Origin of the sequence: Streptomyces sp. NPDC005898 (genome assembly GCF_040629635.1) — a bacterium.
Taxonomy (GTDB): Bacteria; Actinomycetota; Actinomycetes; order Streptomycetales; family Streptomycetaceae; genus Streptomyces.
The window spans coordinates 1-115,343 of the sequence record NZ_JBEXWC010000004.1 but is presented as its reverse complement, the minus strand read 5'-3'; the positions used below and the strand labels follow the sequence as shown (position 1 = coordinate 115,343).

The window sequence follows — 115,343 nt, the reverse complement described above, 5'->3', positions numbered from 1 at the left end:
CGCCACGATGGGCAGCACCAGGGCGGCGGGCGCGCACCAGACGTTGTTCACCATCGTGCCGAAGGCGATCAGCGGGACGGTGACGAGCAGCCCGGCCAGGGCCACCCAGTCCGAGCCGTCGCCCCGGAAGTAGTCGACCCCGGATTTGCGCAGCACTATGCGGACCCGGTGCAGCCGCTTGTTCATCCGGGCCGTGAATGTCTCGGCCTGCGCCCGCCGTTCGCCGCGCTCGCCTCGTGCTCCTCGTACCGCCATTGCTCGTGGACCCTATCCAGCGGGCCGCACCCTTCGCACGGGAGGTCCCGCTTGTCCCTCGTCAGAGGCACGCGCGGATGGGCCGTGACGGCTTGTTCCAGCCGTGGGAAATGCCCTCGCATCAGGTGGTATCGCCCTGGTAGGCATGCGGTATGACGACAGACTCATGCGGTATGCCGACAGACTTGCGGGTCCTCGCCGAAGCCGAATGGGACGACTGGTTCGCAACGTTCGCCCTCGCCTTCGGCGGGACGCCCACGCCGGCGGGGAAAGAGGAGCTGTGGCGCGACCTCGTGGAGGTCGACCGGATGCTGGGCGCCTGGGACGGCGACACCTGCGTGGGCACGGCGGGGTCCTTCTCCTTCCGGCTCTCCGTGCCGGGCGGCGCCCTCGTGGACGCGGCGGGCGTCACGACGGTGAGCGTCGCGGCGACGCACCGCAGGCGCGGCATCCTGACGGCGATGATGCGCAGGCAGCTGGACGACGTGCGCGCGCTCGGCGAGCCGCTGGCCGTGCTGACCGCCTCCGAGCCGGTCATCTACGGCCGGTTCGGGTACGCCCCGGGCACCCTGCAGCTGAAGGCGGACATCGACACGACGCGGGTACAGCTGTCCGTCCCGCCCGGCACGGACGACGTACGGCTGCGGTACGCGCGGCCCGCCGACGTCCTCGACGCGTGCGAGGAGCTGTACGCGCGCCGGGTCGTCGCCCGTCCGGGGATGCCGGCCCGGCAGCCCGGCTGGGAGCGGCTCGGACTGTTCGACCCGGAGAGCGAGCGGGACGGCGCGTCGCCGGTGCAGTGCGTGGTCGCCGAACGCGCGGGCGAACTGGTCGGCTATGTGCGGTTCGCCGTCAAGCCCGAGTTCGACTGGAAGGGCCCCAAGGGCGTGGTGCGGGTGCGGGACCTGGAGGCGGAGGACCCGGCGGCGTACGCGGCGCTGTGGCGGTTCGTCTTCACCATCGACCTGACGACGTCGGTCCTCGCGTACAGCCGTCCGGTGGACGATCCGCTGCTCCAGCTCGCCTCGGACATCCGGCGCTGCGACCTCGCGGTGCGGGACTCGCTCCACGTACGGCTCGTGGAGGTGGGGGCGGCGCTGGCGGCGCGCACGTACCGTACGCCGCTGGACGTCGTCCTGGAGGTCGAGGACGCCTTCTGCCCCTGGAACGCGGGCCGTTGGCGGCTCACCGGTGACGCGAAGGGCGCCTCCTGCGAACGGACCCGGGACCCGGCCGACCTCGCCCTGTCCGTACGGGAACTGGCCGCCGCCTACCTCGGCGGGACCTCCCTGACGTCACTGGCGGGCACGGGGCGGGTGCGGGAGCTGCGGCCGGGGGCGCTGGCGGAGGCGTCGGTGGCCTTCGGGTCGGACGTGGCGCCTTGGCTGCCGCACGGCTTCTAGGGCGGGTTCCGGGGCGGGCTCCAGGGCGGTGCGTGTCCTTGTGCGGGGCCTTGCGCGGGCCGGGGCCTCAGGCCGACAGGGGCAGTGGGGACTTCGGCTTGCGGGTGGCCAGGTAGAGGGCGACCAGCCAGGCGACCGCCGAGTGGCCGACGGCGACGTTGAGGACGAGGACCACCCAGCGGAGTTCCGCTCCCCGGTTGAAGGCGATGAGGGACGGCAGGATGTAGAGCACGACGGTGAGCACCGCCAGGACGAGGCCGCCGAGCAAGCCGAGATCGAAGCCGAGATGGAAACTGGGCATGTTGAACTCGAACATGAAGAGAACCCCCGTGGAGCTGGTCACGCGACCGCTGGTCAGGCGGTCGAACTGGTGAGCCGATCTTAGTCGCGCTACCGGCCGGCGTCGGGGCGTTGGCAGGTGGGGCACCAGAAGAGGTTGCGCGCGGCGAGGCCGGCGGTGCGGATCTCGCCGCCGCAGAGGTGACAGGGCTGGTTCGCCCTGCGGTAGACGTACACCTCGCCGCCGTGGTCGTCCACGCGCGGCGGACGGCCCATCGCCTCCGGCGTGTGCTCGGGGCGGACGGTGTCGATGCGGTTGAGGCGTACGCCCTCGCGCATCAGCTCCACGAGATCCGCCCAGATCGCCTGCCATCGGGCCTCGGTGAGGTCCTTGCCCGGGGTGTACGGGTCGATGCCGTGCCGGAAGAGGACCTCGGCGCGGTAGACGTTGCCGACGCCCGAGACGACCTTCTGGTCCATGAGCAGCGCGGCGACGGTGGTGCGGCTGCGGGAGATCCGGCGGTACGCCTTGTCGGGGTCGTCGCCGTCCCGGAGCGGGTCCGGGCCGAGGCGCTCGTGTATCGCCCGCTTCTCGTCGTCCGTGATGAGCGCGCAGGTCGTCGGGCCGCGCAGGTCGGAGTAGTACGTGTCGTTCCGCAGGCGGAGGCGGACGGTGTCCGTGGGGGGCGGGGCGGGGTGCTCGCCGAGGGCGTACTTGCCGAAGAGGCCGAGGTGGATGTGGACCCAGTCGGCTTCGCCGAACCCCAGGAAGAGGTGCTTGCCGTGGGCCTCGGCGGTTTTCATCGTCCGGCCGTCGATCAGGGCGGCGCCGTCGGAGAACTTGCCTTGGGGGCTGGTCGCCTTTACGGGGGTGCCCTGGAAGCGGGCGCGGTGGTCTGCCGCGAGGCGGTGAATGGTGTGGCCCTCCGGCATGGTCCCTCCGGGGGTTGTGCGGTCACGAAAATCGCCTTGAGGGCTCGTCCTCAAACGCCGGACGGGCTGAAAACCGGCGGCGTCGTCCGGCGAAGGATCGCCCTAAAGGCTCGTCCTCAAACGCCGGACGGGCTGAAAACCGGCCGCGTCGTCCGGCGAAGAATCGCCTTGAGGGCTCGTCCTCAAACGCCGGACGGGCTGAAAACCGGCCGCGTCGTCCGGCGAAGAATCGCCTTGAGGGCTCGTCCTCAAACGCCGGACGGGCTGGGGTGGCAGCACCGCCCGGCGGAGGGGGGCCGTTACTGCTGGGGGTGCCCGGCCGGGATGGGCGGAAGGTCGCCCGTTTCCTCGTAGGCGGAGAGCATGTCGATGCGGCGGGTGTGACGCTCCTCACCCGAGTACGGCGTGCTCAGGAAGATCTCGACGAACTTCGTCGCCTCCTCCTGGGAGTGCATCCGACCGCCGATCGAGATGACGTTGGCGTCGTTGTGCTCACGGCCGAGCGCCGCGGTCTGCTCGCTCCAGGCCAGCGCCGCGCGGACGCCCTTGACCTTGTTCGCGGCGATCTGCTCGCCGTTGCCGGAGCCGCCGATGACGATGCCGAGCGCCTCGGGGTCCGCGGCGGTCCGCTCCGCGGCACGCAGGCAGAACGGCGGGTAGTCGTCCTGGGCGTCATAGATGTGGGGCCCGCAGTCGACGGGCTCGTGGCCGTGGCCCTTGAGCCATTCGACCAGGTGGTTCTTGAGTTCATAGCCGGCATGATCCGAGCCGAGGTACACGCGCATGCGTCCGAGTGTGGCACGTCGGGCACCGGGTAGCCGCGATCGGGGCCGGGCCTTCGGGACCAAGGTCCCGACCGGGCCCCGGTCAGTCCGGGGCGGGCTGGGGCACACCCCAGGTCAGGTCCAGGCCAAGTGGCCGGAATGCAACGATCCGGATTCAGGACTTCCGTCCCGATCGCTCCTGAGTTTGAATGCGGGGGCTCGTGACCCGAGAACTTAAGGATTCGTCCATGACCTCGCAACCCTCCCTTGCGAAGGCAGACAGCAACCCCCCATCCCCTGGGGATCCGCGGTCTGGCGACACTGGTGACACCGGCGACGGCCTGAAAGCGGGTCTCAAGAACCGCCACCTCTCCATGATCGCGATCGGCGGCGTCATCGGCGCCGGCCTCTTCGTGGGATCCGGCTCCGGCATCGCCGCCGCCGGCCCCGCCATCCTCGTCTCGTACGCCCTCGTCGGCGCCATGGTCGTCCTCGTCATGCGGATGCTGGGCGAGATGGCCGCCGCACGGCCGACGTCCGGCTCCTTCTCCACCTACGCCGACCAGGCGCTCGGCCGCTGGGCCGGCTTCTCCATCGGCTGGCTGTACTGGTTCTTCTGGGTCGTCGTCCTCGCGGTGGAGGCCACCGCCGGGGCCGTGATCCTCAACGGCTGGGTACCCGCCGTCCCGCAGTGGGGCTGGGCGCTCATCGTGATGCTGGTGCTCACCGCGACCAACCTCGTCTCGGTCGGCTCGTACGGCGAGTTCGAGTTCTGGTTCGCCGGCATCAAGGTCGTCGCGATCGGCGCGTTCGTCGTCATCGGCCTGCTCGCCGTCTTCGGCGTGCTGCCCGGCTCCGACAACCCAGGCGCCGGATTCGCGCACCTCACCGACGCGGGCGGCTTCATGCCCAAGGGCGCGGGCGCCATCCTCACCGGCGTACTGATGGTCGTCTTCTCCTTCATGGGCAGCGAGATCGTCACGCTGGCCGCCGGTGAGTCCGAGGACCCGCAGCGCGCGGTCACCAAGGCGACCAACAGCGTGATCTGGCGCATCGGCGTCTTCTACCTCGGCTCGATCTTCATCGTGATCACGCTCCTGCCGTGGAACGACAAGTCGATCACCGAGGACGGCAGCTACGTCGCCGCGCTCAACTCGATCGGCATCCCGCACGCCGGTCAGGTCATGAACGTCATCGTGCTCACCGCCGTGCTCTCCTGCCTCAACTCCGGGCTCTACACCGCCTCCCGCATGGCGTTCTCGCTCGGGCAGCGCGGCGACGCGCCCAAGGCCTTCGCGCGCACCAACAAGCGGGGCGTGCCGCAGGCCGCGATCCTCGGCTCCGTCGTCTTCGGCTTCCTCGCCGTCTGGTTCAACTACCAGTGGAAGGACACCGTCTTCGACTTCCTGCTGAACTCCTCGGGCGCCGTGGCCCTGTTCGTGTGGCTGATGATCTGCTTCACGCAGCTGCGGATGCGCGGGATCATCCTGCGCGAGGAGCCGGAGAAGCTCGTCGTGAAGATGTGGCTCTTCCCGTACCTGACGTGGGTGACGATCGCGATGATCTCGTTCGTCCTCATCTACATGCTGACCGACGAGGCCGGGCGCAAGCAGGTGCTGCTGTCGCTCCTCGCGGCCGCGTTCGTGGTCGTGTTCTCGGTGGTGCGGGAGAAGATCCGGCCCCGTGAAGAGGCCGAGCAGGTCTGAGCGGTTCCCCTAGGGGTCCCGTCAGGGGTGCCATTGAGGTCCCGCGTTAAGTTGACGGAGGTTGTCAGCTTTTCGCGGGATCCTCTGCGTTGTCCGGCAGATGTACGCGGCTCAGGCGCCACGTACGCGGCACAACGGAGGCTCCTCGTGGATTTCACCGGTTTCAGCGCCCAGCGACTCGTGTTCCGGCCCGGCGACCCCGGGTACGACGACGAGATCGCCGGATTCCAGACCGGCTTCGCGACGCGGCCCGACCTCGTCCTCGGCGCCACGAGCCCCCAGGACGTCGTGGCCGCCGTGTCGTACGCCGGTGAGCACGGGCTGCCCGTAGGGGTCCAGGCCACCGGCCACGGGCTGCCGGGGGCGTCCCGGGGCGGCCTCCTGATCAGTACGCGGCGGATGGACTCCGTACGCGTCGACGCCGCCGCCCGCACCGTCACCGTCGGCGCCGGCGCCCGCTGGGGGCAGGTCGTCGAGGCCGCCGCGCCCCACGGGCTCGCCCCGCTGAACGGCTCGGCGCCGGGCGTCGGCGTCGTGTCGTACACCCTCGGCGGCGGCCTCGGCATCCTCGCCCGGCAGTTCGGCTACGCGGCCGACCACGTCCGCTCCCTCGACGTCGTGACGGGCGACGGCACCCTGCGCCATGTCACCGCCGACAGCGACCCCGAACTCTTCCAGGGGCTGCTCGGCGGCGGCGCGACCCTCGGCGTGGTCACCGAGCTGGAGATCGGCCTCGTGCCGGTGGCGCGGCTGTACGGCGGGGCGATCGCGTTCGACGGCCGCACGACGGACCCCGCGGCCCTGCTGCGCGGCTACGAGCAGTGGACGCGGAACCTGCCCGAGGAGCTGACCTCCTCGCTCTGCGCGCTGCTCTACCCCGACATCCCCCAGCTCCCGCCGCTCCTGCGGGGCCGCTACCTGATCTCGGTGCGCGTCGCGTTCACGGGGACGCGGGCCGAGGGCGAGCGGCTGGTGGCGCCGTTGCGCGCGCTGGCCCCCGCCGTGTCGGACACCCTGCGGGAGATGCCGTACACCGAGAGCCACACCATCCACAGCGACCCCGACTTCCCGCACGCCTACTACGGGGACAGCGTGCTGCTCAGCGGCCTGGACGTCGACGCGGCCGGGGAACTGCTCGCGCTGACCGGCCCCGACGCCGACTCGATGCACGTCGTCCAGATCAACCACTTGGGCGGGGCGCTGGCCCGGCCCGCGAAGAACGCGGTGCCCCACCGCGGGGCGGGCTGGCTCGTCCGCGTCCTCTCCCCGCTGGACGGCACGGACGTGGCGACCGTACGGGAGCTGCACGCACGGGCGTTCGGGCGCGTGGCGGGGCAGCGGCTGGGCCGCTCGCTGAACTTCGCGTTCGGCGGCGCCGACCGGCCCGAGGGGCTGTACGACGCGAAGACGCGGAAGAGGCTCGCCGGGCTGAAGGTCGCGTACGACCCGGCGAACCTCTTCAGGCGGAGTTACGGCGTCGGTGCCAGCTGACGGATGGTGCAGGGGTGTTGACGTGTGCGCCGGTGGGCGTGTTCGCCGACGGGCGTGTGCGTCAGCGGTCGAGCAGCTTCCAGGCCGTGGGCAGCGCGCCCATCGCGAGGGCGGCCTTCAGGGCGTCGCCGATCAGGAAGGGCGTGAGCCCGGCGGCGACGGCCTGGGTCAGCGACATGCCGGTCGCGGCGGCGAGGTACGGCACGCCGACCGCGTAGATGATCGCGGAGCCGAGCACCATCGTGCCCGCGGTGCGCAGCACGGAGCGGTCGCCGCCCCGGCGGGCGAGGGCGCCGACCACGGTGGCGGCGAGCAGCATGCCGAGGACGTAGCCGAGGGAGGGGGCCGCGACGCCCGAACCCGCCTGCGCGAACCACGGCATGCCGGCCATGCCGACCAGCGCGTACAGCGCGAGGGAGAGGAAGCCGCGGCGGGCGCCCAGCGCGGTGCCGACGAGCAGCGCGGCGAAGGTCTGACCGGTCACCGGCACGGGGGAACCCGGGACGGGCACCGCGATCTGGGCCGCGACACCGGTGAGCGCGGCGCCGCCGAGCACGAGGGCGGCGTCCTTCACACGGGACGCGGGCAGCAGGTCGGCGAGGACCTGGCCGGGACGGGGGGTGGCAGCGGCGATGCTCATCGGGGACTCCGCGGGAGGGCTGGGGCGGGTTGGGACGCGTCGACGCTATCCCAGGCGGGGGCGCCCTCACAGCGGCTCCGGGTGACAACCCCGGGGCGGGGGCTTGGTGGGCTCCGGACAAAGGGCCTCCCGTACACCTCGCCGGGCGTGACGCTCGTCACGGAGGTCGGCGGGTGGGTGGCCCGTTTTGCGCGGAGGGGCGCCGCCCGGGGAGACTGTGGAGTCCCGCCAAAGTCTCCGTGACGCCGTGATCCCGTTACCCGTAACGCCTTGAGCCCGTGACGCCGTAAGCCCGTAAGCCCGTAAGCCCGTAGCCCTAACGCCTTAAGCCCGTGATCCCGTAGTCCCGTGATCCCGTAGCCGTACGCCGTAAGCCCGTAAGCCCGTAATCCCATAGGCCCGTGACCCCGAGAGCAGCGCTGAGCACCATGCACGACCCCCAGGCCTCGGCCGCTTCCTCCACCGAGCCGCTCGGCGGCGGGCTCAAGCAGCGGCATCTGACGATGCTCGGGCTCGGCGGCGTCATCGGGGCCGGGCTCTTCGTCGGGTCGGGCGCGGGGATCGCCGTCGCGGGGCCCGGGATCGTCGTCTCGTATCTGATCGCGGGCGCGCTCGCGATGTGCGTGATGCGGATGCTCGGCGAGATGTCGGCCGCGATGCCCGCCTCGGGCTCCTTCTCCGTGCACGCGGAGCGCGCGCTGGGCCGCTGGGCCGGGTTCAGCGTCGGCTGGCTGTACTGGTTCCTGCTGGTCGTCGTGCTCGCCGTGGAGGCGACCGGCGCCGCGCAGATCGCCCACAGCTGGGCGCCCGCGGTGCCGCAGTGGGCCTGGGTGCTGCTCTTCATGCTGGTCTTCACCGGCGCCAACCTCGCCGCCGTGAAGAACTTCGGCGAGTTCGAGTTCTGGTTCGCGACGCTGAAGGTCTGCGCGATCGTCGCGTTCCTGGCGCTGGGGCTGCTCGCGATCTTCGGGGTGCTGCCGGACACGGACCCCGTGGGCCTCACCCACCTCAGCGGTGACGGCGGTTTCCTGCCCAACGGCTGGGCCGGCGTGGTCTCCGGGGTCCTCGCCGTCGTGTTCGCCTTCGGCGGCCTGGAGGTCGTCACGATCGCGGCCGCCGAGTCCGACGACCCGGTCCGCTCGGTCGCCCGCGCGGTGCGCAGCGCCGTCTACCGCATCCTCTTCTTCTACGTCGGCTCGATGCTGGTCATCGTGACGGTGCTGCCGTGGACCGCGCAGAAGGCCGGCGCCAGCCCGTACGTCACCGTCCTCGACTCGATCGGGGTGCCGTCCGCCGGGACCATCATGAACATCGTGGTGTTCGTGGCCCTGCTCTCGGCGCTCAACGCCAACCTCTACGGGTCCTCCCGGATGGTCTTCTCCCTCGCCGAACGCGGCGAGGCCCCGAAGGCCCTCCTGAAGGTGTCCGGCGGCGGGGTCCCGCGCCGCGCGGTCCTCGCCTCGGTCGCCTTCGGCTTCGTATCGGTCGTACTCAATTTGAAGTGGCCCGATTCGGTCTTCCTCTACATGCTCAACTCGGTCGGCGCGGTGCTGCTGTTCGTCTGGGCGCTGATCGCGGTGTCGCAGCTGCGGCTGCGGCGGCGCATCGAGCGGGAGGCCCCGGAACGGCTGGTCCTGCGGATGTGGGCGTTCCCGTATCTGACCTGGGCGGCGCTGGTCGCGATGGCCGCCGTACTCGCCCTGATGCTGAACGACGACGGGGCGCGGCCCCAGCTGCTGTGGTCGGCGGGGGCGACGGGCGTGGTGCTGGCGGTCGCCGGGCTGCGGGAGTGGCGGGGCCGGCGGCGGCCGTGACCTCGCGTGAACGCGCCGTGAACTTCTTGTGGCGGTTTCTTCACGACGTGTAAGCGTCGTGTCCGTATACCGGTCGGTGGTTCCCTGTCAGCGGTGCCGGACTTCAGACTGTGGGCCCGCTCGACTCCCCCGCCCCGGCTCTCGACCCGTTTCCTCCGTCCCGGTTCTCGGTCCGCTTCCTTCCGTCCCGGCTCTCCCGGTCATGACCCGCTTCCCCTTCCGCTCCTCCCCCGTCTCGGCTACTGAACAGGGCCCGCCCATGTCTCGGACGTCCAGCTCCAAGGACGCCGCATCCGCACCCGATGCGACACCAGCACCTGATGCCGCACCCAAGGCCGACTCCCCGCTCGTCCACGGCCTCAAGCAGCGGCACCTCTCCATGATCGCCCTCGGTGGCGTGATCGGCGCAGGCCTCTTCGTGGGCTCCGGAGCGGGCATCGCCAAGGCCGGTCCCTCGATCGTCCTCGCCTACGCGATATCCGGCGCGCTCGTCATGCTCGTGATGCGCATGCTGGGCGAGATGTCGGCCGCCAACCCGGCCTCGGGCTCGTTCTCCGTGCACGCCGAACGCGCCATCGGCCCCTGGGCGGGCTTCACGGCGGGCTGGGGCTTCTGGTTCCTGCTGTGCGTCGCCGTGGGCCTGGAGGGCATCGGCGCCGCGAACATCATGGTGGGCTGGTTCCCCGGCACCCCGCAGTGGGCCTGGGTCGCCCTGTTCATGCTGGTCTTCTGCGGCGCGAACCTCACGGCCGTGAAGAACTTCGGCGAGTTCGAGTTCTGGTTCGCCGCCCTCAAGGTCGGCGCCATCGCCCTCTTCCTCGGCATCGGCGTCCTCGCGATCCTCGGCATCCTGCCCGGCTCGGACACCCCGGCCCCCGGCCTGGAGCACCTCACCGGCGAGGGCGGCTTCATGCCGAACGGCACGGACGGCCTGATCATCGGCCTCCTCGCCTCGGTCTTCGCGTACGGCGGTCTGGAGACCGTCACCATCGCCGCCGCCGAGTCCGAGAACCCGGTCAAGAGCGTCGCCAAGGCCGTACGCACGGCGATGTGGCGCATCGCCCTCTTCTACGTCGGCTCCATGCTCGTCGTCGTCACGCTGCTGCCGTGGGACAACAAGGACGTCGCCACCAAGGGCCCCTACGTCGCCACCCTCGACCACCTGGGCATCCCCGGCGCCGGGCAGATCATGAACGTCATCGTGCTGATCGCCCTGCTCTCCGCGATGAACGCCAACATCTACGGCGCCTCGCGCATGTCGTACTCCCTGATCGAGCGCGGCCAGGGCCCCAAGGCGCTCGGCCGGGTGTACAGCGGCGTGCCGCGCCTCGCCGTGCTGGCCTCGTCGGTCTTCGGCTTCGGCTGCGTGCTGCTCAGCTACTGGAGCCCCGACCAGGTCTTCCCCTGGCTGCTCAACATGATCGGCGCGATGATCCTCGTCGTCTGGATCTTCATCGCCGTCTCGCAGCTCCTCCTGCGCCGCCGGACGGAGCGCGAGGAGCCGCAGAAGCTGGTCGTGCGGATGTGGGCCTACCCGTACCTGACCTGGGTGGCGCTGGCCGCGATGGCGTACATCTTCTTCCTGATGACCGAGCAGCCCGACACGCGCAAGCAACTGCTCGCCACGGGGGCGCTGACGCTGTGCCTCGCCGTCATCGGTTTCGTGCGGCAGAAGCGGGCGGAGCGGGGGGCGGTCACGGCCGCCGAGTAGGACACGTTTACGCGGAGGGGCCCTGGGTCGATGACGACCCGGGGCCCCTTTGTCGTTTCCGGAAGGCCTTCGTCGTTTCGGGGGGGGCCTAGGGCGAAGGGCTGATCAACTTGCGGGGCCTACTGCTGTTAGCCTGCACTTGCGCATGACTTGCAATAAGAAGTAAGAAGCAGTGAGAAGCAGCAGTCGGAGGGCTCGGACCATGGCCATTTACACGCTTCCAGAACTTCCGTACGACTACGCGGCGCTCGAACCGGTCATCAACCCGCAGATCATCGAGCTGCACCACGACAAGCACCACGCCGCGTACGTGAAGGGCGCGAACGACACCCTGGAGCAGCTGGCGGAGGCGCGCGACAAGGAGACGTGGGGCGCCATCAACGGCCTGGAGAAGAACCTGGCCTTCCACCTCTCCGGCCACATCCTGCACAGCATCTACTGGCACAACATGAACAGCCCCAAGGACGGCGGCGGCGGCGAGCCGCTGGCCGCCGACGGCGTCGGCGAGCTGGCGGACGCGATCACCGAGTCCTTCGGCTCCTTCGCCAAGTTCAAGGCCCAGCTGACCAAGGCCTCGGCGACGACGCAGGGTTCGGGCTGGGGCGTCCTCGCCTACGAGCCGCTCAGCGGCCGCCTCATCGTCGAGCAGGTCTACGACCACCAGGGCAACGTCGGCCAGGGCTCCACGCCGATCCTGGTCTTCGACGCCTGGGAGCACGCCTTCTACCTCCAGTACAAGAACCAGAAGGTCGACTTCATCGAGGCCATGTGGCAGGTCGTCAACTGGCAGGACGTCGCCAAGCGCTACGAGGCCGCCAAGCAGCGGGTGAACGCCCTGCTGCTCGCTCCGTGAGGCGTGTCCGGCGCGTGGGACATCTCCGGCGCGTGAGACATCTCCCGTGCGTGAGGCCGTCCGCCTCGTGAAACGTCCTGCCTCGTGATCGTCTTCTCAACTTTCGCCGAGGCAGGCGGATAGAGGAGAGACCCCCGTGAGGACGTGACTCACGGGGGTCTCTCTGTTGTACGGGCTCACCGGCTGTGCGCGGCGGCTCGCGGGGTCACTCGAAGTTCGGGCCCTCGGTCCGCGTCCGCTTGATCTCGTAGAAGCCCGGCGTCGAGGCGACGAGCAGCGTCCCGTCCCACAGGCGCGCCGCCGCCTCGCCCTTGGGCGCGGGGGTGACGACGGGGCCGAAGAAGGCGATCTGCTCGCCGTCGGCACCGGGGACGGCGATGACGGGCGTGCCGACGTCCTGGCCGACCTTGTCGATGCCCTCCTTGTGCGAGGCCCGCAGCTCGGCGTCGTACACGTCGGAGTCCATGTGGTCGACGAGGTCGGCGGGCAGGCCGACCTCCTCCAGAGCCGCGACGACGGCCTCACGGGTGGCGCCCTCGCCACGGTTGTGGAAGCGGGTGCCGAGCGCGGTGTAGAGCTTTCCGGTGATCTCCTCGCCGTGCTTCTGCTGGGCGGCGATGACGACCCGCACCGGGCCCCAGGCCTGGGTGGCGAGCATCTCCCGGTACTCCTCGGGCAGCTCGTCGAGCCTGTTCTCGTTCAGGACGGCGAGGCTCATCACGTGCCAGCGGACCTCGACGTCACGGACCTTCTCCACCTCCAGCATCCAGCGCGAGGTCATCCAGGCCCAGGGGCAGAGCGGGTCGAACCAGAAGTCGACCGGGGTCTTGACGGTGTTCTCGGACATGTCTCTCCCTAGGGAATGTGTTCGGCGCCTGGGGAGGGGAACGTCGGGGGTCCGTCGGGGCATTCCCGGATGTCGGCGGCCGACGCCACATGCGAGGATCGTAGACATTCGTACGAGTCATGCGAGTCACAAGGGAGTGCCGCCCGTGCCCGGTGAGAATCTGTCCCGCGACGAGGCCCGCGAGAGGGCCGCGCTGCTGTCCGTCGAGGGCTACGAGGTCTTCCTGGACCTGCGCTCGGCGGTCGGCGACGGCGGCGGGGAGCCGCGCACGTTCCGCTCGGTCACCACGATCCGCTTCCGCGCCGAGGCGGGCGCGGCGAGCTTCGCGGACCTGGTCGCGCCCAGCGTCACGGCGGTGTCCCTCAACGGCAAGGACCTGGACCCCGCCGCGGTCTTCGACGGCACCCGGATCGCGCTGGACGACCTGGCCGAGGAGAACGAGCTGGTGGTGGACGCCCAGTGCGCCTACAGCCGCACCGGTGAGGGCATGCACCGCTTCGTCGACCCCGAGGACGGCGAGGTCTACCTCTACACCCAGTACGAGCCGGCTGACGCCCGCCGGGTCTTCGCGGGCTTCGAGCAGCCGGACCTCAAGGCGCCCTACCGCTTCGAGGTGCGGGCCCCCGAAGGCTGGACGGTGTGGTCCAACGGCGTCGGCGAACTGACCGACGGCGTATGGCGGTTCGCCGAGACGAAGCCGATCTCCACCTACATCACGGCGGTCGTGGCCGGCCCCTACCACCACGTCACCGACACCTACGAGCGCGTCCTGGCCGACGGCACGCGCCTGGAGATCCCGCTCGGCGCGATGTGCCGCAAGGGCCTCGCCCCGCACTTCGACGCGGACGACGTCTTCCTCGTCACCAAGCAGGGCCTGGACTTCTTCCACGACAACTTCGACTTCCCCTACCCCTTCGGGAAGTACGACCAGGCCTTCGTGCCGGAGTACAACCTGGGCGCGATGGAGAACCCGGGCCTGGTCACCTTCCGCGAGGAGTTCATCTTCCGCGGCAAGGTGACCCAGGCGTCGTACGAGCGCCGGGCCAACGTGATCCTCCACGAGATGGCCCACATGTGGTTCGGCGACCTCGTCACCATGCGGTGGTGGGACGACCTGTGGCTCAAGGAGTCCTTCGCCGACTTCATGGGCTCCTTCTCCATGGTCGAGGCGACCCGCTTCACCAACGGCTGGATCACCTTCGCCAACAACCGCAAGGCCTGGGCCTACCGCGCCGACCAGCTGCCCTCCACGCACCCCGTCACCGCCGACATCCGCGACCTGGAGGACGCCAAGCTCAACTTCGACGGGATCACCTACGCCAAGGGCGCCTCGGTCCTCAAGCAGCTCGTCGCCTACGTGGGGCGCGAGGCCTTCCTGGAGGGCGCCCGGCGCTACTTCAAGCGCCACGCGTACGGCAACACCGTCCTCGGCGACCTGCTCTCGGTCCTGGAGGAGACGTCCGGGCGCGACATGACCTCCTGGTCGCGGGCCTGGCTCCAGACGGCGGGCGTCAACTCCCTGACCCCGCAGGCCATCTTGAACTCGGAGGGCCGGATCACGGAACTGTCCGTGCTCCAGGAAGCCGCCGAGTCCCACCCCGAACTGCGCCCGCACCGCGTGGCGGTGGGCCTGTACCGCAGGACGGCCGGCGGCGACCTGGAGCGGTACGCCCGCGCCGAGGTGGACGTCGACGGTCCCCGCACGGTCGTGGCCGAACTGGCCGGCGAAGCCGCTCCCGAGCTGATCCTCGTCAACGACGACGACCTCACCTACTGCAAGATCCGCTTCGACGAGACCTCCCTCGCCACGCTGCGGGAACACCTCGGGGACCTCACCGACCCCCTCGCCCGCGCCCTGTGCTGGTCCGCGCTGTGGAACCTCACGCGGGACGGCCTCATGCCCGCCCGCGACTTCATCGGGCTCGTGCTGCGCTTCGCCGGGCACGAGAGCGACATCGGCGTCCTCCAGATGCTGCACGCCTGGGCCAACTCCGCCCTCACGCACTACGCCGCCCCCGACTGGCGCGAGGAAGGCGGGCGGGCGCTCGCCGAAGGCGCCCTGCGGGAACTGCGGATCGCGGCGCCGGGCAGCCAGCACCAGCTGACGTGGGCGCGGTTCTTCGCGGCGGTGGCGTCGTCGCCGGCCGACCTGCAACTGCTGGAAGGGCTCCTCGCCGGCACCGCCAAGATCGACGGCCTGGAGGTCGACCAGGAGCTGCGCTGGGCCCTGCTCGGCCCGCTGGCCGCGCACGGCGCCGCCGACGAGGACACCCTCGCCGCCGAACTGGCCCGTGACGACACGGCCTCCGGCAAGCGGCACCACGTGCGGTGCCTGGCCGCGCGGCCCTCGGCGGCCGTCAAGGCGCAGGCGTGGGCCTCCGTCGTGGAGTCGGACGCCCTGTCCAACGCGCTGGTCGAAGCGACGATCGCGGGCTTCGCACAGCCGTCCCAGCGGGAGCTGGCCGCGCCGTACGTGTCCAAGTACTTCGACGCCATCGAGCGGGTGTGGACCGAGCGGTCCATCCAGATCGGCATGGACGTGGTGCGGGGCCTGTTCCCGCACCTCCAGGCGGACCAGGCGACACTGGCGGCCGCCGACGACTGGCTCACCGCCCACGCCTCCGCCGCGCCCGCGCTGCGCCGCCTGGTCCTGGAGTCCCGCGACGACCTGGCCCGGTCGCTGCGGGCGCAGGCGTGCGACGCGGGGGCCTAGGCCGGCCGGGGGAACGGGCCTCCGTGTGACCCGGGGTCCCGTTCCCCCACCCCGACCGGGGCGTCGCCCTGCGCCGCCGCTTCGCGGCGGGTGTCTCCCACCCACCCGCCCGTTTGCCCCGGGTCGGGCGGTGGGCGTAGGGGCGCGGAGCCTGGGCCCTGCGCCCTGCCCCGCCGCTTCGCGGCGTCTCCCGCCCACCCACCCGTTTACCCCGGGTCGGACAGTTGAGGTAGGGGCGGGGAGCGGGAGATCATCGGCAGTCGAACGTCCGTGCTTTAGGGCGGGCCTGTCCCGTTTTGTCGACGGGTCTGTAACAGCGGTTAGCGGCCCGCACGGCCGAGGGAACGACCCGGGCATGAACCAGAACGCCCCGCTCCCGCTCCCCCCGCGGCACCTCCCCCACACCCACCCCCGCATCCTCAGCACCGCCCAGCTCCGCGCACACGGCGTCTCCGCCGCCGACGCCGGCGCCCGGTGCCGCCCGGGCGGCCCCTGGCAGCAGCTCCTGCCGGGCGTGTACCTGCTGCACCCCGGCCCGCCGACCAGCGAGGAGCGGCTGCACGGCGCCCTGCTGTACGCCGGGCGCCCACCCGCCCGCGAGGCCGCCGCCGTGCCCGCCCAGCCCGGCGCCGGCGAGCCGCACGCCCCGTACACCGACGCGATGATCACGGGGCTCGCGGCGCTCACCCTGCACCGCTTCTCGGCCGTTCCCCCGCTGCCGTCGCTGGAGCGCGTCGACGTCCTGGTGCCCCGCACCCGCCGGCTGCGTTCCGTCGGGTTCGTCCGGCTGGTGCGCGGCGCCGCGCTGCCAGCCCCGCAGCAGATCACCGGGGTCCCGGTGGCCCCCGTGGCGCGCGCCCTCGCCGACGCGGTGGCGCAGCTCACCGACGCGGGTTCGGTGCGCCGGCTGCTCACCGAGGCGGTGCGCGGCGGCCACTGCGAGCCGGCGGCCGTCGTCGGCGAACTGCGCGCCGCCCGGCTGCTGGCGCTGCCGCACGTCGTGGACGCCGTCGACTCGCTGCTCGCCGAGGGCCGGGCCATCGCGGAGGACCGGCTGTACCGGATGGTCGCGGAGCACGGCCTGCCCGATCCGCTGTGGAACGTCGAGCTGCGGCTGCCCGGCGGCCCGCACCTCGGCGGCGTCGACGCCTACTGGCCGGAGCAGGCCGTCGCGGTGGAGCTGGACACCCGGGCGCCCCGGCAGGGCCTGCGTCAAGGCGACGAGGCCCTGTGGTCCGAGTACGCCCGCAAGCGCGAGCATTTGGAGCGGCTCGGCATCACCGTCGTCCACCTCACCCCGAAGAAACTGCGGGACGCGGCGGAGCAGCAGGCGACCGTCGTGCGCACCGCGCTGATGGCGTCGGACGACCGGGAGCCGGCGGCGTATGTCGTGGCGCTGCCCCGCTGACGGCAGGCCGGCCCAGCACGCGCGGTTTTGTGCCGGCTCAGCGCTTCTTGAGGATCAGCTCCGTGTTTCGGTCCCCCGCCTCGCCGCCCAGCGCGGGCTTCGCGCCCGGCGCGTTGAAGGACAGTTCGCGGTAGAGCGCGGCGAGGCCGGTCTGGGAGAGGTCGGTGAAATCGGTGCGGTGCGGGGCGGCGGACTCGATGAGGGTGGTGAACAGGGAGAGGGTGCCGTCGTGGTTGTCGGCGACCTCCACGACCCGCGCGAGCTGCGGGAAGTCGATGTGCGAGGCGGTGGAGACCTCCCAGAACGCGCCGTGCGGGGTGCGGTGCGGGGTGATCGCGTTCTTGTGGCTGTGGCCGTTGACCCAGGCGAGCACCGAACGGTGGCGGCCGAGCAGCGCGCGGATCTCCTCGCCGCCGTGCCGGGCCTCGCCGGGCCGGGCCGGGTCGTGGCGGAGGTTGCGCATGGTCCTGCTGGTGTGGTGGCTGAAGACGACGACGTACGAGGGTCCGCCCTGGCGCCGCCCGGCGGCGGCCAGCTCGCGCTCCAGCCAGCGCAGTTGGGCCGTGCCGAGGGACCCTTCGTAGTGGCCGGCGGGGTCCGTGCTGTCGAGGCTGATGCCGAGCACGTCGTCGCTGATGCGGAAGGAGTAGTACTGCGTGCCCGAGGCGAGGTTCTCCCGCGTGTAGCCGTGGCCGACGGGGCCGGGGCCGGTGTGGGCGGGGTCGAGGTGCGCGCGGACGTACTCGGCGGGGGTGAAGGGCGCCCGTGACGCGTCCGGCGTGATGGACCGCATGCGCCGCGCCTCGCTCCGCAACAGCTCCTTGAAGTGGACGCCCTTGGGGTCGCGGCCCTTCTTCACGGCCTTCCACAGGGCGGCGCCCCGCGCCTCGTCCAGGGACATCAGTTTCCTGCCGCCGACGGCGAACTCGGTGAGGTAGGAGTCCTGCGGCGCCCAGCAGCCGCCGGGCAGCGCGTCGTGGTTGCCGACCGTGGAGTACCAGGGCAGGCCGAGGCCGGGGCTGTTGACCTCGCGGACGGCGGCGTCGAGGAAGCCGGGCAGGCGCGGGAAGCCGAGCGCCTTGTCGGTGTCGCGCAGGGCGCCGTCCGGGTGCCAGTACAGCTTGAGGCCGCTGTCCTGCACGCCCTCGTAGCGGCGCGGGTCCCCGGTGTTGGGGGTGATGCGGCCGCCGCTCATCACCTTGAGGTACCAGTCGAGTTCGGCGCGGGAGTTGTTGTCGGTGTTGTCGCCGGTCGTCACCACGCAGTGCAGCGGGGCGCCGGTGGCGGGGGCGCCGCGCAGGGCGTTGACGCGCTCGACCAGGGAGACCGCGCCGGCCACCGAGAGGGACTCGTGGGGCCGCCAGGCGCTGGCCGTCTGGGCGCGCAGGTACTCGTAGCGCAGGGGGTGCTGGACGTCCACGAGGTGCAGGTCGGTGAATTGCACGAAGGCGGCCAGCGGGGTGCGCCGGTTCTCGCGCCCCGCCTTCGCCGCCGCCAGGTCGCCGCGCACCACCCGGGGCCAGCCGGGCCCGTCGCCGAGCCTGCGGTAGCCGGACGTGCCGCGCGGGGCGGCGGCGGTGAGCAGGGTGGTGCCGGCCTGGTAGGGCGCGAGGGGCGCGGCGGAGGCCTGCCGGGAGCGGGGCACGGTGACCCGCCCGGCGGGTGCGGCGTTGCCGGAGCCCGCGCCGGGGCCCAGCGTGTGGCCGATGCCGGCGGCGAGCGTGACCGCTCCGGTGGCGGCGAGAAGGGCACGGCGGTCGAGGCGCCCGGCGGCGCCGGCCGTGGCCGAGGCGAGACCCGCGGCGGCCGTGGCGGTTGCGGTGGCGACAGAGCGTGTGCGCGGCATGGCGCGGTCTCCCCGAGTGCGAACGCGTCGGCAGTGGTCGCGGGCGCCGGGGCCGGATCGGCCCGCGAACTTCCCGCTCATACCGGATCGTTGGCATCGGCGGTGACCTGTGCGTGAACGCGGGCGCAACGCCCGGCGCAGATCACCGTACGTGGATCACCGGGCACCCTGCGCGGTCACGTACCTCTTTCCGGGGAGAGAGGAGACGCTTGCTCCCTGTTCACCTTCCGGGGAAGGCGAGGCCCGTCAGGGGCTCACCGGCCGGGGTCGGCGGCGTGGGCGATGTGTCCGTCGGCGGGGCGGGTGCGCCACATCTCCAGGCCGATGTCGACGAGTCCGACGCGGTCGAGGTCCGGCACGGCCTCCAGGGGGTGCCAGGCCGCGAGGTCCGTGGAGCCGTCGGTCTCGTGGCGCAGTTCGCCGCCGGTGATCCGCCCCTCGTACAGGAGCCGCACTCCGTGGAAGTCGGCGACGGCGCCGAGTCTGCGCGGGTAGCGGCGGCGCAGGGAGTCGACGCCGAGGAGCGTGACCGGTTCGACCACGTACCCCGTCTCCTCGTCGGCCTCGCGGATCACCGTGTCGTACGGGTCCTCGCCGTGGTCCATGCCGCCTCCGGGCAGCGTCCAGCGTTTGCTGCCGTCGCCCGCCACCCAGCGGGCGAGCAGCACTTGTCCGTCGCGTACGCATACGGCGTAGGCCGCCACCCTGAGTTCCTTGTGCACAGACCGACGCTAGTGCCCCCGGGCCGGATTGGCAGGGGAGTACTCCGGGCCGGACCAGCTCCGGGGGCTCGCGGCGGGGGCGGGAAGCGGCCGGAAAAGTTCCGGCGCAAGTCCCCCTATACGCCGCCTTGTCCCTGATGGCGTATGGCGGAATTACGCCATGCCCTGATCACGGCTCGGACAACTCTCCCCAAACGGCAGCCACTTACGTAAGGCTGAGCGGTCATCCGGTCCCGAATTCCGGACCGAATCGAAAACCCTCCTCCCGACTTACGTACAGGGATGCCGATGCCCAGATCCAGTTCCAGCGCGAGACCCGCGGTCACCGGACGCGCGGCCCGCCTCGCGATAGCCGTCGGCCTGACCGCAGCGCTCTGCGCCACCGGGATACCCGCGGCCCTCGCGGCCACCGGTGACACCCCCGCGGACCCGACCGACGTCCCGAGGTCCGCGGCCGGCAAGCTCGGCGCCGCCGACGCCGACCTGCTCGCCGAGGCCAAGGCGGACGGCGACAAGACCGTCACGATGATGGTCGCCACCGCGCCCGGCGCCACCGAGCAGGTCGCCGACCGGCTCGACGCCGTCAAGGGCGGCTCGGTCGGCCGCACCTACGACAAGCTCGGCTACGTCCGCGCGACCGTGCCGACCGGCAGGGCCGACGCCGCGATCAAGTCCGCCGCCGCCCTGTCGTCCGTGCACGCCATCGACCTGCGGCACGAGATAGAACTGGACGACCCGACGCCCGCCGCCGACCGCGCCAAGGGCGCGCAGTCCGCCGCGCGGGGCGCCTACCCGGGTCCGGGCAAGGACACCCCGGCGAAGAACCCGTACAACCCGTCCGCCGAGACCGGCGCCGTCGACTTCGTGAAGAAGCACCCGAAGGCGGATGGCCGCGGCATCACCATCGGCGTCCTCGACTCCGGCATCGACCTCGGCCACCCGGCGCTGCGGAAGACCACCACCGGCGAGCGCAAGATCACCGACTGGGTGACCGCGACCGACCCGATCGTGGACGCGGACGGCACCTGGCGCCGCATGACCAACCCCGTCACCGGCCCGGTCTTCACCTGGGACGGCGAGACGTGGAAAGCCCCCGCGGGCTCCTTCCAGGTCAACCGCTTCCGCGAGGCGGCCACCGTCGGCGGCGACGCGAACGGCGACATCAACCGCGACGGCGACACCACCGACAGCTGGGGCGTCCTGTACGACCCGGCGGCCGGCACCGTCCGCGTCGACCTGGACGACGACAACGACTTCACCGACGACGAGACGATGAAGCCGTACAAGGAGGACCACCAGGTCGCCTACTTCGGCAAGGACGACCCGGCGACCGACGTCGCCGAGCGCGTCCCCTTCGTCGTCGAGATCCGCAAGGACGTCCCCACCGACCCCTACGGCGGCGACTGGGTCGGCAAGAAGGCCGACTTCGTCAACATCGGCGTCATCGAGTCCGAGCACGGCACGCACGTCGCGGGCATCACCGCGGCCAACGGCCTGTTCGGCGGCAAGATGAACGGCGCCGCCCCCGGCGCCAAGCTGGTCTCCTCGCGCGCCTGCACCTGGAGCGGCGGCTGCACCAACGTCGCCCTGACCGAGGGCATGATCGACCTCGTCACCGAGCGCGGCGTCGACATCGTCAACATGTCGATCGGCGGCCTGCCCGCCCTCAACGACGGCAACAACGCGCGCGCCGAGCTGTACACGCGCCTCATCGACACCTACGGCGTGCAGCTGGTCATCTCCGCCGGCAACTCCGGCCCCGGCGCCAACACCATCGGCGACCCGGGCCTGGCCGACAAGGTCATCTCGGTCGGCGCCGCCATCTCCAAGGAGACGTGGGCCGCCAACTACGGCTCCGCCGTGGAGAAGAAGTACGCGATGATGAACTTCTCCTCGCGCGGCCCCCGCGAGGACGGCGGCTTCACGCCGGTCATCTCGGCGCCCGGCTCGGCCATCAACACCACGCAGACCTGGCTGCCGGGCTCCCCGGTCGCCGAGGCCGGCTACAAGCTCCCGGCCGGCTACTCCATGCTCCAGGGCACCTCGATGGCCTCCCCGCAGGCCGCCGGCGCCTCGGCGCTGCTGCTCTCCGCCGCCAAGCGCGAGAAGATCGCCCTGACCCCGGCCGAGCTGCGCACCGCGCTCACCTCCACCGCCGACCGCATCCGCGGCGAGCAGGCGTACGCCCAGGGCAGCGGCCTGATCAACGTGGTCGACGCCTGGAACGCCGTCGAGGACGGCGCCAAGGCGCACACGTACACGGTGCAGGCCCCGGTCGACACCGCCCTGGACCAGGAGCTGAAGAAGCCCGGCACCGGCATCTACGACCGCGAGGGCGGCCTGAAGACCGGCCAGAAGCGCACGTACGACGTCACGATCACCCGCACCTCGGGCCCGGACCGCGCGCTGCGCCACGAGCTGGACCTGGTCAACAACCACGAGGGCACCTTCGAGCTGCTCGGCGACGACGACGTGTCGCTGCCGCTGAACAAGCCGGTCACCGTCAAGGTCCGCGCGAAGGCCAAGTCCGCCGGTCTGCACAGCGCCATCCTCACCGTCGACGACGAGCGCACCGAGGGCGTCGACCGGCAGATCATGTCGACGGTCGTCGTCTCGGCGCCGCTCGCCGAGCCGTCGTACACGTACAAGGCGACCGGCTCGGTGCAGCGCAACAGCACCAAGTCGTACTTCGTCACCGTCCCCAAGGGCGTCAAGACCCTCGAAGTCGCCCTCGGCGGCCTGAAGGGCAAGAGCCAGACGCGGTTCCTCGCCGTGCACCCCTACGGTGTCCCGGTCGACTCCACGTCGTCGCTCGTCTGCTACCCGAACTACGAGAACCCGGCCAACACCTGCCGCCCCGACCTGCGCTCCTACCCGGAGCCGCAGGCCGGTGTCTGGGAGATCGAGGTCGAGTCGCGCCGCACCTCGCCGCTGCTCGACAACCCCTACGAGCTGAAGGTCTCCGCGCTCGGCGTCGACTTCGACCCGGCCGTGCAGACGCTCCCCGAGGCCAAGGTCGGCACCCCGGCGCCGGTCACCTGGAAGGCCACGAACCGCTTCGCGGCCATCGACGGCAAGCTCAAGGGCGGCCCGCTCGGCTCGTCCAGGTCGGCCCGTCCCACCATCGCCCAGGGCGCCACGCAGACCAGCACGGTCGTCGTGCCCGAGGGCGCCGAGCGGCTCGACGTCGTCATCGGCTCGCCCGCGGACATCGCCGCCGACCTGGACCTGAGCGTCAAGAAGGACGGCAAGGTCGTCGGGTCGTCCGCGGAGGGCGACTCCGAGGAGTCCGTGAGCCTCGCGAAGCCCGCCGCCGGCACGTACACGATCGAGGTCGTGGGCTACTCGGTGCCGACCGGCTCGACCGCCTACGACTACCGGGACGTGTTCTTCTCCGACGCGCTCGGCAAGGTCGCGGTCGACGAGTCCAAGACCGTGAAGCTCGGCACCGGCGCCTCCGCGCAGGTCGAGGCCAAGGTCGAGGCGAAGGCCCCGGCCGCCGAGGGCCGTGAGCTGTTCGGCGAGGTGTCCCTGCTGAACGCCGGCGGCACGGTCGCCGGCAACGGCAGCGTGAAGATCGAGAAGGTCACGCCGTAACGGTGACCTGACGTACCGGGACGGTGTCCCGGGCGGAGAGAACAAGCGCCGGGTGGGCTCGTACGAGTCCGCCCGGCGTTTTCCGTCGTCCGCGCCCCGGGGTGCGGCGTCCCGGAGCATGGCCCCGGGATGTGGCGTCCCGGAGTGTGGCGTCCCGCACCTCGGACAATGGATTGGACAAGCCGGGCCCGGACAGACGCATGATGGAGCCACCCCCCACAGACCGGCCGAGGTCACGAGGCCGCACGCACATACGGAGGAAGTCCCTGTGAAGGTCGGAATCGTCGGAGCCACCGGTCAGGTCGGCAAGGTCATGCGCAAGATCCTCGTGGAGCGCCAGTTCCCCGTCGACGAGCTGCGCCTGTTCGCCTCGGCCCGCAGCGCCGGCACGGTCGTGGACGGCGTGACCGTCGAGGACGCCTCCACCGCCGACTACACCGGCCTGGACATCGTGCTGTTCTCCGCCGGTGGCGCCACCTCCAAGGCCCTCGCCGAGAAGGTCGCCTCGCAGGGCGCCGTCGTGATCGACAACTCCTCCGCCTGGCGCATGGACCCCGAGGTCCCCCTCGTCGTCTCCGAGGTCAACCCGCACGCGGTGGCCAACCGCCCCAAGGGCATCATCGCCAACCCGAACTGCACGACGATGGCCGCCATGCCCGTCCTCAAGCCGCTGCACGCCGAGGCGGGCCTCGAAGCGCTCGTCGTCGCCACCTACCAGGCGGTGTCCGGCTCCGGCCTCGCCGGGGTCGACGAGCTGTTCGAGCAGATCAAGAAGGTCGGCGAGGACGCCCCGAAGCTCACGCACGACGGCTCGGCGGTCGACTTCCCCGAGCCGGACAAGTACGTCGCGCCCATCGCGTACAACGTCCTGCCGATGGCGGGCTCCATCGTCGACGACGGTCTGAACGAGACCGACGAGGAGCAGAAGCTGCGCAACGAATCCCGCAAGATCCTGGAGATCCCGGAGCTGAAGGTCTCCGGCACCTGCGTGCGCGTGCCCGTCTTCACCGGCCACTCCCTCCAGGTCAACGCCCGCTTCGCCCGTCCGCTGAGCCCCGAGCGCGCCACCGAGCTGCTCTCGAAGGCCGAGGGCGTCGTCGTCACCGACGTGCCGACGCCGCTGGTCGCCGCCGGCAAGGACGACTCGTTCGTGGGCCGCGTCCGCAAGGACGAGACCGTCGAGAACGGCCTCGCGTTCTTCATCTCCGACGACAACCTCCGCAAGGGCGCGGCGCTGAACGCCGTGCAGATCGCGGAGCTGGTCGCGGCCGAGCTCAAGGGCTGATCCGGCCCCCGGCCCGGCAGGGGCGGTCACCCTTCGCGGGTGGCCGCCCCTTTCGCGCGGGCCACGGCCACCAGCGCGAGCCCGGCCAGGCCGCCGCCCAGCCACAGCACGTCACCGGCCCCGCGGCTGTCCGCGACCCGGCCGCCCGCGAACGCGCCGAGCGCGATCGCCATGTTGAACACCCCGGCGAAGAGCGCGGAGGCCGCCTCGCGGGCGTGCGGGGCCGCCGCCATCACCCAGTTCTGGGCCGAGACCGACACCCCGCCGTACGCCAGGCCCCACGCCACCAGCAGCGCCGCCGACGCGGCGAGCGAGCCGCCCGCGGGCACCAGCAGGAGCACCACCGCGCCGAGACCCGCGCAGAGGGCGAGCAGGGCTCTGCGCGGGTCGCGGGCCGCGACGGCGCCGGCCGCGAAGTTGCCGACGACGCCGGCCGCCCCGTAGGCGAGGAGCAGCCCGCTGATCAGCCCCGCGCCGATGCCCGGCACCCGCTCCAGGACGGGCCGTACGTAGGTGTACGCGGCGAAGTGGCCGGTGACCAGGAGCGTCACGGCGAGCAGTCCGGCCCGCAGCGGCCCGAGGCGCAGCAGCCGCGCGAAGGCGCCGAGCCGGACGCCCACGTCGGCGCGCAGCGGCGGCAGGACCGCGGCGAGCAGCGCGGCGACGGCCAGGGCGAGCGCGGCGAGGGCCGCGAAGCCCCAGCGCCAGCCGGCCAGTTCACCGAGGAGCGTGCCCGCGGGGACGCCGAGCACGGACGCCACGGCGATCCCGCTGAAGATCACCGCGGTGGCCCGCCCGGCGGCCGCCTCCTCGCGCACCAGCCTGACGCCGAGCCCCGCCGCGACGGCCCACACGCCGCCGATGCAGACGCCCACCAGGACGCGCGCGGCGAGCAGGACCCCGAAGCCCGGGGCCAGCGCGGAGAGGAGGTTGGCGCCGGCGAGCAGCGCCATCAGCGCGCACAGCACCGTACGCCGGTCCGCGCGCCGCACGGCGACGGGCAGCAGCGGGGCGGCGAGCGCCGCGACGAGGCCGGGCAGGGTGACGGCGAGGCCGGCGGTGCCGTCCGAGACGCCGAGCCCCGCGCCGACGGAGGTGAGGAGGCCGACGGGGAGCATCTCCGTGGTGACGACGGAGAAGGTGGCGGTGGCGACGGCGAGGACGGCGAGGAACCCGGCCGGCCGGGGCGACGCGCCGCCGGACGCGGGAATGCGAGTGCTCTGGACCATGGCATCCACCCTGTGGCGCGGCGGGGCGGGGAACAACGCCGACGATCTCATCCTTGTATGAGCCGGGCTCATCGATGCCGGGCTCGTCGATGCCAGGCTCATCGATCCTGGCCGAGCGCGGGGCACACAGGGAGGCACGGACGTGAACGGGCTGGAAATCCGGGAGCTCGAATGCTTCCTCGTGCTCGCCGAGGAACTGCACTTCGGGCGGACCGGCGAGCGGCTGTACGTCTCGCAGAGCCGCGTCAGCCAGCTGCTCGCCGCCCTGGAGCGCAGGATCGGCGCCCGGCTCGTGGAGCGCACGAGCCGCCGGGTCGGGCTGACCCCGCTCGGCGAGCGGTTCTTGGCCGAACTGCGCCCCTCCTACGACGAGTTGGCCGCGTCCGTCGAGCGGGCGAGGGCGGCGGCGCGGGGCGTCGAGGGCACGCTGCGGATCGGCTTCCAGGGGACGGCGGACGCCCGCCTGACGGGGGCGATCACCGGCTTCCAGGAGCGGCACCCCGGCTGCGTGACTCAGATCGTGGAGATCCCCTTCGCGGACCCGTTCGGGGCGGTGCGCCGCGGTGAGGTGGACGCGGCGATCGTCCTGCTGCCGGTCGCCGAACCCGATCTGGTCCTCGGCCCGGTCCTCGCCGGTGAGCGGCAGACCGTCGCCGTCTCGGTGCGGCACGCGTTCGCGGGGCGGGACCTGCTGAGCGCGGCGGAGCTGACGGAGACCCCGCTGATCGCGGCGGCGGCGCCGGCGCCCGCGTACTGGCGCGCGGCGCACGCCCCCTCGGACGTCCCCGCGCCCGAGGTCCGCACGCTCCAGGAGGGGTTGACGCTCGTGGCGGCGGACCGGGGCGCGATGCTGCTGTGCCGTCCCACGGCGGAGTACCACGGCCGCAGGGACGTCGCCTTCGTGCCGGTCGAGGGCCTGCCGGACTCGGTGCTCGGCATGGTGTGGCACCGGGACGGGGAGACGGGCCGGGTCAGGGAGTTCGCGCGGACGCTGGCGGGGGCGGCGGGGCCGCCGGCGTGAACCGGCGAGGCCGCACCGCCCCGGGATCAGACCTCCGCACGTCCCTCGCCGCCCGCCCTGTGTCCCTCCCTGCGCACCTCGAAGTGGAAGCAGCCGTACTCCACGGCGCGCACGTGCACGAGGGCGACCTCCGGGTCGGCGAAGGCCTTCTCGAACGCGGCGTCGAACCCCCGCGTCCCCTCTTCCGGGATCTCCAGCAGCCGCCCGCCGACGATGTGGCCCCGCGCGTCGTACCGGCGGACCGTCCGCAGGGCCCCGGCCCGGGAGAACGGGTACTCCGTACGCTCCCGGGCGGGCCCCTCGCAGGGCTCGGCGTGCAGGAAGACGGGCCCCTGCTCGTCGTAGGCCCCGGGGTCCACCCCACGCCCGGCGGCCCACCGCCGCAGCGGCGCGTACGACACGAGCGCGACGCGCTCACCGGGGGCGACCGGCCGCAGACAGCACCGCAGCGGATCGCCGCCCTCCGGGTCGACGTACGGCACGCAGGGCCGCCCGGCGTCGTCGACGACCCGCAGCTCCGCGAGGGCGTCCGGGGGAATGGGAAGCGGGGTGTAGGTGGTGGTCATGGGTCGAGCGTGACGCGGAGGGAGGGTCACCGGCTGGCGGAATTCGGACGTCGCGCTGAAGGGCGAGGAAGCAGCCCGTCCGGCGTTTGAGGACGAACCGGCGAAGCCGGTGATCCACCGAGCCGAACAGGGCCGAGCAGGACCGTACAGGCTCAAGCACCGCACCGCACCGCACCGCTCAAGGCCAGGGGCCGGCCCCCGTGGTGGTGCGGTACGCCGCTCCCAGGGCCGCCAGCTCCCGCGGGGTCAGCACGTCCTCCACCCGCTCGAAGCCGTCCGGCGCCCGCTCCGCGACCGTCTGGAGGACCCGGTCCACCGGCATGTCGCGATGGGCGAGGACGATCGCGTTGACGGCGTCCGTGCGCACCTCCTCGTAGGCCCGCAGCCCCGCCTCCCGGTCCGGCGACGCGTACGCGAGGCAGCGGGCGAGGACGCGGGCGTCGAGAATCGCCTGCGAGCCGCCGTTGGAGCCCACCGGGTACATGGGGTGCGCCGCGTCCCCGAGCAGCGTGACGGGCCCCCGGCCCCAGCGGGCCAGCGGATCCCTGTCGACCATGGGGTACTCCAGGATGTGCCGGGTCGCGGCGAGCAGCGCGGGCACGTCCAGGTCGCCTATGCGCCACCCCGCGTAGTGCGGCAGGACGTCCGAGAGCCGCCCCGAGCGGTTCCAGTCGGCGGGCCCCGCCATCGCGTGCCGGTGCGCCCGCGGGAACCGCACCTCCGCCACCCAGTTGAGCAGTGCCGCGCCCCGCTCCTGGGCCGGCCGGGAGATCGGGTAGACGACGAGTTTGGCGGCGGCGTTGCAGCCCGCCACGACGACGGTCCGCCCGCCGAGCACCGGGTGCCACTCGACGACGCCGCGCCACATCCGGATGCCGTTCCACAGCGGCGGCCCCTCGCCCGGGTGCAGCATGGCCCGAACGGTCGAGTGCAGGCCGTCCGCACCGACCAGGACCCGCGCCCGCACCGCGTGCTCCCGGCCGCGCGCCACGTCCCGCAGGATGACCCGCAGCGCGGAGCCCTCGCGTTCGGCGAGGCGGGCGAAGGCGGTGCCGGTGCGCACCGCCCCTTCGCCGAGCCGTTCGCGCACCGCGGTGAGCAGGAGGTGGTGCAGGGCACCGCGGTGGAGGGAGTACTGCGGCCACGGCCGCCCTGGCGCGGGGCCGCGCGGCTCGCCCCAGATGCGGTTGCCGTGCCGGTCGTAGTGGACCAGGGCCTCCGGTGCCACCGCGGTGGCGGCGAGCGCGTCGCCGAGGCCCAGGTCGGTCAGCTCGCGCACGGCGTGCGGCAGCAGGTTGATGCCCACACCGGCCGGGCGCAGTTCGTCGGCCGCGTCCACCACGCGTACGCCGATGCCCTCCGCGTGCAGGCTGAGCGCGGCGGTGAGCCCGCCGATGCCCGCGCCCGCCACCAGTACGTCGATCATGGCCGACGCGCGGCCGGTCTCGCACGGCCCGGCCCCTCCCTGCGCAGCATGTCCCACATCCCCCTGTGGTGCGGCGGTCCCGGCGGCCGGGCCGTGGTCGGCGGCCTGTCCGGGCCGGGCCGGTCGCGCGGAGCGTAGCGGCACGGCGGCGGTAGAACAATGGGCCGCGCGGACGGGCGAACGCGCATGGAAGGATGGCCGGAAACACCACAAGTGGCCCCCCCGAATGACCTGACCCATCGTCTGAACGACCACTCGTCGTACCCGAGGAGATGACCGCGTGCCCGGCACCAATCTGACCCGCGAAGAGGCGCAGCAGCGGGCGAAGCTGCTGACCGTTGACTCGTACGAGATCGAGCTGGATCTCTCCGGAGCGCAGGAGGGCGGCACCTTCCGGTCCGTGACCACGGTGCGCTTCGACTCCGCCGAGGCGGGCGCGGAGACCTTCATCGACCTGGTGGCCCCCGCGGTCCACGAGGCCGTCCTGAACGGGCACGCGCTGGACGTGGCCGCGGTGTTCCGCGACTCGCGCATCGCGCTGAAGCACCTGGTGGCGGGCCCCAACGAGCTGCGGGTCGTCGCCGACTGCGACTACACCAACACCGGTGAGGGCCTGCACCGCTTCGTCGACCCCGTCGACCAACAGGCCTACCTCTACACGCAGTTCGAGGTGCCGGACGCGCGGCGCGTCTTCGCGAGCTTCGAGCAGCCGGACCTCAAGGCGACGTTCCGGTTCACCGTGAAGGCGCCGAGCGGCTGGACGGTCATCTCCAACTCGCCGACCCCCGAGCCCAAGGACGACGTCTGGAGCTTCGAGCCGACGCCGCGCATCTCCTCGTACATCACGGCCCTGATCGTCGGCCCGTACCACTCGGTGCACTCCTCCTACGAGGGACGGGACGGCCAGTCGGTGCCGCTCGGCATCTACTGCCGGCCCTCGCTCGCCGAGTTCCTCGACGCGGACGCGATCTTCGAGGTGACGCGGCAGGGCTTCGACTGGTTCCAGGAGAAGTTCGACTTCGCGTACCCGTTCGCCAAGTACGACCAGCTCTTCGTGCCGGAGTTCAACGCGGGCGCGATGGAGAACGCGGGCGCGGTCACCATCCGCGACCAGTACGTGTTCCGTTCGAAGGTGACGGACGCGGCGTACGAGGTGCGGGCCGAGACCATCCTGCACGAGCTGGCCCACATGTGGTTCGGCGACCTCGTGACCATGGAGTGGTGGAACGACCTCTGGCTCAACGAGTCGTTCGCGACCTACACGTCCATCGCCTGCCAGGCGTACGCGGAGGGCTCGCGCTGGCCGCACTCGTGGACGACGTTCGCCAACTCCATGAAGACGTGGGCGTACCGCCAGGACCAGCTGCCGTCCACGCACCCGATCATGGCGGACATCCGCGACCTGGACGACGTGCTCGTCAACTTCGACGGCATCACGTACGCCAAGGGCGCGAGCGTCCTCAAGCAGCTCGTCGCGTACGTCGGCATGGACGAGTTCTTCCAGGGCGTGCAGGCGTACTTCAAGCGGCACGCGTTCGGCAACACCCGCCTGTCCGACCTGCTCGGCGCGTTGGAGGAGACCAGCGGGCGCGACCTGAAGACGTGGTCGAAGAAGTGGCTGGAGACGGCGGGCATCAACGTGCTGCGTCCGGTCGTGGACGTCGACACGCGGGGCGTCATCACGTCCTTCGCGGTCAAGCAGGAGGCGCCTGCGCTGCCCGCCGGCGCGAAGGGCGAGCCGACCCTGCGCCCGCACCGGATCGCGATCGGCCTCTACGACCTGGACGAGGCGTCCGGCAAGCTGGTGCGCACCGACCGCGTGGAGCTGGACGTCGACGGTGAACTGACGGCGGTCGACGCGCTGGTGGGCAAGGCCCGCCCGGCCGTGATCCTGCTGAACGACGACGACCTCTCCTACGCGAAGGTCCGCCTGGACGCCGAGTCCCTGGCGTTCGTCACCGAGCACATCGGCGACTTCGAGGCGTCGCTGCCGCGCGCCCTGTGCTGGGCCTCCGCCTGGGACATGACGCGCGACGCGGAACTCCCGACGCGGGACTACCTCTCCCTGGTCCTCTCCGGCATCGGCAAGGAGTCCGACATCGGCGTCGTGCAGTCGCTGCACCGCCAGGTGAAGCTGGCGCTCGACCTGTACGCGGCGCCGGCCCGCCGCGAGGAGGCGCTGGCCCGCTGGACCGAGGCGACCCTGACGCACCTGCGCTCGGCCGAGCCGGGCAGCGACCACCAGCTGGCGTGGGCGCGGGCCTTCGCGGCGACCGCCCGCACGGACGCCGAGCTCTCGCTCCTGGAGCGGCTGCTCGACGGCACGGAGTCCCTCGACGGCCTGGCCGTGGACACGGAACTGCGCTGGGCGTTCGTGGGGCGGCTCGCGGCGACCGGCCGCCTCGACGAGGCGGGGATCGCGGCGGAGCTGGAGCGCGACAAGACCGCCGCGGGCGAGCGGCACGCGGCGTCCGCGCGGGCGGCCCTGCCGACGCCCGAGGCCAAGGCCGCGGCGTGGGCCTCCGTCGTGGAGTCCGACTCGCTGCCCAACGCCATCCAGGAAGCGGTGATCGGCGGCTTCGTCCAGACCGACCAGCGCGAACTCCTCGCCCCCTACGCGCAGAAGTTCTTCGACGCGGTCAAGGAGGCGTGGGACTCCCGCTCCCACGAGATGGCCCAGCAGATCGCCGTCGGCCTCTACCCCTCGCTCCAGGTCTCCCGCGCCACCCTGGACGCCACGGACACCTGGCTGACCACCGCGAACCCCTCGGCGGCGCTGCGCCGCCTGATCACGGAGTCCCGGGCGGGGGTGGAGCGGGCGCTGCGGGCGCGGGACGCGGACGGCGCCCTCTGACCGAGCGGGGGACCTGCCGATCTGCCGCTCGGGGGTTGCCCCTTGGGGGGGGGTCGGTCTGTCGATCTGCCGCTCGGGGGTTGCCCCTTGCGCGGGGGTGCCCCCTGGCGGGGTGTGGGTGACTGAGGTCTGACTGGTGGGTGGGCGGTGTTCGGGTGCCCGTGGGGTTGCTCGTCGGATTCGGCTGCGGGCCGCTCACCCGAATCCGCCGCTTCGCGGCGGTCCCTCTCCCACCCACCCACCCGTTACCCCGCATCACCGGGCACCGCACCGGCCGAACAGCTGGGGACGCCGCCCCGCCCCGGCACCACGCCCACCTTCCGACGCCGAGCCACGGGCGGGCGGGCGGGAGACATCCGCGCGCAGCGCGGGACAGGGCGCGGGCACGACGGCCCGCACAGGCCACACGCCCACCCCTCGGCGCCGAGCCACGGGTGGGCGGGTGGGAGATGTCCGCGCGCAGCGCGGGACAGGGTGCAGGCACGACAGCCCGCACAGGCCACACGCCCACCTCTCGGCGCCGAGCCACGGGTGGGCGGGTGGGAGATATCCGCGCGCAGCGCGGGACAGGGCGCGGGCACGACAGCCCGCAGAAGCCACGCGCCCACCCCTCGGCGCCGAGCCGCGAGGCAGGGGGCGGTACGGCCACCCCGGGAAGCGCCGAGCCCCCCGCAGGGGCGGCGCCCTCACGCCAGGGCAGACCGCCCGAGGACCACCGCCCGCAGCTCACACAGGACCCGAGAGACGGCCGCCCCACCGGCGGCCCCCCTCCGCACTGCCGCCACCACATGCCGCCGAGGCCGATCCGCCGTGAGTTCCCGCATGGCGACGCCGTCCCGTCGCACCGTCGCCATCCGCGGGATCAGCGCCACGCCCATGCCCGCCTCCACCATCGCGAGGATCGCCGTCCAGCCGGACGCCGAGTGCGCCTGTTCCGGGGTGAAGCCGGCGCCTTCGCACGCCGCTCGGGTGATCTCCGACCAGGGGCCGCTGCCCCCGAAGATCCACGGTTCCGTGGCCAGGTCCGCCAGCCGCAGGCCGTCGGCCGTCGCGAGCGGGTGGTCGCCGGGCAGGGCCACGTCCAGGGGGTCGGCGACGAGGGACTCGCGGGTGAAGCGGGGGTCCGCGTCGGGCGAGGCCGGTGCCTGTACCGCGAGGGACAGGGCCACGTCGACCTCGCCGGCGGCGAGAAGCTCGTACGCCTCCGCCGCCTCGGTCTCCCGTACCCGTACGGAGATGCCGGGCGCCGCCACCCGCAGCGCCCGCACCGCCGGTACGACGAGCGCGGGCACGGCGGTGGAGAACGCCCCGACCCGCACCTCCCCCGCCTCGCCCTGCGCGTACGCCGCCAACTCGGCGTCGGCCCGCTCCAGTTGGGCGAAGACCGCCTCGGCGTGCCGCAGTACGAGGTGGGCCGCGTCGGTGAGCCGTACGCGGCGGCCGTGGGCCTCCAGGAGCGGTACGCCGAGCTGCTTGGCGAGGTTGGACAGCTGCTGGGACACCGCCGACGGCGTCATCCGCAGCACCCGCGCCGTCGCCGTGACGGTCCCCCGCTCACTCAACGTCCGCAGGATCTGCAGCTTCTTGATGTCCCACTCGCTCATGGGGCCAACGTACCGACCGGCCTGATCACCCGCCCCCACGGGCCGCTCCCCTACTTCGCGCGGGCCGCGCCGAGCACGACCCCGCCGAGGATCAGCCCCATGCACAGCCCCTGGAGCCACCCCATCGCCTCGCCGAGGAGCGCGAAGGAGAGCAGGGCCACGCAGACCGGCTGGAGGTAGTAGACGACGCCAGCGCGGGCCGCGCCGATGAGGGAGATGGCCTTGTTCCAGGCGAAGAAGGCGACCGCCGACGACACCACGCCGACGTACAGCAGCGGGGCGACCGTGCCGACGGCCGGCTCGAAGCCGCCCTGCACGGCGTGGCTGACGGCGTACGCGGGCAGCAGCATCAGCGCGCCGAGGACGAACGTCGCGAAGAGGAAGGGCAGTTGGCCGATCTCGGCGGGCTTGCGCTTGAGCAGGGCGCTGTAGGAGCCGAAGGAGAGCGCGGCCGCGATGATCCACAGGTCGCCGGCCGTGAGGTCCACGGCGAGGGAGCCGCCGCCGACCAGGAGCAGCACGCCGGCGCAGGCGACGAGCATGCCCGTCACGCGGCGCGCGCCGAGCCGGGTGCCGCCGATCCGCTCGTACACGGCCATGAGGACGGGCGAGGCGGCCATGATCATGCCCATGTTGCCGGCGCCGGTCGTCATGGCCGCCTGGTTCACCAGGGTGTTGTAGACGGTGACGCCCAGCAGGGCGGCGAGGAGCAGGAACCGCGGGTGCCGGCGGAGCACGTTCCGCTGCCGCCAGGTCTGCCCGGCCGCGAAGGGCGCGACGGCGGCGATCGCGATGAGCCAGCGCCAGAAGGCGTGCTGCACGGGTGGGACGGCGTCATGCAGGGCGCGGGAGGTGACGAAGCTGCCCGACCAGACGACCGTGGCGAGCGCCGCGAGGGCGAGCCCGGCCCCGAGGGGTCGCGTGCCGTCCGACCGGGCCTTCCGCCCGCCGTCCGGCGCGGCGGGAGGGGTCGCTCCGGGGGTGGGCGCGTTGGGTGCGGGGGTCCGGTCGAGGACGGCCACGAGGTATCCCTTTGCCTCTCTCCCCGGCATCGCGGGGCGTCTCGGTCAGGTTCGGCCCCACCGTCGCACCCGTCGACCCATCACGTCCATCGAAACTTTTCGGCATCTCCTTTAAGGTGAAGTGAACGATCGCGCTTCTGCGCGCATGCCAAAGGCCCGGGTCAGCGCCGCGTCACCCTCACGCGTACATACGTACGTCCCGCGTACGCACGTACGCGGGACGGCGCTGAACCGGGCCCTCGGCCTGGTCCGTCCGATGGAAAGGCGGGGTGTCAGACCCGCTTCTGCTGCTTGCGGGACTTGTCGCCGATCATCACGAGACCCGCGATGACCAGGAACAGCACCAGGGGCGCCGCGACGTAGAGGCCGAGCGTTTCGACGACGCTCAGGCGGGGGGCCGGGTCGTCGCCGTCGTCGCGCGTGAGCGCGAGCGCGGGGGACGACATGAGCAGCATCATCAGCGTCGTGCCGGAGGCCAGGGCGCCGGCGCGCAGAGCGTTCTTCTTGTCCACGGTGCAAACGTAGCGAACTCCTAAACGGGGTGCGCGCCCGGGGGTGCCGTACGGAACGTGTCGCCCTCCTGCCCGGACCCCCGGAAGAGCGCCATCAGGGCGTGCAGGCGCGGGGAGGCGGCGAGGTCCTCCAGGGTGACGGGGCGTCCGCTCGCGTCGGCGATCGGCAGCCGCCAGTTGGGGTACTGGTCCCAGGTGCCCGGCAGGTTCTGCGGCCGGCGGTCGCCGACGGCGTCGGGCAGCCAGATGCCGAGCATGCGGGCCGGCGTGGCGAGCAGGAAGCGGTGCAGCGCGCGGACCTCGTCCTCCTCGCTGCCCATGCCGCCGGGCAGCATGCCGAGCCGGGAGAGCAGGCCCAGCCACTCGCGCACGTCGGCGGCGGCCTCGGCCTCCTCCTCGGCCAGGGGGCGGGTCAGCAGGCCGAGGTCGTGGCGGAGCCGCACGTGCTCGCCGGTGAGGCGGGCGGCGGTCGGCGGCAGGTCGTGCGTGGTGACGGTGGCCACGCAGTCGGCGCGCCACTCGGCGGCGGGCAGCGGGCGGCCCGTGCCCGCCCAGTCCCGCTCGAACCACAGCACCGACGTGCCGAGCACGCCGTGTTCGCGCAGCGTCTCGCGCACGCCGGGCTCGACGGTGCCGAGGTCCTCGCCGATCACGAGGGCGTCCGCGCGGTGCGCCTCCAGGGCGAGGACGGCGAGCATCGCCTCGGCGTCGTAATGGACGTAGGTGCCCTCGGTGGGGTCGCGGCCCTCGGGGACCCACCAGAGGCGGAACAGCCCCATGACGTGGTCGATGCGCAGGGCGCCCGCGTGCCGGAGCAGACCGCGCACGAGGTCGCGGTAGGGGGCGTAACCGGACGCGGCGAGGCGGTCGGGGCGCCAGGGCGGCAGGCCCCAGTCCTGGCCGCGGGCGTTGAACGCGTCCGGCGGGGCCCCGACGCTCATGCGCGGCGCGAAGTGGTCCTGCTGGGCCCAGGCGTCGGCGCCCGCGGGGTGCACGCCGACGGCGAGGTCGTGCACCAGGCCGATGTCCATGCCCGCCTCGCGGGCGGAGCGCTGGGCGGTGGCCAGTTGGTCCTCGGTCAGCCAGGCGAGGCGGCAGTGGAAGTCGACGCGGGCCATCAGCTCGCGCCGGGCGCGGGCGCTCTCCGGCGAGGACGGGTCGCGCAGGGGGGCGGGCCACGTGTGCCAGTCGGGGCCGTGGACCTCGGCCAGGGCGCACCAGGTCGCGTGGTCCTCCAGGGCGGAGCCCTGTTCGGCGAGGAAGGCGCTGTAGGCGGCGCGGCGGCCGGGGCCGAGCGGGACCTCGTGGAGCAGTTCGAGCGCCTCGCCCTTGAGGGCCCAGACCGCGTCCCGGTCGATCAACTCGCCGTCGCGCAGGACCCCGTCGCGCAGCCGGCCCGCCTCGCGGCGCAGCGCCTCGACGCGGTCGCGGGCGTCGTCCGGCAGCTGGGCGAACTCGGGGACGGCCTCGACGCGCAGGTGCACGGGGTCGGGGAAGCGGCGGGAGGAGGGGCGGTACGGGGAGGGGTCGCTGCCGGGGCCGCCGGGAGGGTTCGGCACGGCGGCGTGCAGCGGGTTCACCTGGACGAAGCCGGCGGCCAGGTCGCGGCCGGACCAGGCGGTCAGCTCGGCCAGGTCGCCGAGGTCGCCCATGCCCCAGGACCGCTGGGAGAGCAGGGAGTACAGCTGGACGAGGAGGCCGTGGGCGCGGGTGGCCGGGGTCTTGATCCGGCGGGGGGCGGCGATGAGGTGGGCCCTCGCGGTCCGGCCGTCCGGGGTGCGTACGAGGAGCGTGTGCGCGCCCGGCGGTGGCGTGGGCCCGGGTCCCGGCTCGGCCTTCCCGCCGCCCCCAGGAACGGCAGGGGCAGGCGGGGCCTGGGGGGTCTGGGGGGTCTGGGGGGTCTGGGGGGTCTGCCACTCGTAGGTGGCGCCGGATTCCAGCTCCACCCGTACCCGCGTCCCCCGCGGCAGGCCCGCGAGGGGCGGGGCGGTGGGGAGGGGGGTGTCCGTCCAGGCGACGACCGTCGGGGGCAGCAGGCGCTCCGCCAGGTGGGCCTCGCGCGCGGCGAGGGCGGCGCGGACCGCCTCGGGGGTGCTCGCGTCGACGTCCAGCGCGGCGAGGGCCGCGACGACGGCGGCCTCGGAGGCCGGGACGGTGCGCCCCGGGGCCGGGGAGTAGGAGGTGGCGACCCCGTACGCGGCCGCCAGCCGGGAAAGGGTCATCAGACCCCCGAGGAGTCCAGGCCGGAGGCCATGCCGGTGGCAGTGGGCTCGCTGGTGAGCGGCGCGGCGTCGGCGAGGGGCGGTTCGCTGGTCAGGGGCGCGGCGTCGGCGAGCGGGGGTTCGCTGGTCAGGGGCGGTTCCAGGCAGCCGCAGGAGCAGGAGCCGTCGAGGCCCGAGTCGGGGCCGGAGACCTGGAGTGCGAGGGCCTTCGGGGCCGGTCGCGAGACCTGGAGGGGGACGGGGCCGGGCCGTCGGACGGCGGGCACCTGTTTGGAGAGGGCGGAGAGGAGAAGGTTGGCGGATGCGGCCATGTGGGGGCTCCTTGTCAGGGGGCGGGTCACGGCAGCCCTACCCACTGCGCCGGGCCGCAGACCTCCAGGGTGCATCAACGTGACCCTGGTCACAATCGATTCCCCCGGACGGAAGTTGTCCCTCCGGGCCCCGCCCGCCCCGCAAGAACAGGCCCCCGGGCTCCCCCACCCCGGGAAGACGTCCAGCCCCTCGACACCCCAAGTCCCCCACCCCGACGCCCCGAACCCCGGCCCGCGCGGACGCCGGGCCAGGCGTCCATAGAGACGTCCACGCAGGTGCCGGGCAGGCGTCCGCGCAGGCGCCCGGACAAGCGTCCGCGCAGGCGCCGGGGCAAATGCCGGGCAGGCGTCCACGCAGGCACCGGGGCAGGTGCCCGCGCAGGCGGACGGGCGCGGCCCGGACAGGCGTCCGGGCAGGCACTCGCCCGGGTGCAGACAGAGGCGCCGCCCAGACGCTCGTACAGACGTCCACGCAGCCCCTCGTACGGACGCCCACCCACGTACCGACACAGACGCCCGCTCGGGCCCCAAGGTGGCCGGCCCAGGCGGCACCTCCCAGCTGCCGGCACAGGCCCCCGGCCCCGCCCCCACCTCCCCGTAGGTTCCGCGAAGAATCACCCCCCTCTTCTCCTCTCCCGTTGACACCTCCGCCACGTCAGTGATGGGCTCATTGCCGTACGTCACATCAGGGGCCCCACCAATCCCGCCCAGAACAGGAGAGTGCGTGCAGGTGCGGCGCAGGAAGGGCGCGGTCGTCGTCGCGGTCGCCGTCGTCGCGAGTGTGCTCGGCGGTGCGCCCGGCGCCCTCGCGGACCCGGGGACGCCCACCGGGCCCGGGGTCACCTCCCCGCACCGCGCGGGCGGACGCGGGAACAGGGCGGGGGCCGTGCAGCCGGCCGTCTGGCCCCGCCCCCACGTGATGAGCCCCCGCAAGGGCGCCGTCACCGTGGGAGACGACGTCGCCCTGGTGACCGCGGGCGGCGACGAGGACGCCGATCCGTACGCCCTGGACGCCTTGCGCGACCTCCTGCGGGACGCCGGCGCCCGCCGCGTCACCGAGGTGCGCGACGGCGAGCCGCTGCCGGCCGGCGGGACCCTCGTCGTGCGCGCCGGAGGCCCCGGCGCGGACCGCGCCCTGCGCGCCCTCGGCGCGGGCGACCGCGGCGACCTGCCCGCGGGCGGCTACCGCCTGGCCGTCGGCCGCGTCGACGGCCGGGACACCGTCGCCCTCGCGGGGGCCGGCGAGGACGGCCTCTTCCACGCCGCGCAGTCCCTGCGGCAGCTCACCGGCGGCGGCAGAGGTGCCCGCACGCTGCCGGGCGTCGTGATCCGCGACTGGCCCGGCACCGCCGTGCGCGGCCTGACCGAGGGGTTCTACGGCACCCCCTGGACGCGCGCCCAACGGCTGGCCCAGCTCGACTTCATGGGCCGCACCAAGCAGAACCGCTACCTCTACGCCCCCGGCGACGACCTCTACCGCCAGGCCCGCTGGCGCGAGCCCTACCCGGCCGACCAGCGCGCCGACTTCCGGGCCCTCGCGGCGCGCGCGAAGGCCAACCACGTGACGCTCGCCTGGGCCGTCTCCCCCGGCCAGGCGATGTGCATGTCCTCCGACAAGGACATCAAGGACCTCAACCGCAAGATCGACGCGATGTGGGCGCTGGGCGTGCGCGCCTTCCAGCTCCAGTTCCAGGACGTCAGCTACAGCGAGTGGCACTGCGAGCGGGACGCCGGGACGTTCGGCACGGGCCCGAAGGCCGCCGCGAAGGCGCAGGCCCGGGTGGCCGACGCGGTCGCCGCGCACCTGGCCGCCCGCCACCCGGGGGCCGAGCCGCTCTCCGTGATGCCGACCGAGTACTTCCAGGACGGCACGACCGCCTACCGCGCGGCCCTCTCGGCCGGCCTGGACCGCCGGACCGAGGTGGCCTGGACGGGCGTGGGCGTGGTCCCCGAGACCATCACCGGCCGCGAACTGGCGGGCGCCCACGATGCGTTCGGCCCGCACCCGCTGGTGACGATGGACAACTACCCCGTCAACGACTTCGCGCAGGACCGCGTCTTCCTCGGCCCTTACACCGGCCGCCAGCCCGCCGTCGCCACCGGCTCGGCCGCCCTCCTTGGCAACGCCATGGAGCAGCCCGCCGCCTCCCGCATCCCCCTCTTCACCGCCGCCGACTACGCCTGGAACCCGCGCAACTACCGCCCGCAGGCGTCGTGGCTCGCCGCGATCGACGACCTGGCGGGCGGCGACGCGTCGGCGCGGGGCGCGCTGCGGGCCCTCGCGGGCAACGAGGCCTCGTCCGTGCTCGGCGCCCGCGAGTCGGCGTATCTGCGCCCCCTGATCGACGGCCTGTGGCGCGCCCGCGAGAGCGCGGACCGGGCGGCGGTCGACCGGGCCGCACGGCGGCTGCGAACGGCGTTCGGCGTGATGCGCCGGGCGCCGCGGCGGCTGGCCGGCACCGCGCTCGCCGGCGAGGTGCGCCCCTGGATCGACAAGCTCGGCCGGTACGGCGCGGCCGGTGAGGCCGCCGTCGACATGCTGCGCGCCCAGTCGCTGGGCGACGGCGCCGCCGCCTGGGGCTCGGCGCGCGAGCTGGCGGCACTCCGCAAGGAGCTGCGGGCCAGCGCCGTCACCGTCGGCAAGGGCGTCCTCGACCCGTTCCTGGCGCGGGCCCACAAGGCGTACGCGGCGTGGGCGGGGACCGACTCCGGGCGGGCCTCGGACGGCACGCGGGCCCGCTTCGGCCGCACCCGCGCGCTCACGGCGGTCACCGTCCTCACCGACCCCGGCGCGAAGGGCGACGTCGAGGTGCGGGTGCCCGGCGGGGGCTGGCGGCGCGTGGGCGCCCTTGCCCCCAGCGGCTTCACGGAGCTGCGCCTCGGCGGGAAGGGGCGCGGGGACGCCGAGAAGGGCGTGCGCGCCGACGCCGTCCGGGTCACCGGAGCTGAGACCGGGGCCGGGGCCGAGGGGGCGGTCCACCACCTCGTGCCCTGGTACGCCGACTCCCCCGCGCTCTCCCTCACCCCGGCCCGCCCCGAGACCGACGCGGAGATCGGCGGTGCGGCGCGGCGGGTCACGGCCACGCTGCGCTCGCTGCGCCCCGGTGACCTGCGCGGGCGGCTGCGGGTGACGGCGCCGGACGGGATCGAGGTGCGGGTGCCGGGGTCGACGACGCTGCCGCGCGGCACAAACGTCGAGGTGCCGCTCGACATCACCGTCCGCGCGGGCACGCGTTCGGGGACGTACGAGATCCCCGTCGAGTTCGGCGGCGAGCGGCGCACGGTGACCGTCCGCGCCTGTCCGCGCACGGCGGGCCCGGATCTGGTGCGCGGCGCGAAGGCCTCGTCGTCGGGCGACGAGACGGAGGACTTCCCGGCGTCGGCCGCCGCCGACGGCGATCCGGCGACGCGCTGGTCCTCGCCGGCGAAGGACGACGCGTGGTGGCGGGTGGAGTTCGCGGAGCCGGTCCGGCTGGGCCGGGTCGAGCTGCGCTGGCAGGACGCGTACGCCGACCGGTACCGGGTGCAGACGTCGGCCGACGGCAGGACGTGGCACACGGCGGCGACCGTGCGGGACGGCCGGGGCGGGCGCGAGGTGGTCCGCCTGGACGCGCCCGGGACGCGCCACCTTCGCATCCAGGGCGACAAGCGGGCCACGCGCTTCGGCTACTCCCTCTGGTCGGTGGAGGCGTACGCGGTCGCCGCCGGGCGGTGACGGCCGCGTACGCCCCCGCTCGCCGCACGACCGCCCGTACGAGGTGGGCCCGGGTCGTCGGCTAGGCGGAGATGCCGTCGATCCGGGCCAGCGCGTCGTCCGCGCCGAACGGCTGCAGGTACGGCAGCCAGCGCGGATCGCGGTGTCCGGTCCCGATGATGCGCCAGGCGAGCCCCGAGGGCGGCGCGGGCTTGTGCCGCAGCCGCCAGCCCAGCTCCATGAGGTGCCGGTCGGCCTTGACGTGGTTGCAGCGGCGGCAGGACGCCACCACGTTGTCCCAGGCGTGGCGGCCGCCCCGGCTCTTCGGAATGACGTGGTCGACGCTGGTTGCGACGCCACCGCAGTACATGCACCGACCGCCGTCGCGGGCGAACAGCGCCCGTCTGGTCAGCGGGACGGGCCCCCGGTAGGGGACCCGGACGAACCGCTTGAGGCGGACCACGCTGGGTGCGGGGACGGTGCGCTTCTCGCTGTGCATGAAGGCGCCGGACTCCTCGAGGCAGAGAGCCTTGTTCTCCAGGACGAGGACGAGCGCGCGGCGGAGCGGTACGACGCCGAGCGGCTCGTACGACGCGTTGAGGACCAGGACATGCGGCACGGATGCCTCCTTGTACGCCGGCGGCGCGTGGCTCGCGCCGGGACGATCCGGCTGTCAGTCTCCCCTCATGCCTGGTCGCAGCGCCACCATGTGCCGGTAACGGGCTCGAAGTGTTTTCGACCACAGGGGCGCCGCACCGGCACGTCACCTGGTTCCTGCCCAGGTGAGCACCGTCTCTCCCTCGAACATGACGACGATCCCCACACAATGCCCCGTTAGTGTGGTGGGTCTGTCCGGTTCCCCCGGTCCCACGTCGACGACATCTTCTCCGCCGGGCAGGCCGCGATACCTGGAGGTACCTGCCGTGCTCTTGTCCGTCCTGTCGGCAGCCGGAGCGGACCCGGACGACACCCCGTCCCCGACGCCGAAGCCCCCCTCGTTCGAGGACGCCCAGGAGAGCGCGGGGAACGCGGCGAGCTGGGTCGAGCAGAACTGGTCCACGTGGCTCGGCATCGGTCTGCGGATCGTGCTGATCCTCGCGATAGCCGTCGTCCTGCGCATCCTGGTCCGGCGTGCCATCACCAAGCTCATAGACCGCATGAACCGCACGGCGAACGCCGTCGACGGCACGGCGCTCGGCGGGCTCCTGGTGAACGTGGAGCGGCGCCGCCAGCGCTCGCAGGCCATCGGGTCCGTGCTCCGCTCGGTGGCGTCGTTCCTGATCCTCGGCACCGCGGCCCTGATGATCCTCGGCGCCTTCGAGATCAACCTCGCCCCGCTGCTCGCCTCGGCGGGTGTGGCGGGCGTCGCGATCGGTTTCGGTGCCCGCAATCTCGTCACGGACTTCCTCTCCGGCGTCTTCATGATCCTGGAGGACCAGTACGGCGTCGGCGACTCGATCGACGCGGGCGTCGCCTCCGGCGAGGTCATCGAGGTCGGTCTGCGCGTCACCAAGCTGCGCGGCGAGAACGGCGAGATCTGGTACGTGCGCAACGGCGAGGTCAAGCGCATCGGGAACCTCTCCCAGGGCTGGTCCACGGCGGGCGTCGACGTGACGGTCCGTTCGGACGAGGACCTGGACAAGGTGCGGGCGACGCTGGCCGAGGTCGGCGAGGCCATCGCGAAGGACGAGCCCTGGAACGAGCGCCTGTGGGGCCCGGTGGAGATCCTCGGCCTGGACAGTGTGCTCCTGGACTCCATGGTGGTGCGCGTCTCGGCGAAGACGATGCCGGGCCAGTCCCTGGGCGTCGAGCGCGAGCTGCGCTGGCGCATCAAGCGGGCCTTCGACGAGGCGGGCATCCGCATCGTCGGCGGGCTGCCGGCCCAGCCCGCCGAGGAGCCGGGCGCGGACCCGGCGGCGGGCGTCGCCGCCCCCTCCGCGTACGCCTCGACGACCTCGCCCCAGTCCCTGGCGACCGCGCCGATCACCCCGCCGCCGAACCTCGCGAAGTAACCCGCCCGTCCCCGCGTCGATGGGGGCGCCCGGAGATTTCTCCGGGCGCCCCCATCTTGCGTTTCCGATAAAGCGCGATTGCCTGTCGGCGGGAATTGACAGGGCGCATTCGATATGCCCTTGCCGCCCTTTCCGCACTTGCGAAAGAGGGCATTTTCTGCCCCCGGAGATTCCATTGACAGGGGTCGCGAATTTGCTTACGGTCCCGTCGCATCAGGTTTCCGCCGAGCGCTCCCGAGGACCTTCATGACCGATTCCCCCGCCCTGCCGAAATCCAGGCAGCAATTGATTCTCGCCGTACTCATGCTGTGCTCACTGCTGATCTGGCTGGACAACACCATCCTGAGCACGGCCCTGGAGACGCTGGCGGACCCGGTCCGCGGGCTGGACGCCGGACCGGCCGCGCTGCAGTGGGCCACCGGCTCGTACACCCTGACCTTCGCCACCCTGATGTTCACCGCGGGCGCGCTGGGCGACCGCTTCGGCCACCGCACCGTGCTGGTCGGCGGCCTCGTCGTGTTCGCCGGGTCCTCGGTGTGGGCGGCGTACGCGGGCGACGCGGGGCAGTTGGTCGCCGCCCGGGCCGCGATGGGCGTGGGCAGCGCGCTGATCATGCCCGCCAACCTCGCCCTCCTGATGTGGACCTTCACCGGTCCCGCGCGGACCACCGCCATCGCCGTCTCCTCGGCGGCCACCGGCGTCGGAATGGCCGCGGGACCGGTGCTCGCGGGGGTGCTCCTGGAGCATTTCTGGTGGGGCTCGGTCTTTCTGGTCAATGTCCCGGTCGTCGCCCTCGCGCTCGCCGGGGTCGCCCTGCTGGTGCCGAATTTCCGCAGCCCCACCCGGCGCCCCCTCGACCCGGCCGGAATGCTGCTGTCGATCAGCGGACTCTCGGCGCTGGCCTATGGGCTGATCCGGGCGGGGCAGGTGGCCGCCTGGGGGCGTGCGGACGTCTGGGCGCCGATCGCCCTCGGAATGGTCCTGCTGGCGGTCTTCGTCCGCGTCGAACTGCGCGTCGAGGCGCCCAGCTTTGATCCCCGGCTGCTCGCGCGCCGGGCCTTCGGCGGGGGCAACGCGGCGCTCGGCCTGCTCCTGTTCGCCGTGACCGCCGCCACCTTCTACCAGGCGTTCTATCTGCAGGGCGCCCGTGGCTACACGCCGATGGAGGCGGGCCTGGCCGGTCTGCCCACCGCGGTCGGCGCCACCCTCGGGGCGACCGTCGGCGCGCGCCTGGTGCGCCGCTGGTCGCTGCTCCTGGTCACCGCGCCCGCACTGACCGCCGCCGCGCTCACCATGGGCGCGTACGGGCTCCTCGGGCCGCGCACCCCGCTGGGGTGGATCGAGGCCCTGCTGTTCTGCCAGGGCCTCGCCGTCGGCACGGTGATCGGCCCGGTGTCGGCGGCGCTGATCGGCTCCCTGCCGCTGGAGCGGGCCGGCGCCGGGTCGGCCGTCACCAACACCGTGCGGCAGACCGGCAGCGTGATCGGCATCGCGGTCGGCGGCACGATCATGTCGATCGCCTATCAGCGCGCGATCACCCCCTCGCTGGGCGAGGTGCCCGGGGCGGTGCGGGAGCAGGCGCGGGTCTCCGCCGAACAGGCCCGGCACGTCGCCGCCACGACCCACCGGCCGGCCCTCGCCCACGCCGCCGACGACGCCTTCCTGCACGCCATGCACGTCGGCGCGGTCTGGATCATGCTCGTCGCCCTCCTCGGGGCGGCCGTCCTGGCCTTCGCCCTGCGCCCGACCGCGGGCCCCGCGGGCCTCGCCGGCTCCACCGGTTCCGCCGGTTCCGCCGGTCCGGAGCGGCGGGCGGCACGGGAGGAGGGGGCCGGGGCAGGGGAAGGGATCCCGGCGGCGGAAAGGGCTCCGGCAGGGGAAGGGGCCCCGGCGGCGGAAATGGCTCCGGCAGGGGGAGGGACCCCGGCAGGGGAGGCGATCGGCCCCTGACCAGCGCGGCCCCGCGCACCGCACCGCCCCCGCAGGTAACGACTTGGTTGCCGCGGGGGCGTCCGCTATTGACGACTCATTCACGCCAGCCTTACGGTCCTCACCAATTGGAAAGTTTCCTAACAGTTAGCGGCCACCGAAAGGCAGCCACCGAGAGGCAGGTGTCGTCATGGCGGCAGGCGCCCCGGGGACCCCGGGCACGCCGCGCGTCCTGCGCGCGATGAACGACCGGGCCGTACTCGACCTCCTGGTGGCCCAGGGACCGCTGACCCGCACCCGCATCGGCGAACTGACGGGCCTGTCCAAGCCGACCACCTCCCAGCTCCTCGGCCGCCTCGAAGCCGCCGGGCTGGTCCACACCACCGGCAGCCTCAGCGGCCGCCCGGGACCCAACGCGCTGCTGTACGAGATCGACCCCGCCGCCGGGCACGTGGCCGCCCTGTCCGCCGACCCGACCGGCATCACCGCACAGGTCGCCGACATCACCGGCACCATCCTCGGCACGGAGCGCGTGGAGGCCGAAGCCGTCGCCGAGGACGTCCGCCACCGCACCGCCCAGCTCGTCACCGAGGCCGTCGACGGCGCGCTGCGCGAGGCGGGTCTGCGCCACGAGGACCTGCGGGCCGCGGTGATCGGCACCCCCGGCGCCATCGACCCGCAGAGCGGCCAGCTGCGCTACGCCCCGCACCTGCCCGGCTGGCACTCCCGCACCCTGCGCGACGACCTCGCCGCGGTGCTCGGCACCCCCGTCGCCATCGAGAACGACGTCAATCTGGCCGCCGTCGCCGAGCAGTACGAAGGCGCCGCCCAGGACCACGACAACTACGTCCTGACCTGGCTGGACGAGGGCGTCGGCGCGGCCATCGTGCTCGGCGGCACCCTGCTGCGCGGCGCCACCGGCGGCGCCGGCGAGATCGGCTACATGCCGCTGCCGGGCGCCCCGCTCGCCAAGGGCGGCCCCGCCGGCGACGGCGGCTTCGAGAGCCTGGTCGCCGCCGAGGTCGTCCGCGGCCTCGCCAGCCCCGGCGCCACGCTTGCGGACGTCTTCGCCGACGACGCCCGCCTCGCCGAGGTCGCCCGCCGCATCGCCACCGGCATCGCGGCGGTGGTCGCCGTGGTCGACCCGGAACTCGTCGTGCTCTCCGGCGCGGTGGCCCAGGCCGGCGGCGACAAGCTGCGCGTCCGCGTCGAGGAGGAGCTGACCGGGCTCGCCCTGCCCCGCCCCCAGATCCGCGTCAGCGAGCTGGCCGGCGACCCGATCCTCACCGGCGCGCTCCGCTCGGCCCTCACGCAGGCCCGCGACCAGGTATTCGACACAGCCTGAGCCCCATCCCCGTACGGACCACACCTCCCCTTCCCCTCCGCAAAGGAAGTCCGCCATGCCGCGATGGCGCATGCCCACCCGCGCGTCCGCGGCGCTCGCCGCAGCCGGTCTGTTGCTCGCCGGCTGCGCCAACCCGAGCGTCGGCAGCGCCCACGACGACCCGACCGAGCCGGTCACGCTGACGTTCTGGCACGGCTGGGCGACCCCCGGCGAGGTCAAGGCGGTCAACGAGAGCATCGAGCGGTTCGAGGAGCTGCACCCGAACATCAAGGTGCGCGCCACGGGCAACGTCTCCGACGCCACCGTCAACCAGGCCCTGCGCGCGGGCGGCGACAAGGCCCCCGACGTCGTGTCGTCGTTCACCACCAACAACGTCGGGCAGTACTGCGACTCGGGGATGTGGGTCGACCTCGACCCGTTCTTGAAGAAGAGCGGCGTGGACAAGAAGAAGGTCTTCCCGAAGACGCTGCTCGACTACACCGGCTACGAGGGCAACCAGTGCGCCCTGCCGCTGCTCGCCGACGCCTTCGGCATGTACTACAACAAGGACGCCTTCAAGAAGGCCGGCGTCGAGCGGCCGCCGCGCACCATGTCCGAGTTCGAGCGGGCCGCCAGGAAACTCACCGTGCGCAGCGGCAAGGACTCGTACCGGCGGGTCGGGTTCATGCCCAACTTCCGCCTGTACCAGAACAGTCCGGACCGCCTCTTCGCGCAGTGGGGGCCCACGTACTTCGCCGAGGACGGCACGTCACGGCTGGCCGAGGAGCCGGCGACGTACAAGTTCCTCAAGACCACCCGCCAACTCGCCGACGCGCAGGGCGGCTTCGACGACCTGGAGAAGTTCCGGCTCACCTTCGGCGACGAGATGTCGAGCCAGAACGCCTTCCTGACGCAGAAGATCGCCATGCACCTGGACGGCGAGTGGCGCGGGCTCATGCTCAAGGACGCCAAGGCGGACTTCGACTGGGGCGTCGCGCCGCTGCCCGTGCCCGACGACCAGGCGGACACCTACGGGCGCGGCTTCATCACCGGCACCGTCGCCGGCATCGCGCACAGCAGCAAGCACCAGAACGCGGCGTGGGAGCTGGTGAAGTTCCTGACCACGGACACGGACCAGGTCGTGGACTTCGCCAACGCCATCCACAACGTGCCGTCCACGTACGCCGCGCTGAAATCGCCGCGCCTGGACGCCGACCCGACCTTCCGGGCCTTCTTCGAGATCCTGCGGAACAAGCACAGCAAGGCCCTGCCGCCCTCCACCAACGGCGGCGCGTACGTGGTCTCGCTGATGGACTTCGCCTACTCCGCCGAGGCCGGGCGCGTGCCCGACTTGCGCGCGGGACTGAAGAGGCTCGACGACCAGATCGACGCCGACACGCTCCAGTCGAAGAGCTGAGGACCCCACCCATGGCACTGTCCCTCTCCAACCCGGCGCGCCGCAGACTGCGCACGCTCGGCTTCCTGTCCCCCTGGCTGGTCGGCTTCAGCGTCTTCTTCGCGTATCCGCTGCTCGCGACCGTGTACTTCTCGTTCATGCACTACAACCAGATCAAGGAGCCCACCTTCGTGGGCCTCAGGAACTGGCGGTACGTGTTCGAGCAGATGCCGCTGTTCGGGCCCGCCCTGTGGAACACCCTCTGGCTCGTGGTGGTCATGGTGGCGCTGCGGGTGGTCTTCGGGCTCTCGCTCGGGCTGCTCGTCACGAAGATCAAGACGGGCGTCGGCCTCTTCCGCACCGCCTTCTACCTCCCCTACCTGGCCCCGCCGGTGGCCGCCACCGTCGCCTTCGTGTTCCTGCTCAACCCGGGCACGGGCCCGGTCAACGAGATCCTGGACGCGATCGGCGTCACCGCGCCCAACTGGTTCAACGACCCCGACTGGGCCAAGCCCTCGCTGGTGCTGCTCTCCCTGTGGGGCATCGGCGACCTCATGGTCATCTTCATGGCCGCGCTGCTCGACGTCCCCAAGGAGCAGTACGAGGCGGCGGACCTGGACGGCGCCGGGGCGTGGGCGAAGTTCCGCTACGTCACCTGGCCCTCGATCACGCCGATCGTGATGTTCGCGGTGGTCACGGGCGTCGTGCAGACCATGCAGTACTACACGCAGGCCCTGGTCGCGGGGAAGGTCGCCTCCGGGGTCAACGTCGGCCCGGGTTCGGTGATCCAGCCCGGCTATCCGGAGCACTCGACCCTCACGGTCCCCCAGCTCGTCTACTCGATGGGCTTCCAGAACTTCAACACCGGCGCCGCGTGCGTGCTCTCGCTCGTGCTCTTCGCCATCGCCATGGCCGTGACCACGCTCCTGATGCGCAAGCGCTCCGGGCTGCTCGCGGCGGAGGACTGAGGACTCATGACGACCACGACCCTGACCGCGCCACCTGCCGCCGGCCGCACCGCCCCCCTGCGGGGCCCCGCCGCCGCCCGTGCCCGCCGCAGGCGGACCCTGCACTGGATCGCCGTCCACAGCGTGGCCATCGCGGTGGCCCTGCTGTTCGTCCTGCCGTTCGTCTTCGTCTTCCTGACGTCGGTGATGAGCGACTCCCAGGCGATGAGCGGCGACCTGTGGCCCGACACCTGGCACTGGTCCAACTACAAGACGGTGTTCGACACCCCGGGCTTCCTCGACTGGTGGCGCAACTCCCTGCTGTACGCGGGCCTCGGCACCCTCTTCACGGTCTGCTCGGCGATACCCGTGGCGTACGCGCTCGCCAAGTTCCGCTTCCGCGGCCGGCGCACCGCGATGATGCTCGTCATCTCCACGATGATGCTGCCGCCGCAGGTCATCGTGATCCCCATGTACCTGGTCTGGGCCCAGCAGCTGCACCTGTCGGGCACGCTGTGGCCGCTGATCATCCCGATGGCGTTCGGCGACGCGTACTCGATCTTCCTGCTGCGGCAGTTCCTCCTCACCATCCCCAAGGAGTACATCGAGTCCGCGCGGATCGACGGCTGCGGCGAGTTCCGCACACTCGTCAAGATCGTCGTACCGATGGCCAAGCCGGGCATCGCCGCCATCGCGCTCTTCCAGTTCTTCTACTGCTGGAACGACTACTTCGGGCCGCAGATCTACGCGGCCCAGAACCCCGGCGCCTGGACACTGAGCTACGGCCTGGAGTCCTTCAAGAGCGCCCACAGCGTCAACTGGAACCTGACCATGGCCGCGACGCTGCTCGTCATGGCGCCGGTCATCGTCGTCTTCTTCTTCGCACAGAAGGCCTTCGTCGAAGGCGTCACCCTCACCGGAGTAAAGGGCTGAGACACGCAATGAAGCTCGCAGTGGTCGGCGGAGGGTCGACCTACACACCCGAACTCATCGACGGATTCGCCCGGTTGAGGGACACCCTGCCGATCGAGGAACTGGTCCTCGTCGACCCGGCCGCCGACCGTCTGGAACTCGTCGGGGGCCTCGCACGGCGCATCTTCGCCAAGCAGGGCCACCCCGGCCGCATCGTCACCACCTCCGACGTGGACGCGGGCGTCGCCGACGCCGACGCGGTCCTGCTCCAGCTGCGCGTCGGCGGGCAGGCGGCCCGACAGCAGGACGAGACGTGGCCCCTGGAGTGCGGCTGCGTCGGCCAGGAGACCACCGGCGCCGGCGGCCTCGCGAAGGCGCTGCGCACCGTGCCGGTCGTCCTGGACATCGCCGAGCGCGTCCGGCGCGCCAACCCGGACGCCTGGATCATCGACTTCACCAACCCGGTCGGCATCGTCACCCGGGCACTGCTCCAGGCCGGGCACAAGGCCGTCGGCCTGTGCAACGTCGCGATCGGCTTCCAGCGGAAGTTCGCCAAGCTGCTGGACGTGGCGCCCGCCGAGGTGCACCTGGACCACGTGGGGCTCAACCACCTCACCTGGGAGACCGGCGTACGTCTCGGGGGCCCCCAGGGCGAGGACGTCCTGCCCGGGCTCCTGGAGCGGCACGGGGCGGCCGTCGCCGAGGACCTGCACATGCCGCGCGAGATCGTCGACCGGCTCGGCGTCGTGCCCTCGTACTACCTGCGCTACTACTACCAGCACGACGCGGTGGTCGAGGAGCTGCGGACCAAGCCGTCGCGGGCCGCCGAGGTCGCCGCGATGGAGCGGGAACTCCTGACGATGTACGGCGACCCCGCGCTCGACGAGAAGCCGGCGCTGCTCGCCCAGCGCGGCGGCGCCTTCTACTCGGAGGCGGCGGTCGACCTCGCCGCGTCCCTGCTCGGCAACGGCGGCAGCCCCCACCAGGTGGTCAACACCGTCAACAACGGCACGCTGCCCTTCCTGCCCGACGACGCGGTCATCGAGGTGCAGGCCGCGGTGGACGGCTCGGGCGCCCAGCCCCTGCCCGTGCCCCGCCTCGACCCGCTGTACGCCGGGCTCGTCGCCCAGGTCACCGCGTACGAGGACCTGGCCCTGCGGGCGGCGCTGCACGGCGGCCGCGACCGCGTCTTCAAGGCGCTGCTCGCCCACCCCCTGGTCGGGCAGTACGCGTACGCCGAGACCCTCACCGACCGCCTGCTCGCCCACAACCGGGAGCACCTGGCGTGGGCGTAGGCGGGAGCGTGCTCGCGATCGACGCGGGCAACAGCAAGACCGACGTCGCGGTGGTCACGGCCGACGGGCGGGTCGTCGGCGCGGCGCGCGGCGGCGGGTTCCAGCCACCCCGCGTCGGCGTCGAACCGGCCGTGGACGTGCTCGCGCGGGCGGTGGCGGCCGCGCTCACCGAGGCGGGCACCGACACGGTCGACCACGTCTCGGCGTGCCTGGCCAACGCCGATCTGCCCGTGGAGGAACGGGAGTTGGCGCAGGCGCTCGGGCGGCGCGGCTGGGGCACGTCCGTGGACGTGCGCAACGACACCTTCGCGGTGCTGCGCGCGGGCCTGTTGGAGGACGCGGAGCCACGGGGCGTCGCCGTGGTGTGCGGGGCGGGCATCAACTGCGTGGGCATGCTGCCGGACGGGCGCACCGCCCGCTTCCCCGCGATCGGCCGGATCTCCGGCGACTGGGGCGGGGGCGGCGGGCTCGCCGAGGAGGCCCTGTGGCACGCGGCGCGGGCCGAGGACGGCCGGGGCGGACCGACCGCGCTGCGTGTGGCCCTGCCCGGGCACTTCGGGCTGCCGTCCATGTACGCGCTCATCGAGGCGCTGCACCTCGGGCGCATCGCCCCCGCCAGGCGGCACGAGCTGACGCCGGTGCTCTTCGCGACCGCCGCGGCGGGGGACGCCGTGGCGCGTTCCCTGGTGGACCGGATGGCCGACGAGGTCGTCGCGATGGCCACCGTGGCCCTGGACCGGCTCGGGCTGCTCGACGAGGAGGCGCCGGTGGTGCTGGGCGGCAGCGTCCTCGCGGCCCGCCACCCCCAACTGGACGACCGGATCCGGTCGTTGCTCGCGAAACGCGCCCCCAAGGCGGAACCCCGGGTGGTCCTCGCCCGCCCGGTGCTCGGCGCGGCCCTCCTCGGCCTCGACCGGACAGGCGCGCCCCCCGACACGCACGCCCGCATCCGCGCCCACTACGAGGACGCCCCACACGGGCGTTAACGCCCCTCTCCCGCCCTCCCGCCCGCGCCGAGTGCGCGGGCGGGCGGGGCGCCCAACCCCAGGCCCAGCGGCTTGCGCGGCGCGTGCGGGGCCTGTGCCCCTCGGCCAAGTCCCGCGCGCCGGCCCCTCCCGCCCCCTTCGCCGAGCGCGGGGCGGGCTCACCCCGGCCCATGCCCAGCCGGCCCACGCGGCGCGTGCGGGGGGGGCGAGGTGGGCAGGCCCGCCTTCCCGTCCTTCCCGCCCGTCGCCGCGCGCGCCGGCGGGAGCCAAGTGGCCCATGTCGCGCGCGGGCGGGAATCACCCCGGCCCACGCCCACGCCGTATGCGCGGGAACCTGGCCGCCCCGGCCAAGTCCCCGCGCGGCGGCCCCCGTCGCCGCGCGCGGGCGGGAGCCACCCCCGCCCGGGCTCAGCCGGCGCGCGCCGGTGGGAACCGGGTGGTCGCCGATCTCGTGTTCCAGGGTGGGGATCCACGCAAGATCGGGGCAAGGCCTGTGCGGATGCCCTTGCCTGTGGCAATACTTGCGGCCGTGCACTTCTTCCCGCGCCGGGCCCGGCCTGTGCGGCGCCGGGTGGAAGCAGCCGTCCGATGACCGAGGGGGAGGTCGAGGTCAGGTGACACATCCGCCGAACGGCGGCGCGGCCCCGCCGGGTCCGCCCGCGCCCACGGCACCCGTCGCCCCGGTGCCGCCGCAGGCGCCGGTCGCGGGGCCCGCCGCGGGGTGCCCGGAGCCGCGGCCCGCCGCGCCGCGCCGCACCGCCTGGGCCGAGGGCACCGACCGGCTGCGCGCCGCCGCGACCACGGAGCCGGGTCGGCTGCGGATCATCGGCGCCGTCCTCGCCCTGCTCGTCGTGGCGTTCGGCGCGGTCACCGCCTGGCAGATGACCGACCGCTCGGCCGCCGCGGACGACGTACTGCACCGCAGCCAGCCGCTGACGTCCGACGCGGCCGCCGTCTACCGCTCGCTGGCGGACGCCAACACCGCGGCGTCCAGCAGCTTCTTGGCGGGCGGCCAGGAACCGGCGGCCGTCCGCGACCGGTACGAGCGGGACATCGAGCGGGCCTCGCACAAGCTCGCGACGGCCGCGTCGAACGCGGGCCCCGACTCCTCCTCGGCCGCCGCCGTCGCCAAGCTGAACAAGCTGCTCCCCCAGTACACGGGCCTGATCGAGCGCGCCCGCGCGAACAACCGCCAGGGCCTGCCGCTCGGCGGCGCCTATCTGCGCTACGCCAACGACAAGATGCAGACGCAGATGCTCCCGGCCGCCGAGAAGCTCTACAAGGCGGAGAACGAACGGCTCGGTTCCGACTACGGCAAGGCCGAGCCCTACCCGTGGCCCGCCCTCGCCCTCGGCGTCCTCGCGCTCGCCGCCCTCCTTTGGGCGCAGCGCCGCAACTACCTGCGCACGAACCGCGTGTTCAACCACGGCCTGCTCGCCGCGAGCGCCGCCACCGCGGTCGTCCTGCTGTGGCTCGTCGCCGGCCACACCTTCGCGCGCTCCGGGCTCGACGACTCCTACGACCACGGCGTGCGGTCCCTGAACGTCCTCAACGACGCCCGCATCAGCTCCCTGAAGGCACGCGGCGACGAGAACCTGACCCTGGTCAGCCGGGGCGCGGAGACCACCGAGGTGCGCGGCGAGGCCGAGGACAAGTTCGACGTCTCCTACCGCGCGCAGATGAAGCGGCTCGGCGGCGCGGACAGCGGCCTGCTCGGCGAGGCCGCCGACCTCGCCGACGACGCGGCCGGCGAGCGCCCGGTGGCCGAGGCCGCGAAGAACGTGGGCGTCTGGAAGGACCGCCACAAGGCCGCCCGCTCCAGCGACGACTCCGGTGACTACCAAGGAGCGCTCGACAAGGTCATAGGCGCCAAGGGTGACGCCCCGACCGGCGAGTGCTTCGACAACGTGGACGCGGCCCTGGACCGGGCCCTGGCGCACGAACAGCGCGAGTTCCAGCAGGCCGCCGAGGACGGCAGGGGCGCGATGACCGGGCTGCCGGTCGGCGCCGCCGTGCTCGCGGTCCTCGGCGCCGCGGGCGCCGTGCTCGGCATCGGCCGCAGGCTTTCGGAGTACCGGTGATGGGGTCAGAGGTGGAAGGGGGCACGCGGACGATGCGTACCCGACGCGGCACGGCCAGGCTGCGCGGCTGGGGCGGAGTCGGCGCCATGGGTCTGGCCTGCGCGCTGACGGGGACGCTCGTCCTGGCCCTCCCCGCGCACCACGGCGGGCGGACGGCGCCGGACGACGGCTCGGGCACCACGGTGGCCTCGCCCGCGCGGGCGGACGCCGACGACTGCAACGACCAGAGCCCGCGCCCCTCGGGCAAGGACGGCCCGACGATCGACGCCATCAAGAACCGCCCGGTCAAGAAGCTGATCGTCGGCGTCGACCAGAACAGCTACCGCTGGGGCTACCGCGACCCGAACAAGCGGGGCGGCGAGCTGGAAGGCTTCGACATCGACCTCGCGCGAAAGATCGCCGAGGAGATCTTCGGCGACCGCGACGCCGTCGTCTTCCGCGCCATCCCCACCAACCAGCGCATCCCCGCCATCGAGAGCGGCCAGGTCGACATGGTGGTGCGCACCATGACCGTCAACTGCGCGCGCCTGGAGCAGGTCGACTTCTCCACCGGGTACTTCGAGACGGGCCAGCAGGTCCTCGCCCCCAAGAAGTCCGACATCACGGGCTACGACGGGACGCTCAAGGGCAAGCGGGTCTGCTCGGCGGCGGGCTCCATCGCCCTGGAGGAGCTCAAGAAGAAGAGCTTCGGTGCCGACATCTCCACCACGGTGCCCAATCAGCTCGACTGCCTGGTGCGGCTCCAGCTCGGCGAGGTGGACGCCGTGGTGACCGACAGCGCGCTCGCCGCGGGCCAGGCCGCACAGGACCCGACGGTCGAGCTGAAGGGCGAGGAGCCGTTCACCACGGAGCACTACGGCGTGGCGATGAAGAAGGGCGCCGACGACCTGGTCCGCCGGGTCAACAAGGTCCTGGACGACTACCGCGAGGACGGCGGCTGGCAGAAGTCCTACGACAAGTGGCTGCGGGGCGGTCTCGGCGAGGTGGCGGGCCCGCCCGAGCCCGAGTACCGCGACTGACGCGGCCCGGAGCGGGCGACGGACCTGGTGGCACTGAAGTTGCGGCAACGCAGAGCGGAGAGGTGATCGATGAGCGTCACGGAACCCCCCGGTCCGGTGATGGACCGGGACGAGGTGGACCGTGCGCTGGCGCGCCTCGACGCCGAGCACGAGGCGATCGAGACCTCGCTCCTCGCCCTCCAGGACCACGCCGGGCGGCGCCTCCTCGAAGGCGCCCGGCTCACCGGCGTCACCCAGGAGCGCTGGGTGGTCACCGAGCAGCGGATCACCCAGCTCTGGGCCTACTTCGACGCCTACGCCGGTGCCCTGCACGCCGCGCGCGAACTGCGCGCCCGCAGACGCCGGCCGAGCCGCGAGGACCTCGCCGAGCTGACGGAGCTGCTGCGCGGGCAGTCCGTGACCGTGGCGGGCGCCGACGCCGGTGGCACCTCGCCCTCGCTCGACGGCCCCGCCAAGCTCACCGAGCGCTTCACGCTCGAAGAGCTGGTGGCCCGCATGAACGACCTGTACGCGCGCTCCCTGGACATGGTCGTCGCCGCCGACGCCGTGTGGTCGGCGCTGCCCGCCCGCATCGACCTGCTCGCCGCCGAACTGGCCCGCACCCGCCAGCTCGCGCACTCGGTCGGCGTACGCCCCGGCGAGCACCCCGCCGGCGACGACCTGGAGCGCATCACCCGCGCCCTGACCGCCCTGCGCGAGCAGGTGGTGAGCGACCCGCTCGCCTTCTGGCGGCGCGCGGAGGGCAGTTCGGCGCCCGGCGGCGGCCGCCCGCACACCGACCGCTACGACCGTGAGGCGCGGGCCCTGGAGGACGTGCGCCGCGAGATCGAGGCGGTCCTCACCGTCCGCCAGGACGCGGAGGCCCGCCTCGGCAGGCTGCGCGACCTGCTCTCGCGCGCGGACCGCACCCTGGCGGAGGCCAGGAGCGCCCGAGGCGAGGTCCTCGCCAAGATCGCCGCCTCCGAGGTGCCCGCGGTCAGCGGCCCGCCGACCGCCCTCCAGGAGCAGCTGGCACGGGCCGCCGACTACCGCAGGAACGCCCAGTGGCACCGCCTCTCGCCGCTCCTGGAGTCCCTGGAGGAGAAGGCCGAGGACGAACTGCTGCGCGCCCGCGAGTCGTTGACCGCCGTCACGGCCCCGCTCGCGGTCCGCGCGGAGCTGCGCGGCCGCCTGGACGCGTACAGGGCGAAGGTGGCCCGGCTCGGGCACGCCGAGGACCCGCTGCTCGTCGAGCGGTACGACGCGGCGCGCCGCATGCTGTGGAGCGCGCCCTGCGACCTGCGCGTGGCGGAACAGGCGGTGCTGCGCTACCAGCGGGCGGTCGCCGAGGTGCTCGCGACGCCGCGGATCCCGCAGCAGGGCGGGACCGCCGACCGGAGGGAGGAAGCGTGAGCGAGCGGCAGTGCCGGCGGCCCGGCTGCACGGGGTCGTACGAGGATGTCGGCGGCGGCGAACTGTACTGCGACACGTGCGGTCTGGCCCCGGCGGTCACGGGGGACGGCACGGTGGGCTCACCGCCCACCGGCATCACCGGCGGCGGCAAGGCGGCGCGGGGATCGGGCAGTTCGAGCGCCCGCTCCTCCCGCTCGTCCTCCCGCTCGTCCCGGGCGTCCGCGCCCTCCCAGTCGTCCCGCAGGTCGGTGTCGGGGCGGCTGTCGCGTTCCGCGTCGGGCCGCTCCACCTCCCGCTCGGTGTCGGTGCGCAGCTCGGGCTCGGCGGCCTCCGCCTCGGGGCGCGGGCGGCTCGGCGTCGGCCTGGTCAGCGTGCCGGACGTGCCGCGCCCCGACCCGCGCGGCGCGGTCCTCGACGACCCCGAGGTGCCCGAGCGCAAGCGGTTCTGCTCCCGCTCGGACTGCGGCGCCCCGGTGGGGCGTGCGCGCGGGGAGCGGCCGGGCCGCACCGAGGGGTTCTGCACCAAGTGCGGCCACCCGTACTCCTTCGTGCCCAAGCTGGACCCCGGCGACATCGTGCACGGCCAGTACGAGGTCGTGGGCTGTCTCGCGCACGGCGGCCTCGGCTGGGTGTACCTCGCCGTGGACCGGGCGGTGTCCGACCGCTGGGTGGTCCTCAAGGGCCTGCTGGACACGGGCGACCAGGACGCGATGGCCGCCGCGATCTCCGAGCGCCGCTTCCTCGCCGAGATCGAGCACTCCAACATCGTGCGGATCTACAACTTCGTCGAGCATCTCGACCAGCGCACCGGCTCCATGGACGGCTACATCGTCATGGAGTACGTCGGCGGCAAGTCCCTGAAGGAGATCGCCAACGGCCGCCGCACGCCCGACGGGCGGCGCGATCCGCTGCCGGTCGAGCAGGCGTGCGCGTACGGCATCGAGGCGCTGGAGGCCCTCGGCCATCTGCACAGCCGCAATCTGCTGTACTGCGACTTCAAGGTGGACAACGCCATCCAGACCGAGGGCCAGCTCAAGCTCATCGACATGGGCGCGGTCCGCCGGATGGACGACGACGAGTCCGCGATCTACGGCACGGTCGGCTACCAGGCGCCCGAAGTCGCCGAGGCGGGACCCTCGGTGGCCTCCGACCTCTACACGGTCGCGCGCACGCTCGCCGTCCTGACCTTCGACTTCCAGGGCTACACGAACGTGTTCGTGGACTCCCTGCCCGACCCCGACACCATCGAGGTCTTCCGTACGTACGAGTCGTTCTACCGGCTCCTGGTGCGCGCCACCGACCCCGACCCGGCCCGCCGCTTCGCCTCCGCGCAGGAGATGGCCGAGCAGCTCACGGGCGTCCTGCGGGAGGTCGTGGCGCTCCAGACGGGCACGCCGCGCCCCTCGCTGTCCACGCTCTTCGGGCCCGAGGTGAAGGTCACGGACACGGAGCTGTTCGCGGAGCTGTCCGGGGACGCGTCGCGGCTCGGGGCGCGCCCGCTCGCCCCCGCCGGGCCGGGGAGCCGGCGTGAGCCGCCGCCCGCGCCGCCCGCCGCGTCCGTACGGCCGCTGGACGCCGCCGCGACGGCGCTGGCGCTGCCGGTGCCGCACGTCGACCCGAACGACCCCAACGCCGGTTTCCTCGCCGGTCTGCTGGCGTCCGCGCCCGCCGAGCTGATCGCCGCGCTCGGGACGGCGCCCGCCGACTCCGTGGAGCTGCGGCTGCGCGGACTGTGGGCGCGGCTCGCCACGGGGGAGGCGGCGCTCGCCGCCGAGGCCCTCGCCGACCTGGAGCGACGGTATCCGGACGACTGGCGGGTGGTCTGGTACCGGGGCGTGGCCGCGCTGGCGGGCGGGGACTTCGAGAGCGCCGCGCTCTCCTTCGACGCGGTCTACGACGCGTTCCCCGGCGAGGCGGCGCCGAAGCTGGCGCTCGCCGTGTGCGCGGAGGTCCTCGGCCAGCCGGACAACGCCGCCGAGTACTACCGCCTGGTGTGGGCCACCGACCCCAGCTATGTCAGCGCCGCGTTCGGCCTGGCCCGGGTGCGGTTCGCCGCCGGCGACCGGGCGGGCGCGGTGCGCACCCTGGAGTCGGTGCCGGAGTCCTCCATCCACTACACCGCCGCCCGGGTCGCCGCCGTACGGGCGCGACTTCGCCGGCGCGTGGAGACGTCGCCGGCGTCGCCCGGTCCGGCGCTCCTGGACGATCTGACGGCCGCGGCCGGGGAGATCGAGGCGCTCGCGGGCTTCGGTCTCGACGCGGTGCGCAGGGAGCGCCTGTCGACCGAGGTACTGGGGACGGCGCTCGACTGGGTACTCTCCGGTGGGCACTCTGGTCACGTCTCCGCGTCACCGGCCACCACCGGCACGCGGACCGTGCTGCTCGGCAGCGATCTGGACGAGCGCGGTCTCCGGTTCGGTCTGGAGCGTTCGTACCGGACACTGGCCCGGCTCGCACAGGGTGGCGAGGAGAGGATCGAACTGGTGGAGCGGGCCAACCGTTTCCGCCCCAGGACGTGGGTGTGAGTGATGTCGCAGATGCCCCAACTGTCTGCCTGCCCCAGCTGCGAGGAGCCGCTGGAGCCGGGTGACCTGTTCTGCGGTGCGTGCGGGTACGACCTGTCGGCGCTGCCGGCACGTCCCACCACCGCCCCAGCAGCGGGTGCCCCGAACGGGCCCATCGCCGCCCCGGCGGAGCCCGCCACCGCTCCGAACGGGCCCAGCGCCGCTCCCGGGGGGCCTGCCGCCGCCCCGTCCGCGCCCGCCGCGCCTCCGGACAAGCCTGTCGCTGGCCCGAACGGGCCCATCGCCGCTCCAGACAGGCCCCTCGTGGCCCCGAACGAGCCCACCAACGCCCCGGACAAGCCCATCGCCACCCCGTCCGCGCCCATCGTGCCCCCGGGCAGGCCCACCGCCGCGCCGGACGGGCCCAAGGGCACGGCGGACCAGCCCGGAGCCGGGGCGGACCAGCCCGGGGTCGCGGCCGACCGGCCCGAAGCCGGGGCTAACCAGCCCGCGAGCGCGGCAAATCGGCCCGAGGGCGGGGCGGACCGGCCCGCCGCGTGGCCGCTCGTGCCCGAGGCGGACGGTTCCGGGGCCCCGGCGCCCGCCCATCTGTCCAGCGACGTGCCCGGCACCGACTCCACGGGTGGGGAGTTGACGGCCCCGCCGGGGAATCCGCCGGCCCCCGATGCCCCGGAGGCGGGCGCCGACCCGGCCGCCGGCGCCAAGCTCTGCGTGGCCTGCCGCTCGGGCCGCGTCGACCCCGACGGGTACTGCGAGAACTGCGGGCACGCCCAGCCGCGCGAGCGCGACCACATGGAGGAGGAGCTGGAGACGGTCGCCGCGGTCAGCGACCGGGGCCTGCGCCACCACCGCAACGAGGACGCCTTCGCGATCTCCGCGGCCGCGCTGCCCGACGGCTCCCCCGCCGTCGTCGCGATCGTCTGCGACGGCGTCTCCTCCGCGACCCGCCCCGACGAGGCCTCCCTCGCCGCCTCCCGCGCCGCGAGCGAGTCGCTCCTGGACTCCCTGCCGCGCGGCGTCCACCCCCAGCAGGGCATGCACGAGGCCATCCTGTCGGCCGCCGACGCCGTCAACGCGCTGGCCGCCGAAGCCACTTCCGCCCGCGAGCACACCCCGCACCAGAACGCGCCGGCCTGCACGCTGGTCGGCGCCGTCGTCGCCGGGAGCCTGCTCGTCGTCGGCTGGGTCGGCGACAGCCGCGCCTACTGGGTGCCCGACGACCGCAGCGGCCCCACCGTCCGCCTCACCGAGGACGACTCGTGGGCCGCGCAGATGGTCGCCGCGGGACTGATGAACGAGGCGGAGGCGTACGCCGACGAGCGCGCGCACGCCATCACCGGCTGGCTCGGCGCCGACGCCTACGAACTGGAGCCGCACACCGCTTCCTTCAAGCCGGACCGCGCCGGCGTGGTCGTGGTCTGCACGGACGGACTGTGGAACTACGCGGAAGCGGTCGAGGAGATGGCGCGGGCCGTGCCCGCCGACGCCGCCGAACGGCCCCTGCACAGCGCCCAGGTCCTGGTCGGCCACGCGCTGGACGGCGGGGGCCACGACAACGTAACAGTGGCGGTCGTCCCGTTCCCCCACGCGCCGCGAGGGGCAGGATCGGCCTAGCACCGTACGGGAGCCGGGGGGGCCGGCCGTGCGGACGCCGACAAGGTGTGAGGATCCGAGGGGGAGCAGCATCCATGGCCATTTTCTCGAAGTCGAACGTGCCGCAGTTCTCGATCGACGTCTACCAGAACGAGTTCCTGCCCGAGGGCGGCCGCGAGGTCAACGCCATCGCGACGGTGACCTCCACCGGGGGCGGCACGATCGGCTCCGCGGTCGGCGCGCCGCACCTGTACAGCGCGGGGCACGGCCCGGACGCCGCCGTGGCGATCATGGTGGACTGCTCCGGTTCGATGGACTACCCGCCGACGAAGATGCGGGGCGCCAGGGACGCCACGGCCGCCGCCGTCGACGCCGTCCGCGACGGGGTGCGCTTCGCGGTGATCGCCGGCACCCACGTCGCCACGGAGGTCTACCCGGGCAACGGCCGCCTCGCGGTGGCCGGTCCGGACACCCGCGAGCAGGCCAAGCAGGCGCTGCGCCGGCTCAGCGCGGGCGGCGGCACGGCGATCGGCACCTGGCTGCGGCTCGCGGACCGGCTGCTGGCCTCCGCCGACGTCGCCGCGTCCGCCGTGCGGCACGGCATCCTGCTCACCGACGGCCGCAACGAACACGAGTCGCCCGAGGCCCTGAAGGCCGCGCTGGATTCCTGCGCGGGCCGCTTCACCTGCGACGCCCGGGGCGTCGGCACGGACTGGGAGGTGAAGGAGGTCACGGGGATCGCCACCGCGCTGCTCGGCACCGCCGACATCGTCGCCGATCCGGCCGGGCTCCGCGCCGACTTCACGCGGATGATGGAGACGGCGATGGGCAAGGAGGTCGCCGACGTCAGCCTGCGGCTGTGGACGCCGATGGGCGTGGAGATCGCGTTCGTGAAGCAGGTGGCGCCCACCGTGGCGGACCTGACCCACCGCCGCACGGAGTCGGGCCCCCGCTCCGGGGATTACCCCACGGGCTCCTGGGGCGACGAGTCCCGCGACTACCACATCTGTGTCCGGGTGCCGGTGGCCGACCTCGGCCAGGAGATGCTCGCCGCCCGGGTCTCGCTGGTCGTGCCGCAGGGCGACGGCAGCGCGCAGACGCTGTCGCAGGGGCTGGTGCGGGCGGTGTGGACGGACGACATGGCGGCCTCCACCTCGATCAATCCGCAGGTCGCGCACTACACGGGCCAGGCGGAACTGGCCCAGGTCATCCAGCAGGGACTCGACGCCCGCAAATCCGGGGACCACGACGGGGCGACCGCCAAGCTCGGCCGCGCCGTGCAGCTCGCGGCCGCCTCGGGCAACGCGGATACGGCGAAACTGCTTTCGAAGGTGGTGGACGTGGTGGACGCCGCGGAAGGTACTGTTCGATTGAAGGCGAAGGTCGCCGAGGCCGACGAGATGACACTCGAGACGCGGTCGACGAAGACCGTTCGCGTGAAGAAGCAGACGTGACCGAGCAGTCGTGACCGAGCAGTCGTGATCAAGCGGTCGTGACCGAGCGGTAGCGCGGTGCCCGGCGCCGCACACCACCAAGACGCAGTACGTACGGCCCTCGGGGCCGCAGAAGGAGAGGGGGAAGCGCCGACATGCCGACCTGCCCGAACGGACACCAGTCGGGTTCCGACGACTGGTGCGAGGTCTGCGGTCACCGCATGGCCGGTGCCGTACCGCCGCCGCCTCCCCCGCCGCCGCCCGCGGCCGGGTACGGCTATCCGCCGCCGCCCCCGGGTCAGAACCAGGGGTTCCCGCCCCCGGGCCAGGACCACGGTTTCCCGCCTCCCGGCCAGCACCAGGGCTTCCCCGCGCCGGGCCAGGACCAGGGTTTCCCGCGCTCCGGCCCCGGGCAGTCGCGTCCCGGCTCCGGGCCGGAACCGGACGCCGAGCCGGAGCTGTGCCCGCAGTGCCGCACGCCCCGCGAGGCGAACGCGCCGTTCTGCGAGGAGTGCCGCTGGAACTTCCTCACGAACACCGCGACCTCGTACACCCCGGCCGCGCCGATCCGGCCGCTGCCGAACACCCAGGGCGGTCCCGGCGCGCCCGCGCCGCGCCCCGCCCAGCCGTTCCAGCAGCAGCCCCCGCCCGGCGGCCACCCCGGACAGCCGGGGCAGCCCGGTCACCCCGGACAGCCCCGCCCGGGCCAGGACCCGTACGAGTACCAGGGCTCGCGCCCCTCGCAGATGAACCGGCCCGCCGAGCCGATCCCGCCATTCGGCAACGGCAACGGCAACGGCGGTGACAGCGGTGAGGGCGGCCGGCAGCACCTGCCCGGCCAGGCCCCGCCGCCCGGCGCTCCCCAGGCGTTCCAGCAGGCCGGCCCGCCCGGCCCGCCCGCGTTCCCCCGGGAGTCGGGCGCCCCGCAGGGCCCCCCTCCCCCGCCGCCCGGCAACGGCGGCCCGTCCTTCGGTGGTGGCGGCGACGACTGGGTGATCTCGCCGCCGTCGTCCCCGGCCCGGCCGCAGGAGCCGTTCCAGCGGCAGGACGTCTTCCAGCCGGTCCCGCCGCGCCAGCAGAATCCGCAGGGTCCGCAGGGTCCGCAGGGCCAGCAGGGACCGCAGAGTCCGCCCGAGCAGCAGGCCCAGCAGGTCCCGCAGCAGCAGGGCCAGCAGGGACCGCCGCAGGCGCAGGCCCAGCAGGCGCCCCAGGCACCTCAGGCCCCCCAGGGTCCCGGGACGTGGACGGCGACGATCGGTCCCGACCGCGAGTACTTCATGGCGATGATGCAGCGCAGCGGCCCCGAGGCGTCGGGCCTGAACCTGCCCGCGTACTCGCCGGAGCAGCGGCGTCCGCTGGCGGGCGACCAGATCTCCATCGGCCGCCGCCGCCACTCCACGGGCGACACCCCGGACATCGACCTGTCGGTGCCCCCGGAGGACCCGGGCGTCTCGCACCAGCACGCGATGCTCGTCCAGCAGCCGGACGGCAGCTGGGCGGTCGTGGACCAGAACTCCACGAACGGCACCACGGTCAACGGCGGCGAGGAGCCCATCCAGCCGTTCGTCCCCGTCCCGCTCCAGGACGGCGACCAGGTGCACGTGGGCGCCTGGACGACGATCACGATCCGCCGCGACTGAGCCCGCGCGGGCGGGCGGTCACAGCGGCCAGGCGTACGGCCCTTCGGGGTCGTCCAGCCAGGCCCACTCGTACCGCCCGCGCACGCTGACCCCGAAGCGCTCGCGCACCGGCCGGCCCTCGCGCTCCCACAGCGCGAGGGCCTCGTGCGGGTCGAGGGTGCCCGCGGTCAGCTCCAGCAGGAAACGGAACAGCTCGTTCTGCACGGCCCGGCGCGGCAGCCCCCCGAGGTGGGGCTCCTGCGGGGCGCGCACGCCGGCGCCGCGCAGCGGCACGAAGTAGGCGGGCGTGTGCAGGAAGCGCCCCTCGGCGTGCCCGTCCTCCCCGGGCTCCCGCACGGTCAGCGCGATCAGGCCGGTCGCCAGCGGCGCGAGGATCCGGGCGCCCGGGACGCACTGGGCGAGCCAGCGCCGTGGCACCGAGGTCAGGGTGCAGGTCACGATGATCCGGTCGTAGGGCGCGCGCTCGGGGCAGCCGGCCGCCCCGTCGCCGGTCACCACGGCCGGGCGGTGTCCGGCGGCCGCCAGGTGCCGCCGAGCGGACTCGGTGATCTCCGGGTCCAGGTCGACGGTCGTGACCCGGGCGTCGCCGAGCCGGTGGGCGAGCAGGGCCGCGTTGTAGCCCGTCCCGGCGCCGATCTCCAGGACGCGGTTCCCCTCCCGGACCTCCAGCTCGGCCAGCATCTTCGCCATCAGGGACGGCTGGCTGCTGGACGAGAGCAGCTCCCCGTCGCGTACGCGGGTCGCGAGCGGGGTGTCGGCGTAGGCCCCGCGCAGCCAGCGGGCGCGGCGCCCGGCGTCGGGGTCCTCGCCCCACAGCCGCTCGAAGCCGGCGCCCGCGCCGACGTAGTAGTAGGGCACGAACAGGTGGCGCGGCACGGCCTCGAACGCCGTCCGCCAGGCGGGATCGTCCCGCCAGACCCCGCTCGCCGCGATCTCGCGCACGAGGGCGGTGCGGAGCTCGGCCACGCGTGCGGGATCGGGTTCCATGAGTCCACTGTGCTGCGTGGGCGCCGCCGATGCGAGTGGCCGGGGCCCGGGGTCGCGGCCGGCGGCGGGCGATGGTCCTAAGCCCTCCGTACTCGGCCGGGCCGTCTGAGACCATGGACGGTGTGAAAGAGATCCCACGCGGCACGCTTCAGGAGCAGACCTTCTACGAACAGGTCGGCGGCGAGGAGACCTTCCGGCGCCTGGTGCACCTCTTCTACCAGGGGGTCGCGGAGGACCCGCTGCTGCGGCCGATGTACCCGGAGGAGGACCTCGGCCCGGCCGAGGAGCGCCTCGCGCTGTTCCTGATGCAGTACTGGGGCGGCCCGCGCACCTACAGCGACCACCGCGGTCATCCGCGTCTGCGCATGCGGCACGCGCCGTTCACCGTGGACCGGGCGGCGCACGACGCCTGGCTGCGGCACATGCGCGCGGCGGTCGACGAGCTGGGCCTGTCCGAGGAGCACGAGCGGGTGCTGTGGAACTACCTGACGTACGCGGCGGCGTCGATGGTGAACTCCGAGGGCTGAGCCCGGTCCCGCCCCCGAGGACCGGCGCCCCCCGGCTTCGGGCGGGGCGCGGCCGTCACGCGGCCAGCCGTCCCCGGGGCCGGGACCGTTCACGGCGGGCCCGTGCCACGAGGTCGGCCGCCGCGAGCGGCCAGGCACCGTGGTCGAAGGTGAATCCGGCGTCCGTCAGCCGTCCGGGCACCACCCGGCGGCTCTTGAGGAGGAGTTCGGTGTCGGAGCGCAGGACGAAGGCGCCGATCCCGGCCATCCACCGCGTGGCGGGCAGCCCGACCGGCATGCCCTGGGCGCCGCGCAGCGTCCGCATGAACTCCCGCTGCGGCAGCGGCGCGGGAGCCGCGAGATTGACCGCCCCGGCGATGTCGTCCCGGTCGATCAGGAACTCCACGGCGCGGACGAAGTCGCGGTCGTGGATCCAGGAGATGTACTGGGCGCCGCCCGCGACCGGCCCGCCGAGGCCGAGCCGTACCAGCCACCGCAGGTAGTCGAAGACGCCGCCGCGGTCCGGGCTCATCACCATCGCCGACCGCAGGGCCACCTTGCGGGTCGCCGGCGTCACGGCCCGCTCCTGCTCGCGCTCCCAGTTCCGCGCGATGTCGACGCTGTAGGCCCAGTATCCGGGGACATCGGGCTCCTGGCCGCCGATCACACCGGTGGCCTCGTCGTTCGGGGCGTCGAACCGGTGGGCGTAGAGGGTGGCGGTACTCATCTGGAGCCAGACCCGGGGCGGCTTGTGGGCGGCGGCGATCGCCTCGCCCACGACGCGTGCGGAGTCCACCCGCGAGTCCATCATGGCCCGCAGGTTCTCGTCGGTGTAGCGGCAACTGACGCTGCGGCCCGCGAGGTTGATCACGACGTCGCTGCCGTCGACCGCCTCCACCCAGGGCCCGAGCGTCCGGCCGTCCCAGCGGACCTCGCCGGCCCGCGCCGGGTTTCTGGTCAGCACCACGACCTCGTGGCCCGCGCCGGTCAGCGCGCGGCGCAGCACGCCCCCCACCTGCCCGGTGCCTCCTGGCAGCACGATCTTCACTGGCCGGCCCTCCCCGTGACGTCGGACGTCCCGTGGTGAGCGTACGACCCGGCCCGACGGGCGCGGAGGGCGGCCCGACCCGCTGGCGCGGCTGGGCCGGTCGGCGCGCGTCGGACCGTGCCCGCCCGGAGGACGGGCCTGAGGTCACTGCCGCACGAACGGCCGCCTACGCGGGCGTGACCGAGAGTCCGCCGACCCCCGCGCGCCGCACCGCGACGGACCCGTAGGCCGTACGCAGCCGCAGCCACGCCCCAGAGGAGAGCAGGGTCAGCGTGTCGCCGCGCAGGAAGCCGAGCGACTGCGCGGCGTGCGCGGCCCGCACCGGCAGCGGTGTCCCGGCGACGGTCCGGGACCAGATCTCCCGCCCCACCCGGTCCAGCTCGGCCCGCACCCGCCGCTCGGCGGGCAACTCCTCGACGCGGGCCTTGAATTCGGTGACCGCCGCCGTCACCAGAGCGCGCACCGCGCCCATCACGGGCAGCTCGCTCTCCTGTCGCCAGCCGCCCCTCGGCGGCAGCACGCCCGCCCACGGCGGCCCGGTGACGGCGCCCGGCACGGCTGCGACGCCCTCGGAGCCCGCCGCGTCCCCCACGGACTCCAGGAACTCACCGGCGGAGACGGTGACGTCGAGGGTGGCGGTGGACCCGCCCTCGTACGGCTTCGCGAGCCGCGCGGTACGGATGGCGAGCACGTCGAACGACGGCGGCCGCCCGAACACGGCGAGCGTGTCCCCGGCGGCCTGGAGCCGGACCGCGGCCGCCTTGTCGTAGTGGACGAGGCGGGCCAGGAAGGCGGCGAGGTCCGCCGCCTCCCCGGCATCGGCGAAGTGCAGCCGCGCGCTCATGCGCCGAGCGCCCCCGAACCGCCGTCGGCGGAGTCGTCGACGTACTCCTGGAGGAACTCCCGCTCCTCGGCGGAGATCCGGCGGGGCCGCTGCGCCTGGAGGTCGAAGGGCACGACCACGGTCGAGGCCCGCACATACACCTGGTCCGCGTCCTTGATCTCGTAGGCGATGGTCAGCGACGCCGCACCGATCTTCGTCACCCACGACTCGACGGTGACCGGCTCGTGCCGGTGCACCAACGGCCGTACGTAGTCGATCTCGTGGCGGGCCACGACCGATCCGCCCGAGAACGACGGGGACCCGTCACCGGGCGCCAGCCGGAACATGAAGTCGATGCGCGCCTCTTCCAGATACCGCAGGAAGACCACGTTGTTGACGTGCCCGAAGGCATCCATGTCCGACCAGCGCAACGGGCACTGGTATATGTGTCGAGCCACGGCCGCCTCAGCCCCGGGTCAGCTTCTTGTAGGTGGCGCGGTGCGGACGGGCCGCGTCCGGGCCGAGGCGCTCGACCTTGTTCTTCTCGTACGCCTCGAAGTTGCCCTCGAACCAGAACCACTTGGAGTCGCCCTCGTACGCCAGGATGTGCGTGGCGACGCGGTCGAGGAACCAGCGGTCGTGGGAGACGACCACGGCCGCGCCCGGGAACTCCAGGAGCGCGTTCTCCAGGGAGGACAAGGTCTCGACGTCGAGGTCGTTCGTCGGCTCGTCGAGGAGGAGCAGGTTGCCGCCCTGCTTGAGGGTGAGCGCGAGGTTCAACCGGTTGCGCTCACCGCCGGAGAGCACGCCCGCGGGCTTCTGCTGGTCCGGGCCCTTGAAGCCGAAGGCGGACACGTAGGCGCGGCTCGGCATCTCGACCTGGCCGACGTTGATGTAGTCCAGCTCGTCCGAGACGACCGCCCACAGCGTCTTCTTCGGGTCGATGTTGGCGCGGCTCTGGTCGACGTAGGAGATCTTGACCGTGTCGCCGACCTTGATGGAACCGGAGTCCGGCTCCTCCAGGCCCTGGATCATCTTGAACAGCGTGGTCTTGCCGGCGCCGTTCGGGCCGATGACACCGACGATGCCGTTGCGCGGCAGGGTGAAGCTGAGGTCTTCGATGAGAACCTTGTCGCCGAAGGCCTTCGACAGCTTGTCGACCTCCACGACGATGTTGCCCAGGCGCGGGCCCGGCGGGATCTGGATCTCCTCGAAGTCCAGCTTCCGCATCTTGTCCGCCTCGGCGGCCATCTCCTCGTAACGGGCGAGGCGCGCCTTGGACTTGGCCTGGCGCCCCTTGGCGTTGGAGCGCACCCACTCCAGCTCCTCCTTGAGGCGCTTGGCGCGCTTGGCGTCCTTCTGCCCCTCGACCTTGAGGCGGGTCTGCTTGGTCTCCAGGTACGTGGAGTAGTTGCCCTCGTAGCCGATGGCGCGGCCGCGGTCGAGCTCCAGGATCCAGCCCGCGACGTTGTCGAGGAAGTACCGGTCGTGGGTGACGGCGACGACGGTGCCGGGGTACTTGGCGAGGTGCTGCTCCAGCCACTGCACGGACTCGGCGTCCAGGTGGTTGGTGGGCTCGTCGAGGAGCAGCAGGTCGGGGGCTTCGAGGAGCAGCTTGCAGAGCGCGACGCGGCGCTTCTCGCCACCGGAGAGGTTGGTGACGGGCCAGTCGCCGGGCGGGCAGCCGAGCGCGTCCATGGCCTGCTCGAGCTGGGCGTCGAGGTCCCAGGCGTTGGCGTGGTCCAGGTCCTCCTGGAGCTTGCCCATCTCCTCCATCAGCGCGTCGGAGTAGTCGGTGGCCATCAGCTCGGCGACCTCGTTGAAGCGCCGCAGCTTGCCCATGACCTCCTTCGCGCCGTCCTGCACGTTCTCCAGGACGGTCTTGGACTCGTCCAGGGGCGGCTCCTGGAGGAGCATGCCGACGGTGTAACCGGGCGAGAGGAAGGCATCGCCGTTGGAGGGCTGCTCGATGCCCGCCATGATCTTGAGCACCGTGGACTTACCGGCGCCGTTGGGGCCCACGACACCGATCTTCGCGCCAGGAAGGAAGCTCAAGGTGACATCGTCGAGGATCACCTTGTCGCCGTGCGCCTTGCGCGTCTTGCGCATGGTGTAGATGTACTCAGCCAAGAGAAACCGTCCGGCATTCGATGAGTGGGCAGATACACCCCATCTTGCCTGACGGCCACCCCTGGGTGGAAACCAGCGAGGTGGGAGTGAGCGCCGGTGGGGGCCGGGGGCAGATGTTGCCGCCCGTTTCAGCCGGAGAGACGCTGAGAGGGACGTCACCGGGTCCCAGTGAGCGCGGGACGGATCCGTGCCGGTCGTGGTGGCCGGAAGGAGCAGGTGTGATGAGGGTCATGCTGCGGGCACGCCTGGACACGCAGGCGTCCAATGAGGCACTCAAGAGCGGCGCGCTGCCGGACACCATGCAGGAGTTGATGGAACAGCTCAAGCCCGAGGCGGCCTACTTCGGTCCGTGCGACGGCGGGCGTTCCTGCACCTTCGTCTTCGACATGCAGGACAGTTCCCAGCTGCCCGCCATTTCCGAGTCGCTCTTCCGGGAATTCGGCGCGGAGGTGGAGATCCAGCCGGTCATGACCGCCGAGGATCTGCGGAAGGGTCTGGCCGCCCTGCACCGGGACTGAGTCCGGTTCGGTTCTCCGGCGGGGATCCGGCGCGGGCTACCCGGAGCCCGCCCCTCCCCGGGAGGGGCGGCCAGAGCGCGGCGCTCCTACTTCTCCGTGGCCGCCTCCTCGGGGGTCTCCGTCGGGTCCTTCTTGGCGCGTACGAAGAAGACCGCCGCGCCGCCGAGCAGGACGAACCCCACCGCTATGCCGGCGATCAGCGGCGTATTGCCGGAGCTGCCGGTCTCGGCGAGGTCGGCGCCGACCGCGGTGCCGCCCGCCGACGCGGGGCTGGGCTGGTTGGCGGGCTGGGCCTTGGTGCCGATGCCGCTGCCCTCCGTACGGCAGTCGAGCACGCCCCTGAAGCGCTTCTCGACGCCGTTCGGCCCCACGATCGTGAAGTCGTAGGCCTGGTCCTCCTGCAATCGGACCGTCACCGTCTGCGACGTCCCCGCCTCGATGGTGTGCTTGACGCCCATCAGCCGGAAGGTGAAGGGAGCGTCCCCCTTGTTGCTCGCGGTGATGTCCACACCGCCCCTGGCGCAGTTCTTCTCCGCCGACAGCGCCGGCACCGCGCCCTTCGCACCCCAGTCGGCCGTCGCGGTCGCGGAGACCGTCGACTCGCTGGAGCCCGCGAGGATCTGCGTCTGGCTCCGGGTCTCCGAGGTGAAGGCCCGGCCGACCGGCACGGTCGTCGACGCCTGCACGGAGAGCGCCGCCGAGCCGTCGGGCGCGTCCTTCGGCACGTCGAAGTAGAGCCGGCTGCCGTCGCGCGCGGACTTCACCGGCTTGCCGTTCCTGCCGACGACCTTCACCCCGCTCGCCGCGGAGTCCCCGGGCGGGGCCACCGACACCGCGTCCGCGTCGGTCCGCACGGTGACCGGACCGATCCGCTCCCCCGGGCGCCCGGAGACGGCGGGCGACTCCAGCGTCAGCGACGCCTTGGGCTCGATGCTGGCCTGCGCGCTCTTGTGCAGGTAGTCGGCCAGCTTCTCGGCCTGCGGGTCGACGGCGTCCACCCGCGCGCCGTCCGAGTACCGCCAGATCGCCACCTGGGTGCCGGCCGCGGCGGTCTTCTCGGTGAGGGAGGACGCGCCCGCCTTCTTGGCGAGCGCCGCGAGGTCGTTCACCTGCGGGTAGGAGTGCTGGAGGATCCAGCGGATGCGGCCCGCGTCACGGTTGCGGTTCAGCGAGGTGCCGCTCCAGGGCGTCTCCTGGTACCGGGCGTCCTTCTGCGTGGGGCTGTGGATGTCGACGCAGTACGTCTGGAGGGTGCCGCCGTCCTCCACGGACATCTCGAAGAGTCCGGCGGGGACCCGCTGCGAGCTGCCGCCCTCCCGGACGACCGCCTGGTCGTACGTCTGCAGGCCGCCCAGCGTCGCGGTCGCCCCGCCCCGCTGCCGCGGCACCTCCTCCGCCGCGGCGGATCCCGCGGCGGCCACCGCTCCCGCGGCGAGCAGTCCCGACGCCGCGGTCACGACGGCGAGGCGGGCGGCGCCCCGACTCCGTATGGACAACGCAGAAAACACAGAATTCCCCTCCGGACGGGACCCGTTCACAACGTGGGGGGTGGTCCCGCCAGCAGATTGAAAGCGGCAGGACCACCTGCCACCTGCGTGGCGCCTCCTGCCAACTGCCCCGTGAGCTACGTCCGGCATCCTAAGGAAGCGGCACACCGCGACCCTCGGTCATATCGTCGTATCACCGATCCGACTCGGAATCGTTATCCCCAACACCCCTCCCGAGCTGGGCTTATCGACAAATCAACGCCATTGGACGCAGCCATTCGGCGGTGCGCCCCACCGGGCCCGTGCCCCTGACCATTCATCACCCCACCGGCTCCGGCGCCGCTTTGCGCGGCGGCGCGGCATCCGTCGGCGCCCCGTCCGCCTTGAGCACGCGCCGGAACGCCGAGGTGCCGCGCGACAGGTCGTGGCCGACGGCCTGCGCGTCGATGTCCGCCGACGTCCAGTGCTGACCGCCGCGCTCCTCGTCCCGCACCCGCAACCGCCCCTGCACGATGACTGGTTCACCCACCGCGAGCGACGCCTGCACGTTCTTGCCGAGTGCCCGCTTGGCCCACACCGTGAAGAAATTGGTGTGCCCGTCCTGCCAGGTGTCCTTCACCGCGTCGAAGTACCGCGCCGTCACCGCGAGCCGGAACCGCGCCACCGGTCCCGACGGCAACTCCCGGTACACCGGCGTCGTCGCGACGTTCCCCACCACCGTCACCATCGTCTCGTTCATGCCCTGCCCCTCCCGTACCTCCATGTGCCCCGCCGCGCCTGCCGCGGCCGGGCTCCCAGACTGCACCGGTCACGCCGGGCCCGCTGAGCCCTGTGGGTTACCCACCGGTTGTGGACAACTCCGTCACCCGACAGCGGCACGCGCCCCCACCACCCGCCCGTACTGCTCCCTGACCTCGCGGTAGCGCAACAGCTCGGCCGCCACCGGATCCAGGACCCGGGCCCGGCCGCACCCCGCGGCCGCCTCCCGCAGCCGGCGTTCCGCCTCCTGCCCATACCGGCGGGCGGGGCCGCGCGCCGCGATCCGGCTCGCCCACTCCACGCACGGGCCGCCCGCGATCCCCGCCACCATCAGCAGCGCGGGCACGCCCAGGTTCGGCTCGGCGATCCCGATGATCTGTCCGACCAGCCAGAGCCCGCCCACCACCTGGAGCAAGGTCATCGCCGCCTGGGCGAGGACCGCGACCGGCCACCAGCCGGGCCGAGGCGGCCGCCCGCCCGACACGCCCACCGTCACCGCCAGCTCGTCGAGCGCCTCGGGCAGCCCTTCCGCGCCGCGCGCCGCGGCCTCCCGCACGGCAAGCGCCCATGGCACGGGCAACCCCGCTGCCGCCTCGTCGGCGACCGTGCGGACGGCGTGCTCCACGCGCTGGCGCGCGGTGACCTCCTCGTCCACCGGGATCGGCACGGCGGGCGTCACGGGGCCGCCCGGGGAGCGCTGCGCCTCGTACCACCGCCAGAGCCTGAACCACGGATCGCCGCACGCCCTGCCCGCGTGCCGGCGCCAGGCCCGCTCCGCCGCGTCGCCCGCGGCGGCGGCGCCCACCGCGTCCGCCAGGCGGTCGGCGAACTCCTCGCGGGCCTCCTCGCTCAGCCCGACGCGCCCTCGCCCGCGCCCGCGCACCCGGGACGCCCCGGCGACGTACACCGGACGCAGGTGTTCCGCGGCGGCGTCCAGGTCGGCCGCGATCCGGCGGGCCGCGGCGCCCCGCTCCTGCGTGAACTGGCCGAGGGCCTCGCGCAGATCGCCCATCCCCTCACCGGTCAGCGCGGAGAGCGCGAGCACCGTGGCGCCCGGTTCGCCGTGTTCGCCGAGCGCGATGCCGTCCTCGTCCAGGAGCCGCCTCAGGTCGTCGAGGACCTGGTCGGCGGCGTCGCCGGGCAGCCGGTCGGTCTGGTTGAGCACGACGAAGGTGACCTCGGCGTGTCCGGCCATGGGCCGCAGATAACGCTCGTGGAGCATCGCGTCCGCGTACTTCTCCGGGTCGACGACCCAGATGACGGCGTCGACGAGCGCCAGGATCCGGTCGACGTGCTCGCGGTGCTCGCCGACCGCCGAGTCGTGGTCGGGCAGGTCGATCAGCACGAGCCCCTGGAGGTCGTCGGCGCCGGGCCCCTGGAGGGGGCGGCGGCGCAGCCTGCCGGGGATGCCGAGGCGGTCGAGCAGCCCGGCGGCGCCGTCCGTCCAGCTGCATCCGATGGGCGCGGCGGTGGTCGGCCTGCGCACGCCCGTCTCGGAGATCATCACCCCGGCGAGGGCGTTGAACAGCGTCGACTTTCCGCTGCCGGTGGCGCCCGCGATGGCGACAACCGTGTGCCGGTCGGAGAGCCGGCGTCGGGCGGCGGCCTCGTCGAGGACCCGGCCGGCCTGGGCGAGCGTGCCGCTGTCGAGGCGGGTGCGGGAGAGGCCGACGAGTTCGCGCAGCGCGTCGAGCCGCTCGCGCAGGGGTCCCTCGTACGAGGTGGGCGTCCCGGAGGGGGCGGGGGCGTAGGCGCGGACACCGGGGGCCGTGTCCTCCGGACGGGTGCCTTCCGCGACGCGCCGGGCGATGAGGCCGTCGTCCCAGGCCCCTTCGGGGTCGTCGTCCGGCCGCCCCGGGCCCGACGGCTCTTCCCGCTCTACGCGAGCCTCGCGCTCGGCCGGCTCCCTTCGCTCCGCCTGCTCCCTTCCCTCCGCCGGGTCCCGTCTCTCCGCCGGGTCCCGTCTCTCCGCCGGGTCCCTTCGTTGTGCTGCCTCAGCCGACTCCACCCGCTGCTCGCGGCTTTCCCGGGTGTCCCGCGCGTCCCGGGCGTCCCGGGCGTCCCGGGAATCACGGTTCTCCCCGGCATCACGGCTTTCCCCGGCGTCACGGCCTTCCCGGCGCTCCCGGCGCTCCCGGTCCTCCCGGCGCTCCCGGTCCTCCCGCTCGTCGCGTTCGGTGTGATCAGTGACAGCAGTCACGGCGGTCACCTCTCCTTCTGCAGTACGGACAGGGCGGCGATCAGTTCGGCCTGGGGTTCGGGATGTACTTCGAGTGCGTCCAGGGGGGCGAGCCGCCGGTCCCGCTCGACGGCGAGGACCTTCTCCAGGTAGGCGGCCAGCAGACGCTCGCCCCGGTCGCGCAACCGGACCGCTCCCTGGGCGCCGATCCGCTCGGCGAGGATCTCCCCTGCCGCCCGCGCCCGGTGCCCGCCGAGCAGGGCCGTGGCGAGCAGCGCGGCGACGACCTCCGGGTCGGGCAGCGGGGCCTTGTCGACCCGCTCCATCGCGCGCACCTCGTCGTCGGCGTACTCCTCCAGGACGCGCCGCCACCGGCGTACGGCCATCCCGATGCGGTGCTCGGCGCTCTCCACCTGGGGGTCGCGGTCGGCGAGGCCGGGAGCGGCCGCGGCGGGCTCGCGCCGCCAGGCCTCGTCGATGCGCTCGTCGGCGGCGGTGACGGCGCACAGCAGCAGCGCCTCCAGGCTCTCGGCGATGGCGTCGAGCAGTTCGCCGGGCCCGCAGTCGAGGGGGTAGCTGCGCCACCGCTTCAGGGCGTCGCCCGCGAGGACGCCGCCCGCCTCCAGACGGCTCTGCACGCGCGCGTGCTCGCGGTCGTACGCCTCGTCGACGGCGGCGGTGAGCCGGAGCGCGGCGGCGTACTGGGAGGCGACGGCGCCCGCCAGCTCCGGCATCCGCGAGTCGAGCGAACGGATGACGCCGCGGGCCGTACGGGTGATGGCCTGGGCGCGGGCCGAGGGGTCCTGGACGCGCTGGGTCAGCCAGGCGCGCAGGGGCGCGACGGCGGTGGAGGGGAGCAGTCCGCCGCCGCCCGCGGACTCGGGCAGTTCGGGCACGGTGAAGCGGGGCACGTCGCCGAGGCCCGCCTTCGCGAGCAGGGCGCCGTACTGCCGCGAGACCTCGGTCACGACCTGGTGGGGCACGCGGTCGAGGACGGTGACGAGGGTGGCGTCGTGCTCCTTGGCGGTACGCAGCAGATGCCAGGGCACCGCGTCGGCGTACCGGGAGGCGGTGGTCACCATGACCCACACGTCGGCCGCGCAGATCAGCTCGGCGGCCAGGACCCGGTTCTCGGCGATGAGGGAGTCCACGTCGGGCGCGTCGAGGAGGGCGAGACCGCGGGGCAGGCTGTGGACGGTCTCGATCCGCAGGGCCCGTTCCAGTTCGCCCCCGAGGGCCGGCATGTCGTCGCCGTCATCCTCGTCGTCTCCGTCGCCACCCTGCGCGCACACGGGTTGAGGCAGCCACACGCGCGTGAGGTCCGGCAGGACCCGCATGTCCGCGAACCAATGGTGGTCCTCCGGATGGCAGACGAGCACCGGTGTGCGCGTCGTGGGCCGCAGCACGCCCGCCTCGCTGACCTGACGCCCCACCAGGGAGTTCACGAGAGTGGACTTGCCCGCTCCCGTGGAACCGCCGATGACGGCGAGCAGGGGCGCCTCCGGCGCTTTGAGACGGGGCACCAGATAGTCGTCGAGCTGCGCGAGCAGCTCGTCCCGGTTGGCACGCGCGCGTGGCGCCCCCGGCAGGGGGAGCGGAAAGCGTGCGGCGGCGACACGCTCGCGCAGGGCGGAGAGTGCGTCAAGCAATTGAGGCCGTACGTCCAAGGTCACCACATGCGAAGAATGCCCAATTTTGGCGGCTTTCTGAAGCATATGGACGTCCCTGCGCGCCGGTCGAACACCGGGGAGCGAAGGGAGGGCCGGGGGCGCAGGCATAACGAGTGCACAACACCCGGGGCGCGAGGCGCAAAAAGCGATGCGAGATTCGTACCTGCCTGCGATTATCAGGACCGCTTCACCGAACCTCCACATCACGGCGCGGAGGCGAAGCAGCAAGGACAGGGTCCCGGGAGCCCTATCCTTGTCCCCGGCAAGGCCACGGACCTCCCCCACATCCGGACCCGTGCCACCGGCCACACCCAGGCCCCCGTAGCTCAGTGGATAGAGCAGGCGCCTTCTAAGCGCTTGGCCGCAGGTTCGAGTCCTGCCGGGGGCGCCACTGACTCCGTGTCAGGTTAGCGGCGTTTTCGCAGGTCAGAACGCCCCCGCCTGGCGTTTGCCCGCAGGGTGCGCCTGCTCCGGAGGCGACACGAGAGTCCGGCTGACACCGGCTCAAACCGGGGTTCCACGGCTGGTTGTCCCCATCCGCTCGTGTCGTGACTGCACGCCAGCCCGTTGGGCAGATCATGCGAAAGATCACCCTCGCCGCTGCAGCTGCTGCCCCCTGGGCGGCGCCGAGGGTCTGGCCAGCCGCGGTACTGCCCGCCACCCGCCTGAGTCAAGCAGAGGCCAGGAAGTCGATGGCACGTTCATCGAGTTCGGCCGCGCACCGCAGGCCACGGGTCCTGAACGGAGCGAGGGCTCCGCGCATGTTCTTGACGGCTTTGCGGGTGCGGACTGAGCGCACGCCGTCCATGTGGTCCATCGCCTGGCCCCAGGCTGAGCATGCCTGCTCGATGCTGCCGCGCTTCAGCAGCATCTCCGCGCCGGCCACCAGGTCCAGGGCGACGATGCGGGCGTAGGTCCCGGCGGGGCGGGTGGCGGCGGCACGGGCGTATTCGTCGGCGGCGGCCCGGTGGTCGCCGAGGGTCTCGTACACCTTCGCGGTGCGGGAGTACACGGACGCGGCGGGCGGGCCCCAGGCCAGGGCCCAGAAGGGCACGTCGTCGCCCGGGGCGGTGTCCAGCAGGACACGAGCCTGATCGTGGCCCTTCGGGCCGAGTCCCTCGTCCTGGACGTGTCCGGGCCGGAGACCCCGCCCGGCGCCGCCCTCCTCACCGGCGCGGCGGCCGCCCTCGGCCGGAGGGTCGCCGCCTTCCAGCCCCGACCGACCTACACCCACGCCCACGGCCGCGAGCCGAACTGGCGCAACCTCATGATCCAGTACGGCACCAGGGCTCACCTCGGCGATCCCCAGGCACTCGCCGACTGGCTGGCCTCGTGAACCCCGATCTCGCCCCCTACCGGACTCTCGTCCTGGAAGGCTGCGACGGCGCGGGCAAGTCCACCCTGGCTGCCCACCTCGCAGACCAACACGGCTTCACCGTCGTCCACTCGCCCCGCACCCCGGACTCCCTCGACCTCATCGCCCGCTACCGCGAGCGGCTGCGGGAGCCCGCCGACACCGCCCGCGCGGCCCGGCCCGACGTGCGGCTGGCCGCCTTCATCCATGTCGTCGTCGACGACGATACGGACCGGGCCCGCACCGAGGCGGCCCACGGCATCGCCACCTTCGCCCGCTCCTCCCGGCACCGCACGGCGGATCCGGCCCCCGGCTGCCTCGACTTCTTCGCCGTGCTGGGGCCGGCCGCCTACTGCCGGGACCGGATACTCGCCCTCGTCGACGTCGGCCTGGAGCGCCTGCACATCGTCACCGGCTGCTCCTGGGAGTACCGCAAACGCTCGTACCGGGCCTTCATGCGCCACGTCGCCCCCGCCTTGCGGGAGCATCGCCGCCGCTAGGCGGTTTTGGGGGGTCCGTCCGTGGGGTGCTGACGGGGGTTGCGGTTTCGGTGGCGGGGGGTGGCCTGGCGGGGCGGGCGGGTCAAGGTGATCTGGCGGACCAGTTGCTGGAAGCAGGCCAGGGCGGCCAGGGCGGGAAGCGCCGCGGCGGCGGCCTCCACCAGAGGGCGGGGCACCTGGGCCACACACAGCAGTATCGAAACGATGGAGAAGAAGAGGACGATGGCCCATGAGTGCGCCGCGCGGCGACGGTGGAGGGCGGCGCGCAGGATGGACAGGGAAGCGACCACCCAGGGGCCATAGACGAGCAGGGGCCACCATCCGACCGCACCCGGTGTCGTGCGGTACGTGGCGACGAGGCGCAGGGGGTCGTAGCTGACCAGGCCGCCGAAGACGCACACCATGGAGACCACGGCGGCGGCGAGCACGGCGAGGAGGAAGCTCGTCGCGCGCAGGGCGCTCCGGGTCCGCTTGTGGGGACGGGAGCGGGAGCGCCGGTGGTGGGAGACCGGGGAGCGCTGAGCCGGCAACTCCGCGGTGGAGCCGGTGGATCCGGTGAGGTCGGCGGGGGCGGCACCGTCGCCTTCGGTTACCGGGTCCTCGTTGATCTCAGGCGGGGGCGGAGCCTCGTTCTTCTCGTTCTCGACGGCTTCGTGCAGCAGGTGGGCGAGTTCTTCCGCCGGGTCCCAGTGGACGTCCAGCTGATCGAACGGCGGGAGGGACTGCTCCCAGACCTGCGTGTGATCAGTCATCGGATATCCGGTGGGAGGGCCTACGGGGGCGGGCCGGTCGTCCAGTCGGCTGTGGCGCCCGCGTGACTCACGCACGATAGGGCCCCCGAGGGGCCAGAGCGGCAGGGCCCACGCCGGCCACCGGGTGGTCGGTTACGGCGGTGAACCGAGCCTGGATGGCGTTGAGTTCCGTGAGCAAGTCTTCAACCAGCGTGCCGCTGTGGCGCAGTTCGACCCTCTGGTTTCCATCGTGCAGGGCCGCGCAGGCCTCCCTGGCGGGGGACGGGGCGTAAATCCAGCCCCCCATGGGAACTGCGCCTGGAACAACGCCAATTGGGGCGACGCGGCAGCTCCCCGCCGCCTTGGGCCTTGTTTTCGTCATGTTCAACCTAACGGGTCCGCATTACGGAGGATGCGCGGCAAACGGGTGGCGGAAATGTCGCATTGGACGATGTCTGGCTAGTCTCTTATCGGTTCTGCGGTGACCTGCGGCACAGTGCGCTCCCGTCGGGCTCGGCCTCGTACGCCCGCCTCCCGCACTCCCGCTTCCCTCATTGGGGTGACGTCCCTTTCGGTGAGTTGCGTCCAAAGAGCGCAGAATTGCGGGGCGGTTTCCCGCAGACGTTTCTGCTACTCCTGGCCTCCTGGCCGTAGCGTCTGCCCCTCTCGTACGGAGTGGGGTCACGGAGTGGGTCACGGAGTGGGTCAGGGAGTGGGGCAGGGAGTGGTGGCCGTGGGGTCGTGGTGGCGGGGTGTCGTGGTCGCCGGGGTGTTCGGGGCCGTCGGGGTGTTCGGGGTCGGTGGGTGTTCGGCGCCGGGTGACGACGGGGCGGCCAAGGGTCACGGGTCCGGGGCGGGTACGCCGGCCGCCTCGGCGTCGCCGTCGCCCGCCCGCGCTCTGACGACCGGGCAGTTGAAGGGCCTGCTGCTCCGGGAGGGGGAGGTGCCGGGCCTGTACGGGATGACCGTGCAGGCGCCCGCGCCCCGGTACGAACCGCGTGTTTCGGCCGAGGGCGCCGGGTGTCAGGACGTACTCGACATGCTCGTCACGCAGCACGCGTCCACCTCCGTGATCCAGGATTTCTGGTGGGACAAGGAGCGTTGGGGCGGTCGGACGTGGTTGGCCGCGTACGAGGGGGACGAGGCCGCCACGTGGTTCCGGAGGTTCGAGGAGGGGCTGCGGACCTGCCGGACCCTGGTGGCGCGGATGCCGGAGGGCCGGCTCGACTCCCGGGTCACCGTCGGGAAAGCGCCGGCGCTCGGGGACGAGGCCGTCTCCTTCGAGCTGAGCATGGACGGCCGCGGGGGCGCCGTGGCGACCGATCATCATGTGCTGGTCCGTGTGGGCTCCCTCACCGTCCACGTCAGCGACCGCGACGCGCAGCGGCCGCCGCGGCTGCCGATCGACGTCGTGGTCGGCAAGCAGCTCGACCGGATCGCGCGCGGGGCCCGCAGGTGACGCGGCGGCGGTGAACGTGCGCCCCTGCGGGGGCGCACGGGCTTCTGTGAACGGCGCCGATCGGTGCGGGAGGGGGCGGAAATACAATCCCACTGTCTTCTGCCGGGGGGAGTGGACCGCTTACCGCAGGGTCGAGGGTTGGAGGAGACCGCCGTGGCGGACGAGATCAGCAGGATCGCCGGACTGGACTTCGCGAGCGTCACGCCCGACGAGTTCGCCCGCACCGTGAAGGGGCTCTCCGGCCGGGAGATCGCCGGGATCGCCCGGGACGGCGCGCTGCGGGCTCGCGTCCTGGACGAGGTCTTCGGGCGCGTGGAACGGCAGTTCAGACCGGAGGCGGCCGGTTCGCTCGCGGCGTTGATCCGTTGGACGGTCACGGGGGTGGGCGGCAACCCGGACGTCGTGTACGAGACGTTGATCGCGGACGGGACCTGCACCGTGCGGGCGGGCCGCTCCGAGGCGCGGCCGCGGGTCGCGCTCACCATGGCCGACGCGGAGTTCCTGAAGCTGGTGTCGGGGAACGCCAGCCCTGTCGTGCTGTTCGTGACGCGCAAGGTGCGGATCACGGGCGACCTGGCACTCGCCGCGGGGCTCGCCCGGTACTTCGACATCCCCAAGGCGTAGGGGCTCCCGCGACGGCGGACGGCGGCTGGCGGCCGGTGGTCAGCCGTCGGTGGACGGCGGTGGGCGGTCGGCGGCCGCCCCGTCGGTGGCGGTGGTGGGCGGTCAGCCGTCGGCGCTCGGCAGACGGCGGACAGCGCTCGGCGCTAGGTGGACGGCGCCTAGGTGAACGGCAGACAGCGGGCGGCTCAAGCGGGATGGGCGTGGCGCCGATGTAGGGCGCATGACGTCTACGTACTCCCCCGAGGTCCGTGTCGCGCAGGCCCGGCCGCCCGTCGCCGCCGGGCACGGGCGATGGCGGGGCCCCGCGCGTCTCGCCCTCGCCCTCCTGCCCGCCCTCGTCATCGCCGTCGCCGGCTTCCAGCGGCGCTGGATGTCCGACGACGGGCACATCTACGTACGTACGGTCCGTCAGGTCCTCGCCGGTAACGGGCCCGTGTTCAACGCCGGGGAGCGGGCCGAGTCGTCCACCGGCACCCTGTGGCAGTGGCTGCTCGTGGTCGCCGGGGCGCCCGGCCTCGACATCGCCACGGCGGCGATGTACGGCGGCCTGCTGCTGACCGCCGCCGGCTTCGCGCTCGCCGGGCTCGCGGCGCTCCGCCTGCACGGCGGCGCGGGCGGGGGGCGAGTTCTGCTGCCCTGCGGGGCCCTGGTGCTGCTCGCGCTGCCGCCGGTCTGGGACTTCGCGACCTCCGGTCTGGAGACGGGGCTCGCCACCTGCTGGCTCGCGGGGGCCTGGCTGGCGCTCGTCGCGCGGCCGCGCGCGCTGACCACCTGCGCGGTGCTGGGCCTCGGGCCGCTCGTACGGCCGGACCTCGCACTGGTGTCGGCGGTGTTCCTGGCCGCCCAGTGGGCCGTGGCGCGCCCCTCGTGGCGCGGGGCGCTCGCGGGCGCCGGGGTCGCGGGCGCGCTGCCGGTCGCGTACGAGATCTTCCGCATGGGGTACTACGGGCATCTGATGCCGCTGCCCGGCGTCACCAAGGAAGCCTCCCGGAGCCTGTGGGGCAGGGGGTTCGACTATCTCTCGGACTTCGTGGGGCCGTACGTCCTGTGGCTGCCGCTGCTGATGATCGTCGCGGCCGTCCTGGCGTCCGGGCGGGCGGGGTGGCGCGGCGAGCGCGTCGAGGCGGTGGCTCCCGTCCTCGCCCCGGTGGTCGCGGGGGCGCTGTGCTGGCTCTACGTCATCAAGGTGGGCGGCGACTTCATGCACGGGCGGATGTTCCTGCCGGGGCTGCTGCTCATGCTGCTGCCCGTCTTCCTCATGCCGCTCACACGCGCGTGGACGATCGTCGCGGCCGGGGTCGCGGTGTGGGCGGTGGTGTGCGCGGCGGTGCTGCGGGTCCCGTACGAGGGGCGGATCGGGCCGGCCGGGGTCGCGGACGAGCGCGGGGTGTACGTGTGGCAGAACGCCGCCTCCCACCCCGTGCACCACGACTTCGCCGGGCAGGCGGGCAACAAGGCCTACGCCGCTCTCGTACGGGAGCGGGTGCGGCGCGGCACGCCCACGCTGCTGCTCGCCCGGACCCCGGTGAAGGCGGCCCGGCCCGGGGTGACCGGGGTCTACAACACCCTGGGGTTCAGCGGCGCCGTCGTCCCGCTGTCCGGCGCCGCCCTGGACCCGATCGGGCTCGCGTATCCGCTGGCGGCCCACTCGGAGGGCTTCCACGGCCGGGTGGGGCACGACAAGCGGCTGCCGGACGAGTGGGTCGTCGCCGAACGCGGGGTCAAGGGCTCGCTGCCCGGCGGACTCGACCCCGCCCGGGTGGCCGCCGCGCGCCGCGCCCTGCGCTGCGAGCCGTTCACGGAACTGCGGGCGGCGACGCGTGCGCCGATGTCGGTCGGGCGGTTCTGGCGGAACCTGACGGGGGCGGTGGGGCTGACGTCCTTCCGGTTCCCGAATGATCCGGTGCGGGCGGAGCGGGAGGCGTGCGGGTAGCCGGGGGCCGGCGGCGGGGGGTTCGGGGGCGTCTGAGGGGACTCCCCCTCAGCTGACCACGTCCTTCCTCGCGAACCCCCGGAACGCCAGGGCGAACAGGACCAGCGCGTACGTCACCGAGATCGCCGTGCCCTGGAGCATGCCGCCCCACTCGGGGCGGGGCTGGAGGGCGTCGGCCCAGGCGAACTGCCAGTGGGCGGGGAGGAAGTCGCGCCAGTCGCCCAGCGCGGTGACCGCGTCCAGGACGTTGCCGACGATCGTCAGGCCGACCGCGCCGCCGACCGCGCCGAGCGGGGCGTCGGTCTTCGTGGAGAGCCAGAACGCGAGGCCCGCGGTGACCAGTTGGGACACGAAGACGTACCCGACGACGACGAGCAGCCGCTGGGCCGCCGTGGCCGCGGGCAGTTCGCCGCCGGTCGGGATCTCCAGGGGCCCCCAGCCGTAGGCCACCGCGCCGATGGCCAGCGCGACCAGCGGGAGCAGGGCCATGGCCGCGGCGCTGAAGGCGAGGGCCACGACGAGCTTGGACCACAGCAGGCGGGCCCGCGGCACCGGCGCCGCCAGCAGATAGCGCAGGGACGACCAGCTCGCCTCGGAGGCCACCGTGTCCCCGCAGAACAGCGCGACCGGGATGACGAGCAGGAAGCCCGCCGAGACGAACAGGCAGGTCGCCGCGAAGTTGGTCGCGGACGCCGTCGCCGTGTCCATCAGCGTCACCTGGCTGTTGCGCTCCCCCGGCGAACCGGCGACGGCGAACGCGATGACGAGCACGACGGGCAGCAGCACCATGATGGCGCCCATCACCTGCGTACGGCGCCGCTTCAGCTGGCGGACCGCCTCGACCCGCAGGGGCAGGGTGCGGCCGGCGCGGTAGCCGGGCGCCGTGGGGCGCTCCAGGGTGGGGGCGCTCATGCGGTGCCTCCGATCAGGGTCAGGAACGCCTCTTCGAGGCGGCGGTGCGGGCCCATGGACTCCACGGGCACGTCCAGGCGGACCAGTTCGGGCAGGAGCAGGGCGGCGCTGCCCGCCGGTGTGCCGTCCAGGCGTATCAGGAGGCCGTCGTCGGCGCGCACCGCCGAGGCGACGCCGGGCAGCGCGGCGACCTTGTCGACCAGCGGGTCGGGGACCGGCGCGGCGAGCCCGACGAGGAGCGTGTCCCCGGAGCCGACGATCTCCGCGACCGGGCCGGCCTGGACGAGGCGGCCGCGGTCCATGACGACCAGGTGCGTGCAGGACTGCTCGATCTCGGCGAGGAGGTGGCTGGAGACGATGACCGTGCGCCCGCCGCGGGCGTAGCGGATCATGACCTCGCGCATCTCGCGGATCTGCGGCGGGTCCAGGCCGTTGGTCGGCTCGTCGAGGATCAGGAGGTCCGGCAGGCCGAGCATGGCCTGGGCGATGGCGAGGCGCTGGCGCATGCCCTGGGAGTACGTCCGCACGGCACGGGCCAGGGCGTCGCCGAGCCCGGCGATCTCCAGGGCCTCGGCCAGGTGGGCGTCCTCGGCGGGGCGGCCGGTGGCCTTCCAGTACAGCTCCAGGTTCTCCCGGCCGCTGAGGTGCGGCAGGAAGCCGGCGCCCTCCACGAACGCGCCGACCCGGGACAGGACGGGCGCCCCCGGGCGGATCGCCTGGCCGAAGACGCGGATCTCGCCCGCGTCGGGGCGGATCAGGCCCATCAGCATGCGCAGGGTGGTGGTCTTGCCCGCGCCGTTGGGCCCGAGGAGGCCGAGGACCTGGCCCCTCTCGACGCGGAAGGAGACGTCGCGGACGGCGTACCGGTCGCTGGACCTGGCGTACCGCTTGCTCAGGTCCGTGATCTGGAGGGGCACTTCGGCGAGCGCGGGGTCGGGTGCCGGTGCCGTCGTGCGGCGGCGGCCGGTGAGCAGCAGCCCGAGGGCGATCAGCGCTCCGGCGGCGGGCAGCCACCACACCCAGGCGGGCAGCGGCGCGGCGGCGGTCTTCAGGCCGGGGGCCGTGGGCACCGACAGGTCGCTCTTCAGCGAGGCGGTGTAGGTGGCGGGCTCGACCGGTGAGGCGTAGCCGAGGTCGGTGGAGGCGAGGACCAGGCGCAGCTTGTGGCCCTTGCGCACCTCGTGGTCGACGGCGGGCAGCCGCAGCTCGACGTCCTTGCCCCGCTGGGCGCCCTCGACGCGGACGGGGGCGACGAGTCGGGAGGGCAGGACCTGCTGCTTCCCGTCGGGGCTGACGTCGTACACCTTGGCGAAGAGCACCGCGTCCCCGTGGGAGGACTTCACGTGGGCGCGCACCTTCGGGGAGCCGGTGATCCGCAGGTCCCGCGCCAGTGGCTTCGAGGTGAAGGCGGCGTGCTGTCCGGGGAGGTCGAGGGAGACGCCGACGCCGAGGGAGGAGAGCCGGGACAGGCCTCTGCCGCCGAGGCCGGGGAGGGTGGAGACGGCGGGCGGGCTCGCCCCGGCGGGGTTGTCGAAGGTCTGCTCGCGCCCGGCGAGGGGCACCGCGCGCGGGTCACTGTCCAGGCCGGGGTACGTGTCGCCGCTCGCGCCCCGCAGCTGGGCCGCCCCGTCGGTGGAGTCGATGCCTCCGGTGCGGGTGACGCGGAAGGCGGGGCCGGTGTCGGCGCCCTTGTCGCCCTTCAGATAGCGGTCGAACCAGGTGCCGACGCGCCGCTCCACGCGCCCCCGCTCGTTCTCCCGCTCGCCGGCGTCGTGGCCGCCCGCGATCCAGTCGACCTTCACGGGCGCGCCGTTGGCGCGGACCGCCCGGGCGATGGCGTCGCCCTGGTCGAGCGGGAAGAGCGAGTCGGTCTGGCCCTGCACGAGGTACGTCGGCACCTTGATGCGGTCGCCGACGGCGGCGGGGCTGCGGGCGGCGAGCAGGTCGCGCGCCTTCGCGTCGGGCTTCCCGGCGACCGCGACGCGGTTGTACATGGCGCACAGCTGCTTCTCGAACTTGTCGCAGCCGCCGCCGGTGTTGATGAACGAGCCGGTCCACAGCTTCTTGAAGACGCCGTCGGGGAACAGCGCGTCCGCGAGGTTCCAGTAGGTGATCTGCGGGGCGATGGCGTCCACCCGCCGGTCGTGCCCGGCGGCGAGCAGGGAGACCGCGCCCCCGTAGGAGGCGCCGGTGACGCCCACGCGCGGGTCGCCCGCCTTGTCGAGCCGCACCTCGGGCCGCTTCGCCAGCCAGTCGATGAGCCGGGAGACGTCGGCGACCTCGGCCTTGGGGTCGTTCAGGCCGATCTTGCCGGTGGACCTGCCGAAGCCGCGCGCCGACCAGGTCAGTACCGCGTAGCCGTCCCCGGCCAGCTCCTCGGCCTGTTCGCGCACGTCGCTCTTGCTGCCGCCGAAACCGTGGCCGATGAGGATCGCGGGCCGCTTGGTGGCGGGGTCGCCCGCGGTGAAGTAGGAGGTGTCGATCTTCGCGCCGTCGGCGTCGAGGGTGCCGTCGGCGCGGTGCACGGTGGGGCCGTCGTCCGACGCGACCGCCGTCCAGGTGCCCGCCCCCGCGAGCACCACGACGGCGGCCGCGGCGGCGAGCAGCCGGCGTGGCCCGCGCGGTCCGGGAAGCCTGGGCCTGGGCAGTCGTAGATCCATGCCGTCCACCGTACGGGCGGCCACCGACAACCGGAGCGGCCGCCGGTCGGAACCGCCCCGCCTTCCCGGGGAGTAGACTCCGCGCCCCGCGTACCACGGGCGCGGTAGGCGGATGTGGCCGACCGGCCCCGCGCACGTCAGGGGTGAAACTAGGCTGCACCCATGACATTGGCCGCATCCGCATCCATGACCCTCCCGGATTCCCTCGCCACCGGTCAGCGCTCGCTCGGGGACCCCTCCGTCCGCTTCCCCCTGTGGCCCCCGCTCACCACCGGCTGCCCGGTGACCAGCACCGACACCGTGTCGTACCCGGTCGAGGTGGACTACGCCTACGACAAGGTTCCCGCCGACCTCTTCACCACCGCGCCGGGGCGGCCGCGCGGGCACGAGCGCTGGGCGCCGCTCCTGCCGCCGCTGCACGCGCCGGGGCTCGGCGAGGGCGGCACCCCGCTCGTCCCCCTCGGCGACGACCTGTGGATCAAGGACGAGTCGCGCAATCCGACGTGGAGCCACAAGGACCGCATCAACCGCGTCACGGTCAGCGCGGCGGCCGGCGCGGGCGCGGAGGGCGTCGTCGTCGCCTCGTCGGGCAACCACGGGGCCTCGGCGGCGGCGTACGCGGCGCGGGCGGGCCTGCGGTGCGTGGTGATCGGCTCGGCCGGGACGCCGCCGGCGGTCGAGGCGTTCCTGCGGGCGTACGGCGCGGTGGTGCTCTCGGTGCCCGCCGACGCGCGGTGGCCGCTGCTGCGGCGGATCGTGGAGCGGTTCGGCTACCACCCGGTGAGCAATGTGACGCCCACCCACACCGGCCACGCGTTCGGACCCGAGGGCTACAAGACACTCGCCTACGAGATCTACGCCGAACTCGGCGTGCCCGGCTCGGTGTTCCTGCCCACCGGCTACGGCGAGCTGCTCTTCGGCGTCTGGAAGGGCTTCGCGGAGCTGGTCACGCTGGGCCTCGCCGACCGGGTGCCCCGCCTGTACTCCTGTGAGCCCGCCGCCGGGGGCCCGCTGGCGGCCGCGCTGCGGGAGGGGGTGCCGGCGACACGGGTGGAGGTCGCGCCGACGGCGGCGTACGCGATCGGCTCCTCGGTCGGCGGCTACCGGGGGACCCTCGCCGTCCGGGAGAGCGGCGGCGGGGCGCTGCTGGTCTCCGACGCGGAGATGGCGGCGGCGCGGGACCGGCTGGCGGGGTCCGGGCTCTGGGCGGAGCTGTCGGCCGCGGCGGGGCTGGCCGGGTACCGGCAGCTCGGGGCGGCGGTGCCGCAGGGTCCCGCGGTGTGCGTCTCCACGTCGAGCGGTTTCAAGGACCGCGACCTGCTGGACGTGGGCGGCAGCGCCGCGGTGGACCCCGAGGACTGGGCGGAGATCGAGCGGCGGGTGCTGCGGGGCTGAGCGGCCCCTCTCCCGCCGTCCGCCGAGGCCCCGCCCCGGGGTGTCCGGGCCCCTCGGGGCCCGGGGCCTGCGGCCCGCCTCAGACGCCGGAGGGGCTGAGGGGCGCTTCCTGGCTGTCCTCCGGGACGCTGACCAGCCAGCGCGTGTCGCGGTGGGGGCGCAGGTACAGCGCCCAGTACAGGGTGGCGACGACCACGATGCCGCCGGTCCACAGGAGGTACCGCGTCTCCTGCTGGCTCAGTACGTACGCGAGGACGGCGATCAGCACCACAGGCACGGCCGGCCACAGCGGCATCCGCCAGGCGGCCGCGTGACCGTGCGAGCCCCGCCGGCCCAGCAGCGCGGCGACCGCCACCAGGAGGTACATGCCGGTCACGGAGACGCCCGTCACGCCGTACAGGGTGTCCAGGTTGACGAAGCACAGGAGGGCGCCGGGCACGCCGACCAGGAGCGTGGCGATCCAGGGGGCGCCGGACGCGCCGAGCTTGGACAGGGCGTTGTTGACCGGCGAGGGCCAGGCCTTGTCCCGGGCGGAGGCGAACAGGACGCGGGAGTTCTGGATGACCATGACGATGCCCGCGTTGATGATCGCGAGGGCGACGCAGAGGCTGACGAACGTACCGACGGCCGAGTTGGACCAGGCCGTCACCATGGCGCTGATGTCGCCCTCGGTGAGCGCCGTCAGGCTCTCCGCGCCCATGGTGATCGCGACCACCGGCACCAGGATGATCACGGTGGAGATGGCGAGGGTGGCGAGGACGGTGCGCGCGACGTTGCGGCGGGGGTTCTCCAGCTCCTCGGAGAGGTAGACGGCCGTGGAGAAGCCCTGCGTGACGAAGAGGGCGATGGCGAGACCGGAGACGATCAGCATGGCCGTGACGGCGTCGATCCCGCCGGGACCGGAACCGGCCACCGACAGGTCCGTCAGGCTGCCCGCGCCGCGCTCGGCGTGGGTGAAGCCGAGGACGGCCACCACGCCCGCCGCGACGACCTCGAGGACCAGGAAGATGCCGGTGATCCAGGCGTTGGCACGCAGGTCGAGCAGGCCGGCGAGGGTCGCGCAGACCATGACGCCGGCGCCCGCGTAGGACGGGTCGAGGTGGACCAGCGGGGCCAGGTAGTCCGCCGTGCCCATGGCGATGACGGGCGGCACGATCATCACGACCAGGAGCGACAGGACGAAGACCAGCCAGCCCGCGAGGCGCCCCGCCATCGTGGAGACCATCGCGTACTCGCCGCCCGCGCTGGGGATGAGGGTGCCCAGCTCGGAGTAGCAGAACGCGACGCCGACGCAGAGCAGCGAGCCGATCGCGATGGTGAGCGCGGTGGCGGTGCCGAGCGAGGAGAAGAGGTCGGGCACGACCACGAAGAGCGTGGAGGCGGGCGTCACGCAGGACAGGGTGAGCAGGGTGCCGCCGACGACGCCGATGGAACGCTTGAGCTTCTGGGGACGTCCCGGATCGGCCAGGGTCGCGGGGGGCGCGGTGGTGGGCGAGGGGAGCGGGCGGAGCGTGTCGGTCATGAAGCGCGATTCCGATCGACTGGTACGGCAGGAGATGCGGGGGGAGCCTTATCGCCTCCGAAGGCTGTCGAGCTGTCTTTCCGTGGCTCCCGGCGCGTCATCGAACCCCGGCGCTAACCGGAACGTCAACGGTCATTTACCTACGGAATCCGCAGCGCGCCCGCATGCCAAGTCGCCTCGCTTTCGCAAGAGTTTGCCTCTTGAGGGCTCAATGAACATACCGACACCGATGATGACCTTCATATTGCAGGCACATGAACGCGAACACTTTCGTTGCCCGAATTGCACCCTGTGCACGGGAACCGCAAGAGTGGCGCCAAAAAAGAATCAGGACCGTCCGAAATCCGGACGGCCCTGCTCTACGGCTGCTCTACGGGGGGTCACCCCCCGGTGACTCAGTGGTTGCGCGGGAAGCCCAGGTCCACGCCGGCCGGCGCGTCGGAGGGGTCGGGCCAGCGCGTGGTGACGACCTTGCCGCGCGTGTAGAAGTGCGTGCCGTCGTTGCCGTAGATGTGGTGGTCCCCGAAGAGGGAGTCCTTCCAGCCGCCGAAGGAGTGGTAGCCCACCGGCACCGGGATCGGCACGTTCACGCCGACCATGCCCGCCTCGATCTCCAGCTGGAAGCGGCGGGCCGCGCCGCCGTCCCGGGTGAAGATCGCGGTGCCGTTGCCGAACGGCGAGGCGTTCATGAGCGCCACGCCCTCCTCATAGGTGTCCACGCGCAGCACGCACAGGACCGGGCCGAAGATCTCGTCCCGATAGGCCTTGGCGGTGGTCGGGACGCGGTCGAGCAGCGACAGGCCGATCCAGTGGCCGTCCTCGTGGCCCTCGACGGTGTACCCGGTGCCGTCCAGGACGACCTCGCAGCCCTCGGCCGCCGCGCCCGTGACGTAGGAGGCGACCTTGTCGCGGTGGGCGGCCGTGATGAGCGGGCCCATCTCGGACGCCGGGTCGCTGCCCGGGCCGATCTTGATCTTCTCGGCGCGCTCCTTGATCTTGCCCACCAGCTCGTCCGCGATGGAGCCGACCGCGACGACCGCCGAGATGGCCATGCAGCGCTCGCCCGCCGAGCCGTAGGCCGCGGAGACGGCGGCGTCGGCCGCCGCGTCCAGGTCGGCGTCGGGCAGGACCAGCATGTGGTTCTTGGCGCCGCCGAGGGCCTGGACGCGCTTGCCGTTGGCGGAGGCGGTGGTGTGGATGTGGCGGGCGATGGGCGTGGAGCCGACGAAGGAGACGGCCGCGACGTCCGGGTGCTCCAGGAGGCGGTCGACGGCCACCTTGTCGCCGTGCACCACGTTGAAGACGCCGTCGGGCAGACCGGCCTCGGCGAGCAGCTCCGCGATCTTCATGGCGGCCGACGGGTCCTTCTCCGACGGCTTCAGGACGAAGGTGTTGCCGCAGGCGATGGCCAGCGGGAACATCCACATCGGCACCATGGCCGGGAAGTTGAACGGCGTGATGCCCGCGACGACGCCGAGCGGCTGCCGGATGGAGGCGACGTCCACGCGCGAGGCGACCTCCGTGGACAGCTCGCCCTTCAGCTGCACCGTGATGCCGCAGGCCAGGTCGACGATCTCCAGGCCGCGGGCGACCTCGCCGAGCGCGTCGGAGTGCACCTTGCCGTGCTCGGCGACGATCAGCTCGGCGATCGCGTCGCGGTTGGCGTCCAGCAGCGCGCGGAACTTGAACAGGATCGAGGTGCGCTTGGCGAGGGAGGAGGTGCCCCAGGTCGCGAAGGCCGCACGCGCGGCGCCGACGGCGGCGTCCACCTCGGCCACGTCCGCGAAGGCGACCCGCGTCGTGACGGCACCGGTCGCCGGGTCGGTGACCGGGCCGTACGTTCCGGACGCGCCCTCGACGGGCTTTCCACCGATCCAGTGATTGACCGTCTTCGTCATGACAAGCATCCCTACTCTCACAGGTGGCGGCGTCGGGCAGTGACGTGCCGGTCGTACTCTTTCCTGGCCTCGACCGCGGACCTCCGGGTCGCCGTCTCGGCCACGGGCACATCCCACCACGCCTGCGCCGGGGGCGGCCCCGACACTGTGTCTGCCGTTTCCGTCTCCACATAGACACATGTGGGCCGGTCCGCGCCGCGCGCCTCCAGCAGAGCCGCCCGCAGGTCCCGCACGGTCCTGGCGCGCAGCACCCGCATCCCCAGCGAGGCCGCGTTCGCCGCGAGGTCGACGGGCAGCGGGTCGCGGCTGTACGTGCCGTCCGGCGCCCGGAAGCGGTAGTCCGTGCCGAACCGCTCGCCGCCCACGGACCGGGAGAGGCCGCCGATGGAGGCGTACCCGTGGTTCTGCAGGATGACGACCTTGACCGGGACGTTCTCCTGCACGGCCGTGACGATCTCGGTCGGGTTCATCAGATACGTGCCGTCGCCGACCAGCGCCCACACCGGGCGCCCCGGCGCGGCCAGCGCGACCCCGATCGACGCGGGGATCTCGTATCCCATGCAGGAGTAGCCGTACTCCACGTGGTACTGGCGCGGTGAGCGCGTCCGCCACAGTTTGTGCAGGTCGCCGGGGAGCGACCCGGCGGCGTTGACGACGATGTCCTCCTCTGTCACCAGCGCGTCCAGCGCGCCGAGGACCTGGGCCTGCGTCGGGCGCGCGTCCGGCTCGTCCGCGGCGTACGCGGCGTCCACGCGCTGCTCCCAGCGGGCCTTGTCGCCCCGGTACTGCGCGGTGTAGGCGGGCTCCACGCGGTGGTCGCCCAGCTCCCGGGTGAGCGCCTCCAGGGCGGTGCGGGCGTCCGCGATCAGGGTGGCGCCCGCCATCTTGTGGCCGTCGAACGGCGTCACGTTGAGGTTGAGGAAGCGCACCCCGGGCCGCTCGAAGAGCGTGCCGGACGCGGTGGTGAAGTCGCTGTAGCGGGTGCCGACGCCGATCACCAGGTCGGCGGCGCGGGCCAGTTCGTTCGCCGTGGCCGTGCCGGTGTGGCCGATGCCGCCGACGTCCGCCGGGTGGTCGAAGCACAGCGAGCCCTTGCCCGCCTGGGTGGAGGCGACGGGGATGCCGGTCGCGTCGGCGAAGCGGCGCAGCGCGTCCTCGGCGGCGCTGTGGTGGACGCCGCCGCCCGCGATGACCACGGGCCGGCGCGCCGCGCGGACCGCGCCCGCGGCGGCGGCCAGTTCGCCCGGGTCGGGGGCGGGCCTGCGGACGGCCCACACCCGCTCCGCGAAGAACTCCTCGGGCCAGTCGTACGCCTCCGCCTGGACGTCCTGGGGCAGGGCGAGGGTGACGGCGCCGGTCTCGACGGGGTCGGTCAGGACCCGCGCCGCGGCGAGGGCGGCGGGGATCAGCGCCTCGGGCCGGGTCACGCGGTCGAAGTACTTCGAGACGGGCCGCAGGCAGTCGTTGACCGACACGTCGCCCGCGTAGGGCACTTCGAGCTGCTGGAGCACGGGGTCGGCGGGCCGGGCGGCGAAGGTGTCGCCGGGCAGCAGGAGGACCGGCAGCCGGTTGACGGTGGCGAGCGCGGCGCCGGTGACGAGATTGGTGGCGCCGGGCCCGATGGACGTGGTGACCGCGTGGGTGGCCAGGCGGCCGCACTGGCGGGCGTACCCGACGGCCGCGTGCACCATGGCCTGTTCGTTGCGCCCCTGGTGGAAGGGCATCTCGTCGGCGTACTCCACGAGCGCCTGCCCGATGCCCGCGACGTTGCCGTGCCCGAAGATGCCCCAGGTCGCGCCGATCAGCCGCCGCCGCTCGCCGTCGCGCTCGGTGTACTGCCGGGACAGGAAGCGCACGAGCGCCTGCGCGGTGGTGAGCCGCACGGTGCCCGCGTCGGTCCGTGTCATCGGTATCCCTCCGTGTGGTCGGGGTGGAAGCAGATCCGCCACTCCCGCTCCTGGCCGGGCCCCGCCATCACGTTCAGGTAGTACATGGCGTGGCCCGGCTGGGCGACGGACGGGCCGTGCCAACCGTCGGGCACGAGCACGGCGTCCCCGGTGCGCACCTCGGCCAGGACGTCCGTGCCGCCCTCGCGGGAGGGGAACACCCGCTGGTAGCCGAACCCTTCGCGGCCGCCGGGCGCCTCGATCTCGAAGTAGTAGATCTCCTCCAGCTCGGCCTCGACGCCCGGGCGGTGCTCGTCGTGCTTGTGCGGCGGGTACGAGGACCAGTTGCCGCCGGGCGTGACGACCTCGACGGCGATGAGGCGGTCGCAGTCGAAGGCGTCGGCGGAGGCGAAGTTGCGGACCTCGCGGGAGCAGGTGCCGCTGCCGCGGCTCTCGACGGGAACCTCCGGCGCGGGGCCGTAGCGGGCGGGGAGTCGACGCTCGCACTTCGCTCCTGCCAGGGCGAAGCGGCCTCCCGCGCCGGAGGCGATCTGGACGTGGGCGTCACGGGGCACGTACGCGAAGTCGGTGACTTCGGCGAACACGCTCTCGCGGCCCAGGAGTTCGATGATCCCGCCCTCCGTGTGCACCGTACAGCCGCCGCTCAGCGGGAGCACGATCCATTCACTCCCGCCGGTGGCGAACAGGTGGCTGCCCCCGGCCGCGATCTCGACCACGCGCAGTGAGCAGTAGGCCCAGCCCGCCCGCTTCGGATCGATGTCGAGGGCGTACGGCCCCGTGGCCGCAGCGCCGTTCGGTACGTGTGTCATGTGCGCCTCCTTGAGCCCGTACCCACTACAGCAGCCCGGCAGCGGTGTCGACCGCCGCCGCCACGTCGCCGTCGGGCGGATAGAGCAGGGCCCTGCCGACGACCAGGCCCCGCACGGTGGGCAGCCGCAGGGCGCCGCGCCACTTCTCGTACGCGGCGTCCTGGTCGTCCCCGATGTCACCGCCGAGCAGCACGGCAGGCAGGGTCGACGTCTCCATGACGCGGGCCATGTCGTCGGGGTTCTCCGTGACGGGGACCTTCAGCCAGGTGTACGCGGACGTCCCGCCGAGCCCCGAGGCGATGGCGATGGACGTGATGACGGCCTCGGCGCCCAGGTCGTTGCGGGGCGGTCCGGTGCCGTCGGGTCCGTGCCTGCGGGTCAGGAACGGCTCGACGAAGACGGGCAGTCCGCGCGCGGCCATGGCGTCGACGGCGCGCGCGGCGGAGTGCAGCGTGTTCAGCGAGCCGGGGTCGTCGTGGTCGACGCGGAGCAGCAGCTTGCCCGCGTCGAAGCCGAGCCGCCCGAGATCCTCGGGCCGGTACCCGGTGAACCGGTCGTCCAGCTCGAAGACGGCCCCGGCGAGCCCCCCGCGGTTCATCGACCCCATCACCACCTTGCCGTCCAGGGCGCCGAGGAGCAGCAGGTCCTCCAGGATGTCGGCGCTCGCGAGCACCCCGTCGACGCCGGGCCGCGACAGGGCGAGGCACAGCCGCGCCAGCAGGTCCCCGCGCCGCGCCATGGCGAACGGCTCGCCCCCGACCCCGAGGGCCCCCCGGGCGGGATGGTCGGCGGCGACGATCAACAGCCGCCCGCGGTCCCCGAGAAGGGGCCGCCGCGCCCGCCGTGCGGCGGCTTCGGCGATGGCTTCGGGGTGGTACGCGCGGATCCGGCTGAGGTCGGCCACGGTCAGCCCCTCCGGTGTCCGGGGAGCGGGGTCCGGGGCGGAGCCCCGTGGCAGGGGCTCCCGGGCGTTCACGAGACGACCCCGGCGTCGACCGCCGAGGCGACCTCGCCGGGAAACGGCATGGCGGAGGAACACTCCAGCCGTGAGGCGACGATGGCCCCCGCCGCGTTCGCGTACCGCATGATCCGCTCCAGGTCCCAGCCCGCGAGAAGGCCGTGGCACAGCGCCCCGCCGAACGCGTCGCCGGCGCCGAGTCCGTTGCGGACCTCGACCGGCAGGGGCGGCACTTCGGCGCTCTGCCCCGCGCGGTTCATCGCGAGGACTCCCGCGGGTCCCCGCTTGACGACGGCCAGTTCGACCCCGGCGGCCAGCAACGCCCGTGCCGCCGCGCGGGGTTCGCGCTCTCCCGTGGCGATCTCGACCTCGTCGAGGTTGCCGACGGCGACGGTGGCGTGCGCCAGGGCGGCGGCGTAGTGGGGGCGTGCCGCCGCCGGATCGCTCCAGAACATCGGCCGCCAGTCCAGGTCGAAGACCGTGGTCCCGGCCGACCGGCAGGCCAGCGCGGCCAGCGTCGCCGACCGGCTCGGCTCCTCGCACAGCCCCGTGCCCGTCATCCAGAAGATCCGCGCCGCCGCGATCGCGTCGCGGTCGAGCTCGCCCGCGTGGATCTGGAGGTCGGGGGCCGTGGGCTGCCGGTAGAAGTACAGCGGGAAGTCGTCCGGCGGGAAGACCTCGCAGAACGTCAACGGCGTGGGCAGCCCGGCGACCGCGCGCACGAAGCGGTCGTCGACCCCGAACTCCCGCAGCGCGCGGCGCAGATACGTCCCGAAGGGGTCCTCGCCCGTGCGCGTGACGACGGCGACGCGGCGCCCGAGGCGGGCGGCGGCGACCGCGACGTTGCTGGGCGAGCCGCCGAGGAACTTCCCGAACGCGGTGACGTCGGCGAGGGACACCCCGCTCTGCAGCGGGTAGAGATCGACCCCGATCCGGCCCATGGTGATGACGTCGTACGGATCCGTCACCCTGCACTCCCTCTCGGCTGCCTCGCGGTGGCGCTGCCCCAGGTCTAATGCCGTTCCGGGAACCCTGTCAACATTTTGTCCTTACATTCGGACCACTGCTTGACACCTTTCCGGGGCGGCCCGAGGCTGGCGGCCATGACGACGCTGTCTCGCATCCGGATCGGTTCGGCGCCCGACTCGTGGGGCGTGTGGTTCCCCGCGGACCCGGCCCAGGTGCCCTGGCGCCGCTTCCTCGACGAGGTCGCCGCCTGCGGGTACGAGTGGATCGAGCTGGGCCCGTACGGCTATCTGCCCACCGATCCGGCCGAGCTGGCGGACGAGACGGCCCGGCGCGGCCTGCGGGTCTCCGCGGGCACGGTCTTCACGGGCCTGCACCACGGCCCCGCCGTCTGGGAGAAGACCTGGGCGCACGTCGCCGACATCGCCGCGCTCACCCGCGCCCTGGGCGCCGAGCACCTCGTCGTCATCCCGTCGTTCTGGCGCGACGACAAGACGGGCGTGGTCCTGGAGGAGCGGGTCCTGACGCCCGCGCAATGGCGCGATCTGGCCGCCCAGACCGAGCGCCTGGCCCACGAGGTCCGCGAGCGGTACGGCCTGCGGGTCGTCGTGCACCCGCACGCCGACACGCACATCGACACCGAGGAGAACGTCACCCGCTTCCTCGACGCCACCGACCCGGACCTCGTCTCGCTCTGCCTGGACACCGGGCACTACGCCTACTGCGGCGGCGACAGCCTCAAGCTCATCGAGACCTACGGCGAACGCATCGGCTATCTGCACCTCAAGCAGGTCGACCCGGAGATCCTCGCCGGGGTGCGCGCGGACGAGGCGCCGTTCGGGCCCGCGGTGGCGCGCGGGGTGATGTGCGAGCCGCCCGCCGGGGTGCCGGCCCTGGAGCCGGTCCTCGCCGCGGCGCAGCGGCTCGGTGTCGACCTCTTCGCCATCGTGGAGCAGGACATGTACCCGTGCCCCCCGGACAAGCCGCTGCCGATCGCGCGCCGGACGCGGGCCTTCCTGCGGTCGTGCGGCGCGTAGCTCCCGGCGAGGGAGCACCCCCGGCCGCCAGGCGGTGAGCGGGGCGCCGTCAAGACGCCACCCCGGCGCCGGGAGGTCAAGTCCATGCGCCGCTTTCGTCACAAACACCCGCTTCCTGTCACACATGTCTCGTATACGCGGGACTCCTGTCACGGCGGGACCACAAACACTCTGCACTGGTCACTGTGCGTCGTTCACCGGGCACAGGGTGAGTGATCGCCGAGCGCGCCCAGCTCCCCCGTCGGCCTCTCCGGCCGACCTGGGCACGCGCAGGGAGGTGCACCCATGACCGACCGCAGGCTCTGGTCGTACAAGGAGATCGCCGCGCACATCCGGGTCCAGCCCGACACCGTGCGCTCCTACCGCAAGCACGGGCTGCTGCCCGCGCCGGACCACGTGGAGGGGGGCAAGCCGTACTGGTACGCCGACACGGTGCGCGCCTGGGTGGCGGCCCGCCCGGGCAACCGCGGGCGCAGAAGCTGAGGGTGGCGGCCGCGCCGCGTTGATGAATACCCCCTAGGGGTATAGTGTGATGTGTGTCGAGGGGGTCCTGGGCATTCCGGGACCCCCACGCACGTGACGACGCATATCCATACATCCGTACCCCACGCCCCGAGGAGAACGACATGAGCGCCCAGACCGAGCTCCCGCAGGCCGCGTCCGAGACGACCGGCTCCTGCTGCTCCCCCAGCGGTTCCTGCCACTCCGCCGGCGCCGCCGAGACCCCGCAGGACGCCGTCACCACCGTGTACGAGGTGACGGGCATGACCTGCGGCCACTGCGAGGGCGCCGTCTCCGCCGAGATCTCCGGGCTCGCGGGCGTCCGCTCCGTCCAGGCGGTGGCCGCCACCGGCCAGGTCACCGTGGTCTCCGAGGCCCCGCTGGACGAGGCCGAGGTGCGCGCCGCGGTGGACGAGGCGGGCTACGAACTGGCCGGCGTCAAGGCCTGAGACCCCGGCGACCCCCGGGCCCCGTGGCGCCGACACCGGCACCACGGGGCCCGCCGCCGTGCCACCGGCCCACAAGGAGTACGAAGGAGTCATGACCGAAGTCTCCGAAGTCGAACTCGCCGTCGGCGGAATGACCTGCGCCTCCTGCTCGTCCCGCATCGAGAAGAAGCTGAACCGCCTGGAGGGCGTGACCGCGACGGTCAACCTCGCCACGGAGAAGGCGAAGGTCGCCTACGCCGACGGGGTCGAGGTCGCCCAGCTGATCGCCCTGGTCGAGAAGCTGGGATACACGGCACGGGAGATCGTCCCGCCCCCGCCGGAACCCGCCGCGGACCACGCCCCCGACCCGGGCACCGCCGACGTCACCGCACCCGACACCCTGCGGCAGCGCCTGGTCGTCTGCGCCCTGCTGTCCCTGCCCGTCGTGCTCCTGGCGATGGTCCCCACCCTCCAGTTCGACAACTGGCAGTGGCTCTCCCTCACCCTCGCCGCGCCCGTCGTCGTCTGGGGCGGCCTGCCCTTCCACCGCGCGGCGCTCACCAACCTGCGGCACGGCGCCGCGACCATGGACACCCTCGTCTCGGTCGGCACGCTCGCCGCCTTCGGCTGGTCGCTGTGGGCGCTCTTCCTCGGGGACGCCGGGATGCCCGGGATGCGGCACGGCTTCGACCTGACGGCCTCGCCGGGCGACGGGGCAGCGACGATCTACCTGGAGGTCGCCTCCGGGGTCGTCACGTTCATCCTGCTGGGCCGCTGGCTGGAGGCCCGCTCCAAGCGGCGGGCGGGCTCGGCCCTGCGCGCCCTGCTCGAACTGGGCGCCAAGGACGTCACCGTGCTGCGCGACGGCAGCACGGAGGAGCGGATCCCGGTCGGCCGGCTGACCGTCGGGGACCGTTTCGTCGTACGGCCCGGGGAGCGGGTCGCCACCGACGGCACCGTCGTCGAAGGGGCCTCCGCGCTGGACGCCTCGACGCTGACCGGCGAGTCCGTACCCGTCGACGTGGGGGTGGGCGACACCGTCACCGGGGCGACCGTGAACACCTCCGGGCGCCTGGTCGTACGGGCCACCCGCGTCGGCTCCGACACCCAGCTGGCCCGCATGGCGCGGCTGGTGGAGGACGCCCAGACCGGCAAGGCCCAGGTACAGCGCCTCGCCGACCGCGTCGCCGCCGTCTTCGTACCCGTGGTGCTGCTCATCGCGGCGGCCACCCTCGGCGGCCGGCTCGGCGCCACGGGCGACGCGACCGCCGCGTTCACCGCCGCCGTCGCCGTGCTGATCATCGCCTGCCCGTGCGCGCTGGGCCTCGCCACGCCGACCGCCCTGATGGTGGGCACCGGGCGGGGCGCCCAGCTCGGCATCCTCATCAAGGGCCCCGAGGTCCTGGAGTCCACGCGCCGCGTCGACACCGTCGTCCTGGACAAGACGGGCACGGTGACCACGGGCCGCATGGAGATGGTGGACGCGCACGCCGTCGGCGACACGGACGAGAAGCAGTTGCTGCGCCTGGCGGGCGCCCTGGAGCACGCCTCCGAGCACCCGGTCGCCCGCGCCGTGGCGGCGGGCGCCGCCGACCGGCTCGACGTGCGCGGCGGTGAACTGCCCGCGCCGGAGCGGTTCGAGGGCGTCGCCGGGGCCGGGGTGCGCGGGACGGTGGACGGGCACGACGTCCTGGCCGGGCGCGAGCGGCTCCTCGCGGACGCGGGCGTCACCGGCCTGGACGCGCTGACCGTGCTGAGAAAAGAGGCGGAGGCGGCGGGTCGTACGGCCGTGCTGGTCGCCTGGGACGGTGTCGCACGCGGGGTGATCACGGTCGCCGACGCCGTCAAGGGGACCAGCGCCGAGGCGGTGCGCGAGCTGCGGGCGCTCGGCCTGACGCCGGTGCTGCTGACCGGCGACAACAAGGCCGTCGCCCACGCGGTCGCGGACGCGGTGGGCATCCCCGCCGACGCCGTGTACGCGGAGGTCATGCCCCGGGACAAGGCCGACGTCGTGGCGAGGCTGCGCGCCGAGGGCCGGGTCGTGGCGATGGTCGGGGACGGGGTGAACGACGCGGCGGCGCTCGCCACCGCCGACCTCGGCCTCGCGATGGGCACCGGCACGGACGCGGCGATCGAGGCGAGCGACCTGACGCTGACGCGCGGGGACCTGCGGGTCGCGGCCGACGCCATCAGGCTCTCCCGCAAGACGCTCGCCACCATCAAGGGCAACCTCTGCTGGGCCTTCGGCTACAACGTCGCCGCGCTGCCGCTCGCTGCGGCCGGGCTCCTTAACCCGATGATCGCCGGCGCCGCGATGGCGTTCTCGTCGGTCTTCGTGGTCACCAACAGCCTTCGGCTGCGGACGTTCTCATAACCCCTTCACAGGACCGTTTCAGCATCCTCACGGACCTCCCGAGATCCCCATATCGGGGCCCTTGCGCAGGTACGGGACATATGCAGGAGACGCAGATCACAGAGATGGGGACGTAACCATCTGGGGGGGTCGCGAGTCTAATGGGACGATGCCAGAAGACGTCTTGGGGGACGTCATCTGCCATCAGGGGACATCTTGGGGGATGCTCCCTGGAACTGCGTTGCCGGGGCACGTGCACCGGGGAGCTTGAGCGGCCCTCCCGTGCGTACGCGTCCCGGCACGGCGCAGGGCGACCACAGACCCCCGGCCGGATCCCGTGGGGGGAATCCGTACCGGGAAAAAGGGAAGCGCCCCGACCGTCGACCCGTGGGGGGATCGACGGCGGGGCGCTTTCCGCTGTGCGGGGAGGGTCAGCGGCCCTCGACCGGGACGAAGTCCCGCAGCACCTCGCCGGTGTAGATCTGGCGCGGGCGGCCGATGCGCGAACCCGGCTCCTTGATCATCTCGTGCCACTGGGCGATCCAGCCCGGCAGGCGTCCGAGCGCGAACAGCACGGTGAACATCTCGGTCGGGAAGCCCATGGCCCGGTAGATCAGACCGGTGTAGAAGTCCACGTTGGGGTAGAGCTTGCGCTCGACGAAGTAGTCGTCGGCCAGCGCGTGCTCCTCCAGCTTCAGCGCGATGTCGAGCAGCTCGTCGGACTTGCCGAGCGCCGAGAGGACGTCGTGCGCCGCCGCCTTGATGATCTTCGCCCGGGGGTCGAAGTTCTTGTAGACGCGGTGCCCGAAGCCCATGAGCTTCACGCCGTCTTCCTTGTTCTTCACCTTGCGGATGAAGGTGTCGACGTCGCCGCCGGAGGCCTGGATGCCTTCCAGCATCTCCAGGACCGACTGGTTGGCGCCGCCGTGCAGCGGGCCCCACAGGGCCGAGATGCCGGCCGAGATCGAGGCGAACATGTTCGCCTGCGAGGAGCCGACCAGACGCACGGTGGAGGTCGAACAGTTCTGCTCGTGGTCCGCGTGCAGGATCAGGAGCTTGTCGAGCGCGGCGACCACGACCGGGTCCAGCTCGTACTCGGCGGCGGGCACCGAGAAGGTCATGCGCAGGAAGTTCTCGACGTAGCCGAGGTCGTTGCGCGGGTAGACCACCGGGTGGCCCTGCGACTTCTTGTAGGCGTACGCGGCGATCGTCGGCAGCTTGGCGAGCAGGCGGATCGTCGAGAGGTGACGCTGCTTCTCGTCGAAGGGGTTGTGGCTGTCCTGGTAGAACGTGGACAGCGCGCTCACCACGGACGACAGCATGGCCATCGGGTGGGCATCGCGCGGGAAGCCGTCGTAGAAGCGCTTGACGTCCTCGTGCAGCAGGGTGTGCTGCGTGATCTCGTTCTTGAAGCTCGCCAGCTCGTCGACCTTCGGCAGCTCGCCGTTGATCAGCAGGTACGCCACCTCGGTGAAGGTGGAGCGCTCGGCCAGCTGCTCGATCGGGTAGCCGCGGTACCGGAGGATGCCCTGCTCGCCGTCGAGATAGGTGATGGCGGATTTATAGGCGGCGGTATTGCCATAGCCGCTGTCCAGGGTCACCAGACCGGTCTGGGCGCGGAGCTTGCCGATGTCGAAGCCCTTGTCACCGACGGTCGAATCGATCACCGGGTAGGTGTACTCGCCATCGCCGTACCGCAGTACTACAGCGTTGTTACCGTTCTCGCTCACGTCATCCCTCACCGACGTTGTGCCTCTTCTTCGAGGTGCCCTGACTGTCTCTACCATCCCCCATTTGGCCCTGGAGAGTGCACTCGGGGTCGACCATTGGGCCTATTGGCGGCACTCAGTGCCGCCAACCTGCTCATCCTGCCCCCTTCGCCCGGGTTGTGGAAGTGCTGTGTGACGTTTCCGACTCGTTTGATCGATCAAAACGCCGATCGGGCCTCTCCACGGCGTCCCGCGAGCCGGAAATCCAGCGCCGTGCAGCGCCTGCCCGCGGAGACCGTGCGGACAGCCTGCCCCAGAGCCTTGCGCGATCCGACGAGGACCACCAGCTTCTTGGCGCGTGTCACCGCGGTGTAGAGGAGGTTGCGCTGCAGCATCATCCAGGCGCCGGTGGTGACCGGGATCACGACGGCCGGGTACTCGCTGCCCTGGGAGCGGTGGATCGTCACGGCGTACGCGTGGGCCAGCTCGTCCAGTTCGTCGAAGTCGTAGGGGATCTCCTCGTCCTCGTCGGTGAGGACCGTCAGCCGCTGCTCGTCGGCGTCCAGGGCGGTGACGACGCCGACCGTGCCGTTGAAGACGCCGTTCTTCCCCTTCTCGTAGTTGTTGCGGATCTGCGTGACCTTGTCGCCGACGCGGAAGACCCGCCCGCCGAACCGCTTCTCGGGCAGGTCGGGGCGGGCGGGCGTGATGGCCTGCTGGAGGAGGCCGTTGAGGTTGCCCGCGCCCGCGGGGCCGCGGTGCATGGGCGCGAGGACCTGGACGTCGCGGCGCGGGTCGAGGCCGAACTTGCGGGGGATGCGGTGGGCGGCGACGTCCACCGTGACGCGGCCCGCGTCCTCGGTCTCCTCCTCCACGAAGAGGAAGAAGTCCTTCATGCCCTGGGTGAGGGGCGGCACACCGGAGTTGATGCGGTGGGCGTTGGTGACCACGCCCGACTCCTGGGCCTGCCGGAAGATGCGGGTGAGGCGCACGGCGGGGACCGGGCTGTCCTCGCTCAGCATGTCCCGCAGCACCTCGCCCGCGCCGACGCTCGGCAACTGGTCCACGTCGCCCACGAACAGCAGGTGGGCGCCCGGGGGTACGGCCTTGACCAGTTTGTTGGCGAGCAGCAGGTCGAGCATCGAGGCCTCGTCCACCACGACCAGGTCGGCGTCGAGCGGCCGCTCCCTGTCGTACGCCGCGTCGCCCCCCGGTTTCAGTTCGAGCAGGCGGTGGACCGTGGAGGCCTCCGCGCCCGTGAGTTCGGCCAGGCGCTTGGCGGCACGGCCGGTGGGGGCGGCGAGGACCACCTTGGCCTTCTTCGCGCGGGCCAGCTCGACGATGGAGCGGACCGTGAAGGACTTGCCGCAGCCGGGGCCGCCGGTCAGGACGGCGACCTTGCGGGTCAGCGCGAGCCGCACCGCCTCCTCCTGCTCGGGCGCGAGCCGGGCCCCCGTGCGGTCCACGAGCCAGGCGAGGGCCTTGTCCCAGGCGACGTCCCGGAAGGCGGGCATCCGGTCCTCGGGGGTGGTCAGGAGCCGGGAGAGCTGGGCGGCCAGGGAGACTTCGGCCCGGTGGAAGGGGACGAGGTAGACGGCGGTGATGTCGTCGCCGCCGGCCGGGTCGGGCAGGGTCTCGCGGACGACGCCCTCCTCCTCCCCCGCCAGCTCCGCGAGGCAGTCGATGACCAGGCCCGTGTCGACCTGGAGCAGCTTCACCGCGTCGGCGATGAGCCGCTCCTGAGGCAGGTAGCAGTTGCCCTGGTCGGTGGATTGCGAAAGGGCGTACTGGAGGCCGGCCTTGACGCGCTCGGGGCTGTCGTGCGGGATGCCGACGGCCTGGGCGATGCGGTCGGCGGTGAGGAAGCCGATGCCCCACACGTCGGCGGCGAGGCGGTACGGCTCGTTCTTCACCACGGAGATCGACGCGTCGGCGTACTTCTTGTAGATGCGCACGGCGATGGAGGTGGAGACGCCGACTCCCTGGAGGAAGACCATGACCTCCTTGATGGCCTTCTGCTCCTCCCAGGCGGCGGCGATCATCTTCGTCCGCTTGGGGCCGAGACCGGGCACCTCCACGAGCCGCTTCGGCTCGGTCTCGATGACGTCGAGGGTGTCCACGCCGAAGTGGGTGGTGATCCGGTCGGCCATCACGGGGCCGATGCCCTTGATGAGGCCGGAGCCGAGATAGCGGCGGATGCCCTGGATGGTGGCGGGCAGCACCGTCGTGTAGTTCTCGACCGTGAACTGCTTGCCGTACTGCGGATGGGAGCCCCAGCGGCCCTGCATGCGCAGGCTCTCGCCGACCTGCGCGCCGAGCAGCGAGCCGACGACGGTGAGCAGGTCGCCGGCGCCGCGGCCGGTGTCGACGCGCGCGACCGTGTAACCGGTCTCCTCATTGGCGTACGTGATGCGTTCGAGGACGCCTTCTAGCACCGCCGTCGCCGCGGCTGGACTCGACATGCCCCGACGCTACCGTCCGCCACTGACACCGGGACGCCCGAAGGGGCCCGATCCGCTGGACCGGGCCCCTTCGGCTCTCCCCCCGTCAGAACTCCGTGATCCCCCCGAATCCCCCGGATCCCCCCAGATCCTGGTCCCCCTTCAGAGCCCTGACGCCATGTACGACACGCGTCGTGGCCGAAGGGTTGCACGGCGTCGCCGAGGAATTTTTCGCCGGGCCCCCGGGTGCCGACGGAGCGGGGCGGACGTAGCGTGTGGGTGACGCATGACCGATGATTTCCCGGCGTACGGCTCCTTGGAGGGAAGATGTTCGGCGTCCTCGCGAAGATGAGCAGGCCGATGGCCAGGGCGGTCGCCAAGAAGACCGGCATTCCGGAGAAGACGGTCACCCGCGGCATCGAGGTGTTCGTCCCCGTGGTGCTGACGATGGTCTCCAAGCGGGCCCGCAAGAAGAAGTGACCGGGCCGGGGCGCGCGGCACGCGTGCGTGGGAGGCGAACCGCGGCACCGGCGCGGCTCACGCGTGCGGAGGCGTACCGGTTCCGGCACGGGTGCGTGCCTTGTGGCGGTCCGGCGCGCGTCCCGCATGCGTACGGACGGGTCACCGCACGGCTCACGCGTGCGTGCGGAAGCGCTGTGCCGTCTCCCGCAGCACCTCTCCCCCGTCGCGCGCCCACAGGGCCTCGTTGAAGATCTCGACCTCGACGGGGCCGTCGTACCCGGCGGCCTCCACGAATGCGCGCAGGGCACGGAAGTCGACACTGCCCTCGCCCAGTTGCCCGCGCCCGAGCAGGACGCCTGCCGGCAACGGCGTGATCCAGTCGGCCAGTTGGAAGCAGTGCAGCCGGCCGCCCGCCCCCGCCCGGGCGATCTGCGCGGGCGCCTGGTCGTCCCACCAGACGTGGTACGTGTCCACGACCACGCCCACCTGGTGCGCGGGGAAGCGTTCCGCGAGGTCGAGGGCCTGCCCCAGGGTGGAGACCACGCAGCGGTCGGCGGCGAACATCGGGTGCAGCGGCTCGACGGCCAGCCGCACGCCCCGCTCCTCGGCCCAGGGGCCGAGGACCGCGAGGGCGTCGGCGACGCGCTCCCGGACGCCCGCCAGGTCGCGGCTGCCGGGCGGCAGGCCGCCCGAGACCAGGACCAGCGTGTCGGTGCCGAGCGTCGCCGCCTCTTCGATCGCCGCGCGGTTGTCGTCCAGGGCACGCGCGCGTGCCGTCCGGCCGGGGTCCGTGAGGAAACCGCCCCGGCACAGGCTGGTGACCGTCAGGCCCGACTCGCGCAGGAGCCGGGCGGTGCGCTCCACCCCGTACTCCTGGACCGGGGCACGCCACAGGCCGACGGCCCCGATGCCCTCCTTGGCGCAGCCCTCGGCGAGTTCGGGCAAGGAGAGCTGTCTGACCGTCTCCTGGTTGATGCTCAGCCGCGAGAGCGGCAGAGGTGACACGGGCGGCGGGAACGGCGGGGTGCTCATTGCGGTACTCCATGGACGGTCAGCAGCGAGCGCATCCGGGACGCCGCCAGGGACGGGTCGGGGAACAGGCCGAGCCCGTCGGCCAGTTCGTACGCGCGTGCCAGATGCGGGAGCGAACGGGCCGACTGGAGGCCGCCCACCATCGTGAAGTGTGTCTGGTGCCCGGCCAGCCAGGCGAGGAAGACCACGCCGGTCTTGTAGTAGCGGGTGGGGGCCCCGAACAGGTGGCGGGACAGCTCGACGGTGGGGTCGAGGAGCGCGCGGAAGGCTTTCGCGTCGCCGGTGTCCAAGGCGCGCACGGCCTCGGCGGCGAGCGGCCCGAGCGGGTCGAGGACGCCGAGCAGCGCGTGGCTGAAGCCGTGGTCGTCGCCCGCGATCAGCTCGGGGTAGTGGAAGTCGTCGCCGGTGTAGCAGCGCACGCCGCGCGGCAGGCGGCGGCGCAAGGAGATCTCGCGGTCCGCGTCCAGGAGCGAGACCTTGATGCCGTCGACCTTGTCGGGGTGGGCGGCGACGACCTCCAGGAAGGTGTCGGTCGCCGCGTCCAGGTCGGCCGAGCCCCAGTAGCCCTCCAGAGCGGGGTCGAACATGGGGCCCAGCCAGTGCAGGATCACCGGGTCGCGGGCCTGCCGCAGCAGGTGGCCGTACGTCTCCAGATAGTCGTCCGGCGAGGTGGCCGCGGCGGCCAGCGCGCGCGAGGCCATCAGGATCGCCTGGGCGCCCGCCTCCTCGGCGACGGCGAGCTGCTCCTCGTAGGCCTGTCCGACCCGCGTGAGGCTCGCGGGGAGGGTCAGCTGGTCGGTGCCGACGCCGCACGCGACGCGGCCGCCGGCCGCCTTCGCCTCGGCGGCCGAGCGGCGGATGAGTTCGGCGGCGCCCGCCCAGTCCAGGCCCATGCCGCGCTGGGCGGTGTCCATGGCCTCGGCGACGCCCAGGCCGTGCGACCACAGGTGGCGGCGGAAGGCGAGCGTGGCGTCCCAGTCGACGGCGGCGGGGCCGTCCGGGGAGACGTCCGCGCGGGGGTCGGCGACGACGTGCGCGGCGGCGAAGACGGTGCGCGAGGTGAACGGGGGCCCGCCGTCCCGCGTCCGGTGGGGCTCGGCGCGCGGGCGGTACGCGCGCGTGCCGCCTCCCTCGGCGGGGAGCAGGACGGTGTCCGCCGTGCGGGGGGCGCTCACAGCTCGATCTCCGGTACGTCCAGACGGCGGCCCTGCGCGCAGGACCTCAGGCCCAGTTCGGCGAGCTGGACGCCGCGCGCGCCGGCCAGCAGGTCCCAGCGGTAGGGCGCGTCGGCGTACACGTGCTTGAGGAACAGCTCCCACTGGGCCTTGAAGCCGTTGTCGAACGTGTCGTTGTCGGGCACTTCCTGCCACTGGTCGCGGAAGGAGTGCCCGGCGGGCAGGTCGGGGTTCCACACGGGCTTCGGGGTCGCGGCGCGGTGTTGTGTGCGGCAGTCGCGCAGGCCCGCGACGGCCGAGCCCTCGGTGCCGTCCACCTGGAACTCCACCAGCTCGTCGCGGTTGACCCGCACCGCCCAGGAGGAGTTGATCTGCGCGACGACGCCGCCCTCCAGCTCGAAGACGCCGTACGCGGCGTCGTCGGCGGTGGCGTCGTAGGGCTTGCCGTGCTCGTCCCAGCGCTGCGGGATGTGCGTGGCGGTCAGCGCCTGGACGGTGCGTACGCGGCCGAACAGCTCGTGCAGGACGTACTCCCAGTGCGGGAACATGTCGACGACGATGCCGCCGCCGTCCTCGGCGCGGTAGTTCCAGGAGGGGCGCTGGGCCGCCTGCCAGTCGCCCTCGAAGACCCAGTAGCCGAACTCGCCGCGCACGGACAGGACGCGGCCGAAGAAGCCGCCGTCGACGAGCCGCTTCAGCTTGCGCAGGCCCGGCAGGAAGAGCTTGTCCTGGACGACGCCGTGCTTCACGCCGGCGTCCCTGGCCAGCCGCGCGAGCGCGAGGGCGGCGTCCAGGCCGGTGGCGGTCGGCTTCTCGGTGTAGATGTGCTTCTTGGCGGCGATGGCCTTCTTGAGGGCGTCCTCGCGGGCGGAGGTGACCTGCGCGTCGAAGTAGATGTCGACGGTGGGGTCGGCGAGGACCGCGTCGAGGTCGGTCGTGAAGTGCTCCAGGCCGTGCCGCTCGGCGAGTGCGCGCAGCGCGTGCTCCCTGCGGCCCACCAGGACGGGCTCGGGCCACAGCACGGTGCCGTCGCCGAGGTCGAGGCCGCCCTGTTCGCGCAGGGCCAGGATCGAGCGGACGAGGTGCTGGCGGTGGCCCATGCGTCCGGTGACGCCGTTCATGGCGATACGCACCGTCTTGCGTGTCACGAGAGTTCCTCCGTAAACGGGCGGCAAGCGCTCTCCGACCTCGTAGCAAGCGCTTTCTATCGGATAAGAAGCTAGCCTGCCGCACAAGGTTCGGACAAGGGCGCCGGACCAGGGCCGTGACCGGAGGACGACGAGATGACCGTGACCCTGGCGGACGTGGCGGCACGCGCGCAGGTCTCCCCCGCCACCGTCTCCCGCGTACTGAACGGCAACTACCCCGTGGCGGCCGCCACCCGCGAGCGCGTCCTGCGCGCCGTGAACGAGCTCGACTACGTCCTGAACGGCCCCGCCAGCTCCCTCGCGGCGGCCACCTCGGACCTGGTCGGCATCCTCGTCAACGACATCGCCGACCCCTTCTTCGGGATCATCGCGAGCGCCGTGCAGTCCGAGATCGGCGGGCCCGGCGGGCGGGCGGGCGGCGAGCGGATGGCCGTGGTCTGCAACACCGGCGGCTCCCCGGAGCGCGAACTGACCTATCTCACGCTGCTCCAGCGCCAGCGCGCCGCCGCGGTGGTGCTCACCGGCGGCGCGGTCGAGGACCCCGCGCACATGGCCGCGACGGCCGGGAAGCTGCGGCGGCTCACGGAGGCGGGCACGCGGGTCGTGCTGTGCGGGCGGCCGCCGGTGCCGGGGGCGGACGCGGTGGCGCTCACCTTCGACAACCGCGGGGGCGGCCGGCAGCTCACCGAGCACCTGCTCGGGCTCGGGCACCGGCGGGTCGGATACGTCGCGGGCCCACCGGAGCGCACCACCACCCGGCACCGGCTGGAAGGACACCGGGCGGCTCTCGCCGCGTACGGCGTCGCGGACGATCCCGCGCTGACCGTGCACGGCCCCTACGACCGCCGCTCCGGTTACGACGCCACCGTCGAACTCCTGCGGCGCGCCCCCGAGTTGACGGCCGTGGTCGCCGCCAACGACACGGTGGCGCTCGGCGCCTGCGCGGCGCTGCGGGACAAGGGGCTGCACATTCCGGGCGACGTCTCGGTGGCGGGCTTCGACGACCTGCCGTTCAGCGTCGACGCGGTGCCCGCCCTGACGACGGTGCGGCTGCCGCTGCACGAGGCGGGGGCGCGGGCGGGCCGCGTCGCGATGGGCAAGGAGGCGGCGCCGCCGGGGGGCGTGGCGGCGGTGCGCGGGGAGCTGATGGTGCGGGGGTCCACGGCGGCGCCGGTCCGGGGGTAGGGGGGCCGCCCTCCCGGTCCCTCGCTTCGACGTCCGTACGGGGGGCTTCTGGGGTCCGGGCGAGGGGGCTTCTGGGGTCCAGGCGAGAGGGCTTCTGGGGTCCAGGGGCGTGCCTGGGTCGGTGGGCCCGTGCGTGCTTGTGCCGGTGGGGCGTGCGTGCCTGGGTCGGTGGGCCCGTGCGTGCTTGTGCCGGTGGGGCGTGCGTGCCTGGGCCGGTGGGGCGTGCGTGCCTGGGCCGGTGGGCCCGTGCGTGCCTGGGCCGGTGGGGCGTGTGTGCCTGGGCCGGTGGCCTGTGTGTGCCTGGGCCGGTAGGCCCGTGCGTGCCTGGGCCGGAGGGCCCGTGCGTGCCTGGGCCGGTGGGGCGTGTGTGCCTGGGCCGGTGGGCGCGCGCGTGCTTGTGCCGGTGGGCCCATGCGTGCCTGGGCCGGAGGGCCGTGCGTGTCTGGGCCGGTGGGCCGTGCCTGCCTGTGCCAGGCACGTGCCCGGTGCTCAGCCCGTACGCGTGCCCCCGTTCATGCGCCCGCGCTCGTCAGTGCGCCCAGCGTCCGCACGCCCTCGGTGATGTGGGGCGGGGGGCTGGCCGCGTAGCCGAGGACCAGGCCCGGGGGGTGCGGGAGCTGGGTGTGCCAGGACAGGGGGTGGGTCTTGACGCCGTGGGCGAGGGCGGCGGCGGCCAGGGCGGTGTCGGGACCGGCGTACGTCCTCTCGTCCAGGGTGATCATCAGGTGCAGCCCCGCCGCGGCACCGTGCACGACCGCCCCCGGCAGGTGCGCGCGGATCGCCGCGATCATCGCGTCCCTGCGCCTGCGGTGGTGCCTGCGGATGAGCCGCAGATGGCGTTCCAGGTCGCCGGACTCCATGAGGTGGGCGAGGACGAGCTGCGGCAGGGCCGCGTTGCCGAGGTCGGTCAGGCGCTTGGCGTCCACCAGCGCCGCCCGGTACGCGGGCGGGGCCAGCAGCCAACCCAGGCGCAGGGCGGGCGCGAGGAGCTTGGAGACGCTGCCCGCGTAGCAGACGTGCTCGGGGAGCAGCGCGCGCAGGGCGGGGACGGCGGGGCGGTCGTAGCGGTGTTCGGCGTCGTAGTCGTCCTCGATGACGAGGCCGCCGTCGCGGGCCCAGTCCATCAGCTCGCGCCTGCGCCCGCCGCCGAGGATGACCCCGGTGGGGAACTGGTGCGCGGGCGTCAGCAGCACGGCGGGGGCGCCGGTGGCGCGCAGCGCGTCGACGCGGACGCCGTGGGCGTCGACCGGGACGGGCGGGGTGGCGAGCGGGCGCAGGTGCTGGCGGACGCCGAGGGAGCCGGGCTCCTCGACCGCGATCTCGCGGATGCCCTCGGCGCCCAGTACGTCGACGAGCAGCCGCAGTGCCTGGGCGGTGCCGTTGACGATCAGTACGTCGTCCGGGTCGGCCCGGATCCCGCGGTTGCGGGAGAGCCAGCGGGCGACGGCGGTGCGCAGTGCCGGGGTGCCGCGCGGGTCCCCGTACCCGAAGTCCGAGGGGGTCAGGCCCGCGAGCACGGAGCGCTCGGCGCGCAGCCAGGCCGCGCGCGGGAAGGCGGCGAGGTCGGGCAGGCCGGGCGACAGGTCGATGCGGGCGGGCGCGGTGCGGATGGCGTCGAAGACGCCGAGGTCGGGCGGGGCGGCGAAGGGGCCCTCCTGCCGAGCCGGTCGCCGTGTGCCGGGGGCGGGCCGGGGGGCCGGGCGGGAGGGCGGGGGCACGGCGACGACGACGGTGCCGGCGCGGCCCCGCCCGGCGACGTGCCCGTCCTCGGTGAGCCGCCGGTAGGCGTCGGTGACGACGCCGCGGGAGACGCCGAGTTCGTCGGCGAGGGTGCGGGTGGCGGGGAGCCGGCTGCCGGTGGTGAGGCGACCGTCGGCGATGGCCGCCCGGATCTGCCGCGCCAGCCAGTCGCCGAGGCCGCCTCTGGGGGCGTCGCGGGGGTCCAGCTGGAGGAAGTCGGACGTGGGCCGGGCGGTTGGGCCTTCGCGGGGGGCGGGGCCTTCGCCGGGGACGGGGCCTTCGCCGGGGGCGGGGCCTTCGCCGGGGGCGGGGCGGGGCGGGTCTGAGGGGGTGGTGTCGGCGCCTGGCTTTGAGGTGTCGGCGTCCGGCTTTGCGGTGTCGGCGTCCGGCTTTGAGGTGTCGGCGTCCGGCTTTGAGGTGTCGGCACCCGGCGTTGAGGCGTCGGCGTCCGGCCTGGAGGTCTCGGTGTCCGGCTTTGAGGTGTCGGCGCCCGACCTGGAGGTGTCGCCGTCCGACCGTGACGTGCCGGCGTCCGGCCCTGCCGTGTCGGTGTCCGACCCTGCCGTGTCGTCATCCCGGTATATGGACCGGTCGGGAGGCGATCCATTGGACCTGTTCATGGATCCATTGTGGCGACAGGGTCGAGGCATGGAATTTCTGCTGACCTCACTCGTCGTCTGCGTCACGCCCGGCACCGGCGCGCTGTTCACGATCGCGGCGGGCCTGTCCCGGGGCACGCGGGCCGCGGTGATCGCGGCCGTCGGCTGCACGCTGGGTGTCGTCCCGCACATGGTGGCGGCGATCACCGGCCTCGCCGCGCTCCTGAACGCCAGCGCGGTCGCCTTCCAGACGCTCAAGTACCTGGGCGTGGCCTACCTGCTGTACATGGCGTGGAGCACCCTGCGGGACAAGAGCGACCTCACCGCCGAGCGGGAGGCCGAGCCGCGCTCGGCGGGCCGCACGATCCTCACGGGCGTACTGATCAACATCCTCAACCCCAAGCTGACCCTGTTCTTCTTCGCGTTCCTGCCGCAGTTCGTGGACCCCGGCGAGCCGTATGCCTTCGTGCGCATGACCGAGCTGAGCGCGTACTTCATGCTGATCACGTTCGTGGTCTTCGTGGCGTACGGGCGTTTCGCGGCGGCGATGCGGAGCCACGTCATCTCGCGTCCGCGCGTGGTGAGCTGGATGCGCCGTACCTTCGCGGTGACGTTCGCGGCGCTGGGGGCGCGGCTGGCGTTCCTCTGACCCTCGGCGCGCCCGCCCCGGCCCGCCCCGCCGTGTCCGGGACGGGCCGGGGCAGTTGGACCCTCCGGGATAAGGAGGCTCATATGGCGGTCACGGTCATGGACGCACCCAGCGCCTGGGACGTACTGGACGGCGTCACCCTCCCCCGCGGTTACCGCGTCGAGATCACCGACGGGAAGATCATCATGACGCCGCAGGGTGAGTACCGGTGGAAAGTCATTCTTGAGGCGGCCCCGCAGATCAGGCAGCAGCTCGCCGCACGCGGCGACATCCTGTCCGACGTCATGATCGACTTCCCGAGCAGCCAGTACGGCTACGCGCCGGACCTGGCGATCATCGCGCCGGGAGCCCAGCGCAACGGCTGCGGCCGCTTCGAGTGGCACAGCCTTGAGGCGGTCCTGGAGGTCGTCTCGAAGAGCAGCCGGGACAACGACTTCGCGAAGAAGTTCCGCCTGTACGCGGAGTGCGGCATCCCTGTGTACGGAGTGATCGATCCCGAGGCCGGGGTCTGCACGGTGCACCGGCACCCCGCCCGGACGGGGACGTACGCCGACGAGGTGGAGGTGCCGTTCGGTGCGGACTTGCTGCTGCCGCTCGCCGGGCGGGAGATCGCCGTCAGGACGGGCGGGTTTCCGAAGGCCGGCGAGCTGAGCTGAGAGGTGGGCGGGGTTGACCGGGCCCTCTTCCGCCTCCGGGTGGAGGGGGTCCGGCCTCACGCCCCGCCCAATCGTTCGCCGATCAAAGCCCTCACCCGAAATGGGCCCCGCCCATACCCTGACGGTGCCGAGCTGTTCAGAGAGGGGCGAGACCATGCCATCTGATGCACCCCCGAACCTGTACGCCGCCCCGTTGCGCTTCGGCCAACGGGTACAAATCCTCTGCGAACGGCGCCGGATGACGCGCGCTCAGCTCGCCGACTCCATCGGAGTCTCACCGCACGCGCTGCGAAAGATCGATGCCTTGGCGGCGCTCTGGTCACCGCAGTGACAAGAGTTCCTCTCTCGGGCCGTAAAGTTGGAAGACAGGTGCCCGAAATGTCGGTTCACGCGCTAGTGAGCAAAGTTGCCTCCCTGAGCCCATGAACGTGCAGGTCGCGCCCTGTGGTCCCCGCGCATGCGGGGGTGGTCCCTGCGTCACCCTCCGCCCCTTCAAGAGGCGGCTGTGGTCCCCGCGCATGCGGGGGTGGTCCCGGGTCCGACGGCGAGGCCGGCGACAGGGGCGCGGACGTTCCGGCTGGTCCGCCGGGGAGCATGGTCCCGCCGGGAAGCGCGGCCCGGCCGGACCGTCCTGCTCCGACAGCTACAGCCTCCAGGTGCCGGCCGACGACCCGAACGCACTCGCGTGCCGACGCGACGACGCACCCGACCCCGAGACCAACGACCCACCAGCCCCGCAGGCCGCCCTCGACGCGGCCCGTCGCCAGTACCCGTGACACGCTCCCATCCGCCCTCGGGCGGAGGGGGCGCCCTTCGTCATCCTCGAAGTGGGTGCTGACAGCACAACGACCCCGTACCAACGGGGGCCGTTAGGCGTACCGTTCGGAGCGTCGAGTCCTGAACGGAGGCACCAGCATGCCCGAGCCCGAGACAACCGACAGCAGTGCGGTGCCACAACCCACCTTCGGCCAACGCGTCAAGCGCGCACGAACACGCGGTGGCAAGACCCGCGCCTACGTGGCAGACGTGATGGGCCACTCCGAGGAATGGGTGAAAGCCATCGAACGAGGCACCATCGGAATGCCCCGACTGCCAAAATTGCTGCGCCTCGCGCACGTACTTGGCGTAGCGGACATCGCCGAGCTGACCGGCGACGACCGGATCGCAGCGGCCACCTTCACCAAAGCCGAGCACCGCCAACTGCCACTCATCAAGCAGGCGCTGAACAAGTACGAGCTGGCCACCGCCGACCGGCCGGCCGAGCCCGCCGAGGTCCTCGAAGCACGCCTACGGCAGGCATGGAAGCTGTGGCACGCCGCCGACGAGCCCGGAACGGCGCAAGGGCACCGCTCCCGCATCGGCCATTTGCTGCCCGCCCTACTCGCTGACACCCGGCACGCCGCACGCACCCTCGAGGGTGCGGAGCGCCGTCGCGCACTGATGGCACAGGCTCAGGCCTACCACCTGGCGCAGTTGTTCCTTTCCTTTCAGCCGGCCCCCGATCTCGTCATGCTCACCGGCGATCGGGCCATGGCCGCCGCTCAGGATGCCGACAGCCCGATGGCCATGGCTGCCGCAGCCTGGTACGTCAACCACCTCCACCGCGATGCGGGCGAAGCGGCGGAGGCGCGCGTCGAACTGGCCGAGCAGGCCGTGGCTCTACTGCCGAGAGGAGACGACCCCGAGGGCATCGCCCGCCGCGGGTTGCTCTACCTCGCCGTCGCCATCTCCTACGCGAAGACGGGTCAACACGGCGACGCATGGCGGTACTGGGACAAAGCCGATGCCGACGCCCGCAAGCTCGGTGACGACTACGCCCACCCGTGGTTGATCTTCGGGCGCGGCATAGTGGACGGCTACCGGATCACTATGCACAACGACCTCATCCAACCGGTCAAGGCACTTGAAGTTGCAGACGCCCTGAACCTGCGGAGCATCCCGTCCGCCACGCGCCGCTCGTACCACCTCATCGAGACTGCACGAGCCCACGGCTTGCTCGGCGAGAGCGCAGCAGCCGTCTCCTACCTTCAGCGCGCCTACCGCGAATCCACCGAAACCATCCAGTACAACCTGTATACGCGATCGGCGCTGCCCGGTCTGGTGACATCCGGACCGCGTGTAGTCCGTGACGACGCGCGTGATTTGGCACAGGAGTTGGGGGTCCCCGTACCCGCATGATCACGTAAGGGGTAGGAACCGTACCTCCAAGCAAGGGGGGTCGACTCCTACCTCTCAGGCGTCATGATCGCCCCTACGGTCACCGGTGTGAGGCACACCGCGCGACTGTGAAGGGGTCGACATGACCGATACGACGGGGCGAGCCCAGCGCCTGGGGAGAGCCGGTCCTCCGGAGCCGGCGAGTGCCACATCCGATTGGCTGGCTCGCGCTCAACAGGAACCCGAGCAGGCCCGGCGTGAATGGGCGGACACCGGCGTGGCCCTGCTGCCGCTCGGCCGGCGGTTCGAGGCCGCGCGCCTGCCCGCGCGGCTCGTCCTCGCGGCAGTGGGCACGTACGATCCCCTGGAGATCACCGAGCGGCTCACCCGGTTCCTCAACGGCCCCGCCTTCTACGACGGCCGGGCGATAGGCGGCACCTTCGACATCCTGATGCGGACCCATCGGACCGGGCACGTCTGGAAGTACCAGGACGTCGCCCCGCGCCTGGGAGTGGGCAACTATCTCGGCGTACCGAGGATGGACCGCACCAAGCCACCAGGCGCCCACTGGGTGGTGCCCCCACGGTTCCCGGGCGACCTGTGTGAGCCCGCCACCGTCGAGGCCCTCATCGGCTTCGGACTCAGCATCACCCAGGAGGCCGAACTGTGAGCGCGCCACCGAGTAGTCGGGTCACCTGGATCTACGGTCCGGAAGCGGCCGCGTACCTGCTGGAGGGGCGCATTCGTGCCCACCAGGCCGACTGCCCCGGTTGCGGCCCCGGGAAGTGCGAGGAGCGGGCCCGCTTGTGTCGTCCGCCGCCACCTCGATGCCCATCAGCCGCCGGTGGTCCCCGCGCAAGCGGGGGTGGTCCCAGGTGGGTCCTGCACGTGACCGAAGAGCAGATGGTGGTCCCCGCGCATGCGGGGGTGGTCCCGCCGCGTCGACACCCGGCCGGTCGATCGCGTAGTGGTCCCCGCGCATGCGGGGGTGGTCCCGGGTCCGACTGCGAGGTTGGCGCCCGGGGCGCGGACGGCCCGGCTGGTCCGCCGGGGCCGCAGGGCGAGCCGGGCCCAGCTCATCCCGCCGGGGAGCGGGGTCCGGTCGGGGGGGCACGACGGCCCGG

General features: G+C 73.0%; 88 protein-coding genes and 1 tRNA gene (1 of these 89 running past the window's edge). 47 read left to right on the top strand and 42 right to left on the bottom strand.

Features of this window, described 5'->3' with window-relative positions:
• A protein-coding gene (locus ABZ385_RS07830; protein WP_358582164.1) for a PP2C family protein-serine/threonine phosphatase crosses the window boundary here: on the bottom strand, positions 1-255 show its 5' end (the start). Its footprint begins 921 nt before the window's first position; only the first 255 of its 1,176 coding nucleotides appear in the window; it begins with the start codon at positions 253-255; the stop codon falls past the left edge of the window.
• Between the two features lie 173 nt (positions 256-428).
• Between ABZ385_RS07830 and ABZ385_RS07825 the strand changes: the two genes are divergently transcribed.
• Complete coding sequence (locus ABZ385_RS07825; protein ID WP_358910397.1) at positions 429-1,658, top strand: GNAT family N-acetyltransferase; 1,230 nt, start codon at positions 429-431, stop codon at positions 1,656-1,658.
• Between the two features lie 67 nt (positions 1,659-1,725).
• Here ABZ385_RS07825 and ABZ385_RS07820 read toward each other — a convergent pair whose 3' ends face one another.
• The 3 genes from ABZ385_RS07820 to ABZ385_RS07810 form a co-directional block, all read right to left on the bottom strand.
• Entirely contained in the window at positions 1,726-2,001 is a 276-nt protein-coding gene (locus ABZ385_RS07820; protein WP_358697838.1) for a superinfection immunity protein, read from the bottom strand.
• 47 nt (positions 2,002-2,048) lie between these two features.
• Complete coding sequence (locus tag ABZ385_RS07815; protein ID WP_358910396.1) at positions 2,049-2,870, bottom strand: DNA-formamidopyrimidine glycosylase family protein; 822 nt, start codon at positions 2,868-2,870, stop codon at positions 2,049-2,051.
• Positions 2,871-3,169: 299 nt separating this feature from the next.
• Positions 3,170-3,655, bottom strand: coding sequence for a ribose-5-phosphate isomerase (locus ABZ385_RS07810; RefSeq protein ID WP_358582154.1), 486 nt, complete (start codon positions 3,653-3,655; stop codon positions 3,170-3,172).
• Between the two features lie 227 nt (positions 3,656-3,882).
• Here ABZ385_RS07810 and ABZ385_RS07805 point away from each other — a divergent pair, with 227 nt between their 5' ends.
• Positions 3,883-5,340 (top strand): amino acid permease, encoded by a 1,458-nt coding sequence (locus ABZ385_RS07805; protein WP_358582152.1) that lies wholly within the window; start codon positions 3,883-3,885, stop codon positions 5,338-5,340.
• Between the two features lie 147 nt (positions 5,341-5,487).
• Entirely contained in the window at positions 5,488-6,831 is a 1,344-nt protein-coding gene (locus tag ABZ385_RS07800; protein ID WP_358910394.1) for an FAD-binding oxidoreductase, read from the top strand.
• Positions 6,832-6,892: 61 nt separating this feature from the next.
• On the opposite strand, the gene ABZ385_RS07795 is transcribed toward ABZ385_RS07800, so the two are convergent.
• A complete protein-coding gene (locus ABZ385_RS07795) occupies positions 6,893-7,471 on the bottom strand; it encodes a biotin transporter BioY (RefSeq protein WP_358582148.1) in 579 nt (192 codons plus the stop codon).
• 428 nt (positions 7,472-7,899) lie between these two features.
• On the opposite strand from ABZ385_RS07795, the gene ABZ385_RS07790 reads away from it, so the two are divergent.
• The 3 genes from ABZ385_RS07790 (at position 7,900) to ABZ385_RS07780 (ending at position 11,849) form a co-directional block, all read left to right on the top strand.
• Positions 7,900-9,285, top strand: a complete 1,386-nt coding sequence (locus ABZ385_RS07790) for an amino acid permease (RefSeq protein ID WP_358910590.1) — start codon at positions 7,900-7,902, stop codon at positions 9,283-9,285.
• A gap of 259 nt (positions 9,286-9,544) precedes the next feature.
• Positions 9,545-10,996, top strand: a complete 1,452-nt coding sequence (locus tag ABZ385_RS07785; RefSeq protein WP_358910392.1) for an amino acid permease — start codon at positions 9,545-9,547, stop codon at positions 10,994-10,996.
• 202 nt (positions 10,997-11,198) lie between these two features.
• Positions 11,199-11,849: a superoxide dismutase gene (locus ABZ385_RS07780; protein WP_358582145.1), complete on the top strand. Its 651-nt coding sequence runs from the start codon at positions 11,199-11,201 to the stop codon at positions 11,847-11,849.
• 205 nt (positions 11,850-12,054) lie between these two features.
• On the opposite strand, the gene ABZ385_RS07775 is transcribed toward ABZ385_RS07780, so the two are convergent.
• The gene (locus ABZ385_RS07775; RefSeq protein ID WP_358582144.1) at positions 12,055-12,696 is read right to left on the bottom strand and encodes a DsbA family protein; all 642 of its coding nucleotides are present in this window, start codon (positions 12,694-12,696) and stop codon (positions 12,055-12,057) included.
• A 145-nt stretch (positions 12,697-12,841) separates the two neighbouring features.
• On the opposite strand from ABZ385_RS07775, the gene pepN (ABZ385_RS07770) reads away from it, so the two are divergent.
• Together pepN (ABZ385_RS07770) and ABZ385_RS07765 are read left to right on the top strand one after the other, a co-directional pair.
• Positions 12,842-15,409: an aminopeptidase N gene (gene pepN / locus ABZ385_RS07770; RefSeq protein ID WP_358910390.1), complete on the top strand. Its 2,568-nt coding sequence runs from the start codon at positions 12,842-12,844 to the stop codon at positions 15,407-15,409.
• A gap of 355 nt (positions 15,410-15,764) precedes the next feature.
• Positions 15,765-16,817: a hypothetical protein gene (locus ABZ385_RS07765; RefSeq protein ID WP_358910388.1), complete on the top strand. Its 1,053-nt coding sequence runs from the start codon at positions 15,765-15,767 to the stop codon at positions 16,815-16,817.
• A 37-nt stretch (positions 16,818-16,854) separates the two neighbouring features.
• Here the strand turns inward: ABZ385_RS07765 and ABZ385_RS07760 are convergent, their stop codons facing one another.
• Together ABZ385_RS07760 and ABZ385_RS07755 are read right to left on the bottom strand one after the other, a co-directional pair.
• A complete protein-coding gene (locus tag ABZ385_RS07760; protein ID WP_358910386.1) occupies positions 16,855-18,663 on the bottom strand; it encodes a TIGR03767 family metallophosphoesterase in 1,809 nt (602 codons plus the stop codon).
• A gap of 254 nt (positions 18,664-18,917) precedes the next feature.
• Positions 18,918-19,385: an NUDIX hydrolase gene (locus ABZ385_RS07755; RefSeq protein WP_358701523.1), complete on the bottom strand. Its 468-nt coding sequence runs from the start codon at positions 19,383-19,385 to the stop codon at positions 18,918-18,920.
• A gap of 288 nt (positions 19,386-19,673) precedes the next feature.
• On the opposite strand from ABZ385_RS07755, the gene ABZ385_RS07750 reads away from it, so the two are divergent.
• Both ABZ385_RS07750 and ABZ385_RS07745 read left to right on the top strand, forming a co-directional pair.
• Entirely contained in the window at positions 19,674-22,982 is a 3,309-nt protein-coding gene (locus ABZ385_RS07750; protein ID WP_358910384.1) for a S8 family serine peptidase, read from the top strand.
• 268 nt (positions 22,983-23,250) lie between these two features.
• Positions 23,251-24,267 carry an aspartate-semialdehyde dehydrogenase gene (locus tag ABZ385_RS07745; protein ID WP_358588204.1) on the top strand — a complete coding sequence of 339 codons (1,017 nt, stop codon included), beginning with the start codon at positions 23,251-23,253 and terminating at the stop codon, positions 24,265-24,267.
• A gap of 26 nt (positions 24,268-24,293) precedes the next feature.
• Here ABZ385_RS07745 and ABZ385_RS07740 read toward each other — a convergent pair whose 3' ends face one another.
• Positions 24,294-25,496: an MFS transporter gene (locus ABZ385_RS07740; RefSeq protein WP_358910382.1), complete on the bottom strand. Its 1,203-nt coding sequence runs from the start codon at positions 25,494-25,496 to the stop codon at positions 24,294-24,296.
• Positions 25,497-25,638: 142 nt separating this feature from the next.
• Here ABZ385_RS07740 and ABZ385_RS07735 point away from each other — a divergent pair, with 142 nt between their 5' ends.
• Positions 25,639-26,517 (top strand): LysR family transcriptional regulator, encoded by an 879-nt coding sequence (locus ABZ385_RS07735; protein WP_358910380.1) that lies wholly within the window; start codon positions 25,639-25,641, stop codon positions 26,515-26,517.
• Positions 26,518-26,543: 26 nt separating this feature from the next.
• Here ABZ385_RS07735 and ABZ385_RS07730 read toward each other — a convergent pair whose 3' ends face one another.
• Complete coding sequence (locus tag ABZ385_RS07730) at positions 26,544-27,083, bottom strand: DUF1203 domain-containing protein (RefSeq protein WP_358910378.1); 540 nt, start codon at positions 27,081-27,083, stop codon at positions 26,544-26,546.
• A gap of 178 nt (positions 27,084-27,261) precedes the next feature.
• Positions 27,262-28,509 (bottom strand): flavin-dependent oxidoreductase, encoded by a 1,248-nt coding sequence (locus ABZ385_RS07725; protein ID WP_358588195.1) that lies wholly within the window; start codon positions 28,507-28,509, stop codon positions 27,262-27,264.
• Positions 28,510-28,789: 280 nt separating this feature from the next.
• On the opposite strand from ABZ385_RS07725, the gene pepN (ABZ385_RS07720) reads away from it, so the two are divergent.
• The gene (gene pepN, locus ABZ385_RS07720) at positions 28,790-31,363 is read left to right on the top strand and encodes an aminopeptidase N (RefSeq protein ID WP_358910376.1); all 2,574 of its coding nucleotides are present in this window, start codon (positions 28,790-28,792) and stop codon (positions 31,361-31,363) included.
• A 686-nt stretch (positions 31,364-32,049) separates the two neighbouring features.
• Here the strand turns inward: pepN (ABZ385_RS07720) and ABZ385_RS07715 are convergent.
• The 5 genes from ABZ385_RS07715 to ABZ385_RS07695 form a co-directional block, all read right to left on the bottom strand.
• Complete coding sequence (locus ABZ385_RS07715; protein WP_358910374.1) at positions 32,050-32,967, bottom strand: LysR family transcriptional regulator; 918 nt, start codon at positions 32,965-32,967, stop codon at positions 32,050-32,052.
• A gap of 50 nt (positions 32,968-33,017) precedes the next feature.
• Positions 33,018-33,989: a DMT family transporter gene (locus ABZ385_RS07710; protein ID WP_358910372.1), complete on the bottom strand. Its 972-nt coding sequence runs from the start codon at positions 33,987-33,989 to the stop codon at positions 33,018-33,020.
• A 272-nt stretch (positions 33,990-34,261) separates the two neighbouring features.
• Positions 34,262-34,501, bottom strand: a complete 240-nt coding sequence (locus tag ABZ385_RS07705; protein WP_358590184.1) for a hypothetical protein — start codon at positions 34,499-34,501, stop codon at positions 34,262-34,264.
• A 20-nt stretch (positions 34,502-34,521) separates the two neighbouring features.
• Positions 34,522-36,723, bottom strand: a complete 2,202-nt coding sequence (gene malQ, locus ABZ385_RS07700) for a 4-alpha-glucanotransferase (protein WP_358910370.1) — start codon at positions 36,721-36,723, stop codon at positions 34,522-34,524.
• Positions 36,723-37,034 (bottom strand): hypothetical protein, encoded by a 312-nt coding sequence (locus ABZ385_RS07695; protein WP_358910369.1) that lies wholly within the window; start codon positions 37,032-37,034, stop codon positions 36,723-36,725. Before ABZ385_RS07695 ends, malQ begins: the two co-directional genes overlap by 1 nt.
• A gap of 724 nt (positions 37,035-37,758) precedes the next feature.
• Here ABZ385_RS07695 and ABZ385_RS07690 point away from each other — a divergent pair.
• Positions 37,759-40,749 (top strand): beta-N-acetylglucosaminidase domain-containing protein, encoded by a 2,991-nt coding sequence (locus ABZ385_RS07690; protein WP_358910367.1) that lies wholly within the window; start codon positions 37,759-37,761, stop codon positions 40,747-40,749.
• 61 nt (positions 40,750-40,810) lie between these two features.
• Here the strand turns inward: ABZ385_RS07690 and ABZ385_RS07685 are convergent, their stop codons facing one another.
• Complete coding sequence (locus tag ABZ385_RS07685) at positions 40,811-41,347, bottom strand: HNH endonuclease (protein ID WP_358589312.1); 537 nt, start codon at positions 41,345-41,347, stop codon at positions 40,811-40,813.
• A 304-nt stretch (positions 41,348-41,651) separates the two neighbouring features.
• Here ABZ385_RS07685 and ABZ385_RS07680 point away from each other — a divergent pair, with 304 nt between their 5' ends.
• The 15 genes from ABZ385_RS07680 to ABZ385_RS07610 all read left to right on the top strand — a co-directional run bounded on the left by ABZ385_RS07680 (position 41,652) and on the right by ABZ385_RS07610 (position 63,212).
• The gene (locus tag ABZ385_RS07680; RefSeq protein WP_358589314.1) at positions 41,652-42,740 is read left to right on the top strand and encodes a mechanosensitive ion channel family protein; all 1,089 of its coding nucleotides are present in this window, start codon (positions 41,652-41,654) and stop codon (positions 42,738-42,740) included.
• A gap of 246 nt (positions 42,741-42,986) precedes the next feature.
• The gene (locus tag ABZ385_RS07675) at positions 42,987-44,690 is read left to right on the top strand and encodes an MFS transporter (RefSeq protein WP_358910365.1); all 1,704 of its coding nucleotides are present in this window, start codon (positions 42,987-42,989) and stop codon (positions 44,688-44,690) included.
• A gap of 169 nt (positions 44,691-44,859) precedes the next feature.
• Positions 44,860-46,014, top strand: a complete 1,155-nt coding sequence (locus ABZ385_RS07670; RefSeq protein ID WP_358910363.1) for an ROK family transcriptional regulator — start codon at positions 44,860-44,862, stop codon at positions 46,012-46,014.
• A gap of 55 nt (positions 46,015-46,069) precedes the next feature.
• A complete protein-coding gene (locus ABZ385_RS07665; protein ID WP_358910361.1) occupies positions 46,070-47,410 on the top strand; it encodes an ABC transporter substrate-binding protein in 1,341 nt (446 codons plus the stop codon).
• Positions 47,411-47,421: 11 nt separating this feature from the next.
• The gene (locus ABZ385_RS07660) at positions 47,422-48,357 is read left to right on the top strand and encodes a sugar ABC transporter permease (RefSeq protein ID WP_358589323.1); all 936 of its coding nucleotides are present in this window, start codon (positions 47,422-47,424) and stop codon (positions 48,355-48,357) included.
• 6 nt (positions 48,358-48,363) lie between these two features.
• The gene (locus tag ABZ385_RS07655) at positions 48,364-49,269 is read left to right on the top strand and encodes a carbohydrate ABC transporter permease (protein ID WP_358699470.1); all 906 of its coding nucleotides are present in this window, start codon (positions 48,364-48,366) and stop codon (positions 49,267-49,269) included.
• 8 nt (positions 49,270-49,277) lie between these two features.
• Positions 49,278-50,543 carry a 6-phospho-beta-glucosidase gene (locus ABZ385_RS07650; RefSeq protein WP_358589328.1) on the top strand — a complete coding sequence of 422 codons (1,266 nt, stop codon included), beginning with the start codon at positions 49,278-49,280 and terminating at the stop codon, positions 50,541-50,543.
• Entirely contained in the window at positions 50,534-51,529 is a 996-nt protein-coding gene (locus tag ABZ385_RS07645; RefSeq protein ID WP_358910359.1) for a BadF/BadG/BcrA/BcrD ATPase family protein, read from the top strand. Before ABZ385_RS07650 ends, ABZ385_RS07645 begins: the two co-directional genes overlap by 10 nt.
• A gap of 614 nt (positions 51,530-52,143) precedes the next feature.
• Positions 52,144-53,610 (top strand): hypothetical protein, encoded by a 1,467-nt coding sequence (locus ABZ385_RS07640; RefSeq protein WP_358910358.1) that lies wholly within the window; start codon positions 52,144-52,146, stop codon positions 53,608-53,610.
• Between the two features lie 32 nt (positions 53,611-53,642).
• Positions 53,643-54,629 carry a glutamate ABC transporter substrate-binding protein gene (locus ABZ385_RS07635; protein ID WP_358590568.1) on the top strand — a complete coding sequence of 329 codons (987 nt, stop codon included), beginning with the start codon at positions 53,643-53,645 and terminating at the stop codon, positions 54,627-54,629.
• A gap of 69 nt (positions 54,630-54,698) precedes the next feature.
• Positions 54,699-56,021, top strand: coding sequence for a hypothetical protein (locus ABZ385_RS07630; RefSeq protein ID WP_358910356.1), 1,323 nt, complete (start codon positions 54,699-54,701; stop codon positions 56,019-56,021).
• Entirely contained in the window at positions 56,018-58,546 is a 2,529-nt protein-coding gene (locus tag ABZ385_RS07625) for a tetratricopeptide repeat protein (protein ID WP_358910354.1), read from the top strand. The genes ABZ385_RS07630 and ABZ385_RS07625 overlap by 4 nt, the downstream gene beginning before the upstream one ends.
• Before the next feature lie 3 nt (positions 58,547-58,549).
• Positions 58,550-60,160: a protein phosphatase 2C domain-containing protein gene (locus tag ABZ385_RS07620; protein WP_358910352.1), complete on the top strand. Its 1,611-nt coding sequence runs from the start codon at positions 58,550-58,552 to the stop codon at positions 60,158-60,160.
• Positions 60,161-60,234: 74 nt separating this feature from the next.
• A complete protein-coding gene (locus tag ABZ385_RS07615; protein ID WP_358910350.1) occupies positions 60,235-61,593 on the top strand; it encodes a VWA domain-containing protein in 1,359 nt (452 codons plus the stop codon).
• 134 nt (positions 61,594-61,727) lie between these two features.
• Positions 61,728-63,212, top strand: coding sequence for an FHA domain-containing protein (locus ABZ385_RS07610; RefSeq protein WP_358910348.1), 1,485 nt, complete (start codon positions 61,728-61,730; stop codon positions 63,210-63,212).
• An 18-nt stretch (positions 63,213-63,230) separates the two neighbouring features.
• Here the strand turns inward: ABZ385_RS07610 and ABZ385_RS07605 are convergent, their stop codons facing one another.
• A complete protein-coding gene (locus tag ABZ385_RS07605; protein WP_358910346.1) occupies positions 63,231-64,199 on the bottom strand; it encodes a methyltransferase domain-containing protein in 969 nt (322 codons plus the stop codon).
• A gap of 113 nt (positions 64,200-64,312) precedes the next feature.
• Between ABZ385_RS07605 and ABZ385_RS07600 the strand changes: the two genes are divergently transcribed.
• Positions 64,313-64,726: a globin gene (locus ABZ385_RS07600; RefSeq protein WP_358587688.1), complete on the top strand. Its 414-nt coding sequence runs from the start codon at positions 64,313-64,315 to the stop codon at positions 64,724-64,726.
• A gap of 55 nt (positions 64,727-64,781) precedes the next feature.
• Here the strand turns inward: ABZ385_RS07600 and ABZ385_RS07595 are convergent, their stop codons facing one another.
• The 4 genes from ABZ385_RS07595 to ettA all read right to left on the bottom strand — a co-directional run bounded on the left by ABZ385_RS07595 (position 64,782) and on the right by ettA (position 68,706).
• Entirely contained in the window at positions 64,782-65,753 is a 972-nt protein-coding gene (locus tag ABZ385_RS07595; protein ID WP_358910344.1) for a DUF1731 domain-containing protein, read from the bottom strand.
• A gap of 166 nt (positions 65,754-65,919) precedes the next feature.
• A complete protein-coding gene (locus ABZ385_RS07590; RefSeq protein ID WP_358587690.1) occupies positions 65,920-66,597 on the bottom strand; it encodes a hypothetical protein in 678 nt (225 codons plus the stop codon).
• A complete protein-coding gene (locus ABZ385_RS07585; RefSeq protein WP_358587692.1) occupies positions 66,594-67,034 on the bottom strand; it encodes a thioesterase family protein in 441 nt (146 codons plus the stop codon). The genes ABZ385_RS07590 and ABZ385_RS07585 overlap by 4 nt, the downstream gene beginning before the upstream one ends.
• 7 nt (positions 67,035-67,041) lie before the next feature.
• Complete coding sequence (ettA, locus tag ABZ385_RS07580) at positions 67,042-68,706, bottom strand: energy-dependent translational throttle protein EttA (RefSeq protein ID WP_358587694.1); 1,665 nt, start codon at positions 68,704-68,706, stop codon at positions 67,042-67,044.
• Positions 68,707-68,927: 221 nt separating this feature from the next.
• Here ettA and ABZ385_RS07575 point away from each other — a divergent pair, with 221 nt between their 5' ends.
• Entirely contained in the window at positions 68,928-69,224 is a 297-nt protein-coding gene (locus tag ABZ385_RS07575; RefSeq protein WP_358587697.1) for a DUF3303 family protein, read from the top strand.
• An 86-nt stretch (positions 69,225-69,310) separates the two neighbouring features.
• On the opposite strand, the gene ABZ385_RS07570 is transcribed toward ABZ385_RS07575, so the two are convergent.
• From ABZ385_RS07570 to ABZ385_RS07555, 4 genes are all read right to left on the bottom strand, one after another.
• Positions 69,311-70,720, bottom strand: a complete 1,410-nt coding sequence (locus ABZ385_RS07570; RefSeq protein WP_358910342.1) for a Cys-Gln thioester bond-forming surface protein — start codon at positions 70,718-70,720, stop codon at positions 69,311-69,313.
• Between the two features lie 310 nt (positions 70,721-71,030).
• Entirely contained in the window at positions 71,031-71,450 is a 420-nt protein-coding gene (locus ABZ385_RS07565) for a single-stranded DNA-binding protein (RefSeq protein WP_358587702.1), read from the bottom strand.
• 123 nt (positions 71,451-71,573) lie between these two features.
• Positions 71,574-73,679, bottom strand: coding sequence for a GTPase (locus ABZ385_RS07560; RefSeq protein WP_358910340.1), 2,106 nt, complete (start codon positions 73,677-73,679; stop codon positions 71,574-71,576).
• Positions 73,676-75,364: a dynamin family protein gene (locus ABZ385_RS07555; RefSeq protein WP_358910338.1), complete on the bottom strand. Its 1,689-nt coding sequence runs from the start codon at positions 75,362-75,364 to the stop codon at positions 73,676-73,678. The genes ABZ385_RS07560 and ABZ385_RS07555 overlap by 4 nt, the downstream gene beginning before the upstream one ends.
• A 270-nt stretch (positions 75,365-75,634) precedes the next feature.
• Here ABZ385_RS07555 and ABZ385_RS07550 point away from each other — a divergent pair.
• Positions 75,635-75,710, top strand: a tRNA-Arg gene (locus ABZ385_RS07550).
• A 279-nt stretch (positions 75,711-75,989) separates the two neighbouring features.
• Here ABZ385_RS07550 and ABZ385_RS07545 read toward each other — a convergent pair.
• On the bottom strand, positions 75,990-76,373 hold the full coding sequence (locus ABZ385_RS07545; protein ID WP_358910336.1) for a hypothetical protein: 384 nt from the start codon (positions 76,371-76,373) through the stop codon (positions 75,990-75,992).
• Between the two features lie 42 nt (positions 76,374-76,415).
• On the opposite strand from ABZ385_RS07545, the gene ABZ385_RS07540 reads away from it, so the two are divergent.
• Both ABZ385_RS07540 and ABZ385_RS07535 read left to right on the top strand, forming a co-directional pair.
• Complete coding sequence (locus ABZ385_RS07540) at positions 76,416-76,655, top strand: hypothetical protein (RefSeq protein ID WP_358910335.1); 240 nt, start codon at positions 76,416-76,418, stop codon at positions 76,653-76,655.
• Positions 76,652-77,173: a hypothetical protein gene (locus ABZ385_RS07535; RefSeq protein ID WP_358910333.1), complete on the top strand. Its 522-nt coding sequence runs from the start codon at positions 76,652-76,654 to the stop codon at positions 77,171-77,173. The genes ABZ385_RS07540 and ABZ385_RS07535 overlap by 4 nt, the downstream gene beginning before the upstream one ends.
• Here the strand turns inward: ABZ385_RS07535 and ABZ385_RS07530 are convergent.
• On the bottom strand, positions 77,170-77,925 hold the full coding sequence (locus ABZ385_RS07530; RefSeq protein ID WP_358910331.1) for a DUF2637 domain-containing protein: 756 nt from the start codon (positions 77,923-77,925) through the stop codon (positions 77,170-77,172). The genes ABZ385_RS07535 and ABZ385_RS07530 overlap by 4 nt on opposite strands.
• 712 nt (positions 77,926-78,637) lie before the next feature.
• Between ABZ385_RS07530 and ABZ385_RS07525 the strand changes: the two genes are divergently transcribed.
• From ABZ385_RS07525 to ABZ385_RS07515, 3 genes are all read left to right on the top strand, one after another.
• On the top strand, positions 78,638-79,363 hold the full coding sequence (locus ABZ385_RS07525; RefSeq protein ID WP_358910329.1) for a hypothetical protein: 726 nt from the start codon (positions 78,638-78,640) through the stop codon (positions 79,361-79,363).
• Positions 79,364-79,516: 153 nt separating this feature from the next.
• Positions 79,517-79,987, top strand: a complete 471-nt coding sequence (locus ABZ385_RS07520; protein ID WP_358699849.1) for an SCP2 sterol-binding domain-containing protein — start codon at positions 79,517-79,519, stop codon at positions 79,985-79,987.
• Positions 79,988-80,207: 220 nt separating this feature from the next.
• On the top strand, positions 80,208-81,920 hold the full coding sequence (locus tag ABZ385_RS07515) for a hypothetical protein (protein WP_358910327.1): 1,713 nt from the start codon (positions 80,208-80,210) through the stop codon (positions 81,918-81,920).
• A gap of 48 nt (positions 81,921-81,968) precedes the next feature.
• Here the strand turns inward: ABZ385_RS07515 and ABZ385_RS07510 are convergent, their stop codons facing one another.
• Both ABZ385_RS07510 and ABZ385_RS07505 read right to left on the bottom strand, forming a co-directional pair.
• Positions 81,969-82,832, bottom strand: a complete 864-nt coding sequence (locus ABZ385_RS07510) for an ABC transporter permease (protein WP_358580488.1) — start codon at positions 82,830-82,832, stop codon at positions 81,969-81,971.
• The gene (locus ABZ385_RS07505) at positions 82,829-85,492 is read right to left on the bottom strand and encodes an alpha/beta fold hydrolase (RefSeq protein WP_358910325.1); all 2,664 of its coding nucleotides are present in this window, start codon (positions 85,490-85,492) and stop codon (positions 82,829-82,831) included. The genes ABZ385_RS07510 and ABZ385_RS07505 overlap by 4 nt, the downstream gene beginning before the upstream one ends.
• Positions 85,493-85,678: 186 nt before the next feature.
• Here ABZ385_RS07505 and ABZ385_RS07500 point away from each other — a divergent pair, with 186 nt between their 5' ends.
• Complete coding sequence (locus tag ABZ385_RS07500; RefSeq protein WP_358580532.1) at positions 85,679-86,887, top strand: pyridoxal-phosphate dependent enzyme; 1,209 nt, start codon at positions 85,679-85,681, stop codon at positions 86,885-86,887.
• Between the two features lie 79 nt (positions 86,888-86,966).
• Here the strand turns inward: ABZ385_RS07500 and ABZ385_RS07495 are convergent, their stop codons facing one another.
• The 6 genes from ABZ385_RS07495 to iolC all read right to left on the bottom strand — a co-directional run bounded on the left by ABZ385_RS07495 (position 86,967) and on the right by iolC (position 94,922).
• A complete protein-coding gene (locus ABZ385_RS07495) occupies positions 86,967-88,409 on the bottom strand; it encodes an APC family permease (RefSeq protein ID WP_358910323.1) in 1,443 nt (480 codons plus the stop codon).
• Between the two features lie 395 nt (positions 88,410-88,804).
• Positions 88,805-90,307 carry a CoA-acylating methylmalonate-semialdehyde dehydrogenase gene (gene mmsA, locus ABZ385_RS07490; RefSeq protein ID WP_358580496.1) on the bottom strand — a complete coding sequence of 501 codons (1,503 nt, stop codon included), beginning with the start codon at positions 90,305-90,307 and terminating at the stop codon, positions 88,805-88,807.
• A 17-nt stretch (positions 90,308-90,324) separates the two neighbouring features.
• The gene (gene iolD / locus ABZ385_RS07485; protein WP_358910321.1) at positions 90,325-92,214 is read right to left on the bottom strand and encodes a 3D-(3,5/4)-trihydroxycyclohexane-1,2-dione acylhydrolase (decyclizing); all 1,890 of its coding nucleotides are present in this window, start codon (positions 92,212-92,214) and stop codon (positions 90,325-90,327) included.
• Positions 92,211-93,023, bottom strand: a complete 813-nt coding sequence (gene iolB, locus ABZ385_RS07480) for a 5-deoxy-glucuronate isomerase (protein ID WP_358910320.1) — start codon at positions 93,021-93,023, stop codon at positions 92,211-92,213. Before iolB ends, iolD begins: the two co-directional genes overlap by 4 nt.
• Before the next feature lie 25 nt (positions 93,024-93,048).
• Entirely contained in the window at positions 93,049-93,933 is an 885-nt protein-coding gene (locus ABZ385_RS07475; protein WP_358698642.1) for a deoxyribose-phosphate aldolase, read from the bottom strand.
• A 62-nt stretch (positions 93,934-93,995) separates the two neighbouring features.
• The gene (gene iolC / locus ABZ385_RS07470) at positions 93,996-94,922 is read right to left on the bottom strand and encodes a 5-dehydro-2-deoxygluconokinase (RefSeq protein ID WP_358580536.1); all 927 of its coding nucleotides are present in this window, start codon (positions 94,920-94,922) and stop codon (positions 93,996-93,998) included.
• A 162-nt stretch (positions 94,923-95,084) separates the two neighbouring features.
• Between iolC and ABZ385_RS07465 the strand changes: the two genes are divergently transcribed.
• The 4 genes from ABZ385_RS07465 (at position 95,085) to ABZ385_RS07450 (ending at position 99,287) form a co-directional block, all read left to right on the top strand.
• On the top strand, positions 95,085-95,984 hold the full coding sequence (locus ABZ385_RS07465; RefSeq protein WP_358910318.1) for a sugar phosphate isomerase/epimerase: 900 nt from the start codon (positions 95,085-95,087) through the stop codon (positions 95,982-95,984).
• Positions 95,985-96,269: 285 nt separating this feature from the next.
• Positions 96,270-96,467 carry a MerR family transcriptional regulator gene (locus tag ABZ385_RS07460; RefSeq protein ID WP_358580507.1) on the top strand — a complete coding sequence of 66 codons (198 nt, stop codon included), beginning with the start codon at positions 96,270-96,272 and terminating at the stop codon, positions 96,465-96,467.
• Positions 96,468-96,610: 143 nt separating this feature from the next.
• Positions 96,611-96,934, top strand: coding sequence for a heavy-metal-associated domain-containing protein (locus tag ABZ385_RS07455; RefSeq protein WP_358580509.1), 324 nt, complete (start codon positions 96,611-96,613; stop codon positions 96,932-96,934).
• Between the two features lie 91 nt (positions 96,935-97,025).
• Entirely contained in the window at positions 97,026-99,287 is a 2,262-nt protein-coding gene (locus ABZ385_RS07450; protein ID WP_358910316.1) for a heavy metal translocating P-type ATPase, read from the top strand.
• Positions 99,288-99,697: 410 nt separating this feature from the next.
• On the opposite strand, the gene ABZ385_RS07445 is transcribed toward ABZ385_RS07450, so the two are convergent.
• Positions 99,698-100,996 (bottom strand): citrate synthase, encoded by a 1,299-nt coding sequence (locus tag ABZ385_RS07445; RefSeq protein ID WP_167516009.1) that lies wholly within the window; start codon positions 100,994-100,996, stop codon positions 99,698-99,700.
• Positions 100,997-101,193: 197 nt separating this feature from the next.
• Positions 101,194-103,437, bottom strand: coding sequence for an ATP-dependent RecD-like DNA helicase (locus ABZ385_RS07440; RefSeq protein ID WP_358580514.1), 2,244 nt, complete (start codon positions 103,435-103,437; stop codon positions 101,194-101,196).
• Positions 103,438-103,743: 306 nt separating this feature from the next.
• On the opposite strand from ABZ385_RS07440, the gene ABZ385_RS07435 reads away from it, so the two are divergent.
• Positions 103,744-103,896, top strand: coding sequence for a hypothetical protein (locus ABZ385_RS07435; protein ID WP_358580516.1), 153 nt, complete (start codon positions 103,744-103,746; stop codon positions 103,894-103,896).
• Between the two features lie 153 nt (positions 103,897-104,049).
• On the opposite strand, the gene ABZ385_RS07430 is transcribed toward ABZ385_RS07435, so the two are convergent.
• The 3 genes from ABZ385_RS07430 to ABZ385_RS07420 are packed head-to-tail and all read right to left on the bottom strand — an operon-like array spanning position 104,050 to position 107,233.
• Positions 104,050-104,910, bottom strand: coding sequence for a sugar phosphate isomerase/epimerase family protein (locus tag ABZ385_RS07430; RefSeq protein WP_358580519.1), 861 nt, complete (start codon positions 104,908-104,910; stop codon positions 104,050-104,052).
• The gene (locus tag ABZ385_RS07425; RefSeq protein WP_358580521.1) at positions 104,907-106,085 is read right to left on the bottom strand and encodes a dihydrodipicolinate synthase family protein; all 1,179 of its coding nucleotides are present in this window, start codon (positions 106,083-106,085) and stop codon (positions 104,907-104,909) included. Before ABZ385_RS07425 ends, ABZ385_RS07430 begins: the two co-directional genes overlap by 4 nt.
• A complete protein-coding gene (locus ABZ385_RS07420) occupies positions 106,082-107,233 on the bottom strand; it encodes a Gfo/Idh/MocA family oxidoreductase (protein ID WP_358580524.1) in 1,152 nt (383 codons plus the stop codon). Before ABZ385_RS07420 ends, ABZ385_RS07425 begins: the two co-directional genes overlap by 4 nt.
• Positions 107,234-107,368: 135 nt before the next feature.
• Between ABZ385_RS07420 and ABZ385_RS07415 the strand changes: the two genes are divergently transcribed.
• A complete protein-coding gene (locus ABZ385_RS07415; RefSeq protein WP_358910314.1) occupies positions 107,369-108,418 on the top strand; it encodes a LacI family DNA-binding transcriptional regulator in 1,050 nt (349 codons plus the stop codon).
• A 512-nt stretch (positions 108,419-108,930) separates the two neighbouring features.
• Here the strand turns inward: ABZ385_RS07415 and ABZ385_RS07410 are convergent.
• Positions 108,931-110,778, bottom strand: coding sequence for an aminotransferase class I/II-fold pyridoxal phosphate-dependent enzyme (locus tag ABZ385_RS07410; protein ID WP_358910312.1), 1,848 nt, complete (start codon positions 110,776-110,778; stop codon positions 108,931-108,933).
• A gap of 28 nt (positions 110,779-110,806) precedes the next feature.
• Here ABZ385_RS07410 and ABZ385_RS07405 point away from each other — a divergent pair, with 28 nt between their 5' ends.
• The 4 genes from ABZ385_RS07405 (at position 110,807) to ABZ385_RS07390 (ending at position 114,889) form a co-directional block, all read left to right on the top strand.
• Positions 110,807-111,406 carry a LysE family translocator gene (locus tag ABZ385_RS07405; RefSeq protein ID WP_358910310.1) on the top strand — a complete coding sequence of 200 codons (600 nt, stop codon included), beginning with the start codon at positions 110,807-110,809 and terminating at the stop codon, positions 111,404-111,406.
• 83 nt (positions 111,407-111,489) lie between these two features.
• Positions 111,490-112,062: a Uma2 family endonuclease gene (locus tag ABZ385_RS07400; protein ID WP_358910308.1), complete on the top strand. Its 573-nt coding sequence runs from the start codon at positions 111,490-111,492 to the stop codon at positions 112,060-112,062.
• Positions 112,063-112,977: 915 nt separating this feature from the next.
• Complete coding sequence (locus ABZ385_RS07395; protein WP_358910306.1) at positions 112,978-114,240, top strand: helix-turn-helix transcriptional regulator; 1,263 nt, start codon at positions 112,978-112,980, stop codon at positions 114,238-114,240.
• Positions 114,241-114,496: 256 nt separating this feature from the next.
• Positions 114,497-114,889, top strand: a complete 393-nt coding sequence (locus ABZ385_RS07390; RefSeq protein ID WP_358585250.1) for a hypothetical protein — start codon at positions 114,497-114,499, stop codon at positions 114,887-114,889.
• Positions 114,890-115,343 lie beyond the last annotated feature (454 nt).

Coding starts and splice junctions, on each gene's coding strand:
- ABZ385_RS07510 (WP_358580488.1), bottom strand. CDS start 82,832: ATGAGCGCCCCCACCCTGGAGCGCCCCACGGCGCCCGGCTACCGCGCC.
- ABZ385_RS07465 (WP_358910318.1), top strand. CDS start 95,085: ATGACGACGCTGTCTCGCATCCGGATCGGTTCGGCGCCCGACTCGTGG.
- ABZ385_RS07505 (WP_358910325.1), bottom strand. CDS start 85,492: ATGGATCTACGACTGCCCAGGCCCAGGCTTCCCGGACCGCGCGGGCCA.
- ABZ385_RS07400 (WP_358910308.1), top strand. CDS start 111,490: ATGGCGGTCACGGTCATGGACGCACCCAGCGCCTGGGACGTACTGGAC.
- ABZ385_RS07650 (WP_358589328.1), top strand. CDS start 49,278: ATGAAGCTCGCAGTGGTCGGCGGAGGGTCGACCTACACACCCGAACTC.
- ABZ385_RS07780 (WP_358582145.1), top strand. CDS start 11,199: ATGGCCATTTACACGCTTCCAGAACTTCCGTACGACTACGCGGCGCTC.
- ABZ385_RS07620 (WP_358910352.1), top strand. CDS start 58,550: ATGTCGCAGATGCCCCAACTGTCTGCCTGCCCCAGCTGCGAGGAGCCG.
- ABZ385_RS07750 (WP_358910384.1), top strand. CDS start 19,674: ATGCCCAGATCCAGTTCCAGCGCGAGACCCGCGGTCACCGGACGCGCG.
- ABZ385_RS07695 (WP_358910369.1), bottom strand. CDS start 37,034: ATGGCCGCATCCGCCAACCTTCTCCTCTCCGCCCTCTCCAAACAGGTG.
- ABZ385_RS07455 (WP_358580509.1), top strand. CDS start 96,611: ATGAGCGCCCAGACCGAGCTCCCGCAGGCCGCGTCCGAGACGACCGGC.
- ABZ385_RS07765 (WP_358910388.1), top strand. CDS start 15,765: ATGAACCAGAACGCCCCGCTCCCGCTCCCCCCGCGGCACCTCCCCCAC.
- ABZ385_RS07670 (WP_358910363.1), top strand. CDS start 44,860: ATGGCGGCAGGCGCCCCGGGGACCCCGGGCACGCCGCGCGTCCTGCGC.
- ABZ385_RS07435 (WP_358580516.1), top strand. CDS start 103,744: ATGTTCGGCGTCCTCGCGAAGATGAGCAGGCCGATGGCCAGGGCGGTC.
- ABZ385_RS07430 (WP_358580519.1), bottom strand. CDS start 104,910: ATGAGCACCCCGCCGTTCCCGCCGCCCGTGTCACCTCTGCCGCTCTCG.
- ABZ385_RS07785 (WP_358910392.1), top strand. CDS start 9,545: ATGTCTCGGACGTCCAGCTCCAAGGACGCCGCATCCGCACCCGATGCG.
- malQ (WP_358910370.1), bottom strand. CDS start 36,723: ATGACCCTTTCCCGGCTGGCGGCCGCGTACGGGGTCGCCACCTCCTAC.
- ABZ385_RS07500 (WP_358580532.1), top strand. CDS start 85,679: ATGACCCTCCCGGATTCCCTCGCCACCGGTCAGCGCTCGCTCGGGGAC.
- ABZ385_RS07655 (WP_358699470.1), top strand. CDS start 48,364: ATGACGACCACGACCCTGACCGCGCCACCTGCCGCCGGCCGCACCGCC.
- ABZ385_RS07395 (WP_358910306.1), top strand. CDS start 112,978: ATGCCCGAGCCCGAGACAACCGACAGCAGTGCGGTGCCACAACCCACC.
- ABZ385_RS07405 (WP_358910310.1), top strand. CDS start 110,807: ATGGAATTTCTGCTGACCTCACTCGTCGTCTGCGTCACGCCCGGCACC.
- ABZ385_RS07460 (WP_358580507.1), top strand. CDS start 96,270: ATGACCGACCGCAGGCTCTGGTCGTACAAGGAGATCGCCGCGCACATC.
- ABZ385_RS07795 (WP_358582148.1), bottom strand. CDS start 7,471: ATGAGCATCGCCGCTGCCACCCCCCGTCCCGGCCAGGTCCTCGCCGAC.
- ABZ385_RS07410 (WP_358910312.1), bottom strand. CDS start 110,778: ATGAACAGGTCCAATGGATCGCCTCCCGACCGGTCCATATACCGGGAT.
- ABZ385_RS07555 (WP_358910338.1), bottom strand. CDS start 75,364: ATGCTTCAGAAAGCCGCCAAAATTGGGCATTCTTCGCATGTGGTGACC.
- ABZ385_RS07810 (WP_358582154.1), bottom strand. CDS start 3,655: ATGCGCGTGTACCTCGGCTCGGATCATGCCGGCTATGAACTCAAGAAC.
- ABZ385_RS07565 (WP_358587702.1), bottom strand. CDS start 71,450: ATGAACGAGACGATGGTGACGGTGGTGGGGAACGTCGCGACGACGCCG.
- ABZ385_RS07530 (WP_358910331.1), bottom strand. CDS start 77,925: ATGACTGATCACACGCAGGTCTGGGAGCAGTCCCTCCCGCCGTTCGAT.
- mmsA (WP_358580496.1), bottom strand. CDS start 90,307: ATGACGAAGACGGTCAATCACTGGATCGGTGGAAAGCCCGTCGAGGGC.
- ABZ385_RS07450 (WP_358910316.1), top strand. CDS start 97,026: ATGACCGAAGTCTCCGAAGTCGAACTCGCCGTCGGCGGAATGACCTGC.
- ABZ385_RS07630 (WP_358910356.1), top strand. CDS start 54,699: ATGAGCGTCACGGAACCCCCCGGTCCGGTGATGGACCGGGACGAGGTG.
- ABZ385_RS07495 (WP_358910323.1), bottom strand. CDS start 88,409: ATGACCGACACGCTCCGCCCGCTCCCCTCGCCCACCACCGCGCCCCCC.
- ABZ385_RS07740 (WP_358910382.1), bottom strand. CDS start 25,496: ATGGTCCAGAGCACTCGCATTCCCGCGTCCGGCGGCGCGTCGCCCCGG.
- ABZ385_RS07805 (WP_358582152.1), top strand. CDS start 3,883: ATGACCTCGCAACCCTCCCTTGCGAAGGCAGACAGCAACCCCCCATCC.
- ABZ385_RS07610 (WP_358910348.1), top strand. CDS start 61,728: ATGCCGACCTGCCCGAACGGACACCAGTCGGGTTCCGACGACTGGTGC.
- ABZ385_RS07760 (WP_358910386.1), bottom strand. CDS start 18,663: ATGCCGCGCACACGCTCTGTCGCCACCGCAACCGCCACGGCCGCCGCG.
- ABZ385_RS07665 (WP_358910361.1), top strand. CDS start 46,070: ATGCCGCGATGGCGCATGCCCACCCGCGCGTCCGCGGCGCTCGCCGCA.
- ABZ385_RS07600 (WP_358587688.1), top strand. CDS start 64,313: ATGGACGGTGTGAAAGAGATCCCACGCGGCACGCTTCAGGAGCAGACC.
- ABZ385_RS07605 (WP_358910346.1), bottom strand. CDS start 64,199: ATGGAACCCGATCCCGCACGCGTGGCCGAGCTCCGCACCGCCCTCGTG.
- ABZ385_RS07730 (WP_358910378.1), bottom strand. CDS start 27,083: ATGACCACCACCTACACCCCGCTTCCCATTCCCCCGGACGCCCTCGCG.
- ABZ385_RS07675 (WP_358910365.1), top strand. CDS start 42,987: ATGACCGATTCCCCCGCCCTGCCGAAATCCAGGCAGCAATTGATTCTC.
- ABZ385_RS07515 (WP_358910327.1), top strand. CDS start 80,208: ATGACGTCTACGTACTCCCCCGAGGTCCGTGTCGCGCAGGCCCGGCCG.
- ABZ385_RS07725 (WP_358588195.1), bottom strand. CDS start 28,509: ATGATCGACGTACTGGTGGCGGGCGCGGGCATCGGCGGGCTCACCGCC.
- ABZ385_RS07715 (WP_358910374.1), bottom strand. CDS start 32,967: ATGAGCGAGTGGGACATCAAGAAGCTGCAGATCCTGCGGACGTTGAGT.
- ABZ385_RS07775 (WP_358582144.1), bottom strand. CDS start 12,696: ATGTCCGAGAACACCGTCAAGACCCCGGTCGACTTCTGGTTCGACCCG.
- iolB (WP_358910320.1), bottom strand. CDS start 93,023: ATGACACACGTACCGAACGGCGCTGCGGCCACGGGGCCGTACGCCCTC.
- ABZ385_RS07825 (WP_358910397.1), top strand. CDS start 429: ATGCCGACAGACTTGCGGGTCCTCGCCGAAGCCGAATGGGACGACTGG.
- ABZ385_RS07615 (WP_358910350.1), top strand. CDS start 60,235: ATGGCCATTTTCTCGAAGTCGAACGTGCCGCAGTTCTCGATCGACGTC.
- iolD (WP_358910321.1), bottom strand. CDS start 92,214: ATGACACGGACCGACGCGGGCACCGTGCGGCTCACCACCGCGCAGGCG.
- ABZ385_RS07815 (WP_358910396.1), bottom strand. CDS start 2,870: ATGCCGGAGGGCCACACCATTCACCGCCTCGCGGCAGACCACCGCGCC.
- iolC (WP_358580536.1), bottom strand. CDS start 94,922: ATGGGCCGGATCGGGGTCGATCTCTACCCGCTGCAGAGCGGGGTGTCC.
- ABZ385_RS07635 (WP_358590568.1), top strand. CDS start 53,643: ATGCGTACCCGACGCGGCACGGCCAGGCTGCGCGGCTGGGGCGGAGTC.
- ABZ385_RS07575 (WP_358587697.1), top strand. CDS start 68,928: ATGAGGGTCATGCTGCGGGCACGCCTGGACACGCAGGCGTCCAATGAG.
- ABZ385_RS07590 (WP_358587690.1), bottom strand. CDS start 66,597: ATGAGCGCGCGGCTGCACTTCGCCGATGCCGGGGAGGCGGCGGACCTC.
- ABZ385_RS07660 (WP_358589323.1), top strand. CDS start 47,422: ATGGCACTGTCCCTCTCCAACCCGGCGCGCCGCAGACTGCGCACGCTC.
- ABZ385_RS07415 (WP_358910314.1), top strand. CDS start 107,369: ATGACCGTGACCCTGGCGGACGTGGCGGCACGCGCGCAGGTCTCCCCC.
- ABZ385_RS07790 (WP_358910590.1), top strand. CDS start 7,900: ATGCACGACCCCCAGGCCTCGGCCGCTTCCTCCACCGAGCCGCTCGGC.
- ABZ385_RS07440 (WP_358580514.1), bottom strand. CDS start 103,437: ATGTCGAGTCCAGCCGCGGCGACGGCGGTGCTAGAAGGCGTCCTCGAA.